We start from the raw sequence: 110282 nt of genomic DNA on the forward strand, positions 1-110282 counted from the left end.
TCGAGCAGTTCACCCTGGCCTTGGACTCCTACATCCGCTGGTACAACGAGAAGCGGATCAAGCTCTCCCTCGGCGCTCTCAGTCCTGTTGAATATCGGAAAAGCCTGGGGCTCGCGGCATAACCAGTCCAAGATTTCTGCCGCACCCCCAATCGATCAATTCACGCTGGCGTATTTCAGCGTCCAGGCGAAGCTGCGCGGAGTGCTCGGCGTCAACGCAAACGGGTTCGTGGTGCAAGCGAACTTCGAGTGCAACTGACCGATGGGTGTGGTCGACAACGGGTTGGTCACACCTGCCGCGAGATCGAAGTTCGACAAGGCGCAGGTATCGAATCCGGTCGTGCCGTAGCCGGTTGCGTCGCTGTTCGCGTAGGTCACCGAAACACCATCGGGGTTGGCCGCCGTATTCTGGTAGTCGGCGAACGATGTGAAGTCCGTCTCGACCGTCATGTTTCCAGCCAGGCTTGCCGAAGTCAGCGTATCGGTGCGCGTGATGGTTCCCTGCGCGAAGGTCAGGACTGTGTGCGCTTGCAGATCGATATCGGTCGTGTAGAGCGCATTCTTGGCCGCTTGCCTGAACTTGGTCGTGTCGAATGAGACGACGACCTGTCCGTTCGTCTCTTGCACATTCAGGTTCTTGTAGTACGTGACGGGGATATACGTCTTGCCGCCATAAGTGACTTGGGGCACCAGCAGCGCATAGCCCAGGTCGGTCGTGCCATAGATCAGCTTGTCCGCAAATGGAACGGGGTAGTAAGGCGTGAACGAGTTGTAGTCGGGCGCCTGGCTAAGGTTCAGGTTGATGACGCGCTTGCCGTCGCGCACCGTGATCAACGCCGCACTGTACGGATGAGCGGCGTCCGACGGCTGGTTGTACCAAGTGAGCGTGTAATGCGGCTTGGTCGTGTCCAGCCAAGTCTGGAACGCTGAATCATCAATCGGTGACTTGCCGCCGTAGCCCAGCTTGTTCCACCAGTTGTTCACGTATATGAACTGGTGCAGCAGGCTGAAGTTTTCACCCATGACGCGCGGCTTGCCGCGATAAGTATCCGTCCCGCGGCCCTTGACCCACATGTTCACCGACGGCGTGGGCAATGTCGGGTCATACCAGAAGGTCTCGTAGCGATAGGCCGCCTTGTAGATGAACGAATAGGCAATCTTCATTTCCTGCTCGGTCAGAACGCCGGCATTGGCTGCCGCAGTCAGGATTTCCATGAAAGCCGTATCGCCGTATGGGCCGATCGAGCGGCCATAGTTGAAACCTTCGCCGCTGGTGTTGAGTTGCGGCAGGATCAGGTCGACGGATTTGCGCAGGTAGCCCCTGAGTTCGTCTGTCAAATTGGCCTCGTTCCCCATCTCCAAGGTGCGCTCGGTCACTTCGGCAATCAACAAGGTGCTGTAGCGATCGAAGCGTGCCTGGTCGTAGTAGGTGGTGTGGCTATTCGAGGCTTCGTCGGAGAACCCGCCCGAGGAATCGTTGCGGATGTGGGTCGTGAGCGTATACAGCAGCGCATCGCGCGCACCCATCGTGGCGACAGTCGGATCCGTTGGCGACGAGAAGCTGGGGTTGCTCCAGCCGAGCTTTTGCCTCAATCCTGCGATGCCGTAGGAGACAGCGTAGTAGTTCTGCGCGGTATTGAGCGTGGTGACGTCGATCGGCGTACCGGCTGCAGGGCAAGTGTCGGCCTTGCCGCTCGCATCAGGTCCGAACATGTCGCAGAAGGTGAGGCGCTTTTCGAGTGTCGCGAGCACCGCATCGCTGAACACCTCGTTGAGCATGCCGCGAGCCTTCAGGTTGTTGAGCGCCACGAGGTAGTAGTACTCGCCCCACGACGTGTTGGCATAGAGATAGTTGGCGCCACTCATTTGCGTGATCATGGCCGTCGTAACGCGCTGATAGGTCGCCAGATAGTCTGCGTACTGCGGATCGTTCTTCGCCTTCATGTCGATCAGGATGTACGACAGGCCGAGCGCGAGCTTACCGGGCAGGAATTTGTCGCCTGTGTTTGTGTCGAGCACATGCACGGGGCTGCCGTCGCCGAGGTCCATCACCACTTGCGTGAAGTCGGGCGCCTTCTTGATGAGCTCGAAGAGCGCACGCATCTGGCCCATCATCGAGATAGGGATGCCGGCACCTTCCGGTACGCTGGTGTCCGGTGCGCCGTAGACGATCGCCTGCAGCGACTTGACGTTGGTGGTCTGTGAAGGAGGCGGGTTGGTTGCGCCGCCACCACCCCCTGATGCTCCGGGGTCGGTCGGCGGAATTCCTCCGCCGGAGTTGCCGCCGCCTCCGCAGGCGGCGAGAAGGAGGGCGAGCGTGCCCAGTGCGATGGCCAGGGGTTTTTTGCGCGGCGAGGAAATTTCTGTCTCCTTGGGTCTGGATTAAAGCGCGGCGTATGCCTGAAGTTATCAGTCATCGTATGAGTTGCGAGTCGATTGTGAATGTAGGTCCACGGCTCTGGCAGAGGGAAGCACCCTAAATCGAAAGCATGCGCTCAGCGCGCCGGCGTAGGCGTTGTCGTACATCCTCGCAGTGTTGACGCACGAGGCGCTGGCGTTCAGCGGCCCAAGCTCGGAAGCATCCATTCGAGGCCCTCGCCGAGCGTCGCTTGCGGAGTGCGCGTCGAAGGCACGCTCAATGTCCACCGGGTGGTTCGGCGTCTATGGCCTTCATCACAAGATTTGCCATCACTCGTTCTTCCTCGCGCGGGCTCTTCTGCAAAGCCGCTACTGTGCTGCGCCTATCCTGCATGGCTTCGTCTTGGCTGGCCTTGAGTTTTCCTTCAAGTCTCTCAATCGGAATCTCAATTCCCACGATGGCGCCAAGCAGCTTGTCGACGTATGAAGCGGGGGCGTCGGAGAGCCGCCACGGTGCCTCCTGCCTAACCTCATGAGCGTCAGTGAGCCGGTTCAACATATCCAGTAGCCAACTGCGTTCCTGAACAGCGCGCGCAACACCGTGCGCATGAGCGACCGCATAGTTCCATGTGGGCACGACCATCCCATGCTCCTTCTTGCCGGGGTACCACCCCGGTGTGATGTATGCCTGCGGTCCTTGGAACATCACCAGCGACGAGGCATTGCTGCTCAGTTCGCGCCAAACGCCGTTGGCTCGGGAGACGTGGCCAATCAGGGTGCCGAACGCCCCTCTGCTTCTGTCCAGAAAGAAGGGAACATGGTTGGCGACGAGGGCGCCGCCGGCTTGGTAAACCCATGCTCCAAGGGGATGCGACTCCATAAGCGTGAAGATGGCTTCCTGGTTTGTCAGTTGGTGATGCTTAGATGTGTACATGTCATTCAACAGAAGTGTTGAACTCTGAGGTCAGAAGCCAGCGAAGGCTCGCCTTCCCAAAAGCGCCGCCAACACCATCATGGTCAGGCCAATCAAACCGTCCAGCTTCTGCCATGCTCGCGGCCGAGCGAACCAGGGTGCGAGCCAGCGCGCGCCATAGCCTAGAAGTCCAAACCAGAGCATGCTGGCCGTGCTCGCGCCGGCGACGAACCATCCACGCAGTACCCCGGGCTGCTGCGCGCCGATGCTACCCACCAACAGCACGGTGTCTAGGTAGACATGCGGGTTGAGGAGAGTGAAGGCAGCGGCCTGCGCCACGGCCGCACCACGGCCAAGGGCCGTATTCCCTTCCGCCGCCCGCAGTTGATGCGGATGGCGTGCGCGGCGGAGCGCCTGCACTCCATAGACTGCCAGGAAAACGGAGCCGGCCAGTGCAAGCGCACGTGCTAGCCCGGGACGGTCACCCAGGGCCTGCGCCATTCCCAAGACGCCCGCGGCGATAAGCGCCGCGTCTGCTACCGCGCAGAAAAACACAATGGTCCCCACATGCTCGCGGCGCAGCCCCTGACGCAGGACGAAGGCATTCTGGGCACCGATGGCAACGATGAGCCCCAAGCTCAGGACCAGGCCTTGGATGAAGACCGGAAAGGCCGGTGAGGCGGAGTTCGAATTCAGCATGGGGGAAGCTTGCCCGCATGAATCGATGAAGGCAAACTATCTTTCCTAAGGCTGCTTTAGAGAAACTTACTTTATGTTGGACTATTCGGCGTTGTCAGCGCTTTCCGCAGTCGTGCGAGAAGGAAGCTTCGAGCGCGCAGCCCGCGCCCTGAACGTGACGCCTTCGGCCATCTCACAGCGCATTCGACTATTGGAGGACCGAATCGGTTGCGCGCTGGTAGTGCGTGAACAGCCGTGCCGCGCTACTGAAATCGGCCGCCGCCTATGCCAGCATGTGGACCGGGTTCGCCTGCTGGAGCAAGACCTCGAAGGAGCCGTTCCAGCGCTGGCGCCGGAGGGGATTGCACGGGTCCCTCTACCCGTCGCGGTAAATGCCGACAGCCTGGCAACATGGTTTGCTCCAGCCGTTGCCACATTCGCGGCAGCAGCGCCGGTGCTCATGGAGATAGCGGTGGATGACCAAGACCACACGGCAGAATGGCTGCGCAGTGGCGCGGTGCTGGCCGCAGTAACCGGCAGCAGCCGTGCCCCCGCCGGATGCAACAGCCGACCATTGGGCTCGATGCGCTATTTGCCCGCTGCCAGTCCGGAATTCATGGCCCGTCATTTTTCCGACGGCGTCGGAGCGGGTAGTCTGGCCCGCGCCCCCAGCCTGGTGTTCAACGCAAAGGATGAGTTGCAAGCCCAGTGGGCACAGCGCCTATGCCATCGGCACGTCGAGCTACCCCGCCACATCCTCCCGTCGACCCAGGCGTTCGTGACCGCAACCCTGGCCGGCATGGGATGGGGCCTGCACCCGCAGGCGTTGATCGAGCCGCACTTGAAAGACGGGTCGCTTGTCGAACTGGTACGGAAAGCGCCGCTGGACGTCCCTCTGCACTGGCAGCATGCCCGTGCGGCCTCCGCGCTTCTTGATGGCTTGACCAAGCAACTTGTCGCAGCCGCCCGGCGGGCTCTCTTGACGACCTGACCCAGCGTCGTATTTGCCTGCACCCCTCAGAGTCAGCGCGCGCGCCGGTAGTGCATGGCGACCGCGCCGCTGCGGAGCGCCTTCGCCGAGATCAACTCGAGCCGTCGAGTGCTGGGCAGCCCGCTCTCGTACAGGGTCGGTCCGTGGCCGGCGATCCTGGGGTGGACGAGTAACTTGTACTCGTCGATCAGATCCAGCCGGTCCAGCTCGGTCGCGAGCTTGCAACTACCGAGGAGCACGCCGTCCGGGGTCGTGTCCTTGAGCTTCTGTACGCCCGTGCGCAGGTCACCGGCGACGTGGTGGCTGTTGGTCCACGGGAAGTCCTTTCGCGTCGAGGACACCACGTACTTCGGCTTGGCCTCCAGCTTGACCGCCCACTCGCGCATCGCCGGCTGTGCCTCCGCGTCGCCGCGGGCGACCGCTGGCCAGTAGCTCTCCATCATCTCGTAGGTGACGCGGCCCCACAGCATCGCCCCGCCCTCGTCCATGAGGTGGGTGAAGAAGGCGTGCGTCTCGTCGTCGGCGATTCCTTCCTGGTGGTCGACGCAGCCGTCCAGAGTGACGTTGATACTGAAGGTCAAGAGACCCATGGTGTCCTCCGATCGAGATACGCGAGCCGCTCGCCGTCTGGCTCCAAGCGCATGAGCCCAATCCACGAGGTGCTCACCCTGTGGCAGTTTGCCCAGCACGTCGTGCCGCATGCTGGCTGCCGATACTAGGCGGAGAACCGATGTTGCACAACGGCGCTCGCAAGCTACAACTCCAGTCCATCGACTGCCGTCGCAGGAATGGATTTCGACATCAGCGCGAGGTGGGCGTGGCAGTTGAGGGAATTCTGTCTCGATGGCGGCGGACCGTTGCAGGCCGATTGTGGCTGGGCGGACAGACTTCGCGTCATCCGACATCGCTGGACTCCTTCACGAGGTTTGCCACGAAGTCCAGCAAGGCCCGTGTCTTCGCCGGCACGTGATGGCGAGAGGGATAGTAGGCATACAGCGGGAAGCGCTCGTCCGGCCAGTCCGGAAACAGGGGCACGAGTTTTTTCGCGGCGATGAAGGACTCGGCGCCCAACTCGAACAGTTGCGCGATGCCGTGACCGGCCAGGCAGGTGCTGTAGAGGGTGCCGGCGTCATTGACGGTCAGGGAGCCGCGGGCCGCGACCGTGAGCTTGCGGCGACGCTGATGGAACTCCCATGGAAATGGACGACCGGTGGCCGAGTCGCGGAACAGGATGCACCGGTGATGGCCGGCCTCGAGTTCGCGCGGGTCGGACGGGGAGCCATGACGCCGGACGTAGCCCGGTGACGCCACCGTCAACACACGGGTGTCGAGCAGCTTTCGCGCCACCAGAGACGAGGGCCGGGGATGCCCGAAACGGATGGCCAGGTCGAAGCCGTCGGCCACCATGTCGCCCAGGTCGTCGCGGCTGCGCAGTTCCAATTCCAGGTCCGGATGGCTGTCCAAAAACGTCCCCAGTTTCGGACCCAGGATGAGACGCGAAAAGAAGGGGTCGATATTGACTCGCAGGCGGCCTCGCACCGCCGCTGCGCCGCCTGCGGCGCTCCCAGTGGCTTCCGCCAGCGCGCCGACGAGGGGCATGACCTGTTCGTAGAAGCGCCGCCCCTCGTCGGTCAATCGCACCGAACGTGTGGTGCGCTCGAACACCCGGATGCCCAACCGGGTCTCCAGACGCGCGATGGCGCGACTGACACCGGACTGCGACATGTCGAGCGCTTCCCCTGCGCGTCCGAAGCTTGCCGTGTCGACGACCGCCGCCATGACGTCGACACCTTCGAGCAGTTGTGTGCTGAACCCTGCCATTGATGACTACCGAGCATGAATGAAATGCTTTTCATGCTATCGCTCTTTGCGAACGGTGTGGACAAAATCCTCTTCAACCGGCGCGCGGTGCGCCGCATCAGGAGAGAAGACGATGTTCGTTGTCACGGGAGTCACCGGCAAGGTGGGCGGTCAGGTCGCAATGAAACTGCTCGCTGCGGGCTTGCCGGTACGGGCGGTTTTGCGGGATGCGGCCAAGGCTCCGGCCTGGGGCGCGCTCGGTTGCGAGACAGCGTTGGCATCCATGGAGGACGCGGCCGCATTGAGCGCCGCTTTTTCCGCCGCAGAAGCGGTATTCGTGCTGCTGCCCCCGGTGTTTGACCCGTCCGAGGCCTATGCCGAGACGCAGGCAAACGCCGCGGCGCTGGTCGCGGCCTTGCAGAGGGCCCAGCCCCGGCGGGTGGTGGCCCTGTCCACCATCGGCGCCCAGGTGGGGGAGGAAAACTTGCTGACGCAGTTGCAGATGATGGAGCGCGCCTTTGCCGCGCTGACCATGCCGGTCGCTTTCCTGCGCCCTGCGTGGTTCATGGAGAACGCCGCCTGGGATATCGACGGCGCTCGCACGCTCGGTGTCGTGCCGAGCTTCCTCCAGCCGCTGGACAAGCCGGTGCCGATGGTCGCCACGGCAGACGTTGCCACCACCGCGGCGCAGATGCTGCAAGACAACTGGGAGGGGCGCTGGGTGGTCGAGCTCGAAGGGCCGGTTCGGGTCACGCCGCACGCGCTGGCCGCCACGCTGGGACGGGTTCTGGGGCGCGATGTCGTTGCGCAGGCGGTGCCGCGTGCGACGTGGGCAGCGCTGTTCCGCTCGCAGGGTATGGCCAACCCATTGCCGCGCATGCGGATGCTGGACGGCTTCAACGAAGGCTGGATCGAGTTCGAGGCCGGCCCCGGCGCAGCCCGAAAGGGCGCGACAGAACTCGAGACGGTATTGCGCGGCCTTGCGGGTCCATCGCCGCTTGACGAGCAGGACTGAGCGGATGGGATCGCGGCCGTTCGTGGCGTTCACCAGCTTGCGAGGGAGGTTTCGCACGTGGCTGTCGACTGCTCGGTCGGTGATGGCGCGGCCATCGCCGTGCAGCTGGTCCAGGACCTGATCGCGGTACACGCTCTGCCGCGCTCTTCATCAGTCGCCAGGGCGCTCCTGGATCCTGTCGCCACTTCCGAAGCCCGCCCGACGTCGTTGCCCGGCGACTTCACCAAATTGCTGCTTGTACCAACGCGAGAAGGCGCTGAGCGCCGAGAAGCCCAACAGCTCTCCCACCTGCGACAGCGGCCGGGTGCCTTCGTCGATGTAGTGAACGGCCAGTTCGCGCCGGATGGTGTTCACCACTTCGGTAAACGTGGTGCCCTCTCGCAGGAGCCGCCTGTGCACCGTGCGACGATCGACGCCGAGTTGCTGGGCGACCTGGTCGATGGCGCACTGGCCCGAAGGCAACAGCACGAGCAGGATGTGGCGCACGCTATCGACAGTGCTCATGCGCGCCGCGCCCGCACTGGCTTCGAGAAGCTGCCGCGCATAGCGGGCCATCACCGGGTCGGCCAACGGGTTCGGCGCATCCATGTCGCGCGTGGTGCAGACGATCCCGTTGAAGTCCTGGCCGAATTCGACGGCATAGCCGAACACCCGATGGTGCAGGCCCGGATCGCGCGGCGGTGCATGCGCGAAGCACACCCGCAGCGGGTTCCACGTGGGGCCGAGGAAGAACTTGAGGTTGCGGAACGTGACGCCGACAAGAAGCTCTGTCGCTTGCCGCATCGAGCCGCCATGCCCGATGAGCAAGTCTTCGCGGAGCACGGCAATGCCTTCCGCCTCCTCGAGCTTTGCGAAGACCGATTCGTTGAGTACGTGGCTGTAGCGAATCATTGCCCGAACGACGCGCCGTACCGTCGGTTCCTCGCGCGCCATCAATGCCACCACGCCGAGGTTCGAAAGTTGCCGCGTCTCGGCGATGCGCAACCCGAAGTTGTCAATCCCGCTGGCCAATGCCGACGCCTCCAGCAAGTCACGTACCGCGCCGCTCGGAATCCGCAGGTCGGGATCGTGCAGGCATGCCGGATTGAGGCCCACCTTAGCCAGCAAGACCATGGGATCGAGGCCGGCCGTTCGTGCGATCTCGGCGTAGTTGGTCAAGCTGGCGCTGCGAACGAGGTTCGACATGGGGTTGGTACGGACTGTCCCCGTAGGGTAAATGAGCGTCTCCGTTGGTCAATCGGTATCTGCCAGGGCTCGGAACAATTCCCGGCATTTCGCTCGCATCCGGGAGTACCCGAGGTGTCCCGGAATGGCAAATCGGTGTCTCCGTCCGTCAACTCCAAATTCACCTTGGCTCGCACACTTACTCCCACACCACAGACTGCAAGGAACCAGACGATGAACTCAACCGACAAGCCAGCGCCGATCACCCCCGTGTGCGACAGCATGCGCAACAGCGGCAACTGGAATCCCGACTGGGAGCCCTTTGTCACGCTCGACGCGGCATGGACCGAGAAATTCATGGCCATGGGCGTCGCGCCGATGGTGTCGGGCGTGCTCGACGCAAAGACCGTCGAGTTCCTCGCGATCGCCGTCGACGCCTCGTGCACCCACATGTACGCGCCCGGCGTTCGCCGCCATATCCGCAAGGCACTCGACCTGGGTGCGACGCGGGAAGAAATCACCGCGGTGCTGCAGTGCGTGAGCGTGCTGGGCATCCACACGATGAGCCTGGGTGCACCCATCCTGCTCGAAGAGATTGCCGCGCACGCCGATCGCAACGGCGCGACCGTCGGCTGATCAGCGCCTTCCCACCAACCGAAATCTATTGGAGACAACCATGCACTTCCTCGACGACTCCCTCCTCCCCGAAAACCAGCAGAAGCTGGTGATCCAGGTGGCGCCCTACGGGCCGCAATGGATCCCGGGCGACTCCGGCGACATCCCCGTCACGATGGACCAGCAGGTCCAGAAGGCGGTCGACTGCTGGAACGCAGGCGCCACGGTGCTGCACGTTCATGTGCGCGAGGACGACGGCAAGGGCAGCAAGCGGCTGTCCAAGTTCAACGAGATGCTGGCGCGCCTGCGCGAAGCGGTACCGCAGATGATCCTGCAGGTCGGCGGCTCGATCTCGTTCGCCCCCGAGAACGATGGCCAGGCTGCGAAGTGGCTGAGCGACGACACGCGTCACATGCTGGCCGAACTCGACCCCAAGCCCGACCAGGTCACGGTGGCCGTCAACACCCAGCAGATGAACGTGATGGAGTTGATGACCGCGGCCGACGTGGCGGACACCTCGCTTGCCAACCCCGTGGTGCAGGCGGCCTATCGCGACATGATCGTGCCCTCCAACCCGTCGTGGTACGAGGAACACATCCGCCGCCTGGTCGCCAACGGAATCCAGCCGCATTTCATGCTGGGCAACCTGACAGGCCTCGAGAGCGTCCTGCGCATGGTGCGCCGCGGCGTCTACAGCGGCCCGCTGAACCTCAACTACGTGGCCATCGGCGGCGGCTCGGCCGGCCTGCACCCGGCCGACATGCTGGAGTTCGCACGCCGGACGCCCGACGGCGCGGTGCTCACGCTGGAAACCCTGAACCGTCACATCTATCCGATGAACACGATGGCCATTGCGCTGGGCATGCACGTGCGGGTGGGCATCGAGGACACGTTGTTCGGCCCCCTCGGCGAGCGCATGGGCTCCGTGCAGCAGATCGAGATGGTGGTGCGCCAGGCACGCGAGCTTGGCCGCGAGGTGGCAAGCGGTACGGAAGCACGCAGCATCTTCGGCATCGGCCAGCAGTGGAGCGACGCCGACGAAGCGCTGGCGCGCCTGGGCCTGCCGCCCAACCGCGCGCCGGGCCAGCGCGGTGTGCCATTGCGCCACGCAGCATGACGGACTGACGTCCGCCCCATCGAGGCTCTGCCGACTCTCAAGGAGCGCAGAGCTGCCGTCGGCCGCCACGAGCCGTGTTCGTGGCCCATCTCCATCTGCATCCGAGCGCAGTCGTCGCTCGCACAACAAGAGACAAACGCCATGAACCCCGCCCTGTCGGCCGCGGCCGCCCCTGCGCCATCGAACGACCTCGCACGCCCATCGCGCAGCTACGCGTGGGCGGTCTTTGCGATCACATTCGGCCTGATGCTGTCCGACTACCTGTCGCGACAGGTCATCGGCGCCGTCATGCCCGCCCTCAAGGCCGATTGGGGCCTGCTGGACTCGCAACTCGCCATGCTGGTGAGCGTGGTCTCGCTCGTCGTCGGCGTACTGGCCATCCCGATCTCCCTGATCGCCGACCGTTGGGGGCGCGTCAGAAGCATCACGCTCATGGCCTTCGTGTGGTGCCTGGCGACCATTGCGTGCGGTCTGGCGCAAAACTACGGGCAGTTGCTTTGGGCCCGCGCGTTCGTGGGTTTGGGCGAGGCGGCCTACGGCGCCGCCGGGGGCGCACTGCTGGCCCATGTGTTCCCCGCCAGACAGCGGGCCACGGTGCTCGGCGCCTTCCTGTCGGCGGGATTGTTCGGCTCCGTGCTCGGCGTCGTCCTCGGAGGCGCCGTGGCGGCGCAGTCCGGTTGGCGCATGGCCTTCTTTGTCGTGGGGGCGCCGGGCCTGTTGCTGGCCCTGGTCTATCCCTTCGTGGTGCGCGACTACAAGACGGTCGCATTGGCTCCCTCGCGCCACGCCCATGCGGCACCGCGACGATCGCGCATCGCCCGGGTCGCGCGTGAAGTGTTCGGTGCACGCTCGGGCAACTTTGCCTATCTCGCGAGCGGCCTGCAGATGGCGATGCCCGCCATGCTGATCGCCTGGTTGCCGACGTACTTCGTCCGGTTCTACGGCATGGACGTGAAGAAGGCCGCCCTGATGGCCGGCGTGGCGGTATTGGCTTCGGGCATCGGCATGATCTTCGGCGGCGGCATGGCCGACCGGCTGAGCGTGCGTCACCCGCGGCGTCGCGCGCTGGTACCGGCTGCCTATTCGGTGCTGTCGGCGCTGATCCTGATCGTCGCATTTGCATTGCCGCCCGGCCCGCTGGGACTGGGCCTGATCTTTCTCGGCGCGTTGTTCGCTGCCGCACATGGAGGATGTTCGAGCGCCATCGTCTGCGATGTCACCCACGTCGGTGTGCGCGCCACGGTGTCGGCGACGGTGGTGTTGGCCAACAACCTGCTCGGCCTCGCGCCTGGTCCGATCATCGTCGGCGTGCTGTCGGACGCTTACGGCCTGAAGCTCGCATTGACAGTCACTCCGGTGTTGGCCCTGGCGGCGGCGGTCTTCTTCGTCCTCGCCTCTCGCAGCTACGAAGCGGATGCGGCACGCAACAAGGCAGGCGGGCAATTCCAATGAACCTCTCGACGACCTGGACAGAAAGTTCTGCCAGGGCTGCAAGAGGACCCCGCTGGAGATCGGCGGCTGGCCTCGCATGACCGATCAGCAAAAGGCCGACGTTGTCGCTTTGATCCGCCAACGCATGGCCCCGTCGGTCATGTCGACTCGAAGCGAATCAGCAAGTTAGCGGTTCCCGATACGGACCGCATCGCCTTCGAAGCGCCTGAAAAAATTCGCGATCGTGACGCAGTTCACGCTCCGATCGGGAGCTGTAGTGCCTTCGACATATTGCGCCCACACGATGACGCCGATGAATTCAAACACCACAGCCGTTCAGCGGCGACACCTCCTTCGAGGCGTGGGCCTCGTCGGCCTCGCCGCGCTCGTGGCCCCCACAAGCTTCGCCAACGCACAGGCGCGTTCTCCCTCCGATGCGGGCGCCGTGCGCGTGACCCAGCTTCTGGACATGTCGCCTGACCAACAGCAGTTGTCTCGCGACTATTCGACGGGCCTTCGCCTTGCCTTCGCCGAACTGAAGAAATCGGGCGCCTCGGTTCCGCAGGTTGCCACGGTCGAGACCGACGGCACGAAGGCTGCCGTACGCGCCGCCTTGCAAGGCATCAAGGATGATCCGGTGCAGGTCGCCGTCCTGGGCACCGCGGGCGAGGGACTGGCACTGGCCAGCGTCGCCGAATCCAGACAGTTGGGCATGGACATCGCGCACGTCGCGCCGTGGCTCGCGGATTCGCAGATGGACGGCGACCCGCACCTGTTTACCCTTTTCGCATCGCGCGAGGACCAAGTCCGCTATGTGCTCAAGACGCTTTCGGTGGCCGGCGTCAGCGAACTCGGGGTGGTCTATCCGTCGCCGCGGCATGCAGAGGGGATGCAGGCGGGAATGGCCGCCATCGCGACGCGCCTGCAAGTGAAAACGCGCGACATCGTCATCCCGTCCGGCCAGGATGTAGCGGGCTTCGCATCGAAACTGCCCGCGACCGCTCCTTTCTACCTGCTGTTCATGGGCGGCAGCATCGAACTGGCGTTGTTCACGCAGGGACTGGGCAAGCGCGGCATGCAGCGCTACATGCTGTGCCTGTCCGACTCCGACACCAACACCTTCCTGCAATTGAACCCCGGCAAGTCGATACCGGTGATCTTTACCGACGTAGTCCCCAATCCGCATACCAGCAAGCTGCCCGTGGTCCGGACCTACCGCGCGGCCTTGCAACGCTTTTTCGACGAGGCGCCGTCGCCGGTGAGCCTGGCCGGCTACCTGGCCGGCCGCTACACCGCGACAGTGCTCGCGGGCGCGGGCACCAATCCGACGCGCGCACGCGTCCTCGCCGAGTTCCAGCGGCGCCGTCCTCTCGAACTCGATGGGTGGCATCTCGCTTTCAACCCGTCCGGACGCGCAAGCAGCTTCGTCAGCCAGACGCTGCTCAACAGCCAGGGGAACTTCATCGGCTAGGAGAACGGAAGTACCTTCAGGTCGAAGAGTCGCTCAAGGAACCAGATGGCTGCGACGAGAATCGCCGCCGTCGATCCGCCGTGCAGCAGCACTTGCTGGTAGCGGCGCCAATGGCGCATCACCAGCAAGACCCCGAGTGCCATGAAGACGACGACGAGTTGCCCCGCCTCCACGCCGAGATTGAACTGGAGGAGGGCGAGGATGAAGCCTCGCGTCGGAAGCTCCATTTCTGCCAGCGCGCCGGCAAATCCGAAGCCATGGATGAGGCCGAAGAGAAAGCTGAACAGCTTGCGACGGCCGCGAAGCACGGGGTAGATGTTGTCGATCGCGGCGAGCACGATGGTGATCGCGATGGCGGGTTCGATCACCCGCGGCGAGATGTTCACGATCTTGAGCGCGGCCAGGGCGAGCGTGATCGAGTGGGCGACGGTGAACATGGTGACGATCCCAAGCATCGGCAGGATCGCCTCGCGCCAGGCCGCGACAGGCTCCCAGTTGCCGGCGCGACGGTGCAGCACCGCAGGCAACAGCAGGCAGATCAGGAACAGGATGTGGTCATAGCCGATCAGGATGTGATGCACACCATCGCGAAACAGGCTTGCGTTCGGCGATGCCTGGCGCGGATCGGAAGTCCAGCTCACGGTGATCGGACCGCCGGATGGCTCCAGCGAGCGCACCAGCGGATCGCTGCCATGCCGTGCCTCGATGCGCAGGAGGCCGCGATGCGTGGGGTCGACCTCGCGGAACAACTGGTAGTCGATCGCCAACGCGGTTGCGAGATCGCAGTGAGCCCTGAGCTGCAGAACCAGGTACGCACCGTCGATGCGATCGTCCACCGCGGGTGGCGCGGCCTGTGTCAAGGAACAGCGGCCCTCCTGCAGCCGCAGGCGCGCGAGCGCATAGGCCTGGATCTCGTCCATCCGCGCATTGACTTCGCCCCAGCTCAGTTGCCGGTCGCCATTGCGGTCGAGATCGAGCACCGCGTCGAGGTCGCGCAACGCAATGTCCCAGCGCAAGTCTGCTGCATCGCCGGCGATCCGGAGTTGCAGATAGGCGTCACTGGCCTTGTGCGCATGCGCCGTGCGCGGCAGGGCTGCGAGCAGGGCGAGAAGCAGGATCACAACGCACGTGATCACCGACCGCGCCGGCCGCACCGGTGTCAGGTCAAAGGGCAACATCGATACGCGCATCGCGCAGCCCGATCCGTTGCATCAGCGCCCTGAGTTCGCGCCTTGCCTCTTCATCATTGGCCGCCGTGGCAGCGCGTCCGAGCAGCAAGAGGTCGATCGGCTCGCGCTGCAATTGCACATTGGCACGGGCCAGGACGAGTGCCCGCTGCGCGTTGCCCTCGACATCGAGCGCGAACAGGGCGCCTTCGCGCGCATGCGCTTCAGCGTTGCCAGGCCGTAGCGCCGCCGCCGTGAAGCGTGCTTGCAGTTCCTCCGCTTTCTGGCGGGCAATGGCCCCGGAGTCGGTCCGCCGTGCGGCGATGGCCAGCCGCAGCAGCACCGCATCGCTTCGGGGCTCCTTGCCAAGCAACGCAGGCACTTCGGCAGGGCGCTGCTGGCGCAGCAGGAAGTCGCTGTATGCGAGCAGCAAGTAGCCTGATCGACCGGTCTGCACCGCCTGCCTGTAGAAGGCCTCGGCCTCGATCGGGCGGCCCGCCAGTTCCTCGACCTCGGCCAGACTCGTGAGCAACCACTGGCGGGTGCTCGCCTGCTGCGCGCCTTGCAAGACCGGATCGCCCAGCAAGTCGCGGAGGGTGCCGCGCGCCGACGCGTAGTCGCCACGCAATCCTGCGTTCTCGGCCAGGCAGGCCAGGCCGTAGAGTGTCGGCCCGACGCGGCCCAGCGCGAGGCATGCGGCGTCCGACTCGGCATAGCGGCCGCGCACTCGCAGGACGGTGGCCAGCGTGATCCAGGCCTGTGCGTTCCCGGGCTGCCGGGATAGCGCGACCTTCAGGGTGGCCTCGGCGGCATCGAAGTCATGCAGGAACTGCGCGATCGTCGCGCGCATCACCAGCACGGCGGAGGGTGTCTGTGCGGCGGTGGCCGCGTCCCAGGCGCTCAGGGCGCCCATGGCATAGCCGGCGTAGCGCGCATCGCCCTGCGACCGCGCCAACGCCAGATAGCCCTGGGCAGTGGCGATCGCCGTGGCTTCGTCGCGCGGATGCTGCGCCAGCGCCTGCCGCAGCCTTCGCTCCTCGAGCGCCGAACCAGCGACGACAGGCAGGGTCTCGACGATCACGTCGTCGCCTGCCGGTATGTGCGGCGTGGCGACGACCGGGAGGCACGTCGAAAAAAGAGCCCACGCCAGCACCCCGCTTTTCAGGAGGCCGGCGATGGGCAGACCGGACTGGCGCATCACTGCACCGTGATGGGTTCGCGCGTGTCGACGGTGGTCGGCGGATCGAAGGCGGACACATCCGCCGGTTCAGCCGTGTCCAGTGCGGTCGCGACCAGTTGCTTGACGTAGGCGAGGAAGGCGTCGAGCGGCTCTGCCTGTGCGGGCGGGTTCGTTGCGACCGGCGGAAAGTACCCGCCGCCGCCCCCACCACCGCAACCGGCGACGACGATCGCAGCCACCAGCGCCAGCCCGAATCGAATGATCATGCGGTTCATGACTTGCTCCTCACTCACTGTGCGCCCGGCAGCGGCGTGTTCAGGTAGGGGAAGGCGTCCGGAAACTGCGCCGGACTCTGCAACGCGCCGTCGGTCAGCGCGGCACTTCCAGCGGGCGCATCGCCCGGCTTGCAGCCGACCTTGAGCGCGTCGGCCGCACCGGTGGCCACGCACAGCGCACCCATGGCGACGCGCAGTTCGGCGTCCACCACGTCGTCGCCGGGGCGGCGGCCGTTCGGGAAGCCGGCCCCGTCTCCGGCCAGGACGCCGAGGCCGTTCTGCATGGCCTTGGGCGTCGGCGCGACGGAAGTGTTCAGGCGAAGCATCTCCGAGGCCTTGCCGTTGGCCGGCTTGTTGACGCCTTCCACGCCGGTCAGGAAGGCAGCGACGAGGTCGGTGCGCGGAAAGTTCGTCGGCGCGGCAGCTCCCGGAAACAGCGTCTGGATGAGCGCCGGAAGTGTCGGATTGGTCACGTAGTCGGCGAACTGGCCATCGTCCTTCGGCTTGGAGCTGTTGAACTTGTCCTTGTCCTTGAGCCCGATCACGACCTCGTTGACCAGCGGCATCCCCAGGCGCGACACCTGCGCCGACGGCCCGCCGTTCAGCGTCGTCGTGCCATGACCGCTCTTTGGCGGACTGGCGATGAGCCGGCCCTGTCGCACGCTGGCCGTGGTCCAGCCGCCGATGATGGGGCTGCCCCCGGTGGCAACGCAGGAGATGGGGACCTCCAGCGCCATCGTCGTGACGTTCTTGTTGGCGAGCGCATCCGGATTGGCATTCGTGGAACCGAGCGGATTGAGGTTGATCAGGTCGAAGACCTGGCCCAGTGCGACGGAGAACGGGTCCTTTCGCTGCCCCACGAACACGCGGCCCGGCGTGGCGCAGCCGGGGATGTTCACCGCATAGAGATGCTGGTTCGCATAGCTTGCATAGCCGGCCGGACCGCCGAAAGTCTTGTCGCCGATGTTGTCCGTCGGCTTGTCGAACACCGCGCCGCCGCCGGCCATGGTGACGGCCTCGACCCTGCCCGTGCGGCGATCGCCGCGCACGATGTCCAAGGTGTAGGTCTCGCGCAGATTGCTCGTGGCCTGGTTCGGCGCCGAGATGGCGCCGGCCTGCACCAGCGGAATCGAAACCTTCTTGTCGGCGATGGGCAGTTGGATGTCGCGCAGCGTGTTGGTGAACTTGAAGCGGAAGGTGATGTTCTCGACCGCATCGCCATCGGTGTCCAGGTGGATCTCGTAGAGCGCATTCGGGTCCATCGAAAAGTAGTTCGGCCCGCCGTATGGGCTCTGGTCGGGCTGGTAGTTGGCGATCAGCGTGACGAAGCCGTCGCGTCCGGCCTCATAGCTGCGGAACATGTAGAAGTCGGTGGCATCGACTTTGGGCATCCCCGCGATCGAGGGCGCCTCGCGATGACTGGATGCCAACGCGCTGGCCGCAGCGATCGCGCACGTGGCGAGCACACCGAACTGGATGGACGGCTTGGAGAGTCTCATGGACATCACCTCGACAGGTTGGTTGCGTATGGATGGCGGGGAGCTTCAATGGCTTGCCCGAGTCTTGTACGCAGCCGCCTGGCCGTTGGATCATCACGCCCACGCCCACGCATGCGCCCGCCGACTCGCCGGTGGGCGTCAAGCGGATCGTGGAGCGTGCCGGTTCAGTCTGGTGGCGCGTACTGGGCCTCGCCATTTCCAAAGGACCAGTTTTCCTTCCGGACTTCGACCAGGTTGATGAAGACGTCTTCCATCCGCACCTGAAGCCGTTCGTTCAGGCCCTTCGCAATGGCCCTGTAGAAGGCCCGTTTCTGCTCGACTGTGCGGCCTTCGTTGAGCGTGATCTGAATGATGATGCAGTCGGCCGAGCGGTCGATGCCGAGATAGGTCGGATCGAAGATGAAGTCGTCGCTCGGATGTTCGGTGATGATCTGGAAACGATCATTCGCCGGTACGTTGATGGCCGAAAGCATCGCGTCGTACACCACTTCACCGATGGCCCGACGGTACTGGGCTGGCTTTCCGGCGGCCAGGTCGATTCGAACGAGAGGCATGCTTTTTCCTTTCGATTTCGGGTGATGGAGGTCTCGTTCCCATCATCGTCGAAAGGCGGCCGTTCAGGGTCGCGGGCCTCCAAGAGCGCCCGCTGAGAGCGCGAGCGTGGCCGCTGCGGACAGCGCGGTGCTGTAGGCGTCGGCGTAGGCGTTCCTGGCCTGCAGGAGTTGTGTTTCTGCCAGCGTGACGTCGGTGACGGAGCCGACACCGTTGCGATAGGCGGCCAGGGATGCATCGAAGGTCGTCTGCGCGGCCGACACGAGGGCTTCCGAGGCCTCGTGCGCGGAAAGGCTGGTGCGCAGGGCGTTGTCGGCGAGCACGATCTGGCGCACCGCGTCCTGTCGAATGCGTGCGAGCCTGGCCTCGGCGCTGTCGGCTTCGGCGCGGGCCTGGGCCAGCATGGCATCGCGTGTTCCGCCGTCGTAGAGGGGAACGGTCACGCCCGCGAAAACCGTGGCCCCGAGGCGCTGGCCGTTGATGTTGACGGTCGGCGCCTGCTGACCCACCGACGGCAGCGCCGTCACGTCCAGGCGGCCCGAGTTGTAGGCGCCGGTCGCCGAGACGAAGAACTTCGGCATGAATGCCGCCTCCGCCACACGCACCTTCGCAAGGCTGGCTTTCTGCGCGGCGTAGGCGCTGAGCATGTCAGGGCGTCGCGAGAGCGAGTCCGCGATGATGCTGTCGACCGACTCGGCCATCTTCGGCGAGAGCTTGCGGTCCGAGATGTCGGCGACCTTGAGCTTCGTCAGTGGCGAGATGCCCATGGCCGTCAGCAGCCTGAGATGGGCGTCCTGATTTCCACCGGTGGCCTGCACGAGCGCGAGATTGGCCTGTGCCGCCGCCTGGCGCGCCTGGGCCACCTCGATGACGGTGCCGATCCCGTGCTTGTAGCGGTCTTCGGCTGCCGCCCGCACGGCCTGGGCGTTCTTCAGGGACTGCGTCGCGGTGGCGAGCCGTGTGCGGGCCGACGCATTCGCGTAGAAGGCCAGGCTGACGTCGTAGATGACCTGCTGATGGGCTGCAGTGAAGGCGATGTTCGATATCAGGGAGGCCTGCTTCGCCGCCTCCACGACCGCCGCTCTCTCCCCGAAATCGAACAGCAGCCACACGAGCGAGACCGCGGAGATGACCCCGCTCGCCGACTCATTGCCGCTGCCGTTGATGCCGAGCACCGAGTTGTTGCTGCTGCTCGACTGGTAGGCACCGACGACGCTCGCGCTGATGTTCGGCAGGTAGGTGCTCTGCGCGATGCCCGCTGCGAGCGCGACGCGGCGCGCGTCGTTCCAGGCGATGCGCGTCACTGGATTGCTGCTTTGCGCGAGGTCGATGAGTTCGGGCAGCGAGTAGACCATGCCCTCGTCGATCCCGGGTGGTGGGGGGAAGGTCGCCAGCGCGGGATTGGCAGGCAGCACATAGCCGCCGGGCCTGTCCACCGCACCGCCCGGGCCAGCGATCAATTCCCCTTCGGCAGTGGTTGCCGGACTCCAGGGCCGGTCGGCGTGCGGCGGCGCCAGTTCGAGGGCCGATGTCGCGCAGCCGCCCAGCCAGCCCATGCAAAGCGCACACGCGATGGCCTCAAGCCGGCGCATGGTCGGCCCTCCCGCCATGCACTTCGGCCAGCCTGTCGATTCGATCGGCGATGCTGCTCTCGCGCACAGGGTCGAGGCCGTCGTCCAGGAGCAGCGATCGCTGGATGGCAGCGATCTCCTGCGTCGTGCGGATCCGGGCGTCCAGCCAATCCGCTGCCGGACGGATGCTCCCCGGCTCATAGCGCGCAAGGCCCATGTCCTGCTTGAGGCTCCCCAGCGCCGCTCGGGCTTCGCCGGCGAGTGCATAGCGGCTCGACCGGCCGACAGCCGTCGTCATTGCGCGGAGTCGGCGCAGCACCGAGGCGATGGCGGGATCGATGCGTCGTGCCACGCTGACCGGCCAGATCATCGTGAACATCGCGTAGATCACCAGGTTGCCGAACAGGATGCCGACGATCCGGTCGCGGGCGACCGTCATGTCGAAGCCGGGGCCGGCGCCCTGGATCACGCACAGGAAGAAGGCGAAGGCGATCTGGAAGCCGGCGTAGGCGATGCGAGGCGAGCCGGCGGCGACCCAGCCCGACGCGAGCGCTGCGAGGAAGACGATCGCCAACAGGCCTGCGATCGAGGTCACGTTGGGCATGAGAAAGACGATCGCCGCAAGCCCTGCGACGGCGCCGACCAGGCAGCCCACGATGCGCAGCGTCAGCTTCTCGACGGTCTCTGCCGCCGTGCCGAGCGAGACGATGTAGCAGGTGATCAGGCTCGTGTGAATGCCCGGCCAGTCGAGCAAGGTGTAGACGACATAGCAGAACATGGCCGCCGCGGTGGTCTTGAGCGCGTACTGCACATGCTCCGGGTTTGTGAAAGCGTCGGGCAGGAAGAAGCCGCTCGCGCTCTTCTCTGGCTCCGGCTTTGGCTGCTGCGCGCTCGCCTCGGGCGTGGGCGAAGGCGGCACGGCGAAGCGGGCGAGCGCCTTCTTCATTTCCGCAAGGATCGCGGCGCCTTGGGGCGGCAAGGGCTCGCCGACGTCCGCGTCGTCGAGTGCAATGTCGACCGGATAGCCACCCGCGCGCAGGATCGTCGCCATCTCGTCGAGCGTGCCCGCCACGCGGTTCCGCAGGGGAGACGGCCACTGCCCGTCACCGTCGCGATCCAGCAGGTCGACGAGCAGCAGCACCTGGGTGACCGAGGCGACGGCCTGCCGGAGTGCGGCGATGTCTTCCGCCAGCGATGTCTTCTCGACCGCCGCCAGCTTCAGCCAGGTCTGGATCTCGACCGTCCCCTCGGACAGGGCCTCGCCAAGCGCACGCCTGGCTTCGCGTTCGGAGGTCCGGAGCACCGCAGCCGCGACGGCGAGGCGATGCGCCAGGGCACGCTCCGCCAGGCGCCGCGGCGCCGGGCCGATGAGCAGGTTGACCGTCACCGAAACGGCGACCGGTATGCCGACGAAGAGCCACGCGTAAAGCAGGGCACGCGTCGCCAGTTCACCGATCTGCGCATTGCTCAGCAGATCGAGCGCATAGGCCACGATCAACGCGAGGATGCCGCCGACCGGTCGCAACTTGCTCCCGGAGGCGATGAAGAGCAGGCAGAACGAGAAGACTGCCATGGCGGTCACGCGCAGCAGCGGGTGGTCGATGACCGCCATCGAGACGAGCATCACCACGCCAATGACCCCCGTGATCAGCAGCAGCATCGCGATGCTCAGGATCATGCTGGCCGTGCGGTCGGGCTTGATGACGAAGAAGCAGACGTAGGCGGTGAGGGCGGCGTCGGGCGTCTGGTAGATCTCGACGACGAGCGTCGCCAGGGCGCACATCAGCGCCAGCCTGAGCGCGAACTCCAGCCTTCCAGGGGTCGGCGCTAGAAGAAGCCCGGAGAGGTCCCGGAGGGTCATGCGCCGCCGGTCACTTGCACGCGTGGCCATGCTGAACCTCGACGACGGCCGTGGCACCCAGTCTCATGAGCCCCTGGGGCGGCTCCTCCAGGCGAACGCGAACCGGAAACCGCTGCGCGACCTTGACCCAGTTGAGGGAGCGCTCGACGTAGGGGAGCGAGCGCGGAAGGTTGATGCGGCCCGTGTCGAGCACGCCGGAGCCGATGCCCTGCACGACACCCTTGAGGGCCTGCGTGCGATCGATCATCGAGAACACGGTGGCGCAGTCGCCTTCGGCGATGGCGTGAAGATCGGTCTCGCGGAAGTTCGCCACGGCGAACCATTCGTCGGTGTTGATCAGCGTGAACAGCGTCTGCGATGGCAGGACCATCTCGCCGGTCGACACGCTAAGGCCCACGACGCGCCCGCTGTGGGGCGCACGCACCGTCGTGTCCTCGAGCGCTCGCCGGGCGATGGCGAGGGCCGCCTCGCGTGCGCGCACGGTGGCTTCGGCGCCTTCTTCGGTGCCCACCGCCCTCGCGGCTGCGGCTTGCTGCTCCTGTGCCTGCCGGAGCGAGGTTGCCGCGTCACGTTGTGCCGTCTGTGCCTGGTCGAGTTGCTGCACCGGCACATAGCCCTTGGCAGCCAGCGGCTGAAGCCGTTCGACCGTGCGATTGGCATGTTCGAGATTGGTGGCGGCGCGTCGCGTCTGGTCGCCGGCGACGACCGCCGTCGAACGCTGAGTCGACAGCAAGCGCCGCTGTGCGTCGAGCGTGGCCTTCGCGAGATCGAGGTCCGCCTGCGCCTGCGCCACCGCGAGCAGGTGGGGCGCCGGATCGATCTGGAAGAGCAGATCGCCCTTGGCCACGCTGACGTTCTCGGCGACCGGAATGTCGATGATCCGTCCGCCGACGGCCGCGGCCACGTGGACCACGTCGGCATCGATGGTCGCGTCGTCGCTCGCAGGCAGTTCGGAATGGCGGCGCAGCGCATGGATGACGACGCCGATGGCAACGGCGATGATCGCCAGCGATACGAGTTTGCCCCAGGGGGGAGCGCGGTGTGTTCCTGCGGCCTTCATGCGGGCTATGCGAACCGGGAGAGCCAGACGAGCAACGCGACGCAGACCCCAATCGACACGCAGACGAAGAGCTGGAACGGAAGTGCGTTGGACAGCCCGGTGGCGACGAACACCACGCGCGCGCCGATCGAAGCGAGTATTCCGACGAATGCGCACAGCATCCAGGCGGGAAAGTAGGCTCCGAACAATGCGAACGACGGGGCACCCCGTTGGGTGCATCCGGTCAGCGCATAGGAGATCAGCGGTAGCAGGAGCGCATGTGCGTGGCCGGAGCGCTCGGGACGGCAAGCAGGGATCTTGTCAATGGACCCTTGGGGGATTGACGCAAGGGCCGTCGGGGCGGCGTGTGTATTCCTGGTCTTTCGGATCCTCATTCGCATGGACGCTCGCTCCTCGGAGCCACCATGCTACGTCATGGCGGTGACAGCGACGCCTGAACTTCATGGAATCGGTATCGAAGCCGTGATCAACACGAGCAGATTGATCACCACAGAGAAGGCCGCGAAATCCATGACCGACGCCCGCGCCGGCATCCTCAGGGCATGCCAGGGAAACACCTTCCGGATCCGGGTGTTCCCGCCCTCCTTGGCCGCGTAGTGCGCCGGGAGCTTGTGCGAGCAACACTTGCAGGAACGCGCCGTCCCCATGTTGATGGTGTTGCACGCATAGCAGATCTCGACGGAGGCGCCTCCCATTTGCAGCCTGGCCAGATCGATCAGACTTCCAAATGCCACTGACGTCGACGTCCCCGTGGCTTCCGAAGAGGAGATGGTGACGGTGCTCATGGCGACTCTCCCCGGCGATCCGATGCGCCGTCCGTCGACGGCCATACGGCGCGACAAGGCCGTTGCACCTTGGCACGGCCAAAGCAGTGCTTCATTCGCTGTTCGGCCACTGCAAGTCGCGCAAAAAGCTTAAGGTCGCATTCCGAAGGCCCGGGGCCGGTGCCTTCGACGTCCTGCCGAAACGCATGGACGATGCGCTCCTGGACTGCCTCTCTCTCTCTCGCCGCGGCGATCCACGCCTTTCGCGCGCTCATCGCGTGCAGGGGCAGCGATCTTCGCGAAGGCCCGTGGCGGTATCGGGGGTCGATGCCCGAGCGCCTGGCTCCCTGGCTCGGCTTTTTGCGGTTAAAACGATTTGGCATGAGGCTCTCCGCAGACAGGTAGACGCATCTGAAGCTGAATGTGAAAAGTTCACATCCATAGTGCTCTTGTCCTATAGTGAACGCCAGCGATTTGTAAGACAGAAGCGCTTGTCTTCGTCCACTTGGTAACCGGCTGTCAACGTCGCGAGATCGCGATCAAGGTTCATGGCTAAGAAACACACGGGTCCCAAGAGCGTCAGGCATGGCCGGGAACCTCGCGTGCCGCACCAGCAAATGGCGCAGGCGCGAGAAGGACAGCTCGCGTGGGTGCTCGGCGCTTGCGCGCGCGTCCTGCGGCCACTCGTGAGGCTCGCCCTGGCCTTCGGCCTCAAGCACGCGCAGCTCGACGAACTGCTGCGCGACATCCTGCTCGATGAGGCGCGTCGCGCGTGGCTCGGGAAGGGCACCGAGCCCAACCTCAGTCAGTTGTCGGTGACGACGGGACTGAACCGCAAGGCCGTGACCAGCAGGATGCGTGAAGCCACGGCCTCATTGCCGCAAACCGAGATGTCGGCCGAGGCCAGGACCTTGACGCTGTGGCTGCAGATGATCGCGGACGATCCGGCTCACCAGTCCCTGCCGATCGTGTCTGGCGATGGGCCCGCCCCGTCGTTCGAGTCTGTTGCGCGGCGCGCGAGTCGCGGGAACGTGCACCATCGCGTCATTCTTGATGAACTGGTTCGCCTGAACATGGCGATCGAACGCGATGGCATGACCGAGCTCGCCGTGGCGGGCTTCGTGCCGGCCAGCGACCTGAAGGGAATGCTCTCCTTCCTGGGCGACAACGCGCGGGACCATCTGCTGGCGGGCGTCTCGAACACGGTCGGCACCAAGCCGCCGTTGCTCGAGCGGTCGGTATTCGCGAGCGGCATCTCGCTCGAGGCGTGCGAGCGCATCCACCGGCTCGCACGCGAGCGTTGGGGTGACCTTCACCATGAACTGGCAGGTGAAATGAGGCGTGCCTACGAGGCGGCGGACAAGCGAGATTCGGGGCGCATCCGGGTTGGCATCTACACGTACTACGAAGATGATGCCAAGGCCGAAGTGATCGCCCCGCCGCCCGCCCCTCGAAATCCCTCGGAGAGCAAGCAATGACGAACATCCCGCTGCGCATTGGCCTCCTGTCGCTGATGGTGGTCCTCCTGCTTTCGTGCGGTGGAGGAGGAGGTGGCGGTGCCGCCTTTGTGGGTGCATCGGCGCTGGGTGCTGGCGGATCGGCGCCCGCCGGCGACGCGAGCCCGACCGGGGCTGCCAACGGCATTGGCGGCATCGCCGCGGACGACGGAAGTTCGGCCACGGCATCGGGTGGCGACGACGGCTCCGGCGTCGGTTCAGGCGGCACCGGCGTCAGCACGGCCGATGCGACCGGCGTCGGCTCGGTGGACGGCGCCGGCAGCATCATCGTCAACGGCCTGCGCTACGACACGAAGACCGCCATCGGCAACGTCCAGGATGCTCCCAGCGGGCTCCAGCTGGGCATGAGCGTAAAGGTCATCGGCCCGGTCAACGCGGACTTCACCCAAGGCACCGCCCGCTCGGTCGAATCCGCCGCCGACCTGCGCGGCCCGTTGACTTCGGTCGACCTGGTGCAAGGCAGCTTCGTCATCCTCGGGACGACGGTGACGACCGACGAAGGCACCGTCTGGGCGGACGCGGCCGGCCTCGCAGCAATTCCGGCCGGACGCACCTTGCAGGTCTGGGGCTTGCCGGCCGCGCCCGGGGTGCTGCGCGCCACACGCGTGGAGCAACGAGATCCGTCCGCGCCCATTCTCACGGGCACTGTGCAGAACCTGGACGCCGTGCAGCGCACCTTCACGCTCGGCGGGCTCGTGGTCGACTACAGCCGTGCGGTCCTGAGCGGGAGCCCGGACGGCCGGCCGCTCGCGAACGGAACCATCGTGCGCGTTCGCGCGGACGCCGTGTCGGGTGGTCTTGCCGCGACGCTCGTGCAGTGGTGGTATCCGTTGCCGTCGACCGACGCCGCGACATGCCAGTTCGCGGGCATCGTGACGGACTTCGCCGGATTGAGTTCGCTGCGTGTGCTCGGCTTCCCCGTCGATGCGAGCGTCGCGAAGATCACCGGCGGTCCGGCGGCCTCGATCGGTAACGGCGTGAAGGTGGAGGTCGGAGGTGTCGTGTCCGGCGGCGTGCTCAGGGCGACCCAGCTCAAGATCCGGCATGTGCCGGGCACTGGCGGACCGGCGTCCTTCGACCTGATCGGCACCGTCGGCGCGTTCAGGTCGCCTTCGGACTTCCGCGTGAAGGGCCAGCCCGTGAACGCCGCTGGTCCGGACGTCCTGTTCGTCAACGGCACAGCGGCGAATCTGGGGAATGGCGTGAAGGTGAGCATCCACGGAACGCAGGTCGTCAGCGGAGTGCTGACGGCAGCGACGGTGACCTTCGAGTGATCCCTTGAACCGCGGTCAGTCCAGGAAGCGGACCCGGCCCGATTCGAGCTCGTAGACCGCGCCGATCAGCTTCATCCGGCCTTCCGTCCGGCGCGCCTGGACTTCCGGCGTATCGAAAAGCGCGCGGACCGTACGGCGCACGTTGGCCTCCACAGCCGCGTGGAGCAAGGCCTCGTGGGGCTGCGACGCATCCAGATCGTCGAGGGCCGGCACGATGTTGCCCAGCAGGATCTCGATCCGGCTCTTCTGGACGGCGCCATGAAACTTCGACGCGATCGCGGCGTCCACCGCGCCGCATCCCTCGTGGCCCATGACGACGAAAAGCGGCGTCATCAGTTGCGATCCCGCGTATTGCAGCGTGCCGAGGATCTCGGGACCGAGCACGTTACCCGCCACGCGAATGACGAAGAGTTCACCGAACGAGGCATCGAACACGAGCTCGGGCGGCACACGACTGTCGCTGCATCCCAGGATCGTGGTGTGGGGATGCTGGCCTTTCGCGAGTTCCGCGAGGACTTCCTTTTGCATGGTCGGGAACCGCGCGCGGCCATTGACGAAACGCTCATTGCCCTCCTTGAGGCGCTCGAGCGCCTCGATCGCGGTAAACGGGCGTGAACGACTGGCTGTCATGGTGCGGGCTCCCGAAGTTGCTTCCGAGATGCTACGCAATGCCGCGTCGGCCAGGTAGGTCGTCAACTCGGATTCATCGTTCCGGCGGTGATTCATGATCGACTTCGACCTGCGCCACGCCGTCCGGTCGCGAGATGCCAGCTTGCCTGGCGGAATCCGCCGGTCGCGCGTGTGGGGCAGTAGCAAGCATGGAATTAGGGTTTACCCTATAATTGAAGCTCCTTGAACAGGAGCCTTCCATGACCGCCTTGACCTCACTGGCCCTTCTCGTACTCGTTGTCGCCAATGGCGCCATGTACATGGGTGCCATGGAAGAACTCGTCGGCAACACCGCCTCGGGGCTTTCGCGCCGCTGAGCCGGCCACCTGTTCACCCAGTTGTCTCCTCCATCCCCGGATGGATTTGGCCGCGTGCAGCAATGCTCGCGGCCTTTTTCTTTGGTCGGCGCGTGCACCGCGTGAAGTGTGCCGCCATCCCCACGGGCCGCTCGTCGTCCGCGGGCGGGTCGCTATGCTCGGCCGCATGACTTCCAACACGCTGCCCGGGCCGTCGCGACACCTCCCGGACTCGCGCTATGCCGCACTGCGCCTGGTCGTGACGATCCTGCTCATGACGGTGGGCAGCAGTGGCATGTACGTGGTGTCGGTGGTCCTGCCGGCGGTGCAGGCCGACTTCGGCATTGCCCGCGCCGATGCCTCCTTGCCCTACACCCTGCTGATGATCGGTTTCGGCGCCGGCGGCGTGCTGATGGGGCGGCTGGCCGATCGCTTCGGTGTCATGTGGCCACTGCTGCTCGGTGCGCTGAGCCTCGGCCTGGGCTACATCGCGTGCAGCCTGGCGAACGGCATCGTCGCCTTCACGGCTGCGCAGGCGGTGCTGGTCGGGTTGTTCGGCAGCGCCGCGGCCTTCGCGCCACTGGTGGCTGATACCTCGCTGTGGTTCGTGCGACGCCGCGGCATCGCGGTCGCGCTATGCGCCAGCGGCAACTACGTGGCCGGCGCCGTGTGGCCGCCCATCGTGCAGCACTTCGTCGAGACGGTCGGCTGGCGTCAGACCTATTTCGGCATGGGCGTTTTCTGCGGTGTGACGATGGCGCTGCTGGCGCTTTTCATGCGCCCGCGGCCGCCTGCACTCTCCGCCGCGCAGGCCCTGGCGGCCAGCAACGCGACGGGCGCACTGCCGATGGCCGCTCTCCGGCCCTTCGGCCTCAGCCTGGGCGTGGCCCAGGGCCTGCTGTGCGTGGCGGGGACGGCCTGTTGCGTCGCCATGGCCATGCCGCAGGTGCACATCGTGGCCTACTGCGGCGACCTCGGCTACGGCGCCGCGCGCGGTGCGCAGATGCTGTCCATCATGCTGGGCTTCGGCATCGTCAGCCGGCTGGTCTCCGGTGTCATCTGCGACCGCATCGGCGGGCTGCGTACGCTGCTGCTGGGGTCGGCGTTGCAGGGCCTGGCGCTGCTGCTGTTCCTGCCTTTCGACGGGCTGGTTTCGCTGTACGTGGTGTCGGCGCTTTTCGGGCTGTTCCAGGGCGGCATCGTGCCGTCCTACGCCATCATCGTGCGCGAGCATTTCCCGCCGGCCGAAGCCGGTGCGCGCGTCGGCACGGTGCTGATGTGCACGTTGTTCGGCATGGCGCTCGGCGGCTGGATGTCGGGCAAGGTCTTCGACCTCACGGGGAGCTACCACGCGGCCTTCGTCAACGGCATCGCCTGGAACCTGCTGAACCTGGCGATTGCCGCGACACTGCTGTTTCGCACGGTGCGGCGACGCCGGCTGGCCCTTCAGGTCTGATCGTCCCTCGGTCCGGAGGCTATCGGGCGATGTTGTCCGACGTGCCACCGGTCGCGCTGGGCGCGATGATGCGTGCCTGTGATCGCGTATTCGTTCGCGATGATCGGCATCATGGCGATATGGTGGAACAGATGCTCATCCAACCCGAAGCAGTCGCGACTCTCAGGCGCCGTATCGCCCGGGAAGGCTGGGCCATGGCGGGTGTCGGCACGAGGAATGCAGCCGCGACCTACGTGTACACGGTCGGACTTCAGAAGAGTTTCGCGCACCCGGACCTGATCATGTTCGGCATCGCGCCGGAGCGGGCAAGGAGCGTCCTCGACGTCATCGCGCAGCGCGTGAAGTCAGGCGAACCGGCCCACGAAGGCGTCATGATTCTCGGCGCGGCGCAACTTCCCTTGATGCCCCGCACGGCCGATTCCGTGCGCATCGAACTGCTGGTCCCGCCGCAACTCGCGCGCGGACGTTTCGACTACGTTCAGATCGTCTGGCCCGATGCCAAGGAGCGGTTCCCGTGGGAGGCCGGCTTCGACAGGCGAAGGCTTCGGTCGCAGTCGTTTCTCTTCGATATCGGCGAATCCGAAGCCTGAACCCGGTCCAGGCCCGGACGAACTCTCTCAGTCCTTGATGTAGGAACGCAGTGAAGATTTCAGTAGCTCCCTAGCGTAGCCGTTCCAGGCAGATGCTACCTTTCAGTGGTTTGGCGCAGGCAAGATTTCAGTTTCCTACGACTACCCCACTCGGGCTCCGTCTAACCTCTAGCGAGGGTCGGGTCAACGGGAGCGCGCCGTTTGAGGCCGGTTCGATGTCCGCTTCAGACTATCTGCTGTTCTTCAAATTTGGCTGATTACTTTGGAACTTGACCTCGCCTTCATCGTTCTATGAGTTCAGCATGGGTGGCAACGGACGAACAGCGCGACATCGTGCGAGAGGGCAGCTTCCACAAGCCGCGAATCGGAGCTTTGGGCCCAACACAGACAGTCTTTCGAAGGGGGCCCTGAACGACCGCTACGACCAAAAGGAGCCGTTCGCGCGATGGTCGAATCCTCCTTGCCGCTGAACAGGTTGCCGGCGATCGTCTTGAAGCTGCTCTTCCATTCGTCGTAGGGCAAAGCAATCAGGTCGGCGTTGTCGCTAAAGTAGATGAATTCGCGGCGCGGCGCGGCGCGGCGCTTCGGTGACCTTGCCCTCGAAGAACGCTTGAAGTTGTAGCCGTCGAGATGGTTCATGAAGGTCTTCGCGCCCTTTAGCACTGCCGCCGACTTCAGGTCAGGCGATAGCAGCACACCGCATTCCTGCCTAGGACGCTCTCGACATCGGCTGAGGCAAGATCGAAGCCGGCCAAAAGCGAAAGTGACGCCGCGTGCCAACGCCCATAGCCGCCGGCTAGATTCACGACTGGCCAATCGCTGCCCCACATGAGGCGATCGCTGCCGAATCGACGCAGAAGGTGCGCAATCCAGGGTCGCAAGGTATCCGCGTTCCACCCCTCGGCGGCCTCGGTGACTAAACCGGATAACTTGCAGAAGATCTGTGAGCACTCGGCGAGGCGTGCGATCCCATCGGCCCAAGGTTCGAACCGCCTCCGTGAGATCTCGGGCTTGGCGCCGTGATCAAGCGCCATGCGCAGGTCAGGATAGCGTCGAGCCAGTGTGATCGTGGCGTCGAGTTGATGCGGCTTGATCAGTAGATCCAGCACGAGGCCCGCATCAGCCATCGAGTTCAGGGCGGGCTCCAGCGCCCTGTTGAGGATCCACTCCTGGTCAGGGAGATCCTGGAGCATCGGGCGTAGCCCCTTTAGAAGCGGTTCTCGCGCGAGTTCGCGGATGCGCTCAGTAGCATCCGGGGCGGCGAAGTCGGTCCAGCCAACCACCCCACGCACGCGGCTGTGAGGGGCTGAAGCCAGCGCAAGGAGTCGATGGGTCTCGGCTTCAGTAGGAGCTGCCTGGACCAGGACGCTGCCATCGATTCCCGCAGCGTCGAGGAGCGGGTTCAGGTCGGATGGACCGAAGTCGCGATAGATTGGACGCAACTCCGGCGTGTCTTGGAGCCAGCCGTAGTCGTTGTGCGCAAGCGACCAGAAGTGCTGGTGTGCGTCAATTCGCACGACATGAGCTTCGTTCGCAGTAGTCTGTGAAGGGATCATTGCGGCTTCAGATCGAGGAGCCCCTCATCGACAAGCCCTTGCCAGAGCGCGGGCGGTATCGGCGCGGCTGCATGCGCGACTGCCTGCGCAATCTCAGCCGGACTACGAGCTCCCACGACCACAGTTGCCGCGGCTGGACATGCCATCGCGAACTGCAGCGCGGCAGCAGGCAGTGTTACTGAGAACGTGGCGCAGACTTCGCTGATGCGTTCCACGCGACGGAGCAATGACTCCGAGGCTGGCCGATAGTCGAAACGAGCTCCCGCAGCGGGGCCACCGGCCAGGATGCCGGAATTGAATACACCGGCCAAGATCAGACGCACGTTCTTCGACAAACAAAGCGGTACCAGTTCGTGCGCGCTGGAGGTGTCCAAGAGCGAGTAGCGGCCCGCAAGCATCATGCAGTCGAAGTCGCCGACGTGGATGGCATCGCGACATGCCTCCCATTCGTTAACGCCAAGACCAATCGCACGCAGAACTCCCTCACCACGTAGTCGTTCCAACGCCCGGTAGGCGCCGTCCATGGCCTCGCGGAATCGCACCGGCTGGTCGCCGCCGTGTGTGTGGCGGTCGATGTCGTGGATGTAGGCGATGTCGATTCGATCAAGACCCAGGCGCTGCATGCTTTGCTCCAGCGAGCGCAGAGTCCCTTCGAAGCTGTAGTCGAAACGCGGAGAATTGGGCAGCCCTTGGACATAGCCGTCGCGTTCTCGCGGCGCTGCGGGGTCGGCCTGCAGCAGCCGCCCGACCTTGGTCGACAGCACAAAGTCATCCCGTGCGTGCTGCTGGAGGAACCGGCCAATTCGCTGTTCGCTCAAGCCATGGCCATAAAGCGGCGCAGTATCGAAATAGCGCACGCCGAGCCTCCAGGCCTCTGAGAGGGTTGCTTCGGACTGCGCTTCATCGAGCGGCGCGTAGAGGTTGCCAATGGGAGCACCACCGAGCCCAAACCAGAATCCCGCCTGCAGCTTGTCGAGCACCGGCCGGCTCACGGTGTGGGCACCTTGGGACGGACCACCCCTTTGCGCAGGAGCACGTTGCCATAGAGGCGCGTTTCGCCCGTCTGCACGATCGCATAGGCGGCGCGCGTCCGTTCGTAGAAGGCTTGCCGCTGCAACGCCGCAGCGCCCACGGTGCGGCCTTCAGCACGGCGCACCGCGCCGAGGAAGTCGTGCACGATCTCGGGCACCCTGTCCGGTTCATCTACAACTGCCATCGTGGTCAGCGGTGCTTCGACGAAATCATCCAGGGGTAGCAGGGTAAGAACAGCCTGAAGCACGGGCAGTGCCGCAGAGGCGTCCATGCGCACCAACCGGCGCGCGCAGCTGGCAGCCGGGAAATTGGCGTCGACGATAGCGATTTCGTCGCCATGTCCCATCGACGCCAGCGCATGCAGAAGCTCAGGGCCGAGCAGAGGGTCGAGCATCTTCAGCATGGTGCGGATCGCTCCTGGTCACGGTTGCCTTCGGAATACCCAGTGTATGCGCCCGGAGGCAACCAAGCACCATCAGTGCTGCCTCTCTCCAGCCCGCGATGAAAGATCAGATCAGGCTTCGAATGCTGCCGCCGTCGACGCCCCAGACCGACGAGGTCACGTACGACGCGAGATCAGACGCCAAGAATACGATGACGTTGGCCACTTCTTCCGGCGTGCCCAGACGCCTGAGTGGGAGCTGGCGAAGCGACAACTCGTGCTCCACTGCCTCTTTGGGAGGCATCTTGTGGAACTCTGCCATCGTGTCCGCGAAACCACCTTTTTCGGTCCAGAAGGGGGTCCAGATCGGGCCTGGTGCGACGGCGTTGACACGGATGTTGTTGGTCGCCTCGGAACGGGCAAGGCCCTTCGTCAAGGCCAGAACAGCCGCCTTCGACGCCGAATAGTCGATCGGTACTGGCTCGGGTTGGCGGGCCAGGTCCGACGCGTTGTTGATGACTACACCACCGCCCTGCGCACGCATGATCGGCAAGATCTTGCGGCATGCCCGTACATAGCTCATGAAGTTCAGCTGCAGCGTCAGATCCCACTCCGCGTCGCTCAGCTGGTCGAAGGTGCGGATCTTCCCCGCCCCGACGTTGTTGAGCAGGACATCGATCCGTCCCCCGTATCCCTGCACGATGCTGCTGATGCCACCGGCCACACCGGGCTCGGTGGAAAGGTCCGCAACTGCGTACTCGGCTCGAACGCCCAGCTCCATTGCCTCAGACGCCAGCGTCGAGAGACTGGCACCGTCGAGGTCGATCAAACCCAAATCGGCGCCTTCTCGGGCAAACGCCAATGCAGTGGCGCGGCCGATGCCTTTGGCAGCACCAGTGATGAGCACCACCTTCTTCTTCAGTCCAGTGTCCATGATCGTCCTAAGGTTGGGTTCTTAGGTGGCGCGACGGCTGATTGGGCTCGTTCAGTCGTTTTGGAACTGGGCCATCGTGGTCTCGAAGGCCTTGCGCGCCATTTCCTCGAGGGGCAGCTTGCGATACACCTGGGACAGGATCTCGACGCCGTAGTAGTCGTCGTAGCCGACGGCTTGGACTTCCTCGATGAATTCTTTCGGCTTGAAGCACCCTTCACCGCACAGCAGGCGGTGGTAGATGGTGTCTTCCCACAGCGACCCCTGGACCTCTTCAAGCGCGTCGTCGAGCTCAACAGCCTTAAGGAACTGCAGCGGAATCTTTGCGATTTCGCTGTAGGGCATCTTGCCGCGCTGGATGTGCCAGTTGTCGACCAGAATGCCGCCGTTGGGCTGATTCGCGCCTTGGATGATCGCGAGGGCGGTATCGATCGTGGCCACGTTGCTGAACGGCATGATCTCCATCACGATGGTCACGTCGTATTTTGCGGCGTCTTGGCACAGGCCCGCGAAGGCTTCGCGCATGACCGGGATGTTGGCCGGGGTGTAGTCGTGCAGGCCAGGGGCGATCTTGATTTTGCGCGCGCCGATCGCTTGCGCAGTCTCTAGCATCTCGACGCGCTGCAGGTCGGACGCCTTGCGCTTTTCGCCGTCCAGGTACCAGTCGACCAAAAACTCAATCTCCCGATGTTTGATGCCGTTGTCGTCGAGAATCTGCTTGGCCGTCTTCAGGCCGATCTTCTCTGCCTGAACCATCAGGTCAGCATGCGAGAAGCCGAGGCCCTTCCAGCCTGCCTTGGCCGAGACCTCGGCTCGCTGTTGCAGCGAAAAAGGACTGATCTCGGTCGGGCCGAACGGGTAGACGTCGCCGGCGAGCGTGAAGTACGAGGCCAGCAGTTCAATGGGTTTCTTGGTCATGAAAGTTCCTGATGAATGTTGAAGGATGCGCGCAGGACGCTACGCGGCAATTGCGGGGGTAGTTGGACGTTTGCCAGTCCAGGCGTCCTCTAGAAGGTCCATCATTGGCGCGCGCTCGATGGGCCGAGGGTTCCAGTACGGGTTTTTGAGTGCAATGTCGCAGGCCCGCTCAAGCGCGGACTCGGCCATGCCGATGTCGCGCAGCGCGGTTGGCGCGCCAAGGTCAGATGCCAGATCGAAAATGCCATCCGCGGCGTCAGTCGTGCCCAGGGCCCGCGCGATCCGAGCCATGGCTTCAGGCGCTGCTGAGCTGTTGTAGGCAAGTGCATGCGCCAAGATGATCGTGTGGGTTTCGGCGTGCGGCAGGTTGAAGCTGCCGCCCAGCGTGTGGCAAAGCTTGTGATGAAGCGACATGCCGACGTGCCCGAGCACGGTACCGCACAACCACGCACCGTAGAGGCAGTCGCTGCGGGCTGTCAGGTCGGCCGAGTTGCGTACGATCCCGCGCAGGCCGTGCGCCAAGGCTCGAATGCCTTCCTCGGCCATAAGCGACATGACGGGATTGCCGTCGCGCGCATACAGGCCTTCGGCAGCGTGAGCGATCGCATTGATGCCGCTAACTACCGACATGCCCACCGGCAGGCCGATAGAGAGCGCTGGGTCATAGATGACGGTACGGGGCAAGACCCTTAGGTCTCGGCCAGTTTTCTTCTCGCCCGCTTCTGTGATGCCATAGATTGGCGTCATCTCGGAGCCGGCGTAAGTGGTCGGCACGGCGATGATGGGAAGAGAAGATTCAAGCGCAATCGCCTTTCCGAGCCCGACAGTCGAACCGCCCCCGATGGCAACTGCGCAATCCGCACCCACCTTGCGCGCATGCTCGCGTGCCTCACGCGCCGATTCGATAGGAACGTGCATCTGTGCGCCTGAATACACGCCTGCACTCAGATCACCCAGCAGCATGGACGCGGCCTCGGCTTGGTCGACTTGCTGAGGTGTGCACAGGACCAGGGCTCGGCGGGCGCCGAGTTGCGCGACCTCACTGGCCAAGCGCTGGAAGCTGCCTCGAGCGAACACCACACGTGAGGGCTGCGCGGTGAAGACAAAGTCTCGGTCAGTGGAGGTCATTGCGTTGTTCCGATGCGCGTTTGCGACTGCGGGTAGTCCACCTGGTGTCGGGCAATGCGCATGTCACCGAGCTCGTTCTTCACACGCAGGTGCTCCGGATGGGTTGCGTACGCCTCCAGCGCCTCCTGGGTTTCGAACTCCGTGTAGAGGACGACGTCGCAGGCGTAGGAGACGCCGCTCGTGTCGAGCCCGACCTCGATGCGCTGCAACCCGGGAATGCGGCCCTTGAGGCCTTCAAAGCACTCCTTCAGGAAGAGCGCCGCATTGCGCCTTTCCGCCGGCGTGTCCCCACGAACGTTCCACATCACGATGTGCTTGATGGTTTGGTCGGTCATTGCGGTGCGAAGCCTGCTCTTTGGGGCCAGAGATTGATGAAGGCGTGGATTTGGACGGACGCGTATAGGCCGGCACAGTAGAACGGCTCTTCCTTCAGCCAGGCTGTCGCCGCAGCTCGGTTGGGAAAGTCAATCGCGAGGAAGCTGCCGTGCATGTCCTTACCCTCGTCATCGACCAGTGGTCCGGCGAACGCGATGCGTTCGGCTTGGAGGCCGAGGTACGCTTTGTGTTCAGGGCGGACCTTCGCGCGCAGCTCGGCGGCGTGCGGTCGATCCAGCATGACGAAGGTGTAGATCACAGGTCCCCGTATCGTTAAAGGTGATTCGCAGAGCGATCCATCGATCGCCGTTCGAAGTGATCTTAGATTTGCTGTGGCCGAGATAAAAGACCACAATAGGGAATCTCTTTCCCGATAGACGCAAAAGTGAGAGTCCTATGGACCGATTTGCAGCCGTTGAACTTTTCGTGCAAATCGCGGAAGTAGGCAGCCTGACCAAGGCTGCCGAGAGCTTGGACCTGTCGATTTCGGCAGCAAGCCGCTATCTCTGTGCGCTAGAGGAGCACCTCGGTGGGCGCCTCGTCCAGCGAACGACGCGCAAGCTGTACCTGACGGATGCGGGGATGGAGTTCTATCGCAGGGCCAAGGGAATTTTGGCCGATCTGCGGGAGGCCGAAGCCACGGTGACGGAGGCGACGATCAAGCCCGCTGGCGTGCTGCGCGTGACAGCCTCGCTCTCGTTTTGCCTGCTTCAGATCGCGCCGTTGCTGCCAGCGTTTACGGCGAAGTATCCGGACATCACGGTCGACGTGATCGCAGCGAATCGCTACTACGACATCATCGACAACAATGTCGATCTGGCGATTCGAACCCGTCAGTTCGAATCGGACTCGAACATCACGATTCGGCGCCTTGCTTCAACTCGCAGGGTGCTAGCCGCTTCTCCTGAGTACCTGGAGAAGCACGGCGTTCCCAAAACACCGGAGGACTTGGCAGCGCACAAGATGTTGATCTACGTCCACGCGATTGATCCTCTTGAGCTGACGCTCAAGCGCGGAAACGAGACGTCGGTTGTACGCGTGAAGTCTTTCGTCGAGGCCAACGACGGTCAGATCATCGTTCGCAATGCGCTTGACGGGTTGGGCATCCTGGTCCAGCCCAAGTACATCGTCTATGACGACATTGCTCGAGGAGCGCTGATTCCGATTCTGGACGACTGGGATCTGCCGCGACTGAACATCAACTTCGCTTTTCAAACACGTGCGCATCTACCTGCGAAGGTGCGCCTGTTCATGGAGGCCATGGTCGAGCGATTTGAGACGCAGCAGTACGAGCGCCTCTGGACGTCGTGACGCTAGCCGCTCGGTCAGGTGCTCCTGGACGGCCAGGCGCTCCCGACGCCTGATCAGCTGCGTTCAGGCAGCTTGTTCGTGGCGGCTGGCCGCGGCGTAGAGGTCGTCGGCGAACCTTGGATCATTGCGCGAAAACCTACTTGCGAATTCGCGCAAGGCGTCTGCTTGCTCGGTCTTGGTTGGTTGTCGTGCGCTAAGCGCCGAACCGTTGCCGCTCATCAGCGCGAGGCCGCTGCGAAACAGTCGTCCGAGCCAGGATGAGAAGAGTGCCAGAGTCGGTTGAGCGACGTTCGAATGGGCCATGTGGACCCCAAGAGTGAGAGTGGCTCACGGCCACGATGCTTCCATTTTATCTAGGGTTAACCCGTATGTATAGGGTTTACCCCAATAGCAGAGTTGCATTGCAAAGAAACACAGGCGCAGCTCGCTACCGAGCCTCGCTCGCCACAGTTCCCCAGTGAAAAAGGGGATGCTTTCTCCCGGCATTGAGCAACAAACCGAAGAAACCGGCGAGATTCTTTCATCGATCGGGAAACTGATTCCCTTGGATAGCTCTTCTATCCAGCCGTGCACAGACCTAAAGTCCATTCCACATTGATACGGCGAACAGCCGCCAACGATGGCAAATGGAGACATGATGAGCACAGGCGATCAAAAACCGAAGCTTCCGTATTTCGAGGAAGACTCGTCCGCGGAAGTTGTAAATGCCCGCATGGGCGTGGGGATTGACCCGCGTCTCGAGCAAATGATGACCGTGGTAGTCAAGCACCTGCACGCGGCCGTAAAAGAGATTGAGCCGACCCATGACGAATGGCTCGCAGCCATCAAGTTCCTGACGGACACCGGCCACATGTGCAACGAATGGCGTCAGGAGTTCATCCTGCTGTCGGACGTGCTGGGTGTGTCGATGTTGGTCGACTCGATCAACAACCGACGCCCCACCGGCGCAACCCCGAACACCATCCTTGGGCCGTTCTACGTGTCCGGGGCGCCTCGTTACCAGAACGGGGCGAACATCTGCCTCGACGGTAAGGGCGAGCCGATGGTGGCTCGTGGCCAAGTCGTAGACATCGACGGCAAGCCGGTGCAGGGCGCGCAGATTGAGGTCTGGCAGACCAATGATGAAGGTTTCTACGACGTCCAGCAGAAGGGCGTTCAGCCGGATTGGAACTTGCGGGGTGTGTTTGCTTCGGCAGACGACGGCAGCTACTGGTTCCGCTCCGTCAAACCACGCAACTATCCGATCCCCAATGATGGTCCCGTCGGCAAGTTGCTCGATCGGTTGGGACGCCATCCCAACCGTGCCGCGCACATGCACTTCATTGTGACCGCTCCGGGCTACGAGCCGGTCATCACCCACATCTTCACGCCGGATTGCGAGTACCTCACAGAGGACGCTGTCTTCGGAGTGAAGCACGACTTGATCGCTGACTTCCGGAAGCTCGACGACCCTGCGCAGGCAAAGGAACTGGGGTTCAGCGCTCCGTTCTGGGCTGTCGAGTGGAACTTCACGCTGGCTCCGCGGCAGAGCAGCCAGGGTTCCACCGATTGGATCAATCGAGTGGTAGTCAACTGACCTTGCCCAGAAGGGCATAACCAGCCAAAGGCGCAGGCCGCGGCTCAATAACGGAGACATAGATGCTACGAGTAGCAGTGCTTGGCGCTGGGCGGATCGGCAAAATCCATGCAGCCAACATCGCGGCAGATCGCCGCACGAAATTGGTGGTGGTGGCCGATCCCCACAAGGCTTCGGTAGAACCCCTCGCCGAACAACTTGGCTGCGAAGCTTCGCTTGATTGCGCCGCCGCCATCGACCGCGAGGATGTGGATGCCGTGCTCATCGGCACCCCAACCGACACCCACATCGACTTGATGCTGCGCGCGGTGAAGCTCGGCAAGCCGGTCCTGTGTGAAAAACCCATCGACCTTGACATCGAAAGAGCACGCGCGGCGGTCGAGACGGTGGAAGGCCTCAATGGTCGCGTCATGCTTGCGTTCAACCGCCGTTTCGATCCCGATGCCCTACGTCTGCGCAAGGCGATCGAAGAGGGCGAGGTTGGTGACGTCCGCCAAGTGATCATTACCAGTCGCGACCCTGGCCTGCCGCCTCGGGAGTATTTGCGTCATTCTGGCGGGTATTTTCGCGATAGCACCATCCACGATTTCGACACGGCGCGCTGGATGCTTGGAGAAGATCCGACCGAGATCATGGCTATCGGCAGCCGCCTGGTCGATCCGACCTTGGACGATGTACCGGACTTCGACAGCGTCATGGTGATCATGCGCACCGCCTCGGGCAAGCAGTGCCATATCAATCAATGCAGGGAGGCCTCCTACGGCTTCGACCAGCGCCTGGAGGTGTTCGGTTCCAAGGGCATGCTGCTCAACGAGAACCATCGCCCGTCATCGCTGCGCCGCTGGACCAGCACCATGACGGAAGCGCGCGACCCTCTGCTGAATTTCTTCCTGGAGCGTCACGCCGACTCCTACAAGATCGAGCTGGATAGTTTCCTCACTGCGCTCGAAACCGATGGCCCGATTCCCGCTACTTTGCGCGATGGCATCCGCGCCTTGCGCATCGCCGATTGCGCGCTGGAGTCTGCAACCACTGGCCGCATGGTCCGGATCTGATGTGTCGTAAAGGCAAGTCCAACTAAGGAGAGACGATGAATACAGCAAGTTCTGTCATCTCGATCAAGGGTGTTTCGAAAGCGTTCTCCGGCGTGCGAGCGCTGGACAACGTCCAGATTGAGCTCTTTCCTGGCGAGGTTCACGCGCTCATGGGCGAGAACGGAGCAGGCAAATCAACGCTCATGAAGATCCTGGCAGGGGTCTACCAGAAAGACTCCGGCGAGATCCTGCTCGACGGCAGCCCAGTCGACATCGACAGTCCGCATTCGGCGCAGGCGCATGGCATCAGCATCATTCATCAGGAGCTCAACCTGATGAACCACTTGAGCGCGGCCCAGAACATCTTCATCGGGCGCGAGCCTAAACGCCTGGGCATGTTCGTCGATGAGGACGCATTGAACCGCCAGGCCACCGAGATCTTCGAGCGTATGCACCTGAAGCTCGATCCAAGGACGCCTGTGGGCGAACTGACGGTTGCGAAGCAGCAGATGGTCGAGATTGCCAAGGCGCTGTCGTTCGACTCGCGGGTGTTGATCATGGACGAGCCTACGGCGGCGCTCAACAACGCGGAAGTTGGCGACCTATTCACGATCATCCGCAAGCTCAAGGCAAACGGTGTCGCCTTGGTCTACATCTCGCACAAGATGGACGAGTTGCAGCAGATCTCCGATCGTGTCACCGTGATGCGGGACGGACAGTATGTCGCCACGGTACCCATGGCCACGACAAGCACCGACCGCATCATCAACATGATGGTGGGGCGAGACATCGGCGACGTGGCGAATCACTCGCCCGATACGTCAGGCAACCCGGTTGTACTGGAGGTCCGCAATCTCAATCGCGGAAAAGCCATACGCAATGTCAGCTTCACCTTGCGTAAGGGTGAGATTCTCGGCTTCGCCGGGTTGATGGGTGCAGGTCGCACCGAGGTGGCCAGGGCGGTGTTCGGCGCCGATCGGATCGGTTCCGGCGAGATCCATGTTCACGGCAAGCAGGCAAACATTCGCTCGCCCGAGGACGCCGTCGCCCAAGGCGTCGGCTATCTCTCGGAGGATCGCAAGCACTTCGGCCTTGCCACTGGGTTGGATGTCGAAACGAACATCGTGATGTCGAGCCTGAAGCGCTTCTTGAAGTTCGGCACTGTCGTGGATGACAAGCGCACGCGTGCAGTCGCACAAGACTACGTCAAGCAACTAAAAATCAAGACTTCCTCGGTGGAGAAGCAGGTCAAGCTGCTGTCCGGCGGCAATCAACAGAAGATCGTTATCGCCAAGTGGCTCCTGCGCGATTGCGACATCCTGTTCTTCGATGAGCCCACCCGCGGCATTGACATCGGCGCGAAGAGCGAGATCTACAAGTTGCTCGACGCTCTGGCTGAACAGGGAAAGGCGATTGTGATGATCTCTTCCGAGCTTCCGGAAGTGATCCGGATGAGCCATCGAATCCTGGTGATGTGCGAAGGCCGAATCACCGGCGAGATTCCGGGCCGAAAGGCAACCCAGGAAAACATCATGCAGCTCGCGACCCAGCGAGACACCGAGACAGTGGCCTGAGCAAGGCCTACAACCAAGGACATCATCGTGGACACCCATTCCTCCCCAGGCGCCAGCGCTCCCGTCGGCACATCTGAAAGCTTCGGCGCCAAGCTGAAGAGCAAGATCTTCAACCCTGCAACGCGCCAAAAGCTGCTGGCGTTCGGAAGCCTGATCGCGCTCATGGCGTTCTTCAGTTTCGCGTCGCCCAACTTCATGCAGGGCGACAACATGGTTGCGATCCTTCAGGCTACTGCCGTCAATGGCGTGCTGGCGATCGCAGTCACCTTTGTCATCATCACTTCGGGCATTGACCTGTCCGTCGGCACGCTGATGACGTTCTGCTCAGTGATGGCGGGCGTGTTCCTCACATACTGGGGACTCCCGCTCATGGTCGGCGTGATTGCGGCCATCTTTTTCGGAGCACTCTGCGGCCTGGTGTCGGGGGTGCTGATCGCCAAGCTGAAGATCCCGCCATTCATCGCCACCCTCGGCATGATGATGCTGCTCAAGGGCTTGGCACTCGTGATTGCCGGTACGAAGCCGATCTACTTCAACGACACGCCTAATTTCACCAGCATCGCGCAGGACTCGTTGATTGGTGATTTGATCCCAGCGTTGCCGATCCCCAACGCAGTGCTGATCCTTCTGATCGTCGCCGTGGTGGCCAGCCTGATCTTGAACAAGACCATCCTGGGACGCTACACGTTTGCCCTTGGCAGCAACGAAGAAGCGGTGCGACTGTCCGGCGTCAATACCGACTTCTGGAAGATCATCGTCTATACCCTGAACGGCGCGATCTGCGGCATCGCAGGCCTGCTCATTGCCTCGCGTCTGAATTCTGCCCAACCCGCACTCGGCCAGGGCTATGAACTCGACGCGATCGCCGCCGTGGTCATCGGTGGGACGTCGCTCTCGGGAGGCACCGGGACGATTCTCGGAACCATCATCGGCGCTTTCATCATGAGCGTTCTGACGAACGGCCTCCGCATCATGTCTGTGGCGCAGGAATGGCAGACAGTCGTCACCGGGCTGATCATCATTCTCGCCGTCTACACGGACATCCTTCGGCGCGGCAAGGGCTGAGCCCCTCCAAGCGCCAAAGCCGCGTCCCGCACCCAACACGCCCTAGATCCCATCAGTGGAAGCAAGGCGCCCAGATTCAGTTTGAGGCAACCTCACCGTTTTCCGGACGGCTTCCGGTTCAATTTTTCCAGGAGACAATCATGTTGAAAAGACGAGTTATCGCGATCGCAATGGGCGTGGGCGCTGTATTGAGCCTTCCTACCGCTGCGCTTGCCCAGGAGATCTACATCCCGCTGCTTTCGAAAGGCTTCCAGCACCAGTTTTGGCAGGCGGTGAAACAGGGGGCGGAGCAAGCGGGGAAGGACTACAAGGTGAGGGTCACGTTCGAAGGACCTGAATCGGAATCGATGGTCGACAAGCAAATCGACATGCTTTCCGCCATCCTCGGCAAGAAGCCCAACGCCATTGGCTTCGCAGCGCTGGACAGCCAGGCCGCGCTGCCTCTGCTGAAGAAAGCACAGGCCGCGAAGATCCCGATCATTGCGTTCGACTCTGGGGTTGCAGGTGACATTCCGGTCACGACGGCCGCAACCAACAACGTCGCCGCGGCCGCGCTGGCCGCTGACAAGATGGCCGCGCTTGTGGGCAACGAAGGTGAGGTCGCAGTCGTCGGCCACGACCAGACCAGCCGCACAGGCATTGATCGCGTTGAGGGATTCGTCAACCGGATGAAGTCAACGTACCCGAAGATCAAGATCGTCAGCGTCCAGTACGGAGGCGGGGATCAGCTCAAGTCGACCGAAGTCACGAAGTCGATCCTTCAGGCCGCTCCGAATATCAAGGGCGTCTTCGGCACGAACGAAGGCGCGGCTATCGGCGTGATCAACGGCGTGCGCGAGAGCAAGAAGAAGGTTGTCGTGATCGGCTACGACTCCGGCAAGCTGCAAAAGCAGGCCATCATGGACGGCACCATGGCCGGGGCCATCACCCAGAATCCGGTTGGCATCGGCTACAAGACTGTGGAGGCTGCCGTCAAGACGCTCAAAGGCGAGCCCGTGCCGAAGATCATCGACACCGGCTTTTTCTGGTACGACAAGGCCACGATCGGTGACCCCAAGATCGCAGCGGTGCTTTACGACTGATTCAGAGGCGGGCGCGGCCAGCGACCTTCGCTGGTCGCGCTAGTTGTAGTTATGAGCGGCCTCTTGCACGTGACTCAGCAACGGATGCTCGCCGAATCGCAGTTCGATTGAAGTCAGCAACCGGTCGCAAACCGGCCGTAGAAGGAAAAAGGACGACCGGCCGCACTAGGCGCGAGCACCGGTTCGCGGCCGCGCCTGGCAACTGACCTTCGGCGTGATTGCCCGGTTGGCGAAGGACTGCTATCGGCAAGCTTGGCGAGCAGGCAGTCCCTGCCAGGCAGACCTCGCCCGGCACCCCTCACCGGACGTATACGCTGGCCTAAGCTCCTGGTCGACCCTGCTCGCCTTCTCGTCAGAACCGCCGGCGCCGCACGTCACTTTGCTCGTTGCTCCTGTCGAAGGAGCGGCGCCGAGCTTCGTGCGCCGCCAAGTTACGCTCTCTAGGTCAATTTCAATCCGATGTTCCGAATCAAATCGCGGTTCACCAGCGCTTCGTGGGCGATCGCCTCCTCGAAGGCGGCGGCGCCTTTCGGCATGAGCAGCATGCCTTGCGATTCGGCACCCGATTCCCGTGAGTACCACGGGCTCGGTTCGGTGATGACCTTCAGCTTGTCGGCCAGCGTGAACGGATAGTGGTCGCCCATGTGGGTGTCGAAGCCCATGCGGATTTTCTCGACGACCGCGCCGCGCTGCCCGACCTTCAAGTCGCGGTTGATCACCAGGCCGGTCGGCGGTCGCAGCTTGGCGATGCGTTGCGGCAACTCGTACGGAAGACCCTCGGTGTCGCCGACGGAGGCCGTGCCGGTCAGCACCGGCGTGCCGTCGCGCTTCTCCGCATGGATGCGGACGAAATGGGGCTGCGACGGATTCGGCTGCACGAAGGCCCGCACGTCCTCGCCCTCGACCACCATGTCTGGTAGTGCGCGCTGATGCATCCGGTCTCGAACCAGACCTTGCCGAACACCCGGTACAGCAGAGGATCGAACTGGCTGAAATGGGTGGGCCCTTCGATGGGGCCGGCGCGCAGTCCCAGTCCTTCGGCCATGGCGTCGTCGTGAATCGATTTGTGGCCGTCGTAGCGCTGGTCCGCGAGCATCTACCGGGGCTGGCGCAGGGGGCCGCACAAGAGGCCGGTACTGTCGTGAAGGGTTTGGTCATCGTCGGTGCCTCTGGCTGAAGGTCGGCGATTCTAGGATGCGGGACATTCACCGGAAGTCACGCGAGAGACCTGCGCTGATGACCTAAGCCAACACCGCCAGCAGGCTCGCGACGCCGATCCCCACCGCCGCCAACGCATCGCCGGCGATCAATCCCCCGCCGAACAGCGAGGCGCTGCTCATGTCCTCCGGCACATCGCGCCGCGCGGGCGCCCGGGCCGTCCACAGGCTGCCTGCAACGCCGCCCGCACCGAGCCACAGCGACGTAGGCAGGTTGACGAAGCCGCCGAACGACAGCGCATAGGGCGACGGCAACACGATCGCGTCGAGCACGAAACTGCGCGGACGCAGCCACTTGCGCAGCACCTCCACGACCAGGCCCGCCGCGATGCCCAAGCCGATGGCGGTGCGTTGGAAGGGCAGGTCGTCCGTCAGGCTGCGCAGCACGCCCACGAACTTGTACGTCATGGCCGAACCCCATTCGGCCGGCTGCTGGTCGGCCTTCAGCACGGTCTGGTCTTGCAGCAGCGCCGGGTAGGCCGCCATGAACAGCCGCGCGAAGACCACCGCCAGGATGGCCCCGACGACGATGCCCAGCACCTGGTAGCGGAACTGCATCACGCGCGGCGTGCCAAGGCGCCAGCCGGTGGAGCGGTCCTGCTGCATGTCGCAGGCCACGCTGGTCGCGACCAGCAGCACGGCGCCGGCCATCAGTCCCACGCCGGGGTCGCGCAAGCCCAGGGCCGCGAGGATCACGACCGTCACGACGAAAGCCGAGGAGATCGGATTGGAGTCGCTCACGCCCACCGAGATGCCGTTGACCAGCGCAAAGAGAAAGACCAGCGCGACTGCGACTGCGAGATAGAAGAGGGGCTGCCCCAGCAGCCAGTGCCCGCAGGCCACGGTGGCGGCCGCCCAGAAAAGCACCCACAGCACGAGGCGCGCACTGTTGACGCGTTTCCAGTCGTCGACCACCGACGGTGGCGCATCGCGTTCACTTTGACGACGCGCGTCCGGCAGCGCCCGCGCGAAGATCAGCGCCATGTCCACCAGCGCCGCACCCATGATCGTTCCCAGCGCGATCAGGAACATGATCTTGCGCGGCGGGTCGCCAGCCTGGAGCCAGCCGATCGAGACGAAGTACGGCTGCAGCACCACGCCGATCAGGCCCCCCATCACCGCGGGAATGCCGATGCGCGCGCCGACGACGAGCCCTGCGCCGAAGGTGGATGCGGACAGTCCGATCGCGCCCAGCAGTGGCAGGCGGGCTGAGGCCAGCCCCGCGATCAATCCGACGGTCATGCCACCCCCGAGTTGCCGGACCGAGCGCCGCAACAACAGGGGATCGGTCAGCGCCCGCAGGATGTTGGCGACCGCCAGCCCGGACGGAAAGGCCAGTCGCATGCGGTCCACCAGCACCGGCGTGTAGAGCATGCCCACCCCGACGCCGAACATGCCGACGCAGGCAAGGTACAGCGCCATCTGCCACGCGGGCGGCTGCGGCAGGCCCATCCAGGCCATGGCCTGCAGCAGCACGCCCATGCCGCTCATGCTGGCCACCGAGGCCGCGGCGGTCTGGATGTAGTTCGCGCCATGCCGCCCGGCCGCGCCATAGCCCGCGGTGACGGCGGAGCCGAGCAGGCCCGCCAGCACCTGGCCACCCACGAAGAAGCCGAGCGAGAAGTTCATGTAGGCGGCGGTCACGCCGGCCAGCGGTCCCAGCACGAGCATGCCCGTGCCCGCCAGGAGCAGGTGATAGCGCCAGCTACCCTCGGCGGGCAACCAGCGCCAGCGGGGACCTTGGTGTGAATCCATGGACCGGATCGATCCCGCTCAAGCCAGCGCCGTCTCGCTGAACATCGCGGCAAGGTGCGCTTCGCCGCGTTCGAGCATGAAATAGCGGAATGCCTCCGCTGCGGGCGAGAGGATCTTCGCGGCGGCGTTCACGAGGTGCCAGCGTCGCATCAACGGCAGGCCTTCCACGGACGGCGCGGCAATCAGCCCGTTGCGCCATTCCAGGCCGATGGTGTGGAGCGACACCAGGCTGACGCCCAGGCCGGCCATGACGGATTGCTTGATGGCCTCGTCGCTCGGCATCTCCATGATGAACATCGGCTGCAGGCGATGCACGGCGAGAAACTCCTCGAGCGCCGCGCGCGTGCCCGAGCCCGGCTCGCGCACGATGAATCCCTCGCGCGCCAGGGCGCTCGCGGCCACGTTTTCCAGCCGCGCGAAGGGGTGGCTCGGTGCGGTCACCAGGACGTGCGGATGCAGGGCGAAGGGCTCGGCGCGATTGGGCCATTCCTTCGGCGCCCGGCCCATCACCGAGAGCTCCACCTCGTTTGCCTGCATCAGCGCCACCAGTTGCTCGCGATTCCCCAGCCGCAGCCGCACCTCGACCGCAGGGTGTTCGGCATGGAACTGCGCCAGCAGCTGCGGCAGGAAGTACTTCGCCGCACTGACCATGCCGATCGTCAGCACGCCCGATTCGACGCCCTTGAAGCGCGCCATGGCGTCCTCGGCGTCCTTCAGCGTGCCGAGCAGGCGCTGCGCGTAGACCGCGAAGTATTCGCCGGCGGTGGAGAGCGACAGCCGGCGCCCGGTGCGGTCGAACAGCGGCAGGCCGACCTGCGACTCCACCTCCTTGATCTGCATCGACACCGCCGGCGGCGTGAGGTGCAGTGCCTCCGCGGCGCGCAGCACGCTGCCGTGGCGCACGACCTCGGCGAACACCCGCAACTGGCGGAACGTGACGTTCATGATTAAGGAAGTACTTATCCAAAACCAAAGGAAGTCTGAATTTACCTTACCTGGTTCGACTTCTACAGTGGGTCCATCGCACACCCCCACCACCGACCGCCACCTGGAGCCACTGTGAACTCACTTGTCGATCAAGGCGTCATCACCGACGCCAGGAAGCGCTACAGCGCCGGTGTCCTGAAGTACCGGCAGATGGGCTATTGGGACCCGGACTATCAGCCCAAGGACACAGACGTTCTCTGCCTCTTCCGCATCACGCCGCAGGATGGCGTCGATGCCATCGAAGCCGCCGCCGCGGTGGCTGGCGAATCGAGCACCGCGACCTGGACGGTGGTCTGGACCGACCGGCTGACCGCCTGCGACAGCTACCGCGCCAAGGCCTACCAGGTTGATCCGGTCCCCGGCCAGCCCGGCCAGTACTTCGCCTGGGTCGCCTACGACCTGATCCTTTTCGAGGAGGGCTCGATCGCCAACATGACGGCCAGCCTGATCGGCAACGTCTTCTCGTTCAAGCCGCTGAAGGCCGCACGGCTGGAGGACATCCGCATCCCGGTCGCCTACGTGAAGACCTTCAAGGGCCCGCCGACCGGCCTGGTGGTCGAGCGCGAGCGGCTCGACAAGTTCGGCCGTCCTCTGCTCGGGGCGACCACCAAGCCCAAGCTCGGCCTGTCGGGGCGCAACTACGGCCGCGTGATCTACGAGGGGCTCAAGGGCGGGCTCGATTTCATGAAGGACGACGAGAACATCAACTCGCAGCCCTTCATGCACTGGCGCGACCGCTTCCTGTACGTGATGGACGGCGTCAACAAGGCCAGCGCGGCGACCGGCGAGGTCAAGGGCAGCTACCTGAACGTCACCGGCGCGACGATGGAAGACATCTACGAGCGGGCGGAGTTCGCGAAGGAACTGGGCTCGGTGGTGGTCATGCTCGACCTGGTGATCGGATGGTCGGCGATCCAGAGCATGGCGAACTGGGCGCGCCGGAACGACATGGTCGTGCACATGCACCGCGCGGGCCATGGCACCTACACGCGGCAGAAGAACCACGGCGTGAGCTTCCGCGTCATCGCCAAGTGGCTACGCCTGGCCGGCGTCGACCATATGCACACCGGCACGGCGGTCGGCAAGCTCGAAGGCGACCCGATGACGGTGCAGGGCTACTACAACGTCTGCCGGGACAGCTTCACCAGGAAGGACCTGCCGCGCGGCCTGTTCTTCGACCAGGACTGGGCCGACATGCGCAAGGTGATGCCAGTCGCCTCGGGCGGCATTCATGCCGGGCAGATGCACCAGCTGATCGACCTGTTCGGCGACGACGTGATCCTGCAGTTCGGCGGCGGAACGATCGGCCACCCGGCGGGCATCCAGGCGGGCGCGGTGGCCAACCGCGTCGCGCTCGAGGTGATCGTCAAGGCGCGCAACGAAGGCCGTGACATCAAGAACGAGGGCCCCGAGATCCTTCACGCCGCGGCGCGGCACTGCACGCCGCTCAAGCAGGCGCTCGACACCTGGAAGGATGTGTCGTTCAACTACGCGTCCACCGACACCAGCGATTTCGCCACCACCGCGTCGGTGGCCTGAAAGGGATCCCGATCATGATGACCAACCCGACCGGCCGCATCACCCAGGGCCAGTTCAGCTTCCTGCCCGATCTCACCGACCCCGAGATCTCGCTGCAGATCGACTACGGCCTCAGGAAGGGCTACGCCTGGAGCGTCGAGTACACCGACGACCCGCATCCACGCAACACGTACTGGGAGATGCACGGCATGCCGATGTTCGACCTGGAGGATGCGGCGGGCGTCATGCTGGAGCTGAAGGAATGCCGCAAGACCTTCCCCCACCACTACATCCGGCTGATGGCGTTCGATTCCACGCGCGGCGTCGAGACCATCACGATGAGCTTCATCGTCAACCGGCCCGACAGCGAGGCCGGCTTCAGTCTCGTGCGCCAGGAGGCCCATGGCCGCACGATGCGCTACACGGTGCGCAGCTACGCGACCGACAAGCCCGAAGGCGAGCGCTCCGGCGCCTGAACGACAGCGCCCGGACCGCCATGGCCGCACCTCTGTACTCGATCCCCGGCGCCACCGCCGTCGTCGCCCCGGATGAGCCGGCGCCGGCGGCGCGCACGGTGGCCGAGGTCCTGGCGCAAAGCCAGGTCGAGGAGGTCATCGATGAACTCGACCATGACCTGGTCGGGCTGGCGCCTGTGAAGAGCCGCATCCGCGACATCGCCGCGCTGCTGGTGATCGACAGGCTGCGAGCCCAGCACGGCCTCGCCGCGCAGGCGCCTTCGTTGCACATGTGCTTCACCGGCAACCCCGGTACCGGCAAGACCACCGTGGCGCTGCGGATGGCGCAGATCCTTCACCGGCTCGGCTATGTGCGCAAGGGGCACGTGATCAGCGTGACGCGTGACGACCTGGTGGGCCAGTACATCGGCCACACCGCGCCCAAGACGCGGGAGGTCTTGAAGAAGGCGATGGGCGGCGTGCTCTTCATCGACGAGGCGTACTACCTGTACCGCCCGGAGAACGAGCGCGACTACGGCCAGGAGGCCATCGAGATCCTCCTGCAGGTGATGGAAAACCAGCGTGACGACCTGGTCGTGATCCTCGCCGGCTACAAGGACCGCATGGACACCTTCTTCCAGTCCAACCCGGGCATGAGCTCGCGCATCGCGCACCACCTCGACTTTCCCGACTACGCCACGCCCGAGCTGCTGCAGATTGCCGACCGCATGCTGTCCGCCACGCAGTACCGCTTTGGCGCCGAGGCGCGCGATGCGTTCGACGACTACCTGCACCTGCGCATCGCCCAACCGCATTTCGCCAACGCGCGGAGCGTGCGCAATGCACTCGACCGGGCGCGACTGCGCCAGGCCAGCCGGCTGTATGCCGACCGCGAGCGCGTGCTCGGCATGGACGAGCTCAGCACCATCGCCGCCGGCGACATCCTCGCCAGCCGTGTGTTTGCGAACGCCGGAAAGGATGCGCCGTGAAGCCCGATTCCTTGCGCGCCCTGATCTTCGACTTCGACGGCACGCTCGCGGACACCGAGAACGCTCATCGTGCCGCGTTCAACGATGCTTTCGCCGAGGCCGGCCTCGACTGGCATTGGGACGAGCCGCTCTACACGCGGCTGCTGGAAGTCTCCGGCGGCAAGGAGCGTATCCAGCACTACTGGGGCCAGGTGCGCGGAGACGTGAAGGTCATCGACGCGGGTGCCCTGGCCGACACCGTGCAGCGCATTCACGACCTGAAGACCGCGTCCTACGAGCGCCGGGTGCAGGAAGGTGCGGTGCAGCTGCGACCCGGCGTCCTGCAGCTGATCGAGTCCGCGTTCGATGCGGGGCTGTGCCTGGCGATCGCGACCACCACGTCGCCGGTCAACATCGCGGTCGTGCTGCGATCGGCGATCGGGCCTGACTGGTCACGCACCTTCCAGGTCGTCGAGGACGCCTCCACCGCCCCTCGCAAGAAGCCGCATCCGCAGGTCTACCTGCAAACACTGCAGAGGCTGCAACTGCACGCTGCGCAGTGCCTGGCCTTCGAGGACTCGGCCAATGGACTCAAGGCGGCCAGCGATGCCGGTCTGTCGACCATCGTGACCCCCAACGCCTTCACGACGCATCACGACTTCGCGGGCGCGTTGCACGTCCTGCCCGACCTTCAGGACGCGACGGTGGCGGAACTGAGCAACTGGCACGCAGCCGCGCAGCGCTGAGCCCCGGACTGCAAGACGAAAGACGACCATGCCCTTGTCCCATCGATCGACTCTCACGCAGTACCTGATCGAGCAGCGCCGGCGCTTTCCCGGGGCCAGCGGCGACTTCAACGCGCTGATCCTGGATGTCGCGCTCGCAGCCAAGGCCATCGCCCGCGCCGTGGCCTTCGGCGAACTCGGCAGCGCCGAGAGCGGGCAGGGCGGCGAGGTCGGCGGCAAGCTCAACGTGCAAGGCGAGACCCAGAAGCCCCTGGACGTCATCAGCAACGAGATCTTCACCCGCATGAACGAATGGGGAGGCCACTGCGCCGGCATGGCGTCGGAGGAGATGGAAGAGCCCTACCAGATCCCTCCACAGCATCCGCGCGGCAAGTACCTGCTGGTGTTCGACCCGCTGGATGGCTCCAGCAACATCGAGGTGAACGTCACGGTCGGCAGCGTCTTCAGCGTGCTGCGCGCGCCGCAGGACGTGGTCGACAGCGGTCGCGATGTGACCGAGGCCGATTTCCTGCAGCCCGGTGCCGTCCAGGTGGCGGCGGGCTATGCGCTGTACGGCCCGACGACGATGCTGGTGCTGTCGGTCGGAAACGGCGTGGCAGGGTTCACGCTCGACCCCAACCTCGGCGAATTCATGCTGACCCATCCGCACATCCGGGTGCCGGTCGACACGCAGGAGTTCGCGATCAACGCCTCCAACAGCCGCTTCTGGGAGGCGCCGGTTAAGCGCTACGTCGATGAATGCCTGGCCGGCAAGACCGGCACGCGATGCAAGGACTTCAACATGCGCTGGATCGCCTCCATGGTGGCCGAAGTGCATCGGATCCTGATGCGCGGCGGTGTCTTCCTGTATCCGCGCGACTCGAAGGATCCGGGCAGGCTGGGTCGTCTGCGCCTGCTGTACGAGGCCAATCCCATCGGATTCATCGTGGAGCAGGCCGGTGGCCGCGCCAGCACCGGGCGCCAGCCCGTGCTGGGCGTGCAACCGACCTCGCTGCACCAGCGCATTGGCCTCGTGTTCGGCTCAAGGATCGAGGTCGAGCGCATCGAGCGCTATCACACCGAACCTGCGGGGGGCGAACCGGGCAGCCCGTTGTTCGCCAGGCAGAGCCTTTTCCGCGAATGAGATTCCCGCTTCGAGGACACGCCATGTCTGAACGCCACCCCATCATCTCGGTCACCGGCTCTTCGGGCGCCGGGACCACGTCGGTCACGCGGACATTCCAGAACATCTTCCGGCGCGAGCGCGTCAAGGCGGCCGTCATCGAGGGCGACAGCTTCCACCGCTTCGACCGGAAGGAAATGAAGCTGCGGCAGGCAGAGGCCGAGCGCGACGGCAACATGAACTTCAGCCACTTCGGCGCCGAGAACAACCTGTTCCCGGAACTGGAGGCCCTCTTTCGCGACTATGCGAACACCGGCGTCGGCCGTCATCGCAAGTACCTGCACGATGCCGAGGAGGCCGCGCCCTACGATCAGGAACCGGGCACCTTCACGAGCTGGGAAGACTTGCCCGAGGGCACCGATCTGCTGTTCTACGAAGGCCTTCATGGCGCCGTCGTGACGCCCGAAGTCAACGTCGCGCGGCATCCCGATCTGCTGATCGGCGTAGTGCCGGTGATCAACCTGGAGTGGATCCAGAAGCTGTATCGCGACAAGACGCAACGCGGCTACAGCACCGAAGCCGTGACCGACACGATCCTTCGCCGCATGCCCGACTACGTGAACTACATCTGCCCGCAGTTCAGGCACACGCACGTGAACTTCCAGCGCGTGCCGATCGTGGACACCTCGAACCCTTTCATCGCCCGCGACATCCCGTCGGCCGACGAGAGCATGGTGGTCATCCGCTTCGCCAATCCGAAGGGCATCGATTTCCAGTACCTGCTCAACATGATCAACAACTCGTGGATGTCGCGCGCCAACACGATCGTGGTGCCGGGCGGAAAGATGGAGCTGGCGATGCAACTGATCTTCACGCCCTTCATCTGGCGAATGATGGAGCGCCGCAAGGCGGCCCTGGGCGCGCTGTGAGCCGGGGCATGGACTACGACATCGTCAGTTTCGATCTCGACGGGACGCTCGTCGATACCGCCGCCGAGATCGCGGAGGCGGTGAATCTCTCGCTCGACGTGCACGGCGTGGCGCGTCGGCCCACGGCGGAGATCACCCATCTCATTGGCGACGGCGCCCGGCAGCTGATGCTCAAGCTGCTCGCACGGTTGTTCCTCGAGCAGCCGGCGCTGGCGGACACGGTGCGTGTCGAAGTCGTGCTGGAACGCTTCGAGCACGACCTGAACGCCACGATCGGCAGCATCTGTGTCCCCTACGCCGGCGCGCACGAGGCGCTGACCCGGCTGCGCGAGGCCGGCGTGCGACTCGCCTGTGTGACCAACAAGGAACTGCGCCACGCGCGCCGCGTGTTGGAGGCCACGCGGCTCGACGGCCTGTTCGAGCTCGTGGTCGGCGGCGACTCCTTGCCGCACAAGAAGCCCCACGCGAGCGTGCTGCGCCACGTGATCGAGACACTGAACGGCGACAGGTGCCGCGCCGCGCATGTCGGCGATTCGAGCACCGACATGGACGCGGCGCGCAACGCCGGCGTGGCCGCCTGGGCAGTGCCCTACGGCTACAACGCGGGCGTGCCGATTGCCGAGTCGAAGCCGCAGCGCATCTTTCCCGGGGTGATGCAGGTAGCGGACTTCGTGCTCGCCAGCCGGCCCATGCCAGGGGGGTCCGTCACTGCACGCTGCGACGCACCGTGGCGGAAGGGCGCGCCGCAAAGACCTCGAAATCGCTGATCACGGCGCCGAGCAGTTCCACCAACTCGAGCAAGCCTTCGCCCATTTCGCTGGTCTGGTAGCAGATCGAGATCGGATGGGCGGGGATCTCCGGCGACACGCGCAGGAGCCTCACCTTTCCCGCGGCCAGTTCGTCTCGAACCACGCGCTGGGGCAGCAGTCCGACAGCGGCGCCGCATTGCACGGTCAACAGCGTGACGCCCACGTTGTTGCAGGTGCTGATCCGCGAAGGCGTCACGCCCGCATGCGAAAACCACTGCCCGATCGTGACGTGCTGGCGAGAGCCCGGCGGGGCGATCATCAGGTGGTGGTGGGCCAGGTCGGCCGGCGACAGGACATCGCGTGTCGGGCGGAAATCCGGGTGTGCGAACCAGCCCAGCAGGCTGTGGCCCGCGGGCTGCTGCGCCACATGGGGCTCGAGGCTGGGCCCGGCAACGATCCCGATGTCCAGCTCGCAGGCATTGAGCTTCTGGCTCAGCTGGCCCGAATCGCCAATGAACAGCAAGGTCTTGATTGCCGGGTACCGCAGTTCGAGCCGGCGCAGCAGCTCGCCCAGGGAGATGAGCGCGAAGTTCTCGCTCATGCCGATGCGCAGCGTACCCCTGAGCGGGTTGCGGCTGCGAAAACGCTCGCCCATCTCCTGGGCCGTCGCGACCATGCGCTCGGCGTAGACCATGAGCGCATGGGCTTCGGCGGTGAGCGAGATGCGGGGCCCTCTGCGCACGAACAGGCGCACGCCCAGTTCGGACTCGAGCTCGCGCACGCGCTGGGAGATGCTGGGCTGGCTCAAGTGGAGCTCTTGGGCTGCGGACTGGAAGCTGCCACCGCGCACGATGGCCAGAAACGCTCTCAGTTGGTTCAGCGTGGCGTTCACCATAGGCAGATTCTATTTTTAGCCCCCATAAAAATCAGTTTTTCTTTTTCTTCAAGCCTTTCTAACCTTCGAGGCTCTCACAACAACCCCTTCCTCTCATGACTTCCAAAGCTGCCAATTCCGCCCAGATGGAGGCGCTGTTGCGCTTCGGCACAGCCACCATTCACGAGGCGCAGGGCCAGAAAGGCGCTGTCGACGGCGCGATACGGCCCATCGATCCGGGCATGCGCGTGGCGGGGCCGGCGCTGACCGTCAAGTGCCGTCCCGGCGACAACCTGGCCCTGCACTACGCGCTGACCAAGCTCCAGCCCGGCCAGGTGCTGGTGGTCGACGCCGAGGGCTTCGTGGAGGCCGGACCGTGGGGCGACGTGATGTCCTGCGCGGCCATGCAGTGCGGCACCGCCGGCCTCATGATCGATGGCTCGGTGCGCGACTCACGCACGATCATCGAGCTGGGCTTCCCCGTGTTCTCGCGCGGCATCTCGATCAAGGGCACCAACAAGCGCCAGCCGGGGCAGGTCGGCGTGCCGGTGATCTTCGGCGGCATCGTGGTGCGTCCCGGCGACGTGGTGGTCGGCGACCGGGACGGCGTCGTCGTCGTGCTCGCGGAAGAAGTCGGCGACGTCATCACGGCCTGCCAGAACCGCGAGGACAAGGAAGAAAAGTTCCGCGAGAAGCTCCGCGGCGGCAAGACCACGGTCGAGCTGCTCGATCTCGGCCCGCTGCTTCGCTCCTACGGCATGGACTGAACGGGCCCTGGCGCCGCCTTCGAAGAAGAGAAGAAGAGGCGGCTTCCGAAGACGGAATCCCAAATCAAAACAGAACTGGAGACACGGATGACAAAGTGCAAATTCCCCTGGCACGGACTGTTGCAGGGCTTCCTGATGGCCGCTGCGGCCGGCCTTGCCTCGCTGGCGACCGCTGCGGCCCCGCTCGACTGCCGCGCAGTCCACATCGTCGCTCCCAACCCGCCGGGCGGCGCCACCGACGTGCTCTCACGCGTCATCGGCGACCCCCTCGCCCAGCGCATCGGCGTTCCTGTCATCGTCGACAACAAGGGCGGCGCGTCCACCAGCATCGGCAACGAGTTCGTGGCCCGCTCCGCGCCCGACGGCTGCACCTTGCTGATGGGCAACATCTCGATGGCGCTGAACAAGTCGCTGATGAAGCTCAACTACGAGGTCGAGCGCGACCTGCGCGGTGTCATCCAGGTGGCCGCGGTGCCGCTGGCGCTGTTCGTCAATCCCAAGGTGAACGTGAAATCGGTGTCGGAGCTTCTGGCCTACGCCAAGGCGCATCCGGCCGAAGTGAACTTCTCGAGCGCCGGTCCGGGCACGCCGACACACCTGGTCGTCGAGATGCTCAACGAGCGGGAGGGAACCAAGATCATCCATGTCCCCTACCGCGGCGCGGGGCCGGCCACGATGGATGTCATCGGCGGTCTGATAGTGAGCTCGTCCGATTCGCTGATCGCCGTTGCACCGCATATCCGCAATGGCCTGCTACGCGCCCTCGCGGTCAGCGGACCCAAGCGCTCGTCGATCATGCCGGAGGTCCCCACCTTCGCGGAGGCGGGCATCGGCTTTGCCGACATCTCCCTGTGGTACGGCGTGATGGCGCCGAGCAAGACGCCCGACACCGTGGTGCAGTACCTCAACAAGGAGATCTCCGCGGTGCTGCGCCAACCCGAGATCGCGCGCAGGCTGCAGGAACTGGGTTCGGACCTTCCGCCCGACGGCACGCCCCAACAGTTCCAGACGCTGGTGCACAACGAGACCGAACGCCTGAGCGAGCTGATCCGCAAGGCCAACATCACGCTCAACTGACCCGCTCAAAAAAGGACGAAGGCACAGAATGATCATCGACTGCCATGGCCACTACACGACCGCGCCGCGGCGCCTGGAGGAATTCCGTCTGTCGCAGGCGGCGTTCTTCCACGACCCGGCGAAACTCGCGGCGCTGAAGCCGCCGCGCATCACCGACGACGAACTGCGCGAGAGCATCGAGACGGGCCAGCTCCGCATCCAGCAAGGCCGTGGCGTGGACCTGACGATCTTCTCGCCTCGGGCGGCGGGGATGTCGCATCACATCGGCGACGCAAAGACCGGCGAGGTCTGGTCGCAGGTGTGCAACAACCTCATCCATCGCATCTCCGAGATGTTCCCTCGGCATTTCGTGGGCGTCTGCCAACTGCCCCAGTCGCCGGGCGTTGCCGCCGGCAACTGTGTGAGCGAACTTCGCCGCTGCGTGGAGCAGCTCGGCTTCATCGGCTGCAACCTGAACCCGGATCCCTCGGGCGGACATTGGCGGGATCCTCCGCTCACCGACCGGAGCTGGTATCCGCTCTACGAGGCCATGGTGGAACTCGATGTGCCTGCCATGATCCACGTCAGCGCATCCTGCAATCCCGCCTTCCACACCTCCGGCGCCCACTATCTCAATGGCGACACGTCGGCGTTCATGCAGCTGGTGGAGGGCGATCTGTTTCGCGACTTCCCGACGCTGAAGTTCGTCATTCCACACGGTGGCGGGGCGGTTCCCTATCACTGGGGCCGATACCGCGGGCTGGCGCAGGATCTGAAGAAGCCCTCCCTGGTGGAGCATCTGATGAACAACGTGTTCTTCGATACCTGCGTCTATCACCAGAAGGGCGTCGATCTGCTGACCAGCGTGATACCGGTCCGCAATGTAGTGTTCGCATCGGAGATCATCGGGGCCGTGCAGGGCATCGACCCTGAAACCGGCTTCCATTTCGACGACACGCGCCGCTATGTCGAAGCCGCCGCGCTGACCGCCGAGGAGCGCTCCGACATCTATGAAGGCAATGCGCGCCGCATCTACGGGCGACTGAATGCGCGGCTGGAGCAGGTCGGACTGTCCGCGACGACAGCCATGCCCGGGTGAACATGCAGCCTTCGCACGCACTCTCTTCCGAAGCTCCTCCCGGCCCCAGCGCGGCGCATGAAATCGTCGCCGAAGGCCTGCGCTTCCCCGAAGGCCCGGTGGGCCCGTGGAGGCGGTTTGCTTCGGCCCGCAGGCCAGCCGGCCGACTATCGGGGCGGGAGCATCCAGCGCGTCGACATCCGCACCGGCCAGGTGGACACGCTCTACGCTTCGTGCGACGGCAACCTGCTGGCCGGTCCGAACGACCTGGTTTTCGACCGGCACGGCGGCTTCTACTTCACCTGCAACGGCAAGCGCCGGCCGCGTGAGGTCGACCGTGGCGGCGTGTACTACGCGCTTCCCGACGGAAGCAGCGTTCGCGAAGTCATCTTCCCCTTCTTTTTCCCGAACGGGGTCGGGCTCTCGCCCCGCGAAGACGCGCTGTACGTGGCCGAGACCGAAACCGGCCGGCTATGGACGTACGAGATCGTCGCGCCGGGCCAGGTCAGGCTGCTGCCGTATCCGTCGCCCAACGGCGGCAGATACGTCTTCGGTTCGTCGAACTACCAGCGCTTCGATTCGCTCAAGGTCGAGCGCGATGGCCGCGTGTGCGTGGCAACGCTGTCCAGGGGGGGCATCACGGCGATCGACCCCGATGGCGGCAACGATGAATTTCACCAGGTCGACGACAGGATGGTCACGAACCTGTGTTTCGGCGGCGACGACATGCGCACGGCCTGGGTCACGTTGTCGTCCACCGGCCGGGTTGCACGAATGCGCTGGCCGAGGCCCGGGCTGAAACTCAACTTCCAGGACCTGGCCCGCTGCTGAGCCTGGCAGGAAAGGCCGAGAGCGCTGCCGACTCGACGCGCATCAGCGCGAGATGGCCCCTTGCAACGCCGTGACGAGCGCAGGCGCCGCCCAATCCCTCTCCCCCTCGGCCCAGGCCCGTGGCTTCCCCGCTGCATCGAACACGAAGGTCGCAGGCAATCCCCGTCCACCCCATGCCTTGAACACCGTCTGGCTCCGGTCGAGCAGCACGGTACCGGCGATCGGCACTTCGGCCAGAAAGTGCTGAACGCGCTCAGGCATTTCCCCGTGGTTGATGGCGACGAACTTCAGGCCGTGCGATGCGGCGAGTCGACCGGTCAGCGCATTGAGCGAGGGCATCTCGACGCGACAGGGACCGCACCAGCTGGCCCAGAAGTTCACGAGCAGCGGGTGCCCCGCGAAGTCGGCCAGTGTGCGACGCTGACCCGTGAGCAGGTCGATCGCATCGAACCTTGGTGCCTTGGCGGGGCGCCACGGCGCAAGGGTGTTGTCGGCATCGACCGGCGCCTGCGCGCCGACGACACCGGCCGAAGCTGCCACCGCTGCCGCAGCACCGCGCAGCAGCAGCATGCGGCGGTACAGCATGACCATGCGCCGCGCGACCCTCAGGCCGTGACGCGCCTGGACCCGATGCTGTAGCGGAAGGTGGCCGGGTCCAGGCTGTCCAGGCGACCGTTGGCAGTCTCGCCGTTGGGGTACATCAGGAAACCGATCGGCCCCTGCTGGCGCGCACCGGGCAGGCGCATGTCATCGGCGTGGTTGTAGCCCATCCAGTTCATCTCCCACGCGCCGAAAAGCATGGCAATCACGGCGCGCACGCGCGGGTCGCTGGCAGTCAGCCCTTCCTTGGTCTCTTCGAGCATGACCTTGCGTACATCGGCCGGATCCACGGGCACCCAGCCATAGCCTTGCGCATAGAACTCGGCGCGGCAGTGCTGCGCCTTCGAGATATCCCCGCTCTTGCCCATGCTCTTGTAGCCGTGCGCGGAGTCGTCCACGCGCACGCCGTAAACGTCGCGCGCTGGCACGCCCGAGGCGCGGGCCAGCGCTCGTAGATCGCCTTCGCCTTCTCGATGTCGGTGCGCGCGCCGGCATCTGCCGTGATCTTGCGCGCAGTGTCGGCCACGATGCCGTCGGTCGGCTTGAGTTCGGTGGCGCGCAGCCAGGGGCTCAGTTCGGCCGCGCTTGCATTGACCGAGTGCGACGTGCCGCCGAGGTCGGTGGCGCGGTCGCGCAGCGCCACGCGGTTGACCAGCGTGACCTGCTGCGGCACCTTCGGGTCAGTCCACTCGACCATCAGCATCTGAGCGTCCGCCGGCCCGCGCACGACCTTCGCCTGGCTGGCACCGGGGGCTTCGAAGCGCGTGTCCACCAGGCGCTGGTAAGGCGCGCCGCTGCTGCCGAGGAGTTGGCGTGCCGGCAGCGGCACCCACACGCGGCCAAGCGCGGTGCGTTCGCCGAGGTCGATCTGGGTGGTCACGTCGTAGGCGCGCCAGTCGTCGCCCGCCGGCAGCTGTGCGGCGCCCGCCAGCGAGGGCAGGGCGGCACCCAGCGTGCCGAGCAGCGGCGCGGCGGCGGACATCTGGAGAAAGTGGCGGCGTTGCATCGAAGGTGTTCCTTGGAGTTGGCACTCCACCTTGCCATGAATGCCGTCGTCTTGTCATCCGCAACTGTCCTGAAACGCACCCGAATGGCCCAAACGAGCTGTACCTGCTGCGTCAGTGCAGCCGATCACGCCGATGGCGCGGCCTTCATGGCTTGCTCCCACGCAAGTTCGGCCACGCGCTCGAAATGCGATGAAAGCGCCGTCGCCTCGGCACTGGCCGCCGTCCCGCGAATGACGCGGCCGCGAATGCCGTGCAGGATCGCGGCGAAGCGGAACATGTTGAAGGCGACGTAGAAGTCCAGCGTGGGCAAGCCGGCGCGGCCGGTGCGCCGGCAGTAGGCCTCGACATAGGCCGCTTCGTCCGGCAAGCCCGCGGCAGCGAGGTCCACGCCCAGGATGCCGCCGATGATCTCGGGCGGCATGCGGAACATCATCGCGTGGTAGGCGAAGTCGGCCAGCGGATGGCCCAGCGTGGACAGCTCCCAGTCCAGTACCGCGACGATCCTCGGCTCGGTCGGGTGGTAGATGAGGTTGTCGACGCGATAGTCACCATGCACGATCGACGTCTCGTCATCGTCAGGCACGCTTCGCGCGAGCCACTCGACCAGTCGATCCATGTCGGCGTTGCGACCTGCGGCCTCGTCCTCGATGTACTGCGTGGACCAGCGGCGAACCTGCCGTTCCACGTAGCCGCCGACGCGGCCGTAGTCCTCCAGCCCGATCGCCCGGAAGTCGACCTGATGCAGGCGCGCCAGCGTCGCGTTCATGGCATCGAAGTAGGGGGCGCGCTCGGCAGCGGGCAGGACCGAGAACGCAGAGTCCCAGAAGATCCGGCCTTGCACCATCTCCATCACGTAGAACCAGCTGCCGATGACCGCATCGTCCATGCACAGGCCATGGAGTTCCGGCACCGGAAACCCGACTTTGCGCAGCGCGCCGATGACGCGTGCCTCGCGCTCGACCGCATGTGCACCCTTGAGCAGCACGCCCGACGGCTTGCGGCGCAGGACGTAGGAGCGCCCGGGCGTCTTGAGCTGGTAGGTCGGGTTCGATTGCCCGCCGGCAAAGCGCTCGGCCTGGATCGGCCCGGCAAAGCCGGGCACGTGGGCCTTCATCCAGTCGGCGAGGCGTTCGTCATCCCAGTCGCCGCCGCTCACGCCTTGCCCCCGCCGAGGGCGTCACGCTTGATCTTCTTGGCGAGCGACCACTTGTGGACCTCGGTAGGTCCGTCGTAGATGCGGAAGGCGCGGACCTCGCGAAACACCTGCTCGACGATCGTGTCCTGCGAGACGCCGCTGCCCCCCATGACCTGCACGCAACGGTCGGCCACCCTGAAGAGGGCGTCGGCGACCGCGACCTTGGTCATCGAGCTCTCGCTCGTGCCCAGCGAACCGGTGTCCAGCACCGTGGCACACCAGTCGATCATGAGTTCCGCCTGCTTCAGGTCGATGAGGTTGTCGGCCAGCATGAAGCCCACGCCCTCGTGGTCGATCAGCAGCTTGCCGAAAGCCTTGCGCCGCGTGGCATAGGCGGTGGCGATTTCCTGCGCGCGCGTCGCCGCGCCGTGCCAGCGCATGCAGTGCGACAGGCGCGCGGGCGACAACCGGATCTGCGCATAGCGAAAGCCTTCGTCCACCTCGCCCAGCACCTGGTCGTCGCCGACCTCGAGGCCCTTGATGTCGACGATCGCATGGCCGCCCGGCATCGAGCTGTCGATCGTGTCCAGCACCCGCGCGATGCGGATCGAGGGATTCGGCAGGTCGACCAGGAACATCGTCGCCCGGACCGCTTCGCTGCTGCCGGTGCGCGCCATGACGATTCCGACCGATGCACCCTCGGCGCCGGTGATGAAGGCCTTGCGCCCGTCGATGCGCCATGTGCCGCCCTCGCGCTTCGCAACCGTCTGCAGCATCGACGGATCGGAGCCCGCGCCACCTTCCTCCGCAGGCTCGGTCATGAAGAAGGCCGATCGCGCGTCGCCCCGGACCAATGGCGCGAGGAAGCGGCTCTTCTGCGCCGGCGTGCCGATCATGCCCAGCAGGTACATGTTGCCTTCGTCGGGCGCCGCCGTGTTCACCGCGACGGGGCCCAGCGGGGAAAGCCCGCTGCGCTTGAGCACCAGCGCCGTTTCGAGTTGGGACAGATGGCCGCCATCGGCCAGGATGTGCGGCGTGAGCACGCCGGCCCCGCGCGCCTTGGCCCGCATCTCGTGGACGAGTTCCTCGTCCGGCCCATGGCTTGTGCGGCGTGGGTCGCGCTCGTACGGGATCACGACTTCGCGGACGAAGGCTTCCACCCGCTCGGCGATGCGCAGGCTCCGTTCCGTCGGTGCAGGACTGCCGCTGAACTGGCTCATCTAGTTGCGCTCCCTCAGCCACTTGGCGATGGAGGGCGCAAGCACCTTCTGCGCCTTGCCCCCGACGAAGGTCCCGATGTGTCCGCCGGGCACGGACAACTCGCTGTAGTCGTCGGTGCCGAAGCGATCCTCCATGCCCTGCGAGCAAGACACCGGGATGATCACGTCGCCCGTCGCATACACGTTCAGCACCGGCATGCGGATCTGGTCGAGCTCGACACGGCGATTGCCGAGCATCAGTTCGCTCTTCACCAGCTTGTTGGCCTGGTAGAGGTCCTTGAACCATTGGCGCATGACCTCTCCGGGATGACCGGGCCGGTCGGCGATCCAGCGCTCCATGCGCAGGAAGCCGAGCATCTTCGCTTCGTCGTCGAGCATGTCCACCAGCTCGGTGGTGTACTTGGTAGCGTTGCCCACGGGGTTCATCATCAGGAAGGAGAAGCCGACCATCGCGCCGGGCGCGGAGCCCATCGTGTCGACCATCATGTCGATGTCCTCGGGCTTCATCGCGCGGGCCCACAGGTTCATGTAGCCCGCGCCAGCCTCCGGATGGTCCACGTCGCCATGAAAGTCGAGCGGCGTCACGGTGAGCACCAGGTTCCTGATCTTCTGCGGGAACAACGCCGCATAGCAGGTGGCGAACACGCCGCCCTGGCAGACCCCGAGCAGGTTGATCTTGTCGACGCCGTGCCGCTCGCGGATCAGGTCGACGCAGTCGTCGAGATAGCCCGATACGTAGTCGTCGATCGTGAGCCAGCGCTGCGCGCGCGTCGGCAGGCCCCAGTCGATGACATACACATCCAGCCCTTCGGCCAACAGCTTGCGCACGAAAGAGCGATCGGGCTCCAGGTCGATCATCTGGTAGCGCCCGACCAGCGCATACGCCAGCAGCACCGGCACGCGCGCGGGCTTCTCCACGGTCGGTCGATAGCGGTAGAGGCGCACCATGTCCTGCCGCCAGACCTCGTCCTTGGGCGTGGTGGCGATGGCCAACTGATCCTCGGTGTAGGCCGACAGGCGCTGGCTGCCGCGCGTGAGCTTCTCGCTCACCTGCTGCATCTCGCGCAGGAGCGACTCGGGGGTAATGCGGACCGGCAGGGCGGTGGTCGATTCGGTCATGGTGCGGTGACCTTCGAGCTGGTCTTGCGCTTTGCAGCAGGCGCGCGCTTGGCGGCGCGCGAAGTCGGCGGTGCGGTCCGGGCCGGTGGGGCCACTTCGATCAGCGCATTCGCCGGTGCGGCATCGATGGATTTGCGCAAGCGTCGCATCTCGCGCTTGAGTTCCTGGATCTCGCGGTAGGCGTCGTCGACCTCGGCGCGCGTCGGCACGTTGAGCGCCTCGCTCGCGAGGGCGACGATGCGGTGCTGCTGTTGGCGCGATTGCGTCGAGGCACGCACCAGCTTCGCCGCCGCCTCCAGCGCCTTCGGCGACTGCATGGCCGCATGCATCGCCTCGTCGGCCGCGCGACTCCAGACCCGCACCAGGCCCAGCAAAGTGTCGACGCTTTCTCCCTTCCGGCCCATGTCGGCGAGGCGCGACATCGTTCCCTCGCTGCCCTTGGCGAGCGCCGCGACGATCAGGCTCAGGTATTCCGACTGCGCCTGCTGCTTGGCGAGCGTCGCCGTCGCCTGCGCGCGCAGTGCCGTCTGAAGATCGCGCGACGAGGCGAGCCCGAAGGCGTCGGCCAGGCCGCCATAGGCGCGTTCGAGGTTGAGCGACATCGGCTGCACGGCCTGCCCGAACATCGCCATCGGCTGGCCCATCAGGTTCCAGCCGGCGGCCGAGGTGCCGCCCGAAGCCAGCGCCTGACCGGTGCCGGACAGCCCTTGGGCGAGCTTCTGCAACTGACCCTGCATCAGGTCCTGAAAGGCGCTCAGGGCCTCCTCGGGCTTCGGGTGCGCAATCAGCGACTGAAGATAGCCCTGGAACATCGATGCGAGCAACTGCTGGAGCATTGCGATTGCCGACGCCGCATTGAAATCGTCCTTGTCACTGGCCATGGTGGGTTCCTTGTCGTGACTCACAGCGAACTCACCAGGTGCCCGCCGTCGACCGCCAGCACCGAGCCGGTCATGTGCCGTCCGGCGTCGCTCGCCAGCAGCAGCAGGGGGCCGTCAAGGTTCTCGAGCTGGCCGAAACGGCGCGTCGGAATGCGCGAGCGCAGCTTCTCGCCCGCCTCGCTCTCGAGGAAGTCGCGGTTCAGGTCGGTGACGACGTAGCCCGGGAGAATCGCGTTGACGCGAATGTCGTAGCGCGAGAGTTCGAGCGCCATCGCCTTGGTCGCCTGCACCAGCCCCGCCTTCGACACAGCGTAGGGCGCAACGCCGCCCGCCACGCGCTCGCCCAGGATCGAGGCGATGTTGACGATGCTGCCGCCCCTCTTCGCGGCAACCAGCCGGCGCGCCGCCTCCTGCGCGACCATCCAGCCGCCCTTCAGGTTGGTGCCGACCACCGAATCCCAGTCTTCCTCGGTGTGCTGCAGCAGCGGCTTGGTGACCGTCACGCCCGCGTTGTTGACGACGATGTCGGCGGGCCCGCCGGCCGAGCGCTCGATCTCGTCGAAGCAGGCCTTGACGCTGGCCGCGCTCGTCACGTCGAGGCTGACCGCGAGGCACTTGCCGCCGAGCTGGCCGATCTCCTCGACCAGGCCGCCGAGCTTGTCGGCGCGCCGCGCGACGACGATGAGTTCGGCGCCCGCCTGTGCCAGCGTGTGCGCGAAGCGGCGCCCGAGCCCGCTGGACGCGCCGGTCACCAGCGCGCGCCGGCCATCGACCCTGAACATGCTTTCGATACGTTCCGCCATGGTGCTTGCTCCGGCCGGGCTCAAAGGGACTTGGCCTGCTCGCGCAGCAGGAACTTCTGGATCTTGCCGGTCGAGGTCTTCGGCAGCTCGCCGAACACCACGTGCTTCGGGCACTTGAAGGTGGCCAGGTTGGCGCGGCACCACTTGATGATCTCGTCGGCCGTCGCTTCGTCGACGTCGGGCTTGAGCGCGACGAAGGCGCAGGGCGTCTCGCCCCATTTCTCGTCGGGCCGGGCGACCACCGCGGCTTCCATCACCTTCGGATGGCGGTAGAGCACTTCCTCGACTTCGAGGGAAGAGATGTTCTCGCCGCCGGAAATGATGACGTCCTTCAGGCGATCCTTGATCTCGATGTAGCCGTCCGGATGCATCACGGCCAGGTCGCCGGAGCGGAACCAGCCGTCCTTGAAGGCTTCCTTGGTGCCCTGCGGATTGCGCAGGTAGCCCTTCATCACGGTGTTGCCGCGGATCGCGATCTCGCCGACCGTCGCGCCGTCGCTCGGCACGCGCTCTCCGGTATCGGCATCGAGCACAGTCACTTCCTGCTGCGTCGGCATGGCCACGCCCTGGCGTGCCATCTTGCTCGCGCGGCCGCCGAGATCGAGCCCGTCCCAGTCGTGCTGCCACGCGCACAGCGTGGCGGGCCCGTAGGTCTCGGTCAAACCGTAGAGGTGCGTGACCTTGAAGCCCAGTTGCTCCATCTGCTCGATCACCGCGCTCGGCGGCGCGGCGCCACCGGTCGCCACTTCGACCACGTGGGCGTAGCGCGCCGAGGGCTTTGCGGGCGAATGGATCAGCATGTTCAGCACGATGGGCGCGGCGCAGAAGTGGGTCACGCGTTCGCTGCCGATCAACTCGAAGATGCGCGCCGGCTCGACCTGTCGCAGGCAGACGTGCGTGCCGCCGACCAATGTCACGGCCCAGGTGTAGGTCCAGCCGTTGCAGTGGAACATCGGCAGCGTCCACAGGTAGGCGGTGTCGGGCGTCAGGCCGAAGGCGAGGGCGTTGCCCATCGCGTTCAGGTAGGCGCCGCGGTGGTGGTACATGACGCCCTTGGGATCGCCGGTGGTGCCCGAGGTGTAGTTCAGCGCGATCGACTGCCACTCGTCCGTCGGCAGTTGCCATGCGAAATCGGGGTCGCCCTCCGCGATGAAGGCTTCGTAGTCGACCCTGCCGACCGTCATCGAATCCGGATGCCCGTTCTTGCCTCCGGGGTCGACGATGTCGACCACGAGCAGCGGCGCGTCCAGTTCCTTGAGCGCCGCGCGTACGACGTCCGCATGATCGCGGTCCGCGATCAGCACCTTGGCGGCGCCATGCTTCAGGCCGAAGCCGATGGCCGGTCCGTCGAGGCGCGTGTTGATCGTGTTGAGCACCGCGCCGATCATCGGCACGCCGTAGTGCGCTTCGAGCATGGCCGGCACGTTGGGCGCCATGATCGCCACGGTGTCGCCGATGCCGACGCCGGCCCGGCTCAGCGCCGAAGCCAGTTGCTTGCAGCGCCGGTACAACTCGGCGTAGGTGATGCGCCGGTCGTCATGGACCACCGCCACCTTGTCCGGGTAGATCTTCGCGGCCCGCTCGAGAAAGCTCAGCGGCGAGAGCGGCACATGGTTGGCCTGGCGACGCTGCAGGCCTTCTTCGTCACGGACCTTCGATTCGGCGGTCACGTCCTTCACTCCCCGGCGGCGTCGATGCCCAGCACGACCAGGAAGCGCGACACCATGTTGTAGCCCGCGATCGTGCCCATCAGCTCGACCAGTTGCCGCTCGCCGAACAGGAGCCGCGCACGTTCGATGATCTCGCACCGGACGGCGACCTGGCGCGTCATGTCGAGCGTCAGGCGCAGGGCGGCACGCTCGTGTTCGTCGAAGTGCTCGGTGTCGTAGCAGGCGGCAGTGACGTCGTCGAGCGCGTCAAGCTGGGCCTGCTTTCCGCCGGCCGCGAGGAATTCCGGCGCATGCTGGATCCACTCGTAGTCGGCGTTGTTGAGGCGTGCGACGGCGCAGATGGCCAGCTCGTTGATGTGGCGCTGCACCTGCAACTGGTTGCGGATGGCAGCAAACATCGAGTTCCAGCCGCGTGCGAACGGCGGGCTGTGCAGCAGCATCCGGTCGAGGTTCAGCAGCTTGCCGCTCGAACGGCGCGCGCGGATCGTCCCGACCAGTTCCGACAGTTCGGGATGGTCGGTGTTGCAGTACTCGATGTTGGGCATGGCGTCTCCCGAGAGTTGTTCAGATGTCGAAGAACACCGTCTCGCCGTCGCCCTGCAGGCGAATGTCGAAGCGGTAGACCACCTTGCCGTCGCGTGTCTCGCGCGGTGCGATGAGGGTCTTGCGGCGCACTTCCCACTCGATCAGGTTGAGCACCGGGTCTTTCGAATTGGCTTCGGTCTCGTCGCCGAAATAGAGGCGCGTGTTGAGCCCCAGGTTGATGCCGCGCGCGACGATCCACAGGTTGATGTGCGGCGCCATCGGTCGGCCCTTGCGCCCCTGCACGACGCCGGGCTTGATCGTCTCGAAGCTGTAGAGGCCGGTGTCGAAGTCGCTGCATGCGCGGCCCCAGCCGCGGAACGCCGTATCGATCGCCTTGCCAGCCTGCCGGTCGCCCGGATGGTTGTACTTGCCTTCGGCGTTGGCCTGCCAGCACTCGATCAGCACATCGCGCACCGGCGTGTTCGAGCCGTCGAACACCGTGCCTTCGATGCGAATGCGCTCGCCCTTGGTCTGCGGCGTGACCAGCACGTTGCCGAAGTTGTTCTCGAAGATGTCGAAGCCGGCCTGGTTCGGCGCCAGTCCGATGTGCACATAGGGGCCTGCCGTCTGCGACGCCGTCTCGCGAAGAATGCCGGTCATTGCGCTTCTCCCTGAACGAGGTTCTCGAACAGCGTGGCCCGGCGCCCGCGCAGCACGATGTCGAAGCGATAGGCCCGGCTGTCCAGCGGCACGAAGGCGCTGCTGTCCTGCATCGCGATCAGTCCGCGGATCTGCTCCTCGCTCGGCACGATGCGCAGGATGGGGCAAGTAGCGATCAGCGGATCGCCCTCGAAGTACATCTGCGTGATGAGCCGCTGCACCCAGCCGTCGCCCGAGATCGCGTAGTGGATGTGCGCCGGCCGCCAGTCGTTGACGCGATTGCGCCAGGGGTAGGGGCCGGGGCGGATCGTGCGATAGGCGTAGTAGCCATTCTCGTCGGTCAGCATGCGTCCGCAGCCGCCGAAGTTCGGGTCGAGCGCGCCAATGTACTGGTCCTTCTTGTGCCGATACCGGCCGCTGGCATTGGCCTGCCAGACCTCCACGAGCGCATTCGCCACCGGCCGCTCGTACTGGTCGCGCACAAAGCCGTGCACGATGATGCGTTCTCCGACCGGCATCCCGTCCTTCGCGGCATTCATGATCAGGTCGTTGTCGCGCGGCCCCAGTTCATCGGGACGGAACAGCGGCGCGGTCACTTCCGACAGCGACTGCTGCAGCGAGATCAATGCGTTGCGCGGGCTGCGCAGCACGCTGGTCTTGTAGGCCGGCGCATAGGCCGGCGGGTGCGACGTGGTGTCGCGCATCATGAATTCGTCGCCTGCGACGGGTGCTCTCGACATCGCGCTCTCCCGCACGCTGCTAGGCCGTTGCGCTGGTCATCTTCGGCTTGTCGCCGAGCGCCTGCTCGCGGATGCGGTCGTACTCGCCTTTCGGAACGGGCACTGCATTCTTGTCGCCGAGATCATTCAGGTGCACGCGGTGGGTCTCGCGTGCGGTCCAGGCCGAGATGGCCGCCACGGCGCAGATGGCGAGCGTGATGAGGCCGATGGTCATGGGGATGTTGACGGCCCCGGGAGGTGCGACCGTCACGAACAGGACCGGCAGCAGCGCCGTCACCGCCGTGCCCAGGTTCTGCGAGATGGCCATGCCCGAGACGCGGGTTCGCGTCGGGAACATCTCCGGGTAGAAGCTCGGGTACACGGCGTTGTAGCCCTGGTAGACCACGCCCCACATCAGCAGCGACATGACGATCGCCATCGGCACGTTGTGAATGCTGATGGCGTAGAGGTACGCGAAGGACAACAGCCCCGAGGCCAGCGCACCGATGATGATGGGCGGCCGGCGGCCGATCTTGTCCGACAGGTTGCCCACGAAGGGGATCACCAGCACGGCGACGATGTTGCCCATCACCGGGATCCAGAGGTAGACATCCTTCTCGAAGCGGATGCCATAGCCCGGCTGCACCGCATAGGCGGCACCGAAGATGGTGGCGACCACCGGGATCACGTTCATGAGCGAGCACAGCATGACGCGCAGCATGTCGCGCCAGCTTTCGGTGACCGCCTGGATCACGGGTGCCTTGGGCAGGGCACCGTCGGCGCTTTCCTCGGCGAAGGCCGGCGTCTCTTCGACCTCGCGCCGGATGATGTAGCCAGCCACGATGACGATGAAGCTCAGCAGGAATGGGACGCGCCAGCCCCAGGCGTTGAAGGCCTCCGCCGGCATGTAGTGCGCCAGCGGCAGGAACACCGCCGCGGCCAGGATCTGGCCGGCCTGGACGCCTTGCAGCGTGAAGCTCGCGTAGTAGCCGCGTCGACCGAAGGGCGCGTGCTCCAGGATCATCGAACTTGCGCCCGAGATTTCGCCGGCCACCGCGAAGCCCTGGATCAGGCGCAGCACCACCAGCATCGCAGGCGCCCACAGGCCGACCTGGTTGTAGGTCGGCAGGAGACCAACGGCCACGGTAGAGAAACCCATCAGGAACATGCAGATGACCAGCACCATCTTGCGACCGTGCGTGTCACCCCAGTGGCCCAGGAAAAAGGCACCGATCGGCCGCGCCACGTAGCCGACGCCGTAAGTGGCGAGCGACGCGACGATCGCGACCTTGGGATCCGAACTCGGAAAGAAGACCTGCGGGAAGATCAGCGCAGCCGCTGTCGCGTAGATGAAGAAGTCGTAGTACTCGAGGGCCGAGCCTATCCAGCCGCTGGCGGTGGCCTTCTTCGTCTGGTGCGTGCCATGCGGCTCATGGTCTGTTGGATTTGCCATTCGATGTCTCCAGTTTCGATTTGCCGATCGGGAACTTCGGGCTGTCGACCGGCATACGGCAGCCTGCATGACAAAGCGCGGGGCCGGCAAAACGTTAGTACCGATGCGGGTCCGCCGCAAGCAGCGAACGCCGTGTGCGCTCGCCCTGCGGACAACCTGTCCGGTGATCGGTTCAATCGAGGGTGATCCCCTACGCGACGCGGAGGCCCGCTCAGCGCGAGCCGGCCTGCTGCGCTTGCGAAGCCATGCGAGCCGGTGCATTCAGCGCGCCGTAGGCGTCGTACGCACCGGCGCGCTGGACGATCTCGAAGAAGAACCTGTCGCCGAAGCTCTCGGTGTAGATGTGGAAGTAATCGCCGTCGCCGCTGCGATCGAAGAGGATGCCGAGCGCGCGCATCCGATCGACGATCGCCGGCGCGATGTCGAATCGCGTCGCGAGGTCGTCGTAGTAGTTGGGCGAGATGGGTACGAATCGCGTCCCTCGCTCGCGCATCCGCTCGACGGCGGTGAAGATGTCCGCGGTGCCGAACGCGATGTGGTGGACACCGCCGCCGCTGCCGCTGGACGCCACGGTGCGTGCGGTGCGCGTGCGCTGGCTCAGCGAGACGTTGAGCACGAAGCGCAGCGTGCGCTCCGCATTGGCCAGTCCGCTGGTCCGGATCAGGCCGAAGGGGTCGGCCAGTTCGAGGCTGTCGCCCGGCACGAGCCCCAGTACGGCGCGGCAGAACAGCACCCAGCTGTCGAGCTGGTCTTGCGCAAGTCCCAGCGCCAGGTGGTCCACGCATTGGAGCGAAGGCACGTCGTTGTCGCCATCGGGTTCCGGGATGAAGTCGACCTGGTCGAAGCCCGCGTCCACCGGGTCCGGAACGAAATGAATCACCGTACCGCCGGGCGCGATGATGGCCGGCAGGCGCATCTCCCGCTCCCCGATCGGGCTCTCGAAGCGTGCCGAGAGCAAGGCGGCGGCGCGGCTGGCCGCCACTTCCGGATCGACCGTCCCGAGCCCCAGCGCGTAGACCGACGGACCCTGCTGGTCGAAGCGCTGGCGTGCCAGCGAATCGGGTTGCGCGTTGACCACCAGCCGGATGTCGCCCTGTGCATAGAGGACGGCCTGCTTGCTGCGATGACGGCCGGCAAGGCGGAATCCCATCTGTTCGAGCACGGTCCCGAGCGCGGCCGCGCCAGCCTCGTCGACGGCGAACTCGAGAAACCGGAAGCCCGTCAGCCGGGGCATGGCCGGCGGATCGAAGAGCCCGGCGCGCAGCGCCGGGTCGGCCCGCCCCTGATCGGATTGAAGACGCGCCCGCACCTCGCTCTCCAGCAGGAGCAGCGAACGCAGGGCATCGGTCGCCGTCCGCCGGGTCGGCGTCTCCCGGAAGACGTCGTTGAAGATCTCCAGTGACAGCGGGCCGGTGTAGCCCGCGCGCAGCACGACCTCCAGGAAGCCCACCATGTCGAACTGCCCCTGACCGGGGAAGTTGCGGAAGTGACGCGCCCACTGCAGCACGTCCATCGCCAGCAGGGGCGCATCGGCCATCTGCAGGAAGGCGATCTTGTCGCCGGGGATGTCCGCGATACCGGCCGGGTCGTCTTTGAGCGACAGGGTGTGGAAGCTGTCGAGGATCAGGCCGAGGTTCGGATGATCGGCGCGCCGCACCCGCTCCCAGGCCTGCGCGAACCGGTTGACGTGACGGCCCCAGGCAAGAGCCTCGTAACCGATGCGCAGGTTGCGCCGCGCTGCGCGCTCGGCCAACTCGCGCAGTTGGTCGGCGGCCCGATCGACCTCGCCGAGCGACAGGGGCGAGGTGTTCGAGCACACCAGGACCAGGGGCGCGCCGAGCGCCTGCATCAGGTCGAACTTGCGTTCGGCCCGGTCCAGGCTGCGCTCGTACTGGGCCTGTGGCATGCCCTCGAAATCACGGAACGGCTGGTACAGGTCGAGGCTGAGGCCCAGGTCGGACAGCATCGTCCGGAGCTCGGCGGCGCTGCCGGCGAACTGGATGAAATCGGGCTCGAACAGCTCGATGCCGTCGAAGCCCGCGGCCGAGACGGCTTCGAGCTTCTGGCGCAGCGTGCCGCTGAGCGAGACCGTGGCGATGGAGCGGTGCATATCGATTTCCCCTGGTGGAGGTCCGGTTCATCGGAAGACGAGGGCGAGCGTAGCGAGGGCGCCTTTGCTGCACAATGGCTGTGCCTTGCACATTGACCGCTTGGCGGTTGCAGCCGTCCGATCAACGTTCGTTTAGATGGTTTCTACGGATGTCCGAACATGCCTCCTCGACGAGTTCGACCGATGCTTTCCCGATCGAACCTGAAGACCACATCGAAGGCCTGGCGCGCGGCCTCTCGGTGATCGAGGCCTTCGATGCAGCGCATTCGCGCATGAGCGCCTCCGACGTGGCCGCGCGCACCGGCCTGTCGCGCACCGCGGCGCGCCGCCACCTGCTGACGCTCTGCCATCACGGCTACGCCAACACCGACGGCAAGCTGTTCTGGCTGACGGCGCGCGTGTTGCGGCTCGGTGAAAGCTTCCTGGATGCGGCACGCGTGCCTCGCCTGGTCCAACCCGCGATCGAACACCTCTCCGCCCGCACCAGCGAGACCGTCAATGTGAGCGTGCTGGAGGGCCACGACGTGGTCTACATCTCGCGCAGCAACAGTCCGCGGCTGGTGTCGGTGGGCTTCTACCCCGGCCTTCGCGTCGCGGCGCATGTGGTGACGCCCGGCGTGGCGCTGCTCGCGACGCTCGACGACAGCAGGCTGGAGCGCTGGGTCGGCGAGCATGTGTTCACGGCGTTCACGTCGAAGACCGTGACCGATCCGGCGGTCTTCCTGCAGCACGTCCGCGCCGCCCGGGAGCTCGGGTACTGGATCATCGAGGAACACCTCGACCCCGCGCTGCTCGGCGTGGCCATGGCCGTGCGCGACCGGCGGGGCGTCGCGGTCGCCGCGATCAGCATGACGCTGCAGATGCGCTCGTGGTCGCGCGAGCAGGTCATCGCGAAGCTGGTGCCTGCCCTGAGCGAAACCGCGCAGTCGCTGCGGCCGCTGCTTTGACCCCGGTTCGGGCTACTCCCCCTTGATGCCCACCTGCTTGATCACCGCATCCCAGCGCGTCATTTCCTTGTCGATGAAGGCCGCAAACTCCGCCGGGCTCGTGCCCATCGCCTGCAGGCCGAGGCCGGCCATCTTCTGATTCACCGCCGGGTCGGCCAGGATCGCCTTCACCTCGCTCGACAGCCGGTCCACGATGGGCTGCGGCGTCGCTGCCGGCGCCATGAAGCCGAACCAGCCGTACCCGACCACATTGGGAAAGCCCTGTTCGCGCATGGTCGGCGCGGAAGGGTAGACGGGCGAGCGCTGCTCCGAGGCCACGCCGAGAACGCGCAGCTTGCCGCTCTGAATGAACGGCAGGGCGGAGGTGATGGCAGTCATCGTGGCATCGACGCGGCCGGCCAGCAGCTCGGTGTAGGCGGTGGCGTCGCCGCGGAAGTGCACATTCAGTCCCTTGACCCCGGCCTCCTTGAAGAACAATTCGGCTGCGAGGTGCGGGCCGGAGCCGCTGCCCGGCGATGCGAACGTGAGGCCGCGCTCCTTGTTGGCCTTGCCGTAGGCCACGAGGTCGGCGGGTGTCTTGAAGGGTGAAGCGGCGTTGACGATCAGGAAGACCGGCGCCACCGCCGTCAGGCTGACCGCCCGCAGATCCTTGCGCGGGTCGTAGCTCAGCTTGCCGTACAGGCTCTCGACCACGGCGTAGGGCGCAGCCACGTACAGCAGGGTGTAGCCGTCGGGCGCGGCGCGCGCCACGAATTCATTGCCCACGCGGGTGCCGGCACCGGGCTTGTTCTCGACCAGGAAGGGATGCCCCAGCCGCCTGCCCAGTTCCTCCGCCAGGATGCGTGCCGAGATGTCGTTGGAGCCGCCCGCCCCATAGGGCGAGATGACGCGGACCGGCTTGTCGGGCCAGGCGCGCCCCGTCTGTGCGCGGGCGATGTCAACGCCGGCCAGAAGGGCCGAGGCCAGTGCGCCGGCGCGGACGAGGAAGCTGCGGCGTGTCGTGTCGTTCATGGGTCTTGTCTCCGTATTTCTCGTGCGTCTTCAGTCGGCAAGCCGCACCAGCGGCGGATAGGCATAGCGAAATTCCAGGTGCGCCTGGCGTGGCTGGTAGAGGCGCAGCGTGAGGTAGAAGGGCTCCGGCGGCGCAGGGAGCCAGTTGGCGCGGTCGCGCGGCTCGGAGGGCTCGACGTGCTGGATCGCGATGCGCAGGCCGCCGTCTGCATCCCATTGCAAGCCGTGCGTGCGGTCGCCGATCGAGTAGCGCTCGATCGGGTTGTCCACCAGCAGGCAATCCGACTTCCGGTACAGCGTGAGCGACCAGAAGGCGTCCACCTGCGGGCCCGCGCCCGGCGGAAAGTAGAGCGTGTAGCGATGCGTGCCGTCGAGCGGCCGGCCCTGGTCATCGACTTCGGCCACGGGATACATCGCCTCCTCGATCCCCAACGCGCCGATCAGGTTGCGCGCCACGCGGGCGCGCAGCGCGAACTGCGTGCCCCAGTCGGTGCGGATGGCCATCGGCATGTTCCATCCACCATCGACATCGGAAGGCTGCGCGTCCTCGCGGAGTGCCTGGCAGACCTCAATCAGCGCCTGTTGCAGGCGCGGCTCGCCTTCGCTCAGCGCCTGTTGCCAGATCGACTGCGCCTCATGGTCGGCCGGCGGCGATGGGTTGCGCGCCCAGGTCGCGTCGACGATGGCGCGATACGTCTGCACTTCGGGCGTGTCGGTCTTGCGCCCGTCCATCGCCGTGTCGGCCACGCGGGCGGCCGGTTGCAGGTCATGCGCCCGCAGGATCGAGAACTGCTGCTGCAACTGCGCGACGCGCGCCAGGTCGACCGCGTCGTCGTCGACGAGGATGCGGCCGATGATCCACACGTCATCGCCCGGCGCGGCAATCTCGACCATGCCCTTCGGCAATGTGCCGATCCATTGCGGTCCGTGGACGAAAAGGCGTTGCGTGCGATTACCCGTGGTGCGACGCCCTGCGTATGCAAAAGGGTTGGTCCACATGTCGAGGAAGCCCAGCGTCCAGTAGCGCTCGCCCATGTCGGGGACTTCGATCACCACCGGTCCATCGGAAAGGTCCAGCCAGGCGTTCGTGTAGAGCGTGTCGTTGTTGGGCGTGACCACTTCGCGATCGCGCGGCGTGAGCAGGCGCTTTGAGTGGGTGAAGGTGTTGAGCCAGCGCAGGGTCGATGCGGCGTCCGGCCCGGCAAAGCCGTGCAGCGGATGCCGGCGTGGCGCGGTGGCGGCACGCATGCGGGCCATCTCGAACAGGGGCAGGGTGCGCAACACGGCCTCGTGCGTCGCCGGCAGGTCCTCGCGCTTCATGCCACTCGCTCCAGCTTCGGCATGCGGTACTCGCCGCTCAGGAAGGCGGGCTGCGGGTGATAGACGCGCAGGATCAGGTAGAAGGCGCCCCGCGGTGCGGGCAGCCAGTTCTCCTCCGGTCCCGGTGGACGCTGGCGCGACACGTACAGGGTCAGGCTGCCATCGGGGTTGCGTTCGAGCTGACTGCGATTGCCCAGCGCATGTCGGCCGATGGGGTTGGCCGCGAAGTAGCGGTCCGCGCCATAGAGCGAGATCGACCAGAACGCGCCGGCCGGAATCCGCCCGCCATCCTCGAAATGCAGGCGGTAGAGGCGATCGCCGTCGAGCACTTCGCCCTGGTCGTCGTAGTCGGTGGTGGCGTAGATCGCCTCGTCGCCAGCCAGGGCGCCCAGGCCCTTCCAGGCGGTGGCTGCGCGCAGCAGCAGGTCGTCACCGTAGCGGCCCAGTCGCGTCGAATAGCGCCAGGGTGCCTTCGATGCGGGGCGCGAGGCGCCGTCGATGATCTTCATGGCCGACGCGTAGGCGATGCGCAAGCCCTCCAGCGTGGCGGGGCGCAGGTCGCCCAACTCGCCGCTGGCGTCGAGCTTCACATGCGCACCGCGCAGCAACTCGAAGGTGCCTTGCTGCGAAGCCGGTGGCGGGAAGTCATGCAGCGCGCGCGCCAGGTTGGCGAAGAATTCGAGCGCGGGATCGTCGCCGCCGGCCCGCCACCGCGCGACGCTGGCCGGTGCGTCGGCGGTCTCCGGTCCATCGATGGAGAAGCCGGCCTGGAAGCCGCGCGCGGCCGCGACGTCCGCGTCTCCGTCCACCAGCACCCGGCCCAGCACCCAGACCAGTGAAGTCGGGCAATGGATCGGCGTGGTGCCCTCCGGCGCGTCGTGCGTGCCGTCCGGTCCCAGCAGCGCGAAACGGCCGCCTTGCTGCGGCACGTTGCGCGTGCCGATGTTGTGGAAGTTGTTGGTGTACGTGTCGAGCAGTTCCAGCACGAAGTAGCGGCCGGTCTGCGGCGGGACCGTGATCACCACCGGCCCGCGACGCAGGTCGATCCAGGCGTTGCTGTAGAGCAGGTCGTTGGCCGGCGTCACGATGTCGCGGTCGCGATCGGTCCAGCGCTCGGCGCTGTGGCCGAAGTGGTTGAAGGGCGCGCGTCCGTAGGCCGCCGCGCCGGGCGTCGTCTGAACATGGCAGGTGCGCACGGATTCGAGCAGTGGATAGCCGGCCACCACCGCCGGCACCGCGCAGTGCGCGATCCAGGCGGCCTGGGGGGAAGTGAATTCGCTTTGAAGGAATGCGTTGCTCATCGGTCTGTCTCTCAATCTCTTAATCGGGTTTCACGCCGCTCGCCTGCACCACGCGGGCCCATGTGGCGATGTCTTCGTGCCATTGCTTGTCGAAGCCCTCCCGCGAGATGGGGTCGGCCTCCATGCCCAGGCTCTTCACCTTCTCGATCACCTCGGGGCGGCGCAGCGCACGGCCGGTGGCCTGCGCGAGTTGCTGCGTGGCGTCGGACGGCAGGCGTGCCGGCGCGAACAGGGCGAACCAGCTTTCGGTGTCGAAGGCGATGCGGCCCTCGACCAGCGTCGGCACTTCCGGCAGGGCCGACGAGCGCTTGGTGCCGGTCACCGCCAGTGCCTTGATGCGCCCGGCGCGCAGCAACGGCAGCGCACCGGCCACGTCGGCCATCGCCACCTGGACCTGCCCGCCCACCACGTCCTGCAGCAGCGGCGCGACGCCTTTGTAGGGCACGTGGACCGTCTCGATGCCTGTGGCCAGGCGCAGGCTCTCCATCGCGAGATGACCGCCGGAGCCGTTGCCCCAGGAGCCGTAGATGAGGGGCTCGCGGCTGCGCTTGACGAGGGCCACCATCTCGGGTGCGCTGTTCGCCGCATAGCCGGGGTTCGCCACCAGCACGTTGCCGCCGTGCGCCACGCGGGCGATGGCGGTGAAGTCGTCGGGGCGGTACTTCAGGTCCTTGAACAGCGCCGGCGCGATGGCGTGCGTGGCGCTGATGCCCAGCACCAGCGTGTGGCCGTCAGGCGCCGCGCGTGCCACCTGCGCGCTGCCCAGGGTGCCGGTGGCCCCGGGCACGTTGTCGACGATCACCGTGGCGCCCAACTCCTGCGAGAGCGATTGCGCCAGCAGGCGTCCCATCACGTCGGTGCCGCCGCCGGCCGGGAAGGGCACGACCAGGCGGATCGGCTTGTCGCTCAGTGCGGCACCGGCGAGCGGCCATTGCGAAGTCGCCAGCAGGGCGGCGCCGGCCTGCAGAAGCAGCGCGCGGCGGCGGGGGAAGTTGCTCATCTCTCGTCTCCTTGTCTTGTAGGCAGTGCGGTTCGAATCAGGCGGGGTCGACGAAGCTCACCACCGCATCGGCGGCGGCGATGCCATCGGCCGTGACCATCAGCGGGTTGATTTCGAGCGTGCCCAGGCGCGGGCCGAGCGCCGCGGCCAGTGCCGCGAAGCGGAGCACGACGTCGACCAGTGCATCGACATCGCCCTTGGGCCGGCCGCGCCAGCCGCCCAGCAGCTTCAGCACGCCGAGCGCGTCCAGTTGCGTGCGCACCCGCGCGGCGGTGGTGGGCGCAGTGAGCACGGCGGTGCGTGGGTGCAGTTCGACCTCCACGCCGCCGAGGCCCAGCACGATGACGGTGCCGAACACTGGGTCGTGCCGGGCGCCGAGCATCAGTTCGGCCAGCGGCGAGAGTTTTTGCGCGACCAGTACGCCTTGTTGCCTCGCCTGCGGTGCGAGGCGTGCGACCGCGCTGACGATGCCGTCATAGGCCTCGCGGATTTCCTGCTCGCTGCGCAGCCCGACGCGCACGCCGCCTACGTCGCTCTTGTGCAGCAGGTCGGCGGAAACGATCTTCATCACTGCGTCACCGCCCAACGTCCGCCAGGCCGAGACAGCGTCTGCCGGCGAATGGACCAGATGGCGCGGTGCGGCGGGCACGTCCCAGCCCGCGAGAAAGTCCAGGGCCTCGGCCTCGTTCAACACGGCCGGAGCGACTTCGAGCTGCGCCAGCTTCGACGGCAGGGCTTCGATGCGGTGCTCGGCCCACTTCGCCTTGGCGGCCAGCACTTCGACCGCATGCGTCGGCTCCTCGAACACCAGGCAGCCGCAATCGAGCAAGGCCTGCCGTGTGGCGTCGTCGGCGATGCCGCACAGCGCGGTAGGCACGTCGGGCGCGGCGGCCACGGTCTCGCGCACCATCGCCACGATGGGCGGCGCCAACACCGGCGAGGCGAGCGCGGCGGCCACGAACAGCACCAGCGCGTCGTAGGCACCGCTCGTGGCCGCGCCTTGCGCCGCGAAGCCGAGGACCGGCAGGTCCGCCGTGACCTGCCCGGTGACGTCGATGGGGTTCTGCGTGGCGCAGAAGGGAATGCGCTCGCGCAATGGCGCGGCCACGCTTTCGGGCAGCGGAGGCAGTTCGAGCCCGAGGTCGGACGCGCTGTCGGCCATCAAGGTGCCGACGCCTCCGGAGATGGTCACGATGCCGAGGCGCCGCCCGGCCGGCGCGCTGCCAATGGCAAAGGCCTGGCCCAGTCGGAACATCTCGTCGACGGTGCGCGCGCGGATCGCACCGGTGGCATCGAACACCGCCTGGTACACCGCGTCCTCGCCCGAGAGGCTGGCGGTGTGCGACATCGCGGCGCGCGCGCCGGCCTCGGTGCGGCCCACCTTGGTCACGATCACCGGCTTGCCGGCCGCGCGCGCCTTGGCCAGCGCACGCTGCAGCGCAGCGCCATCGCGCGCGCCCTCGATGTAGGCGAGGATCACGCGCGTGTTGGCGTCATCGGCGAGCCAGTCGATCACGTCGGCCACCGACACCGTGGCCTCGTTGCCGGTGGTCACCCAGTGGCTCAGGCCCAGGCCGCCCTTGCGTGCCAGCGAGAAGGCATAGGCGCCGAAGGCACCGCTCTGGCTCACGATGGCGACATGGCCCGCCTGCGGCACGCCGGCCAATGGCGCCGGAGAGAACGTGGCGAACAGCTTGCGGCGAATGTTCATCACGCCCAGGCAGTTGGGCCCGAGCAGCGCGAGCCCGGACGCACGCGCGCGCTCCGCGATCCGTGCCTGCGTCGCGGCACCTTCATTGCCCATCTCGGCAAAGCCGGAGCTGAGCACGACCGCCGCGCGGGCCCGCTGTGCGATCAGCTGCTCGATCGCCAGCTCCACGCTGGCGGCGGGCAGTGCGACGATGGCCATGTCGATCCGTTCCGGCAGGGCGTCGATGGAGGCAAAGGCCCTGAGGCCCTGCACCTCGGACGCGCCGGGATTGACGGGATAGACCGGCCCGTCGAAGCCGAGCCGATTCAGAAGCTGGACCGGCATGCCGCCGACCTTCTGCGGGTTTTGCGAGGCGCCGATGACGGCGACGCTGCGAGGCGAGAAAAGCGCATCGAGTTGCATGGGAAATCCGGGAGCCGAGAAGAAGAAACAAGAAAGAAGAAAGAGGAAGAGAGAAGAGCGTTCAGGCGACGCCTGCATTGCGCTCACATATGCGCACCAGTTCCACCAGACGCGGTCCGACATCGGACTCCAGCGTCTTCATGTCGGTCTGGCCGCCCGGCACCGCGCAGTTGAAGAGCAGCGCGCGCGTGCCCTGTCTCTGGCGCGAAGCCACCGCCACGCCCAGCACGCCCAGGCCGGCGTCGCCGCGATTGATCGCAAAGCCGTGGCGCGACTGCATCTGCAGTGATTCCTTGATGCCGGCCGCGCAACGCGCCATTTCCTCGGGGCGTTCCGCCTTGAGCTGGCGCAGCACCGCGCTGCGTTCCTTCTCGCCCAGGGAATGCAGCCAGGCCCGGCCCATCGCGACGCTGGCCACGCTGCGCAGCGCGCCCACGTCCGGGCGCGCGAGCGTGCCGCGCTTGTATGCGCAGGTCTCGACATACACCACATCCAGGCCCATCGCGACACCGATCGAGGCGGCGCCATGCACCTGGTCGGCGAATGCCTGCATCAGCGGACGCGCCTGGGCGCGCAAGGGGATGGAGACGATGTAGGGGTAGCCCAAAGCAACCGCCGCGGGGCCGATGAAATAGCGATCGATGCGCTCGTCACGGTCCAGGTAGCCCATTTCGAGCAGCGTGCGGCACAGCCGAGACACGGTGGGCCGCGGAAGGCCCAGCTGCGTCGCCAACTCGCTGTTGGCATAGGGGCGGGGGTCATGCAGGAAGGTCTGCAGGATCATCAGGCCCTTGGCCAGCGTCCCCGCGAAATTGGGGTCGCCATCGCGCAAGGCGGCGACGTCGGACTGATGCCGGAGCTGATGGATCATGCGTCGCACTCTATGACTGGAGGCGGCGTTCTCAAAACTCAGTTCCATTATTTGGAACTGCTTTCGAATCCCCCTACGCGTGCGGCGCGGCCTCGAAGACGTCCCGCAGCCACTGCGTGAACACGCGCACGCGGGACGACAACTGCCGGTTCTGCGAATACAGCACCGACACCGGCATCGCGGGCGGAGCGAAGCCCGGCAGCACCACCTTCAGGCGGCCGTCCGCAAGTTCGCTGGCCACGCGGTAGCGAGGCACCTGCACGAGCCCGAGTCCCGCCACGGCCGAGCCGGTGTACAGGTCTGCACCCGTGACCGAGACGATGCCGCCGAGCTGCACGTCCGTGATGCGCCCGTCGACAGTGAACTCCAGCGGCAACGCCTTTCCCGTGGCGCTGGAGATGTAATTGACGGCCTGATGCGCTCCGAGCGCCTCCACGCTCTCGGGCTCGCCGTGCCGGGCGAGGTACGCCGGGCTCGCGACCGTGACCTGCGGCAGCAGCGCCACGCGCCGCCCGACCATCGAGGAGTCCTGCAGCGTGCCGGCGCGCAGCACGCAATCCACGCCTTCGCGAACGAGGTCGACGAGCCGGTCGTCTTCACCGATGTGCAGCGCCAGTTGCGGGTAGCGCGCGAGAAAGCCCGGCAGCGCCGGCACCACGAAATGGCGGGCCAGCGTGCCCTGCAGGTTCACGCGCAGTTGGCCCTTGGGCGCCGTGTCCTTGAACGAGCCTTCGGCTTCTTCCACGTCCGCCAGCAGTCGAACGCAGCGACGGTAGTAGGCCTCGCCGTCCTGCGTGAGGCGCACGGTGCGGGTGGTGCGTTCCAGCAGCCGTGTGCCGAGGCGCTCCTCCATGCGCTTGATCAGCGTGGTGACGGTGGCGCGGGGAATCTGCAGGTCCTTCGAGGCCTGGGTGAAGCTCTGGCGCTCGGCGATCCGCACGAAGGCCTGCATTTCCTGGAAGCGGTCCATGGGGCCATGTCTCCGATCGATTGTTAAAGCAAATGGAATTGTATTGACGATCGATGGCTGATTATCTTTTGAGTGGAACAAACGACCATTCGTCTCACCAACCCGCCACCGAAAGGAATCGCACCATGAACACCCCCCGTCATACCCAGGTCGCCCTCGTCACCGGCGCATCGCGCGGCATCGGCGCCGCCGTCGCCCGGCGGCTCGCCACGGACGGCTTTGCCGTTGCCGTCAACTACGCCTCGGGCTCCGCGCAGGCCGACGCGCTCGTCGGCGAACTCACGGCCGCTGGCGCCCAGGCCATCGCAGTCCAGGCCGATGTCGCGAATGCCGAAGAGGTTCGCCGCATGTTCGACACCATCGAGACGCAACTCGGCAAGCTCGATGTCCTGGTCAACAACGCCGGTGTGCTGAAGACCGTGCCGCTGGCCGAGCACAGCGACGCGCTCTACGACCAGACCTTCGACATCAACGTGCGCGGCACCTTCAACACGCTGCGCGAAGCCGCGACGCGGCTCAATGAAGGCGGACGCATCGTCAACTTCTCGAGCACGACGCTCGCGTTGAACATGCCCGGCTACGCGATCTACAACGCCACCAAGGCGGCGGTCGAGGCCTTCACGCACGTGTTCGCCAAGGAATTGCGCGGCCGCAACATCACGGTGAACGCCGTGGCGCCCGGCCCGATCGCCACCTCGCTGTTTCTCGACGGCAAGACCGAGGAGCAGATCCAGACCTTCGCAAAGATGCCGCCATTGCAGCGCCTCGGCCAGCCCGAGGACATCGCCTCGGTGGTCTCGTTCCTCGCCGGCCCGGATGCGGGCTGGGTCAACGGCCAGATCCTGCGCGCCAACGGCGGCGTGGCCTGAGTTCATTCATTCATTCAAGGAGTTCCACCATGCAATCCGTCATCCTCGTCACGGGCGCCGGCACCGGCATCGGCAAGCTCACGGCGCAATCCCTCGCCGAAGCGGGCCACATCGTCTATGCATCGATGCGCGACATCGCGGGCCGCAACAACGGCCGCGCCGCCGAGCTGCGCGCGCTGGCCACTGCCAAGGGGCTGCAGCTTCATCCGCTCGAACTCGACGTGCTCTCGCAGGCTTCCGCCGATGCGGCCGCGGCGACCGTCGTTCGCGAGCAGGGCCATCTCGACGTGGTCATGCAGAACGCCGGTCACCTCGTGGTCGGTCCGACCGAGGCGTTCACACCCGAGGAGATCACGAAGGTGTTCGACACCAACGTGCTCGGCGCCCAGCGCGTGAACCGCGCGGTGCTGCCCTACCTTCGCAAGCAGGAGTCGGGGCTGATGCTGTGGATCAGCAGCACGACCACCAAGGGCGGCTTTCCGCCGTTCATGGGCCCCTACGGCGCGGCCAAGGCGGCAATGGATTCGCTGGCGGTGACGCTGGCCTACGAGATCGCGCGCTTCGGCATCGAGACTTCGATCGTCGTGCCGGGCGCGTTCACGCGGGGCACCGATCACTTCCCGAGCGCCGGCAAGCCCGCCGATGCCGCCACCGCCGCTGCCTACAGCCGCTACGACGGCGTGATGGACCAGATCGGCGAGCGGCTTTCAGCGCTGACGCCGGAGAACGCCGATCCACAGGCCGTGGCCGACGAGATCGTCCGCATCGTAGGTCTGCCCGCCGGCACGCGTCCGATGCGCTCGCTGATTGACTTCGTGGGCGATGGCGCGGCCGAGGTGTTCGAGGTCTCGGAGCGAATGCGCATCGACTTCGCGAAGCGCATCGGCATGGGTGACCTGCTGGAAGCCAGGGTCCGACGCTGAAGTGCGGCCACCGGAAGGGCCATGCGACGCGTCAATACGCCGAATGCCAGAGCGCGTTGGTGCAGCCGAAAGGCGGTAGCACTACGCGCAATGGGGCTTGATTCCGGCGCTGCGGAAGACTAGGCAACCGGCCTGCAATTCGGCGTTCAAGCAACAGTGGACGGACGAAATGAAGACTTTGGACCCAAGCCCGGCGCCGTCGAGGCGCGCGTGCGTAACAAGCGCTCACGCATCTTGCGAATTGCGTCTGCAACGCATCACGGGCTTCTGTCGTATTTCGCCGGCCGTAGCGAATGCTCACACTGTCTCTCCCGCTCGACTGGAGGAGACATGCATCGAGCCGACGAGTCGCCGAGTGCGTGGATCCATTTCTTCGATCCGCTGCCGGCGCCTGCGCGCGACGCGGTGCTGGGGGTGTTGAGCCGGTCGGGGCTGCGCACCATGCCGATGCCGGTCGACGCACGGGATTACGGGCTGATGGTGCTGGGGGCGGTTGATGAGCAGGTCCTCGACCAGCTTCGCATGGCCAGCCGCCGCGCGGTGGTGCTGGTGCTCGTGGTCGCGCCCTGCAGGCTGTCGGCGGCGGAGGCCTGGTCCCTGCTGCGCGCCGGCGCCGCCGACGTGATGCGCTGGACCCCGTTGCCTGCCGACGCCGCGCAGGTGTGCGCCCGCCTGTCGCGCCTGCGCACGGTGCAGGCACTGGTCGACTGTCCCCGCGTGCGCGACGTGCTGGTCGGCGAGAGCCCGACCTGGCGCGCGCTGGTGCGGCAGGTGGTGGAGGTGGCCGTGTTCTCGCAGGGACCGGTGCTGATCAACGGCGAGAGCGGGACCGGCAAGGAACTCATCGCGCGCCTGATCCATGACCTCGATCGCAGGCCCGACAAGGGGTCGATGGTGATCGTCGACTGCACCACCATCACGCCGGAACTGGCCGGCAGCGAATTCTTCGGCCACGAACGCGGCGCCTTCACCGGCGCGATGAATCCGCGCGAGGGCGCGTTCGCACTGGCCCATCGCGGCACGCTCTTCCTCGACGAGATCGGTGAACTGCCTCCCACGCTGCAGGCCCAGTTGCTTCGGGTGGTGCAGGAAGGCAAGTACAAGCGCGTCGGCAGCAATGCCTGGCAGCACACCGACTTCCGGCTGGTGTCGGCGACCCATCGGGATCTCGATGCGGGCGTGGCCGACGGCAGCTTCCGCGCCGACCTCTACTACCGCATCGCGGGATCGATCTGCCGCACGCCGCGGCTCGCAGAGCGCAAGGAAGACGTGCTCGCGCTGGCGGCGCACTTCCAGGCCGGCTTCGAGGGCATCGAGGGCGGCGACGGCTTCGATGAGCCGGTGTGCCAATACCTGAAGGCGCGCGACTACCCGGGCAACGTGCGCGAGTTGCGGCGTGTGATCTCGTGGCTGTGCCATCGGCACGCCGGCGGCGGGCCGGTCACCATCGGCGACGTGCCCGAGGACGAGCGGCCAGTGGGCACCGAACCATCGCGCGATGCGCTGGAGGGCTGCTTCGAGCGTGCGGCGCGCGATGCGATCGACCTCGGTCTCGGCCTGAAGGAAATCGGCCAGGCTGCGACCGACTGCGCGATCCGCCTGGCCATCGAACGCGAGCAGGGCAACCTGCACCGTGCCGCGCTGCGGCTCGGCGTCACCGACCGGGCGCTGCAACTGCGCCGGGCGCAGCAGCGTCCCTTGCATTGAGGCCCAGCAGGCGGGCGATGTTGCCGCCCAGCACTTGCGCCTCGTCCTCTGGCGTCAGATGCAGCAGGCGGATCTTTTCGAGCTCCAGGCCCGGATGCAGCCAGGGGCCGTCCGAGCCAAACAGGATCTTGTGGGCGCCGGCGCGCCGCACGGCCTGCAGCAGCAGGTCGAAGCGCCGGATGCCCGAGGTGTCGGCATAGACGTTCGGATGGCGCTCCAGATGATCGATGAGCGCGAGCTGGGCACGCCAGTCGTCCGCGAAGCTGCCGAGGTGCGGAATGATGAAGACGACGTCCGGGTACTGCTCGGCCAGCAGCTCGACCACCCAGGTTTCGCCGACGAGGTCATAGAGCACCGGCACCCGCAGCCGGCGCGCGGCATCGCAGATCTCCCGGCTGATGGCGGCGTCGTGCCGGTGCACCTTGATGCCCGCGAAGCCATGGCGCTGAACGGCGGTGGTCAGCATCGGCAGCACGCGGCCGCGATCGCGCTGGGCGTGAACCATGGCGAAGCCGATGAAGCGATCGGGCCTGGCTGCAACGATGCGCGACAGGGCGAGGTTGGCCTGCGCATAGTCTGAATGGAAAGCCGGCAGCAGGACGGTGCGCGCGATGCCGGCGCGCGCGGCGCGCCGCAGGTAGGCATCGAGCGGCGCGTCGGTGTCCCACGGCCCGGTCAGGCCGTCGCCCTGGCCGGCATGGCAGTGGCAATCGATGCGCAGCATGGCGGATGGCTTTTCAAGGCATGCATTGCGCGCGCTGCAGATTGGCCTGTGCCTCGCGCCGAAGCGCGGCCAGGTCCTTCGCCGCGTACTTGGCGGCCAGCGCCCGGCGGCGGTCCGGCGGCGACTGGCCGACACCGACCGTGGGCGACGCACCGGTGGCCTTGAAGTTGCCGTTGTTGAAGCTGTCGAGCCGGCGCCGCGCCAGCGGCTTTCCCTGTGCGTCGCGGCCGCAGGCCGGCAAGGGCGCGCCGACCGCCGGCGGCGGCGACTTCGGCTGCGGCCGGTAGACGTGCATGAAGATCTCCTGCGCCTTCACGAAGGTGCGAAGGGCCCGGGTCCACGGCGCCGGGTCGATGCCCGAGTCGATGCACGTGAAGGCGAACTCCGCGAACAGGAAGAAGAAGTCGCCGTTGGGCTCGCCGACGCCGGCGGTGCGGTCGGCCGCGATCGGGCTGCGCAACTGGCCGTTGGCAAAGCGCTCGAAACAGGCCTGGAAGGCGCCGAACTCGATGCCGCCGCGGCCGTCCTCGAAGTACTCGCGGAACAGCGCCAGCTGTGCGGCCGACAGCCGCAGCGCACTGTTGCGCAGCGCACCCGCGGGCAGTGCCTTGGCTGCCGGCACGCGGCCGGCCAGGGCTTCGCTGGCGCGCAGGTCGCGGCGGGCCAGCAGCTCGGGCACCATCGCGCCTACATCGCCGCTGCGCTGCGCCTTCTGCGCCGTGTTGAGATTCGGATAGGCAGGCAGGCCGAAGATCGGATCGCCCGGCAGGAAGCGAAGGTCGTACTGGGCGAAGAACGCGTTGCAGCCCGTGCCGAGAAAGACCTCCACGCGCCGGTTCAGGGCCTGGCCGTCGGCCGTTGCATTGGAAACCACGGGCCGCGTCTCGCCGAGCGTCTGGGGCACGATGTTGAGCGTGCCTGCAGGCACGGCGCCCAGCGCCGGGTTCGCGAGGGCAGCGCGGAGCTTTGTCTCGACCGCCTTCGCCCGGCGTTCGGCGAGGTCGCGGTTGTAGGTGTCCTTTCCAGTGGGGTCCGTGTGGCCAACCAGGCGCACGGTCTGGATCGGATCGCCCGAGACGCGGCTCGCGATGATCAGCCGCGCGATGCGGTCGATGATCGCGTTGTGCGCCGTAGGCACGGCCGGGCCGTCGAAGGCGAAGCGGTCGAGCACCACGAAGGGCCGGTCGCGGATCGTCAGCGTGGGCAGCACCACGGGTGGCGCCGGTTTCTTCTTTGCTTGCCCTGACTCGAATTCGTACGTGTTCTCGAACGCCGATTCGCCGGCGGGCGCGAGCATCTCGAACATGGCTTCGTCGTTCATGGTGTGTCTCCTCGCACCCTGTGCTCAGGTGCCGGTCGTGGACCAGTGCCACGGCTCCTTGGAAAAGTTCTTCAAGCCGAAGCGCGACGCGTTGCGCTGCAGCCACCCGAAGCCGGGCGTGTCCTTGAACACCGAGTCCTGCTGCGAGCCGTACCTGAAGTCGATCGCAAGGCCGCGCTCGTGCATCGAGGTGCCTGGCCGCGCGGTCGGCGGCGAGCATTCGCTCGACGACTTCTGATAGATGTCGTAGTCGGTGGGTCCGCAGTTCTGCTTGCGCAAGGCGATCTGCCGGTCCGGCGGGCGCCAGCCGCCGCCGGTGAGCGGCACGCCGTCGGCCTGGGCGGCGGCCAACAGGGCCTCGATCTGCGGCGCGATCTGGCGCGCGACCTGGATGCCTCGCACACTGACGATGTCAGGCGTGCCCGTGGATGGCGTCGTCGGCGTGCTCGGCGTGCTCGGCGCCGAGGGTCGCGGCGTCGCGCGTACCAGGCGGTCGCGGATCGACACCCATTCGGCGGCCAGCGCGCTGAAGCCCGGCTCGCCGCKGCGCMGCGGCGCCCCGTTGCGCTCCGGATGGCGCGAGAAGAACACCAGGTCGGTCAAGGTGTTCTCGTCGCGGAAGCCCGCGCTGGCGGCACGCTGGATCGCGAGCTTCTCGTTCTTTGCGCGCAGTGCGTCCATCACCGGTTTCGGAAAGCCGATGAAGCTGAATTCCTCCTCGAACTCGGCCGACCGGACGTTGAGGGGCGGGAATGGGCGGTACATGGCTGTCTCCGGCTGAGGCTCGCCTCAGATGCCCGACACGACAATGTGGCCGCCGCGACGATGCCAGCGTCCGGACATCGCGCGCCCGCTTTCGGCTTCGCCCTGGTACTCGAACTCGCCGGGGTACTCGCCCTCGTACTCGGCCTGCGCCTCGGCTTCGCCCATGAGTTCGGCCTCATTGGCCGCGAAGCTCGGCACGTGCGCGCGTGCGGCAGCGAGCAGTGCTTCGCGCACAGCCGCCAACGGTGGCGTACCGGGTGCCGCGTTGCCGGCCTGCTGCGCTGCGCTGGCCGCGACCCGCACGAAGCGCCGCGCGATCTCGAACTCGGCTTCCTCGGCCTCCATCTCGCCGAACTCCATTTCGAGCGCCTTGCTGACTGCAGTGCCTAGCGCACTGCCGATCGCGGTGCCGACGCCAGGGATCGGGATGAAGGACCCGAGCGCACCGCCCACCAGCGGCAGGGCCTGCTTCGCCAGGCCCTTGAGAACGCCGCCGAGCGGCTTGAGCACGGAGCCGACTTTCTTGATGCCGCGACCGATACCTTTGAAGAGCTTGCCGAGGAACTGCTCCCACTCGGCTTCGTTCGAGACGCCGAGCAGTTCCATCGCGAGTTCAACCTCCTCGGATTCGCTGATCGGTGCGCGCATGCCAAGGCGGCGCGACTGGCAGGTGTGGCAGGGGCAGGAAGGGGTGTGCATGGTGATCTCCTTGGATTCATTCGAAGGCTTGTTCGAATTCGCGTGACTTGACGTTGGCCAGTTGGCCGCCTTGCGAGCGGCGTCCGAAGCGGTCGATGACCGCGGCCTCGACACGGCCCAACTGCGCCGGCGTGGCGCCGCGCATCGGCGTCAGCTTGACGCTGAAGCGGCCGGGACCGAGCTTCAGGTGCGTGAGGCACCACAGGTGCTGCTGCAGGCGGCGCCGCAGCGAGTTGGCGCGGCCGACGTAGAGCCGCTCGCCGTTCTTGTAGATCGTGTAGATGCCGGCACCGGCCGAGCGCGGATCGGCGATCGCCGTCGCGAGGCTCATTGTTCCCGGTGCCAGTTCGGCCTCTGTCTCGCCGCGCCACGAATCCGTGCCGCGGCCGGGCGGCTGGAACTCGAACTCCTGAGTTGGTACGTCGGCTGGCGCGTCGGACGGCGCACCTGCCGACGAATCGGGTGATGCGCCCGCTGCGGAGTCGGGCGGCGCATCCGCTGGAGCGGCCTCGGGCGGTGCCGCACCCGAGGGCCCGCGTTGCAGGCACTCCTGCACGCAGCGCCAGGTGTCGGACCCCGGCGGCGCGCCGAAGGGCTCGGCCACGAAGGGCATCGGGTAGCCGCCACCGACCGCCGGCCAGGGCATCGGCGGGCGCGGCATGCGCGGGTGGCGGGGCTGTTGGCGCTGCGGCGGACGCTGTGCCGGTCGGTGTTGCGCCGCGCGCGTAGCGGACCTCGGCGGTCGGCGAGGCGCGGCCCGCTGCGCCCGACCGCGCGCCGGCATCCGGCCGCGGCCGACCTCGCCGGCGAAGGCTTCATCGAACTCGAACGCTTCCTGCGAAGGTCCGGCAGCGAGCATGCCGGTGAAGGGCTGCTCGGCAAAGATGGCAGGGTGGTCCATGACGGTTCCTCAGTGGATGGCGTGGCTCGCCGACGCGAAGGGCGCCGCGGCATGGCCGGCTCGGGCCAGCAGTTGCGCCACGCGGTCGATCTGTGCCTGGCAATGCCGGGCGGTGACGATGAAAGTCAGGCGCGGCGCCAGCCCCTGGCAGCCGCGGGTCAGCAGGGCGCGCACACCGCCGGCGCGCAGCCGGCGCCACAGCAGCGTCGCCAGCTCCGGGCCCTGGCGCGATACGAAGGACTGCACCGGAAACGGCAGACGGCCGACGGGAACCAGCCCGGCATGCGCCAGGGTCTCGCGCAGCCGTTGCACCAGTTGCACGAGCCGGGCGCGCCAGCTCTCGCCGAAGTGCGCGCCGAGCGCCAGGGCCTGCCGCGCGGCTGCCACCACGGCGCTCGATGGCGGGCTGCAATGCAGCCGGGTTTCACTGCCGCCAAGGAAACGTTGGACGAGTGCCTGGCTGCCCGCCAGAACCGCGAGCGGCGCGCCGAAGCCCTTGGCGAGCGAAGCGCCGACTGCGATGTGCGCGCCGCCGACGTCCTGCCAGCCGAGCGATCCGCCGCCGCCATGGCCGAAGGGGCAGGCCATCGTTGGCCCCCGGCCGAGGATGCCGAGTGCCTGCGTGTCGTCGAGGACCAGCGTGCCCCCGCTTTCGCCTGCGATGCGCGCGTAGGCCGCGAGCGGTGCCGGCCGGTTGCAGCCCGGACAGAAGCCGTCGCAGACCACCACCGGCCGCAAACCGTCCCGCACTGCGTCGCGGACCCGTTGCTCGAGCGCCGCGCAGTCGTGGTGGGCAAAGCGATGCACCACCGCGCCCGCCGCGGCGGCGCCCTCGGCGCTCCAGTGCAGGATCGGATAGGCGCCCGCGTCGAGGAGCAGCGCCGTCCGCGTCTCGCGCGCAAGTTGCCGCAGCAAGTCCCAGAACAGGTGCAGCGTCGACGGCAGCAGCGTCGCCGCGCGCAGCTCCTGCAGGCGGGCCAGCGCCGAGGCCGTGTCTTCGGCGCCTTCGGGCTCGGCGAGCGCCGCAGGCTGTCCCCGCGTCAGCGCGGACCAGGGTGGCAGCGAGGCGCTCGCGTGCCGCAGCCCGAGGTACAGCGCGCTCGTGAAGTCGGCCATGACATGGCTCCGGTGGTGTCTCAGGCCGCACGCTGCTGCATCGCCAGCCGCCGCTGCAACAGCACCGAAGGCAGGGTCGCGTCGACCTTCGCATCCGGCGACTCCAGCGCCAGCTCGACCCCCGTGACGGAGCGGTAGGCGTGGCTGTAGCCCTGGATCTGCGGCCGGAAGAAGCGTGCCCAGTTGAAGGCCTGCAGCGGGTCCTGCACATCGCTCCAGTGGCCCCAGCGGATCGACAGCAGAATCTGCTCGCCGAAGATCGCCAGGTTGCGGAAGTGCAGCACGCTTGTGTCGGTCCAGCCCTGCACCTTCTTCATCGCATCGACGCGGTCCATCCACGGCTCGGGGTAGGCGGTCATGATGCGCGTCGGCAGGAACTCGCGGAACTCCGGCCGCGCCAGCATCCACTGCTGCATCAGCATCTCGATGCGCGCGGTGGAGGGCAAGTCGCCGAACTGGTTGTGCGCACCTTGCGACAGGATCAGGTGCACTTCCTTCAGCGCGTTGAGCACCGGGAAGGCATCAGCCTTGACGGTCGTGTCGTCGTCCTGCTTGAAGAAGTTGTTGCAGTAGCGCAGGAGATTGTGGAAGGCCTCGAGGAATCGCGAGCGGCTGTCGGCCGCCTGCATGCGCCGCACCGCCTTGCCTTCGAGCCGCAGCCCGTAGTGATGGTCGTACTCGTAGTTGCGGCGCACGATGCTCAGGCGGTGCTGCTCGTCCTGCACATAGCCCCACAGCACGTTGTTGAGCGGGCGCAACGGGTCGATCTCCAGGTTGGCCAGCGGATCGCGCTCGCTCGATCGCACGTTCTGGAACCGGCGCGTGATGCTGTTCATGGTCTGCACCAGCATCCCTTCCTCGTGCCAGTAGGACCAGATCAGCTCGAGCAGGCACGGGTTGGCCAGCTTGTCCTGCAGGATCCCGGTGCACTGGCCGAGGCGCTCCGGATCGACGTCGAGCGGGTTCAGCTTGATCGCGATGTCGGGCAGCTTCGAGCGGATCACCGCGAGGTAGGGCAAGGTCTTGTCGCCGGGTGTGCCGCCGAGGATCTGCACCAGGTAGTCCTCCGTGAAGACATCTTCGATCGGTCCGACGGGCAGCGGCAGGTCGCGGCGCTTCAGGTAGGCCTGGTCGCGCGCCTCGTCGAAGGGACGGCGGGGTGCCAGCACGCCGCAGTTGACCATCACGAAAGCCTCGGTCGCGGCCTTCACGGCGCGGTAGGCATCCGAGTCGGTGAAGGGCAGCAGCCGGCGGAAGCGTAGGTGCTCGCGCAGCGCTCGCTTCTGGCCGAAGCGCTCGCGCTCGAAGTCGGGCAGGTCCGTGAGGTCGTCGTCGCCGCAGAACAGCATGTTCATGAAGCGCAGGTAGCTGTTGAACGACATCTGCTCGGTGCTGTTCAGGATGCCCTGCCAGAACGACAGGTCGGCCGTCGACGTGGTGCCGGTGCGCAGCAGCGCCACGCCGAGGTCGCCGGTGACCGCCTGCGCCGGACGCTCGCCGGCATCGATGGTGGTGAAGGCGCCGATGCGCGCATCGCCGCCGGGCACCGGGCCGCCGAAGCCGGGGTCGACGATCAGGGGGGCGTAGACGGCATAGCGCAGCTCTTGCAGGCCGGCGGCCGGAATGGTCCAGTGCGAGACCAGCGGGTTGCCCGGGTCGACCCGCGCACGCGGCGGATGCTGCACCTGCAGCAGTCGCGTGGCCGAGTTGGTGTAGTCGATGCGGAACTCGATCACGTCGCCTACGCGCCCGAGGCCCATGCCGAGGCTGTTCGGCGGGCAGTCGTCGCGCAGCAGCGTGGTCGTCGCGCTCACATGCAAGCCGAGTTCGATGCAGGCCTCCTGATCGCAGCCCGGTTCGACATCGAGGTAGACAGGGTCGACCGGCACCTGGTTGTGGCAGCGCAATTCGTAGCGGCCTGGTGGTTGCTTGTGGAAGACGCCGCGGCCGTCGGCGCCTGTGGTCTCGGTGGCGACGTACTGCTCCGACCATGCGGAGGACGGCGGCGGGGAGGCACCGCGGCGCCGGCCCGGGGTGGTCGTCGTGGTCGTGGTGCCCGGCGTGCCGGGCACGCCGCCGGGCTCCGGCTCGACCAGCAGCCGATAGAGGCTGCAACTCGCGCCGGACACGGGCCGGCCCTCGTCTTGGACATGGAAGCGGACACTTCCGGGCCGCAGTTCGCCGGCGGCAGTGGATTGGGTAGCCATGTGATTCTCCTTAAACAACCGTCAGGCCGAGTTCGTGCCGTGAACGCACGGCAAACATCCTTGCGGCGTCCGCTGTGGCGCCGGCACAGGTCGTGGCACCCCGCAGCGCGCCGCGCAACGCCCAGTGCGTCAGCAGCTTTGCGAACAGGTGGCTTTCTTCTTCGGGCGTGAGCTGCCCGTCGGCACGCGCCTGGCCCAGCACCGCGAAGACCATCGTCGGCGGCGCGCGATAGAGGGCCGCGGGTGCGCCGCGCCAGGTCTCGAAGGTCGCCGCGAGCTGCGCCGGCTGGCGATCGGCCACGCCCAGCGCCTCTTTCAGCGAGCGCCCGCGAAGGCTGCGCGGACGGTGGTCCACCAGCAGGCCGACGAAGCCCGGCATGGCGGCGAGGAGTTCGTCCAACAGGCTGCGTGTGCCGGCGTCGAGGCCGTCGAGCGGGTAGTACGAATCCCACAGCGCGGCCAGCCGGGCCCACTGGGGGTGCGGGTACATCGCCTGTCCCATCGCGCAGGAGAGCCGCACGCGTACCCACGGCACGGGGTGCGGATCGTCGAGGCTGAGACGGAACATGAAGGCGCGCGGCAGGCTCACGACGCCCATCAGCCCCGTCGTGGCCGTGATGCCGAGTCGGGCGCAGGACCAGAAGTCGCTCAGGATCTCGCCGATCCAGCGCTCGAACAGGCGCCAGGCATTGCCGCCGTTGCGCTGCATGCCCTGCAGCAGCGGGCGCAGCGAATTCGCGAGGTCGAGCAGTGCCGAGGCCTGGTGGCCGACTTCATGAATCAGCGATGAGGCGATGCCGCTGCCGACCATGCGCTCGCGCGGCACGCGGATCACGGCCACAGGGCTCTCGCCGCCGCCCGGCAGTCGGGTGCGCGCGCGGCGGATCGCGGCGCCGACGCCGCGGTCGAGATAGCACATGAGGGGCGGCACCTCGTAGTAACCCGGCAGCGCGAGCGCGTCGGCGGCGACGATGTCGAGTCCGCAGAGCCACACGCCGGTGTCGTGTTCGCTGCGCTGCGAGATGACGTCGTTGAACAGGTCGAACTGCGTGAGCACGGCGTTGAACTTGAGCCGCAGGATCGTGAAGCGGCGCTGCGCCTCCGCCGCGCTCGCCCGCTCTGCCCGTGCGCCGTGCAGCCACGAGAGGAAGCCCAGCACCATCGCGCGCATCTCGCGGCGGCCGGCCACCAGGTAGCGCTCGGTCGCGGCCTGCGCGCCGGGCTGCAGCGCGGCGGCCGGCAGCATCGGTTCGAGCAGCGCGAAGGGCTTGACCCGTGCCAGGCGCGTGAGCAGGGCGCGCGCTTCCTGGGCGAGCATCCATGCGGCGAAGGGGCTGATGGTCATCGCTCACACCCCGTAGAGCACGATCTTGCTGCCGCGGCGCATCCAGCGGCCGCTGCGGCCACCGCCCATGCCGCCCGAGGACGGTCCGCCGACGGCGCCGCGCGCGGCATTGAGCAGACCGGGTGCGAGCTTCTGGGCGGCCGAGATCGCGGCGCTCTGCGCCACTGCGCGCGGGTCCGCACCTGGAGGGGCCGAGGCCGCCTGCTTCACCGTGTCGGCAGCGAGGCGGACAAACTGCTTGGCGCCTTCGAACTCGCGGTCTTCCTGTTCGAGCGATTCCGCTTCGAGACCCAGCGCATTGCCGGCCGCCGATGCCAGGCCGCTGCCGATCTTGGCGCCCAGCGGGCCGCCCAGGTAGGTTCCGACCGCGGCGCCGGCCAGCGGCAGCGCCTTCTTGGCCACGCCCTTGAGCACACCGCCCACCGCCTGTCCGATCGGGGAACGCACCACCGATCCGACCGCGCTGGCGGCACGGCTCAGCAGGTTGCCGAGGAAGCGGTCGAGCTCGGCCTCGTTCGTGACTTCGAGCAGTTCGGTCGCAAGCTCGGCTTCTTCCGCTTCGTTGAGCACGGTCTCGCCGTAGCTCTCGAAGCTCTCGCCGTAGGTTTCGCCGTAACTCTCGCCCGACCATTCCTGCTGGCCGAACTCGTAGGCGGATTCGTAGCTGGACTCGGGGTTGTATTCCAGCTGGGTGCGATCGATGTCGTGCATAGCGGTCTCCTTGGATGAAGCGGAAGAGGCGCGAGCGCCTCGGCGGTGATCCCTGCGGATCAGGGGTTCAGGACCATCGGCCTGCGGATGCGGAAGGCAGTGCGCGAGTCGCACCGAGGACCTGGGCCCAGCCCGGTGCCAGGTGACGGGCGGCGCGCCCGGCTGCCCAGCGCGCGGCGGACGCCGGTGGCAGGCCCGCAGGCGCTCGGGACAGATGACGCGCGGCTTCGCGGGTGAGCTGTGCAAAACGACGGACCAGCTCGTATTCCTGGTCTTCGGGCGTCAGTCCTTCGAGCTCGATGCCGAAGAAGCGGCCCATGCGCTTGTAGGTCGTGCTGGCCGGTCGAGCGGTTGCGCCTCCTACTGGCGGCAGCGACTGTCGTGCAGCGGTGCGCAGCAGGTTGACGAGTTCGGTGACCGCCGGGCCGGACGCAGCCGGCCTTGCATGCGCCCGCACCATGCGTGCGAGCGTCGCGGCCAGATGCTGCCCGCTCGCGGCGTTGAGCAACTCGGCGGCAAGGCCCGCGGACTCGGTGTCGAACACCACGGCCTTGCGGCTCGCGTGTCGCGTCGCGGAGCCCGCGGCACTGGCATCCTCGAAGAGATCGAAGTCAGGGTTGTAGCCCAGCAGCATCCGGTTCATGGTCGGCCTTTCTGGCAGCACTGGCCTTGCTTCCGCATAGGCCGTGCCAGCCGGAAAGTGCTGCTTTCAGGGGCTCTGGAGGCGGTTCGCGCGAAGTGCGCTTCGTCTTCGGCCGCTCGGCCCCGCGCGAGGCGAAATCCGCTTCGCCTTGCTAGGCGCGACCGGTCTTGCTGCCCGTTCGCCGCCGCGTCAGGGCCAGGTTCGCCGTCATCATCGCGGCGACCAGCGTGACCAGCCACGAGAAGTACACCCACAGCAGGAACATGGGCAGGGCTGCGAAGGTGCCGTACAGGGCCTTGTACGTGGGCACCTTGACGAGGTAGGCGGTGAAGCCGCGCTTGCCGAGTTCGAAGGCGATGCTGGCGATCAGTCCGCCGGCGATCGCATCGCGCAGGCGCACCTTGGTGTTCGGCATCAAATAGAACATGCTCGTGAGTGCCGTCACGCCGAGCAGAAGCGGCCCGAGGTCGAGCACGAAGGCGAGCGATCGCGGCAATGCGCCGATGAGGCCCATGGACGTGCCGAGCAGGTACGACGTCGCCCACAGGCTCAGACCGAGGACGGGAGGCCCGACCGCCAGCATCAGCAGGTAGAGGCCGACCCGCTTGAAGAAGGGCCGGTTCCTCTTGACCTCCCACATCTGGTTGAGTGCGTTCTCCACGGTCAGCAGCATCGCGACGGCCGTGCCGAGCAGGAGGAGCGAGCCGACCCAGGTCAGGCCGCTGGCGTTCGACGCGAACTGGTTGAGGTACTTCAGGACCGTGCGCGCGATGTCCGCGGGAAGCAGCGGGTTCAACAGGGAATCCTGAAGCGCGTCCTTGAAGCGCTTGAACACCGGAAAGTGCGCGAACAGCGCGAAGCTCGCGGCCAGCAGGGGCACGATCGAGAGCAGGGTCGTGAAGGTCAGGCTGCCGGCAACCTGGGGCAGGCGTTCTTTCTTGGCGCGCTGGAAGGTCAGGCGGGTCAGGGTGAGCATGGATCGCGGAGAGGGAAATCGACGGGCTTCGCGGGGCATCGCGCGCCGCGGCGGGCAGGCGATTGTGATGGGAACCCTCGGACTTGCACTTTTTTATGACACGCCGACTACAACTTGCCGCATGTGCCGCCGATACACAGGCTGTCATGGACAAACACCATTCACCGACGCAGCTTCCGAGCGAAAACGTCCTTCAGGACGACGGCGTGCACATGCTCGTATCGACCAAGGGCGTGGAGGGTTCGCGAAGCGATGGCCTCCTGCTTCGCCGATGCGCCTTCTCGCTGGCATGGCCGCTCGGCTATGAATTCCTCGGGCAGTATCGGCATCAATCGGATGGCTTCTGGCACGCGTCGATGCGCAGCCCGCCACGCAGCGACGGCTCCCGGGGTCCTCCGCAGACGGGGATCTACGTGACGGAACTCGACGCACTGGTCAACCTGTGGGCGAACCGTCGGTGCCTCGATCTGGGGGTTCGGGTCTGAGCGCGAGTTGCGGATCCTGGGCACGGAACCTGCTCGCGCAGCGGGACATGACAAAACCCATCCCTTCCGACTTCCGTCTCTTCCCGTTCAATCTCTGCGCCGCGCTTGTGCTCGCCGTTTCTGCCAACGCCGCCATGGCGCAGACGGCCCTCGATGACGTCCTCAAGGCCAAGACCATCCGCATCGCGATCCCGACCGACTTCCCGCCCTACGGTTCGGTCGGCACCGACCTTGCGCCGCAAGGCCTGGACATCGACATGGCGCGCTACATCGCCACCCGGCTCGGCGTGAAGGTCGAGCTGCTGCCGGTGACGACCGCCAACCGCATCCCCTACCTGCAGACCCGCAAGGCCGACCTGGTGATCTCCACGCTGGGCAAGAATCCCGAGCGCGAGAAGGTCATCGATTTCACGATCGCCTATTCGCCCTTCTTCATCGGCGTGTTCGGGCCGAAGACGATCACGCTCAAGGCGCCGGCCGACCTGGCGGGCAAGTCCATCGCCGTCACGCGTGGCTCGGTCGACGACGCCGAACTGACCAAGGTCGCGCCGTCATCGACCGAACTGCGGCGCTTCGAAGACAACAACACGACGATTTCCGCCTTCGTTGCCGGCCAGACGCAACTGGTCGCCACCAGCGCGCAGGTGGCGTCGGCCATGATGAGCAAGAACCCGCAACTGGGTGCCGAGTACAAGTTCGTGCTGAAGGATTCGCCGAACTTCGTGGGCGTCGCCAAGGGCGAGGACAAGCTGCGGACGCGCGTCAACGAAATCCTGGCGGAGGCCCGCACCAACGGCGACCTGGACAAGCTCTCGGTCAAGTGGCTGGGCCGACCCACTGGCGACCTGCCGCAGTGAATTGTTGTCGACATTGGTGTAAACACTCTTATCGACAGATGGTTTGTCGCTGACCATGGCGCGGAATTTGCAAAAGGCACGCCATGACAGCCAGTTCGCCGCGCTCGCCCAGCAGCAAGACAACCAAGGTCACTCGTATCGACCGCGACAGCGACAGCACGGTGCAGTCGCTCACCCGCGCCATGCAGTTGCTGGAGCTTCTCGCCGACGATGACGAGGGCTATCGCCTGGTCGACATCGCGGCGCACAGCGGGTTGTCCTCGTCCACGGCCCACCGGCTGTTGACCACGCTCGAGCAAAGGCAGTTCGTCCAGTTCGATCGCGAAACCAACCTCTGGTACGTCGGCGTTCGCTGCTTCTCGGTGGGCGCCGCGTTCGCGCGGCGTCGTCGGATCGCCCACCTGGCGTTGCCGGTGATGCGCCGGCTGCGCGACAGCACGGGCGAAAGCATCAATCTCGGCATCGCCGACCTTGGCGACATCGTCTTCGTGACGCAGGTCGAAAGCCGCGAGACGATGCGCGCCATCGGCAAGCCCGGTTTTCGTGCACCACTGCATGGCACCGCGATGGGGCAGTCGATCCTGGCGGCCATGGCCGAGGAAGACGTGCTGCAGTACCTGCGCACCTACGGGCTGCCGAAGCTGACCAACAACACGATCGCGCGCGCATCGCGCCTGCACGAAACGCTCGGTGAAGTGCGCCGCGCGGGCCACGCGATCGACGACGAGCAGAACGCGGTCGGCCTGCGATGCATTGCCGCCGCGATCCGCGACGAGCATGGCCGGCCCTTCGGGGCCATTTCGCTGGTCGGCCCGACGCAGCGCATCAAGAGTTCGGACTTCGCACGGCTCGGCACCGTGGTGCGCGCTGCCGCCGACGAGATCACCGCGGCCTACGGCGGTCGCGTCCTGTAGCCCGTCGCTCCTGCGGCGTCTTCCACCGGCGCGCAGCGCCAAGTCATTGATTCACAAGGGATTTCGCTCGCGTTCCCGCGCAGCGGAATAGTCCGCAGCACCACGCTGCGGCGGGATTCAATGGCGCATCTTTTCCAAGATGCCGTCTCCCCACTTGCCCACCCCTTCAGGAGTCTTCATGCTGTTTCATCCTCGCCTCAAGTCCCTTGCCGCGGTCGCCGTGGCCGTGGCCGTGATGCTCGCGCTGCCTGCGGCGCACGCAGACGACAGGATCAAGCTGAAAGCCATCGGCCAGCCGCTGGCCACCGGACTGATCCAGAAGAACAAGGAACAGCCCTTCTTCGAGAACTTCGCCGCCAGGACCGGGCTGCCGATCGACGTGGACTACAAGCCCATCGACACGCTGGGCATCAAGGACACCGAGCAACTGCGCGTGATGAAGGCGGGCCTGTTCGACATCGTGTCCTTGCGCGTTTCGCAGAACTCCCGCGACGAGCCCACGATCCTGGGCCTCGACCTGGTCGGCGCGGCGCCCGACTACGCGACGGGCCGCAAGGTGGCCAAGGCCTACTTCGACACGGCGGACGCGCGCCTGCAGGCGCAGTTCGGCGTCAAGCTGCTGGCCGTCTGGCCCTTCGGTCCGCAGATCCTCTTCTGCAAGAAGCCCGTCTCCAAGCTGGCCGACATCAAGGGCATGAAGGTGCGCGTGTACGACCAGAACCTGGCGAAGTTCATCGAGATGGTGGGCGCCACGCCGGTACCGGTGTCGTTTGCCGACACGCACCAGTCGCTGTCGCTCGGTGTGGTCGACTGCGCGATCACGGGGCCGAGTTCGGCCAACTCGGCTGGCTGGCCGGAAGTGACGACCCACCAGATGGCGATCGGCTTCCAGATGGCGCTCAATGGCTACGGCATGACCATGAAGTCGTGGAATGCGCTCGCGCCCGACCAGCAGGCCAAGCTGAAGAAGGCCTTCGACACCCTGAACGACGACGTGTGGAAGTACTCCGAGGAACTCTTCCAGGACGCCCTGAACTGCAATGCCGGCAAAGACCCGTGCACGACCGGCAAGAAGTTCAACCTGGTCAACGTGCCGGTCACGCCGGCGGACATCGACCTGGTGCGCAGCGCGGTGACCAAGGTGTCGCTGCCGGTGTGGGCCGAGGTGTGCGACAAGTCCAACCCGACTTGCTCGAAGCAGTGGCAAGCCACGGTCGCACCGGTGCTGGGGCTGAAATGAACGGCGGCGCCATGACCGGCGACCGGCAGTCCATGCCGGCGCCCGCCGCCAAGGTGGCAGTCGTCGAGCGCGTCGACTTCAAGACGCGCATGGAGACGGTGCTCGCGACCGTCTTCGGCGTGATCTTCCTGGGGCTGGCGGTTGTCGTCACCGTCGAGACGCTGTCGCGAAAGCTGTTCAACATTTCGCTGCAGGGCGCCGATGAACTGGGCGGCTACGCGCTGGCGGTGGGTTCGACCATCGCCTTCAGCCTGGCCTTGCTGGGGCGCAACCACATCCGTGTCGACGTGTTCCACGAGAAGTTCTCGCCGCGCGTGCAGGCGCTGCTGAACTGGATTTCGATGATGTCGCTGGCCGCGCTCGCCCTGTTCATCGCCTGGGTGGCGTTCAAGGTGATCCAGGACACGACGGCCTATCGCAGCACGGCGCAGACGCCCTGGGCGACGCCGCTCATCATCCCGCAGGGCGTCTGGTACGTCGGCCTGGTGATCTTCGCGCTGGTGGCCTGCGGACTTGCCTTCCGTGCGACGCAACTGCTGCTTCGCGGCGACATCGCCTCGCTGAACAGCGATTTCAATCCCAAGAGCGCGAAGGAAGAACTGAAGGAAGAACTGGACGACCTCAAGGTGCGCCAGGCCTCGGAAGGAGCAGCACCATGAACATCGCATTGATCGGATTCGCGTTCCTCTCCATGCTCGCCCTGATGCTGGTCGGCATGCCGATCGCCGTGTCGATGGCGGCGGTGGGGATCATTGGCGGCATTGCCGCCTACGGGGTCCCGTTCATGGACTCCATCGCGCCGGTGGTGTGGGGCGTGCAGAACGAGAGCCTGCTGACGTCCGTGCCGCTGTTCGTGCTGCTCGGCGAACTGCTGCTGCGCTCCGGCATCGCGGACCGCATGTATATCGCGCTGTCCGCCTGGCTCGGGCGCCTGCCGGGTGGGCTGCTGCACACCAACATCGGCAGTTGCGCGCTGTTCGCGGCGACCTCGGGCTCGTCGGTCGCCACCGCGGCCACGGTGGGCACGGTGGCATTGCCCTCGCTGCAGAAACGCGGCTATCCGATGCGCGCGTCGCTCGGCAGCCTGGCTGCCGGCGGAACGCTCGGCATCCTGATTCCGCCGAGCGTGAACATGATCGTGTACGGCTCGCTCACCAACAACTCGATCGGCAAGCTGTTCATCGCCGGCATCATCCCGGGCATCCTGCTCACGCTGTGCTTCATGCTGTGGATCGCGGTGTCGAGTCTCGCCAGCGGCAAGGTGATGCGCGAGCCGAAGGTGCCGATGGCCGAACGGCTGCGCGTGCTCGTGCACCTCGTCCCGCCGGCGGTGGTCTTCGGCATCGTGATGGGCAGTCTCTACTTCGGCATCGCGACCGCGGCCGAAAGTGCGGCCCTCGGCGTGATCGCGGCGCTCGGCTTCGTCTGGCAGTCGGGCAAGCTGAGCCGCGAACTGCTGCGCAACTGCTTCGTCTCGACGGCGCGCGTGAGCGGCATGATCCTGCTGATCGTCGCGGCGGCCTTCATCCTCAACCTCACGGTGAGCCTCACAGGCGTGGCCGAGGCGATGACCAAGTGGGTCGCAGGCCTGGGCCTGTCGGCCACCGGCCTGATCCTCGCGCTGATAGTTTTCTACCTGATCCTGGGCATGTTCATGGACGTGCTGTCGATGCAGGTCGCGACGATCCCGATCACCTACCCGATCGCCATCGCGATCGGTGTCGACCCGATCTGGTTCGGCATCTTCATCGTGCTGATGTGCGAGCTGGGGCTCATCACGCCGCCCGTGGGCATGAACCTGTTCGTCGTGCACGGCATCCGTCCGGACAAGGGCGGGATCGAGGACGCGATCTATGGCGCGCTGCCCTATGCGCTGATCATGATCCTGTTCACGCTGCTGCTGATGGCCGTCCCGCAACTGGTGACCTGGTTGCCGGCGCACATGTGAGTCAGGCATGAACATTCCTCTCTGGCAACTCACGGCGACGCAGCTCACGGCTGGCTTTGGTGATGCGTCGTTCACGCCGACCGAGGCACTGCAGGCCTGCCTGTCGCGCAGCGCCGAAGTCAACCCGCGGCTGAATGCGCTCATCACGCTCGATGGCGGGGCCGCCGCGCACGCCGCCGCCCAGAGCACCGCACGCTGGCGCGAGGGCCGTGCGCTCGGCGCTCTCGACGGGGTGCCCGTCACCATCAAGGACAACCTGCAGGTGCGGGGCCTGCCGACCCATTGGGGCAGTCGCGCGCTCGCCGGCCTGATGGCCGAGCGCGACGAGTTGCCTGTCGCGAAGTTGCGCGAGGCCGGTGCGGTGATCTTCGGCAAGACCAACGTGCCCGAGTTCACGATGCAGGGCTACACCGACAACGCGGTGTTCGGCCCCACTGGCAATCCGTGGAACCCGGCGCTCACGCCCGGAGGGTCGTCGGGCGGCGCGGTCGCGCTGGTGGCCGCGGGCGGATGCCCGGTCGCGCTGGGCACGGATGGCGGCGGCTCGATCCGCAGGCCTGCGTCGCACACCAATCTCGTCGGGTTCAAGCCGTCGCGCGGACGCGTGCCGCGCGGCAACGGCCTGCCGCCGATCTTTCTCGACTTCGAGGTGGCGGGGCCGATCGCGCGCAGCGTGGCCGATGTGGCCGCTGTGATGAACGTGATCGGGCGCGGCCCGGTCGATGAGGCGACGGCGCCGCGCGCGCGCATCCTGTTCATCACGCGCTTTGGCGATCACCCTGTCGACCCGCAGGTCGCTGCGTTGACCGAGGCGGCGGCGGGAAAACTCGCCGAGCTGGGACACGCGGTGACGACCGCGAAGGATTTCGACATGGCCGAGGCGGTCAACGCGCGCTGGCCATTGCTTGCGCAGGTGGGCCTGGCGTGGCTCGTCGCGCATCCGCAGGAGTTGTCGAACCGGCCCTTCGATGCCTCGCTGTTCGGCCCGGTGATGCAGGCGAATGCGGAAACCGGCCGCAAGGCCTCCGCTGCCGATCTGTTCGACCTGCTGTTCGAGGCCGAGCGCTTGCGCATCGGGCTGTCGGCCCTGTTCGATCGGTACGACTTCCTGTTGACGCCGGCGGCGGCCGCGCTTCCCTGGTCGGCAGGCGAAACGCATCCAGCCAGGATCGATGGGCGCGAGGTCGGCCCGCGCGGCCATGCGGTGTTCGCGGGGTTCGTGAACGCGGTCGGGCTGCCGGCCATCGCGGTGCCGTGCGGCTTCGCCGGGGGAATGCCGGTCGGCATGCAACTGGTTGCGCGCGAGGGCGCGGACGACGGCTTGCTGGCGTTGGCCCGCTCATTCGAACTGGCCCACCCATGGCAGCGCTTCCCAGACCTCTGAGGGCGCAGGCGGCTGCGGTGGCCGAAGTCGCCCCGGTCGATGCGGTGCTGGCACTGTGCCGTGCGCGCACCGACGGCCGGCGCGTGATGTCGAGCTTGCTTCGCCCCCGGAGTCGTGACGAGGCCTATGCGATCCAGGATGCGACCCTGGCTGCGATCGGTCCGATCGGCGGATGGAAAGTCGGTGCGAACGGCCCCGGGCAGGAGCCGGTCTGCGCGCCGCTGCCGGCCGAAGGTTTGCTGTCAGGTGGCGCGGCGCTCCACGGCTCGGCCTGGCACTTGCGCGGCACCGAGTGCGAGGTCGCCTTCCGGCTCGGGTCCGACCTGCCGCCGCGTGCCTCGCCCTATACCCGTGACGAGGTCGCGCTGGCGATCGAATCGGTCCTGCCCGTCATCGAGGTCGCGGAAACCCGACTGGCCGACTGGCTCGACGCCGAGCCCGCGGCGCTCCTGGCCGACCTGCTGTGCCACGGTGGGCTCGTGCTAGGCGAGGCCGCGGCCTTCGAGCCGGCGTGGCTCGATCTGGGGCGGACCGAAGTCGTGATGCGCTTCGACGAGCAGGTCGTTGCGCACACGGTCGGCGAGCATGCCCATCCGGATGTCGGCGGCTTGCTCGTGTGGCTGGCCAACCGCTGCATGGGGCGGGGTGCTGGCCTGCGGGCCGGCCAGATCGTCACGACGGGCTCATGCACCGGAATGCTCTTCGCTTCGCAAGGAACGGCGGTGCGCGCAGAGGTCGCCGGGCTCGCGCCCCTGTGCGCGTTCTTTTGACAACAAAGGAAATCGACATGACTCTTTCGAAGGTCGACACCGTCGCCGAAGCGCTGATCCGCGCGCGGCGCGACAACACCTTGCTCCCTGCAGCTGCGATGGCCGGCGCACTGGGAAGCGCGGACGATGCCTATGCCGTGCAGCGGCGGGTGGCCCATGCGCGCGAGTGGTTCACGGCATCTCCGCCGCAGTACTGGAAGGCGGGTGGCCCGTCGCGCGATGCGATGCTGACCTGCGCGCCGCTGCCGCCGGAGGGTGTGTGGACGAGCCCGGCGCGCGCGGACGCATGGCCGTTCCACATGCGCGGCATCGAGGCCGAGGTCGCGCTGCGGCTCGGACGCGACGTCGACCAGGCGCTCGCAGCGACGCTCGACGTCGACAGCGCCCGCTCGCTGGTCGATGCGATGACCGTCTCGATCGAAGTCGTAGATTCGCGCTGGCAGGAAGCCATCGAGGCGCCCGCACTCCTCAAGCTCGCCGACCTGCAATCGCACGGTGCGCTGGTGCTTGGTGACTGGGTGCCCTTCGCGGATCGTGACTGGCGCGCACAGCGCTGCGAAGTCCGCATCGGCGCGCAGGCGCCGGTCGAACGCCACGGCACCCATTCACTCGGCGACCCGGCGTACCTGTTGCCGGCGTGGTTGCGCCACGCCACCCGCGACGGTGAGCGCCTGGCAGCAGGCACCGTGGTGACCACCGGCACATGGGTGGGCATCCTGACAGCGGGCGAGGGCGATCTCGTCACCGCTGAATTTCCGGGCATCGGCCGCGCGTCGGTGCAGTTGTAGACCTTCAAACCACAGAGGACTGAGACAGACATGATCGCTCTCGACAACCATTCCAGCGGCCGGCACTTCCTGCAGATCCCGGGGCCCAGCCCCGTGCCCGACCGCATCCTGCGGGCGATCAGCCTGCCGACCATCGACCACCGCGGGCCCGAGTTCGCCACGCTGGGCAAGAAGGTGATCGGCGGCTTGCAGCAGCTGTTCCAGACGCGGCATCCGGTGGTCATCTATCCCGCGTCGGGCACCGGCGCGTGGGAGGCTGCGCTGGTCAACGTGATGAGTCCCGGCGACAACGTGCTCATGTTCGAGACCGGCCACTTCGCGACGCTGTGGCAGACGATGGCGCAACGGCTCGGCCTCGAGCCCGAGTTCCTCGCGTTGCCGGGCAACGACGAGACCGGCCTGCCGCGCAGTTGGCGCCATGGCGTGCAGGCCGACTTGATCGAGCAGCGCCTGCGCAAAGACGGCGCGCATCGCATCAAGGCGGTGTGCGTGGTGCACAACGAAACCTCGACCGGCGTGACCTCCGACATCGCCGCCGTTCGCCGCGCGATCGATGCGGCGGGCCACCCGGCCCTGCTGATGGTCGACACCATCTCGGGCCTCGCGAGTGCCGACTACCGTCACGACGAGTGGGGCGTGGACGTGACGGTCAGCGGCTCGCAGAAGGGCCTGATGCTGCCGCCGGGCATCAGCTTCAATGCGCTGTCGCCCAAGGCCATCGAGGTCAGCAAGACGGCCCGCCTGCCCAAGGCCTTCTGGGCCTGGGACGAGATCGTCGAGATGAACAAGGGTGGCTACTGGCCCTACACGCCGAGCACGAACCTGCTCTACGGCCTCAGCGAAGCGCTCGACATGCTGCTCGAACAAGGCCTGCCCGCCGTGTTCGAGCGCCACCAGCGCTGGGGCGAGGGTGTGCGCACCGCCGTGCGCGCCTGGGGACTGCCGACGCAGTGCGCGGACGAGCGGGTGCACTCGCCGGTGCTGACCGGCGTGATCACGCCGCAAGGGGTCGACGCCGATGCGCTGCGCAAGCTGATCCACGAGCGATTCGATCTCTCGCTCGGCGCGGGGCTCGGCAAGCTGAGAGGGCGCATGTTCCGCATCGGGCACCTGGGCGATTGCAACGACCTGACGTTGATGGCCGCGCTCACCGGTGTCGAGATGGGTCTCAAGCTGGCAGGTGTGCCGCTGGCCGGCAGCGGCGTGCTGGCGGCCATGGCGTTCTTTGCGGCAAGGCCTGCGACGGGCACGAAGGAATAAGTGCAGGGGGTGGAAGATAGGTGTTTGCACTGAATGTCGACTAGATTGTCAACATCAGTGTTGACATGAAATTCGACAGAACCTAAATTCCACCTCACAGTCCCGGTGCTGCCCTGGCGAGTCCAGCCCGACCGGCGGCTGCAAATTCGCCAGCGTGCAGGGTCACACTCCCGGCAGCTTGGCGCCTCATGCCCCCGCAAGGAGACAAACCGATGCAACCCACCATGACGGCCGGCGCGACAGCGACCGCCGCGGCCGCAGCGCCCGACACGACCCTCCAGCCCTCCAAGGTCCGCTGGAAGATCTTCCTGATGATGTTGTTCCTCATCTCGATCAACTACATCGACCGGGCTTCGCTGTCCGTGGCGATGCCGATGATCGCCAAGGAATTCGACATCGGGCCGGCCGTGCAGGGCCTGCTGCTCAGTTCCTTCTTCTGGACCTATGCGCTGATGCAGATCCCCGGCGGCATGCTGGCCGACCGCTTCGGGCCGCGCGTCGTCATCGCCGGCGCGACGCTTGGCTGGGGCTTCTTCCAGGCCATCGCCGCCTTCTGCACGGGCTGGGTTCCGCTGCTGCTGACACGCCTGGGCCTGGGTGCCGCGGAGGCACCGATCTATCCGGCGGGCGGCAAGCTCAACGGCATCTGGATGACCCAGAACGAGCGCGGCCGGGGTGCGACCCTGCTCGACGGCGGCGCGCCGCTGGGCGCCGCGCTGGGTGCGATCCTGATCTCGGCGCTCATCGCCGTGCTCGGCTCATGGCGCCTGGCCTTCGTCATCGCGGGCGTCGGCACCGTCGTCGCCGGCCTGTTCGCCTGGAGCTACATCCGCAACCATCCGCGTGAACATCCCGGCGTCAACGAAGCCGAGGCGAAGTACATCGAGGCCAGCCAGGCCCAGGACGCCGCCAGCGAGCCGGAGGGTGCCAGTGGTCGACTGGTCGACTTCCTGCGCTTCCGTTCGGTCTGGGGAATGTTCTTCGGCTGGATGTGCTTCAACGCGCTTTTCTACGGCCTGCTCACGTGGATGCCCAACTACCTCTCCAAGGTGCACGGCTTCGACATCAAGCAGATGGGCGGCGCGGTGTTCATCATGTTCTTCTCGGGCTTCGTCGGCGAAATGTTCGGCGGCTGGCTGGCCGACAAATGGAAGGCTGCCGGCGCCTCGAACACGAAGGTGCTGCGCACGCTGTTCGGCATTTCCTCGGTCATCGCGACCATCGCGATCTACATGGTGTCGCAGATCACGAACCCGGTCACCGTGGTCATCCTGCTGTCGGTCACGCTGTTCTTCCTGCGCTGGTGCGGCCTGTTCTGGTGCGTGCCTTCGATCCTCGGCCGCAGGGCGCACGTCGGCTTCCTCGGCGGCACGATGAACCTGGGCGGCAATGTCGCGGGCATCGGCGTGCCGATCGTGGTCGGCCTGATCGTGCAGGCGACCGGTTCCTACTTCATGGCGCTGATGCTTTTCGCCGCGGCTGGCGCAGGCTTGTTCATCTGCTCCACACTGCTGATCGACTACAGCAAGAAGCTGCCCGTCTAGGCGTCTCCAGTCCACTCTTCGAGATCCGCGAAATGTCCCAGCCCAAACGCATCGGCGTGTTGACGCCATCTTCCAACACGGCACTCGAGCCGTTGACCAGCGCGATGGTCGCCGGCGTGCCGGGCGTCTCCGCTCACTTCTCGCGGTTCCGCGTGACCGAGATCTCGATGGGCGACAAGTCGCAGAACCAGTTCGACGAGCGCACCATCCTCGATGCGGCGACGCTGCTGGCCGATGCGAACGTCGACGTGATCTGCTGGAGCGGCACTTCCGCGAGTTGGCTCGGCTTCGAGCGGGATCGCGCGCTGTGCGCCCGCATCACCGAAGTGACCGGGATTCCGGCGACCACCTCGGTGATTGCGCTCAATGAGCTCCTGGCCGCACAGGGCGCGCGCACGCTGGGGCTGGTGTCGCCGTATGTCGAGGACGTGCAGCAGCGCATCGTCGCCAACTACGCGGCCCTGGACATCGAGTGCGTGGCGGAGCGGCACCTCGACCTGACGGTGAACTTCTCGTTCGCCGAAGTCGGCGCGGACACGCTGCGCGCGATGTTGCGTGAAGTCGCGCAGAAAAAGCCCGACGCGATCACGGTGATGTGCACCAACCTGCATGGCGCGCCACTGGTGGACGAGATGGAGCGCGAGCTTGGCATCCCGATCTACGACTCGGTGGCGACCGTGGTGTGGAAGGCGTTGAAGCTCGCTGGCGTCGACACGCGCCAGATCAAGGGCTGGGGAGGGTTGTTCGCATGAGCGCCACTACCTTCGACCTCGTGGTACGCAACGCGCGTGTCGCCACGGCAAGCGACACCTTCGATGGCGACATCGGCATCACCGATGGCCGGATCGTGCAACTGGGCCTGGGATTGCCGTCAGGTCGCCGCGAGATCGACGCTGCAGGCGCATTCGTCACGCCCGGCGGTGTCGATGCCCATTGCCATCTCGACCAGCCCATGGAAGCACCCGTGCGCATGGCGGACGACTTCGACACCGGGACGCGCGCCGCCGCCTGCGGGGGCACGACCACCGTGATCCCGTTCGCGGCGCAGCAGAAGGGCCAGTCGCTGCGCGCCGCGGTGCGCGACTATCACGAGCGCGCCGAAGGCCGCGCACACGTCGACCATGCCTTTCACCTCATCGTCAGCGACCCCACCGAGGAAGTGCTGAAGAACGAACTGCCCCAATTGATTGCCGAGGGCTACACGTCGTTCAAGATCTACATGACCTACGACGATCTGAAGCTGAACGACGGCCAGATCCTGGACGTGCTGGACGTCGCGCGCAGTCATGACGCGATGGCGATGATCCATGCCGAGAACGCGGACTGCATCGAGTGGCTGACCAAACGCCTGGAGGCCAGTGGCCGCACCGCGCCGCGCTTCCATGCGCATTCGCGGCCGATGCTGGTCGAACGCGAGGCGACGCATCGCGCCATTGCGCTGTCGGAGCTGGTCGACGTACCGATCATGATTGTCCATGTCTCGGGCAAGGAGGCTGTCGAGCAGATCCGCTGGGCGCGCTCGCACGGCCTGCATGTGTTCGCGGAGACCTGCCCGCAGTACCTGTTCCTCACGGCGGAGGATCTCGGCATCGACGACAGCTACGGCGGCGCCCGCTGCGTGTGCAGCCCACCGCCACGCAACAAGGACAACCAGCAGGTGATCTGGAACGGACTGGCCGATGGCCTGTTCACGATCTTCTCGTCCGACCATGCGCCGTTTCGCTACGACGCGCCCGAGGGCAAGAAGCCGGGTGGCAAGGAAGTCGAATTTCGGCACATCCCCAACGGGATTCCGGGCATCGAGACGCGCCTGCCGCTGCTGTTCTCGCACGGCGTGCTCGATGGGCGCATCACGATCAATCGGTTTGTCGAACTGACTTCGACGAACCCTGCCAAGGCCTACGGTCTGCATCCGCGCAAGGGCACCATTGCGATCGGCGCCGACGCCGACCTGGTGGTCTGGGGTGCGACGCCCAGGCAGGTGCGCAACGCCGACCTGCACCATGCCGTGGACTACACGCCTTACGAAGGCATCGACGTCAAGGCGTGGCCGGCGATGACGATCGCGCGCGGAGAGGTCGTGTGGGATGGCAAGGCATTCCATCCGCGCGCCGGGCGCGGACAGTTCCTGCGGCGCGGAAGGCCGACCCTGCTGCCGGCGCCGCAACAGCGAGGCACGCCATGAAACTATTGCTGATCAATCCCAATACGTCCCAGAGCGTTTCGGACCTCATCGCGGCCGAGGCCCGGCGCGCCGCCGCGCCGGACACGCAAGTAAGCGTTCTGACCGCGCCCTTCGGCGTGGCCTACATCGAGACGCGCTTCGAGTCGCTGATCGGCGCCTATGCGACCGCGACACTGGCGGCCGAGCACTGCGACCAGCACGATGCGATCGTGGTGGCCGCCTTTGGCGATCCGGGCATCGACGGGCTGCGCGAGGTGCTGGACATCCCCGTTGTCGGTTTGACCGAG

Annotated in this window: 110 protein-coding genes and 1 pseudogene (1 of these 111 running past the window's edge); 48 read left to right on the forward strand and 63 right to left on the reverse strand. The window is 66.1% G+C overall.

Features of this window, described 5'->3' with window-relative positions; genetic code table 11:
* A partial coding sequence (locus AC1D3B_RS19170) for an IS3 family transposase (RefSeq protein WP_478192473.1) occupies window positions 1-122 on the forward strand: 122 nt, incomplete at its 5' end.
* 33 nt (window positions 123-155) lie between these two features.
* On the opposite strand, the gene AC1D3B_RS19175 is transcribed toward AC1D3B_RS19170, so the two are convergent.
* From AC1D3B_RS19175 to AC1D3B_RS19185, 3 genes are all read right to left on the reverse strand, one after another.
* Window positions 156-2360: a hypothetical protein gene (locus AC1D3B_RS19175; protein WP_478192474.1), complete on the reverse strand. Its 2205-nt coding sequence runs from the start codon at window positions 2358-2360 to the stop codon at window positions 156-158.
* 274 nt (window positions 2361-2634) lie between these two features.
* A complete protein-coding gene (locus tag AC1D3B_RS19180; RefSeq protein ID WP_478192248.1) occupies window positions 2635-3291 on the reverse strand; it encodes an FMN-binding negative transcriptional regulator in 657 nt (218 codons plus the stop codon).
* A gap of 30 nt (window positions 3292-3321) precedes the next feature.
* Window positions 3322-3969 (reverse strand): LysE/ArgO family amino acid transporter, encoded by a 648-nt coding sequence (locus tag AC1D3B_RS19185; RefSeq protein ID WP_478192249.1) that lies wholly within the window; start codon window positions 3967-3969, stop codon window positions 3322-3324.
* Between the two features lie 73 nt (window positions 3970-4042).
* On the opposite strand from AC1D3B_RS19185, the gene AC1D3B_RS19190 reads away from it, so the two are divergent.
* Window positions 4043-4939, forward strand: coding sequence for a LysR family transcriptional regulator ArgP (locus AC1D3B_RS19190; RefSeq protein WP_478192250.1), 897 nt, complete (start codon window positions 4043-4045; stop codon window positions 4937-4939).
* Window positions 4940-4971: 32 nt separating this feature from the next.
* On the opposite strand, the gene AC1D3B_RS19195 is transcribed toward AC1D3B_RS19190, so the two are convergent.
* Window positions 4972-5529, reverse strand: coding sequence for a dihydrofolate reductase family protein (locus tag AC1D3B_RS19195; protein ID WP_478192251.1), 558 nt, complete (start codon window positions 5527-5529; stop codon window positions 4972-4974).
* Window positions 5530-5833: 304 nt separating this feature from the next.
* Window positions 5834-6760, reverse strand: coding sequence for a LysR family transcriptional regulator (locus AC1D3B_RS19200; protein ID WP_478192252.1), 927 nt, complete (start codon window positions 6758-6760; stop codon window positions 5834-5836).
* Between the two features lie 112 nt (window positions 6761-6872).
* On the opposite strand from AC1D3B_RS19200, the gene AC1D3B_RS19205 reads away from it, so the two are divergent.
* Entirely contained in the window at window positions 6873-7754 is an 882-nt protein-coding gene (locus AC1D3B_RS19205; RefSeq protein ID WP_478192253.1) for an NAD(P)H-binding protein, read from the forward strand.
* A gap of 150 nt (window positions 7755-7904) precedes the next feature.
* Here AC1D3B_RS19205 and AC1D3B_RS19210 read toward each other — a convergent pair whose 3' ends face one another.
* Window positions 7905-8939, reverse strand: coding sequence for an AraC family transcriptional regulator (locus tag AC1D3B_RS19210; protein WP_478192254.1), 1035 nt, complete (start codon window positions 8937-8939; stop codon window positions 7905-7907).
* A 213-nt stretch (window positions 8940-9152) separates the two neighbouring features.
* On the opposite strand from AC1D3B_RS19210, the gene AC1D3B_RS19215 reads away from it, so the two are divergent.
* From AC1D3B_RS19215 to AC1D3B_RS19235, 5 genes are all read left to right on the forward strand, one after another.
* Window positions 9153-9554, forward strand: a complete 402-nt coding sequence (locus AC1D3B_RS19215) for a carboxymuconolactone decarboxylase family protein (protein ID WP_478192255.1) — start codon at window positions 9153-9155, stop codon at window positions 9552-9554.
* Window positions 9555-9594: 40 nt separating this feature from the next.
* A complete protein-coding gene (locus AC1D3B_RS19220; protein WP_478192256.1) occupies window positions 9595-10650 on the forward strand; it encodes a beta-keto acid cleavage family enzyme in 1056 nt (351 codons plus the stop codon).
* Between the two features lie 141 nt (window positions 10651-10791).
* Entirely contained in the window at window positions 10792-12102 is a 1311-nt protein-coding gene (locus AC1D3B_RS19225; RefSeq protein ID WP_478192257.1) for an MFS transporter, read from the forward strand.
* The gene (locus AC1D3B_RS19230; protein ID WP_478192258.1) at window positions 12065-12271 is read left to right on the forward strand and encodes a DUF1289 domain-containing protein; all 207 of its coding nucleotides are present in this window, start codon (window positions 12065-12067) and stop codon (window positions 12269-12271) included. Before AC1D3B_RS19225 ends, AC1D3B_RS19230 begins: the two co-directional genes overlap by 38 nt.
* A 123-nt stretch (window positions 12272-12394) precedes the next feature.
* Complete coding sequence (locus AC1D3B_RS19235) at window positions 12395-13552, forward strand: type 1 periplasmic-binding domain-containing protein (protein WP_478192259.1); 1158 nt, start codon at window positions 12395-12397, stop codon at window positions 13550-13552.
* Here the strand turns inward: AC1D3B_RS19235 and AC1D3B_RS19240 are convergent.
* The 10 genes from AC1D3B_RS19240 to AC1D3B_RS19285 form a co-directional block, all read right to left on the reverse strand.
* The gene (locus tag AC1D3B_RS19240; protein WP_478192260.1) at window positions 13549-14688 is read right to left on the reverse strand and encodes a HupE/UreJ family protein; all 1140 of its coding nucleotides are present in this window, start codon (window positions 14686-14688) and stop codon (window positions 13549-13551) included. The two genes, AC1D3B_RS19235 and AC1D3B_RS19240, sit on opposite strands and share 4 nt — an antisense overlap.
* Before the next feature lie 28 nt (window positions 14689-14716).
* Window positions 14717-15916, reverse strand: coding sequence for a tetratricopeptide repeat protein (locus AC1D3B_RS19245; RefSeq protein WP_478192261.1), 1200 nt, complete (start codon window positions 15914-15916; stop codon window positions 14717-14719).
* Window positions 15916-16173 carry a hypothetical protein gene (locus AC1D3B_RS19250; RefSeq protein ID WP_478192262.1) on the reverse strand — a complete coding sequence of 86 codons (258 nt, stop codon included), beginning with the start codon at window positions 16171-16173 and terminating at the stop codon, window positions 15916-15918. Before AC1D3B_RS19250 ends, AC1D3B_RS19245 begins: the two co-directional genes overlap by 1 nt.
* A gap of 14 nt (window positions 16174-16187) precedes the next feature.
* Entirely contained in the window at window positions 16188-17672 is a 1485-nt protein-coding gene (locus AC1D3B_RS19255) for a DUF4331 domain-containing protein (RefSeq protein ID WP_478192263.1), read from the reverse strand.
* 164 nt (window positions 17673-17836) lie between these two features.
* Window positions 17837-18226 (reverse strand): tautomerase family protein, encoded by a 390-nt coding sequence (locus tag AC1D3B_RS19260; protein WP_478192264.1) that lies wholly within the window; start codon window positions 18224-18226, stop codon window positions 17837-17839.
* A 63-nt stretch (window positions 18227-18289) separates the two neighbouring features.
* The gene (locus AC1D3B_RS19265; protein WP_478192265.1) at window positions 18290-19816 is read right to left on the reverse strand and encodes a TolC family protein; all 1527 of its coding nucleotides are present in this window, start codon (window positions 19814-19816) and stop codon (window positions 18290-18292) included.
* Complete coding sequence (locus AC1D3B_RS19270) at window positions 19803-21686, reverse strand: FUSC family protein (RefSeq protein WP_478192266.1); 1884 nt, start codon at window positions 21684-21686, stop codon at window positions 19803-19805. Before AC1D3B_RS19270 ends, AC1D3B_RS19265 begins: the two co-directional genes overlap by 14 nt.
* A complete protein-coding gene (gene mdtN, locus AC1D3B_RS19275) occupies window positions 21667-22716 on the reverse strand; it encodes a multidrug transporter subunit MdtN (protein ID WP_478192267.1) in 1050 nt (349 codons plus the stop codon). Before mdtN ends, AC1D3B_RS19270 begins: the two co-directional genes overlap by 20 nt.
* A gap of 5 nt (window positions 22717-22721) precedes the next feature.
* Window positions 22722-23096, reverse strand: a complete 375-nt coding sequence (locus tag AC1D3B_RS19280; protein WP_478192268.1) for a YtcA family lipoprotein — start codon at window positions 23094-23096, stop codon at window positions 22722-22724.
* 60 nt (window positions 23097-23156) lie between these two features.
* A complete protein-coding gene (locus AC1D3B_RS19285; RefSeq protein ID WP_478192269.1) occupies window positions 23157-23501 on the reverse strand; it encodes a hypothetical protein in 345 nt (114 codons plus the stop codon).
* A 581-nt stretch (window positions 23502-24082) separates the two neighbouring features.
* On the opposite strand from AC1D3B_RS19285, the gene AC1D3B_RS19290 reads away from it, so the two are divergent.
* Together AC1D3B_RS19290 and AC1D3B_RS19295 are read left to right on the forward strand one after the other, a co-directional pair.
* Window positions 24083-24958: a DUF6502 family protein gene (locus tag AC1D3B_RS19290; RefSeq protein ID WP_478192270.1), complete on the forward strand. Its 876-nt coding sequence runs from the start codon at window positions 24083-24085 to the stop codon at window positions 24956-24958.
* Window positions 24955-26271: a DUF5666 domain-containing protein gene (locus AC1D3B_RS19295; protein ID WP_478192271.1), complete on the forward strand. Its 1317-nt coding sequence runs from the start codon at window positions 24955-24957 to the stop codon at window positions 26269-26271. The genes AC1D3B_RS19290 and AC1D3B_RS19295 overlap by 4 nt, the downstream gene beginning before the upstream one ends.
* Before the next feature lie 15 nt (window positions 26272-26286).
* On the opposite strand, the gene AC1D3B_RS19300 is transcribed toward AC1D3B_RS19295, so the two are convergent.
* Entirely contained in the window at window positions 26287-26997 is a 711-nt protein-coding gene (locus AC1D3B_RS19300; RefSeq protein WP_478192272.1) for a carbonic anhydrase, read from the reverse strand.
* A gap of 426 nt (window positions 26998-27423) precedes the next feature.
* Here AC1D3B_RS19300 and AC1D3B_RS19305 point away from each other — a divergent pair, with 426 nt between their 5' ends.
* Window positions 27424-28692, forward strand: a complete 1269-nt coding sequence (locus AC1D3B_RS19305; protein WP_478192273.1) for an MFS transporter — start codon at window positions 27424-27426, stop codon at window positions 28690-28692.
* A gap of 29 nt (window positions 28693-28721) precedes the next feature.
* Window positions 28722-29282, forward strand: a complete 561-nt coding sequence (locus AC1D3B_RS19310; protein ID WP_478192274.1) for a DUF4262 domain-containing protein — start codon at window positions 28722-28724, stop codon at window positions 29280-29282.
* A 297-nt stretch (window positions 29283-29579) separates the two neighbouring features.
* Here AC1D3B_RS19310 and AC1D3B_RS19315 read toward each other — a convergent pair whose 3' ends face one another.
* From AC1D3B_RS19315 to AC1D3B_RS19355, 9 genes are all read right to left on the reverse strand, one after another.
* Window positions 29580-29921, reverse strand: a complete 342-nt coding sequence (locus AC1D3B_RS19315) for a hypothetical protein (RefSeq protein WP_478192275.1) — start codon at window positions 29919-29921, stop codon at window positions 29580-29582.
* Window positions 29922-29956: 35 nt separating this feature from the next.
* On the reverse strand, window positions 29957-30838 hold the full coding sequence (locus AC1D3B_RS19320; RefSeq protein ID WP_478192276.1) for an amidohydrolase family protein: 882 nt from the start codon (window positions 30836-30838) through the stop codon (window positions 29957-29959).
* Window positions 30835-31830 (reverse strand): aldo/keto reductase, encoded by a 996-nt coding sequence (locus AC1D3B_RS19325; RefSeq protein WP_478192277.1) that lies wholly within the window; start codon window positions 31828-31830, stop codon window positions 30835-30837. Before AC1D3B_RS19325 ends, AC1D3B_RS19320 begins: the two co-directional genes overlap by 4 nt.
* On the reverse strand, window positions 31827-32273 hold the full coding sequence (locus AC1D3B_RS19330) for an RbsD/FucU family protein (RefSeq protein ID WP_478192278.1): 447 nt from the start codon (window positions 32271-32273) through the stop codon (window positions 31827-31829). Before AC1D3B_RS19330 ends, AC1D3B_RS19325 begins: the two co-directional genes overlap by 4 nt.
* 106 nt (window positions 32274-32379) lie before the next feature.
* Window positions 32380-33186 carry an SDR family NAD(P)-dependent oxidoreductase gene (locus tag AC1D3B_RS19335; RefSeq protein WP_478192279.1) on the reverse strand — a complete coding sequence of 269 codons (807 nt, stop codon included), beginning with the start codon at window positions 33184-33186 and terminating at the stop codon, window positions 32380-32382.
* Window positions 33187-33237: 51 nt separating this feature from the next.
* Entirely contained in the window at window positions 33238-34101 is an 864-nt protein-coding gene (locus AC1D3B_RS19340) for a sugar phosphate isomerase/epimerase family protein (RefSeq protein WP_478192280.1), read from the reverse strand.
* Window positions 34102-34140: 39 nt separating this feature from the next.
* Complete coding sequence (locus AC1D3B_RS19345) at window positions 34141-35229, reverse strand: maleylacetate reductase (protein WP_478192281.1); 1089 nt, start codon at window positions 35227-35229, stop codon at window positions 34141-34143.
* Window positions 35226-35564 carry a Dabb family protein gene (locus AC1D3B_RS19350; RefSeq protein WP_478192282.1) on the reverse strand — a complete coding sequence of 113 codons (339 nt, stop codon included), beginning with the start codon at window positions 35562-35564 and terminating at the stop codon, window positions 35226-35228. Before AC1D3B_RS19350 ends, AC1D3B_RS19345 begins: the two co-directional genes overlap by 4 nt.
* Window positions 35561-35863: a YciI family protein gene (locus AC1D3B_RS19355; protein ID WP_478192283.1), complete on the reverse strand. Its 303-nt coding sequence runs from the start codon at window positions 35861-35863 to the stop codon at window positions 35561-35563. Before AC1D3B_RS19355 ends, AC1D3B_RS19350 begins: the two co-directional genes overlap by 4 nt.
* Window positions 35864-36000: 137 nt before the next feature.
* On the opposite strand from AC1D3B_RS19355, the gene AC1D3B_RS19360 reads away from it, so the two are divergent.
* Window positions 36001-36915 carry a LysR family transcriptional regulator gene (locus tag AC1D3B_RS19360; RefSeq protein ID WP_478192284.1) on the forward strand — a complete coding sequence of 305 codons (915 nt, stop codon included), beginning with the start codon at window positions 36001-36003 and terminating at the stop codon, window positions 36913-36915.
* A 63-nt stretch (window positions 36916-36978) separates the two neighbouring features.
* On the opposite strand, the gene AC1D3B_RS19365 is transcribed toward AC1D3B_RS19360, so the two are convergent.
* The gene (locus AC1D3B_RS19365) at window positions 36979-37218 is read right to left on the reverse strand and encodes a hypothetical protein (RefSeq protein ID WP_478192285.1); all 240 of its coding nucleotides are present in this window, start codon (window positions 37216-37218) and stop codon (window positions 36979-36981) included.
* Between the two features lie 334 nt (window positions 37219-37552).
* Between AC1D3B_RS19365 and AC1D3B_RS19370 the strand changes: the two genes are divergently transcribed.
* The 5 genes from AC1D3B_RS19370 to AC1D3B_RS19390 all read left to right on the forward strand — a co-directional run bounded on the left by AC1D3B_RS19370 (window position 37553) and on the right by AC1D3B_RS19390 (window position 43246).
* Window positions 37553-38491 carry an intradiol ring-cleavage dioxygenase gene (locus AC1D3B_RS19370; RefSeq protein ID WP_478192286.1) on the forward strand — a complete coding sequence of 313 codons (939 nt, stop codon included), beginning with the start codon at window positions 37553-37555 and terminating at the stop codon, window positions 38489-38491.
* 62 nt (window positions 38492-38553) lie between these two features.
* Window positions 38554-39546, forward strand: coding sequence for an inositol 2-dehydrogenase (gene iolG / locus AC1D3B_RS19375; RefSeq protein ID WP_478192287.1), 993 nt, complete (start codon window positions 38554-38556; stop codon window positions 39544-39546).
* Between the two features lie 35 nt (window positions 39547-39581).
* Window positions 39582-41099, forward strand: a complete 1518-nt coding sequence (locus AC1D3B_RS19380; protein ID WP_478192288.1) for a sugar ABC transporter ATP-binding protein — start codon at window positions 39582-39584, stop codon at window positions 41097-41099.
* A 27-nt stretch (window positions 41100-41126) separates the two neighbouring features.
* Window positions 41127-42164: an ABC transporter permease gene (locus AC1D3B_RS19385; RefSeq protein WP_478192289.1), complete on the forward strand. Its 1038-nt coding sequence runs from the start codon at window positions 41127-41129 to the stop codon at window positions 42162-42164.
* A 170-nt stretch (window positions 42165-42334) separates the two neighbouring features.
* Window positions 42335-43246 (forward strand): substrate-binding domain-containing protein, encoded by a 912-nt coding sequence (locus tag AC1D3B_RS19390; RefSeq protein WP_478192475.1) that lies wholly within the window; start codon window positions 42335-42337, stop codon window positions 43244-43246.
* 440 nt (window positions 43247-43686) lie between these two features.
* Here the strand turns inward: AC1D3B_RS19390 and AC1D3B_RS19395 are convergent, their stop codons facing one another.
* From AC1D3B_RS19395 to AC1D3B_RS19405, 3 genes are all read right to left on the reverse strand, one after another.
* The gene (locus AC1D3B_RS19395; protein WP_478192290.1) at window positions 43687-44181 is read right to left on the reverse strand and encodes a hypothetical protein; all 495 of its coding nucleotides are present in this window, start codon (window positions 44179-44181) and stop codon (window positions 43687-43689) included.
* 306 nt (window positions 44182-44487) lie between these two features.
* Window positions 44488-46218, reverse strand: a complete 1731-nt coding sequence (locus AC1D3B_RS19400) for an OPT/YSL family transporter (RefSeq protein WP_478192291.1) — start codon at window positions 46216-46218, stop codon at window positions 44488-44490.
* An 18-nt stretch (window positions 46219-46236) separates the two neighbouring features.
* On the reverse strand, window positions 46237-47163 hold the full coding sequence (locus tag AC1D3B_RS19405; protein WP_478192292.1) for a LysR substrate-binding domain-containing protein: 927 nt from the start codon (window positions 47161-47163) through the stop codon (window positions 46237-46239).
* 114 nt (window positions 47164-47277) lie between these two features.
* Between AC1D3B_RS19405 and AC1D3B_RS19410 the strand changes: the two genes are divergently transcribed.
* From AC1D3B_RS19410 to AC1D3B_RS19440, 7 genes are read left to right on the forward strand one after another with little or no spacing between them, the layout of a single operon-like run.
* A complete protein-coding gene (locus AC1D3B_RS19410; protein ID WP_478192293.1) occupies window positions 47278-48744 on the forward strand; it encodes a form I ribulose bisphosphate carboxylase large subunit in 1467 nt (488 codons plus the stop codon).
* A gap of 14 nt (window positions 48745-48758) precedes the next feature.
* Window positions 48759-49199: a ribulose bisphosphate carboxylase small subunit gene (locus AC1D3B_RS19415; RefSeq protein WP_478192294.1), complete on the forward strand. Its 441-nt coding sequence runs from the start codon at window positions 48759-48761 to the stop codon at window positions 49197-49199.
* Between the two features lie 20 nt (window positions 49200-49219).
* On the forward strand, window positions 49220-50167 hold the full coding sequence (gene cbbX / locus AC1D3B_RS19420) for a CbbX protein (protein WP_478192295.1): 948 nt from the start codon (window positions 49220-49222) through the stop codon (window positions 50165-50167).
* Entirely contained in the window at window positions 50164-50892 is a 729-nt protein-coding gene (locus tag AC1D3B_RS19425; protein ID WP_478192296.1) for an HAD-IA family hydrolase, read from the forward strand. Before cbbX ends, AC1D3B_RS19425 begins: the two co-directional genes overlap by 4 nt.
* Window positions 50893-50920: 28 nt before the next feature.
* Complete coding sequence (locus tag AC1D3B_RS19430) at window positions 50921-52015, forward strand: class 1 fructose-bisphosphatase (protein ID WP_478192297.1); 1095 nt, start codon at window positions 50921-50923, stop codon at window positions 52013-52015.
* Window positions 52016-52038: 23 nt separating this feature from the next.
* Window positions 52039-52923 (forward strand): phosphoribulokinase, encoded by an 885-nt coding sequence (locus AC1D3B_RS19435; RefSeq protein ID WP_478192298.1) that lies wholly within the window; start codon window positions 52039-52041, stop codon window positions 52921-52923.
* Between the two features lie 8 nt (window positions 52924-52931).
* Window positions 52932-53690 carry an HAD-IA family hydrolase gene (locus tag AC1D3B_RS19440; protein WP_478192299.1) on the forward strand — a complete coding sequence of 253 codons (759 nt, stop codon included), beginning with the start codon at window positions 52932-52934 and terminating at the stop codon, window positions 53688-53690.
* On the opposite strand, the gene AC1D3B_RS19445 is transcribed toward AC1D3B_RS19440, so the two are convergent.
* Window positions 53629-54567 (reverse strand): LysR family transcriptional regulator, encoded by a 939-nt coding sequence (locus AC1D3B_RS19445; RefSeq protein WP_478192300.1) that lies wholly within the window; start codon window positions 54565-54567, stop codon window positions 53629-53631. The two genes, AC1D3B_RS19440 and AC1D3B_RS19445, sit on opposite strands and share 62 nt — an antisense overlap.
* A gap of 95 nt (window positions 54568-54662) precedes the next feature.
* On the opposite strand from AC1D3B_RS19445, the gene AC1D3B_RS19450 reads away from it, so the two are divergent.
* The 4 genes from AC1D3B_RS19450 to AC1D3B_RS19465 all read left to right on the forward strand — a co-directional run bounded on the left by AC1D3B_RS19450 (window position 54663) and on the right by AC1D3B_RS19465 (window position 58278).
* Window positions 54663-55313: a 4-carboxy-4-hydroxy-2-oxoadipate aldolase/oxaloacetate decarboxylase gene (locus tag AC1D3B_RS19450; protein WP_478192301.1), complete on the forward strand. Its 651-nt coding sequence runs from the start codon at window positions 54663-54665 to the stop codon at window positions 55311-55313.
* An 87-nt stretch (window positions 55314-55400) separates the two neighbouring features.
* Complete coding sequence (locus tag AC1D3B_RS19455) at window positions 55401-56390, forward strand: tripartite tricarboxylate transporter substrate binding protein (protein WP_478192302.1); 990 nt, start codon at window positions 55401-55403, stop codon at window positions 56388-56390.
* Between the two features lie 28 nt (window positions 56391-56418).
* A complete protein-coding gene (locus tag AC1D3B_RS19460) occupies window positions 56419-57468 on the forward strand; it encodes an amidohydrolase family protein (protein ID WP_478192303.1) in 1050 nt (349 codons plus the stop codon).
* Window positions 57469-57585: 117 nt separating this feature from the next.
* Window positions 57586-58278 carry an SMP-30/gluconolactonase/LRE family protein gene (locus tag AC1D3B_RS19465; protein ID WP_478192304.1) on the forward strand — a complete coding sequence of 231 codons (693 nt, stop codon included), beginning with the start codon at window positions 57586-57588 and terminating at the stop codon, window positions 58276-58278.
* A 42-nt stretch (window positions 58279-58320) separates the two neighbouring features.
* Here AC1D3B_RS19465 and AC1D3B_RS19470 read toward each other — a convergent pair whose 3' ends face one another.
* The 3 genes and pseudogenes from AC1D3B_RS19470 to AC1D3B_RS19480 all read right to left on the reverse strand — a co-directional run.
* Entirely contained in the window at window positions 58321-58863 is a 543-nt protein-coding gene (locus AC1D3B_RS19470) for a TlpA family protein disulfide reductase (protein ID WP_478192305.1), read from the reverse strand.
* 20 nt (window positions 58864-58883) lie between these two features.
* Window positions 58884-59141, reverse strand: a complete 258-nt coding sequence (locus tag AC1D3B_RS19475) for a hypothetical protein (protein ID WP_478192482.1) — start codon at window positions 59139-59141, stop codon at window positions 58884-58886.
* Between the two features lie 78 nt (window positions 59142-59219).
* A pseudogene (locus AC1D3B_RS19480) lies at window positions 59220-59306 on the reverse strand (hypothetical protein); the annotation flags it as partial.
* A 72-nt stretch (window positions 59307-59378) separates the two neighbouring features.
* On the opposite strand from AC1D3B_RS19480, the gene AC1D3B_RS19485 reads away from it, so the two are divergent.
* Window positions 59379-59585, forward strand: coding sequence for a hypothetical protein (locus AC1D3B_RS19485; protein ID WP_478192306.1), 207 nt, complete (start codon window positions 59379-59381; stop codon window positions 59583-59585).
* A 424-nt stretch (window positions 59586-60009) separates the two neighbouring features.
* On the opposite strand, the gene AC1D3B_RS19490 is transcribed toward AC1D3B_RS19485, so the two are convergent.
* The 11 genes from AC1D3B_RS19490 to AC1D3B_RS19540 form a co-directional block, all read right to left on the reverse strand.
* Window positions 60010-60999 carry a phosphotransferase family protein gene (locus AC1D3B_RS19490; protein ID WP_478192476.1) on the reverse strand — a complete coding sequence of 330 codons (990 nt, stop codon included), beginning with the start codon at window positions 60997-60999 and terminating at the stop codon, window positions 60010-60012.
* A gap of 38 nt (window positions 61000-61037) precedes the next feature.
* The gene (locus tag AC1D3B_RS19495; RefSeq protein WP_478192307.1) at window positions 61038-62240 is read right to left on the reverse strand and encodes an acyl-CoA dehydrogenase family protein; all 1203 of its coding nucleotides are present in this window, start codon (window positions 62238-62240) and stop codon (window positions 61038-61040) included.
* Window positions 62241-63359, reverse strand: coding sequence for a class III poly(R)-hydroxyalkanoic acid synthase subunit PhaC (phaC, locus tag AC1D3B_RS19500; protein WP_478192308.1), 1119 nt, complete (start codon window positions 63357-63359; stop codon window positions 62241-62243). It abuts the gene before it with no gap.
* The gene (locus AC1D3B_RS19505; protein WP_478192309.1) at window positions 63356-64240 is read right to left on the reverse strand and encodes a poly(R)-hydroxyalkanoic acid synthase subunit PhaE; all 885 of its coding nucleotides are present in this window, start codon (window positions 64238-64240) and stop codon (window positions 63356-63358) included. Before AC1D3B_RS19505 ends, phaC begins: the two co-directional genes overlap by 4 nt.
* A 20-nt stretch (window positions 64241-64260) precedes the next feature.
* Window positions 64261-65043: an SDR family NAD(P)-dependent oxidoreductase gene (locus AC1D3B_RS19510; protein ID WP_478192310.1), complete on the reverse strand. Its 783-nt coding sequence runs from the start codon at window positions 65041-65043 to the stop codon at window positions 64261-64263.
* Window positions 65044-65063: 20 nt separating this feature from the next.
* A complete protein-coding gene (locus AC1D3B_RS19515; RefSeq protein WP_478192311.1) occupies window positions 65064-66713 on the reverse strand; it encodes an acyl-CoA synthetase in 1650 nt (549 codons plus the stop codon).
* A 5-nt stretch (window positions 66714-66718) separates the two neighbouring features.
* Window positions 66719-67258 carry a carboxymuconolactone decarboxylase family protein gene (locus AC1D3B_RS19520; protein ID WP_478192312.1) on the reverse strand — a complete coding sequence of 180 codons (540 nt, stop codon included), beginning with the start codon at window positions 67256-67258 and terminating at the stop codon, window positions 66719-66721.
* Between the two features lie 19 nt (window positions 67259-67277).
* Complete coding sequence (pcaG, locus tag AC1D3B_RS19525) at window positions 67278-67898, reverse strand: protocatechuate 3,4-dioxygenase subunit alpha (protein WP_478192313.1); 621 nt, start codon at window positions 67896-67898, stop codon at window positions 67278-67280.
* On the reverse strand, window positions 67895-68638 hold the full coding sequence (gene pcaH, locus AC1D3B_RS19530; RefSeq protein ID WP_478192314.1) for a protocatechuate 3,4-dioxygenase subunit beta: 744 nt from the start codon (window positions 68636-68638) through the stop codon (window positions 67895-67897). Before pcaH ends, pcaG begins: the two co-directional genes overlap by 4 nt.
* Before the next feature lie 19 nt (window positions 68639-68657).
* The gene (locus AC1D3B_RS19535; RefSeq protein ID WP_478192315.1) at window positions 68658-70070 is read right to left on the reverse strand and encodes an MFS transporter; all 1413 of its coding nucleotides are present in this window, start codon (window positions 70068-70070) and stop codon (window positions 68658-68660) included.
* A gap of 211 nt (window positions 70071-70281) precedes the next feature.
* Window positions 70282-72180 carry a bifunctional sugar phosphate isomerase/epimerase/4-hydroxyphenylpyruvate dioxygenase family protein gene (locus tag AC1D3B_RS19540; RefSeq protein ID WP_478192316.1) on the reverse strand — a complete coding sequence of 633 codons (1899 nt, stop codon included), beginning with the start codon at window positions 72178-72180 and terminating at the stop codon, window positions 70282-70284.
* Between the two features lie 149 nt (window positions 72181-72329).
* On the opposite strand from AC1D3B_RS19540, the gene AC1D3B_RS19545 reads away from it, so the two are divergent.
* Window positions 72330-73127, forward strand: coding sequence for an IclR family transcriptional regulator domain-containing protein (locus AC1D3B_RS19545; RefSeq protein WP_478192317.1), 798 nt, complete (start codon window positions 72330-72332; stop codon window positions 73125-73127).
* A gap of 12 nt (window positions 73128-73139) precedes the next feature.
* Here the strand turns inward: AC1D3B_RS19545 and AC1D3B_RS19550 are convergent, their stop codons facing one another.
* The 7 genes from AC1D3B_RS19550 to AC1D3B_RS19580 all read right to left on the reverse strand — a co-directional run bounded on the left by AC1D3B_RS19550 (window position 73140) and on the right by AC1D3B_RS19580 (window position 81713).
* Window positions 73140-74138, reverse strand: coding sequence for a Bug family tripartite tricarboxylate transporter substrate binding protein (locus AC1D3B_RS19550; protein ID WP_478192318.1), 999 nt, complete (start codon window positions 74136-74138; stop codon window positions 73140-73142).
* A gap of 30 nt (window positions 74139-74168) precedes the next feature.
* On the reverse strand, window positions 74169-75458 hold the full coding sequence (locus tag AC1D3B_RS19555) for a DUF1254 domain-containing protein (RefSeq protein ID WP_478192319.1): 1290 nt from the start codon (window positions 75456-75458) through the stop codon (window positions 74169-74171).
* Window positions 75455-76759 carry a DUF1254 domain-containing protein gene (locus AC1D3B_RS19560; RefSeq protein ID WP_478192320.1) on the reverse strand — a complete coding sequence of 435 codons (1305 nt, stop codon included), beginning with the start codon at window positions 76757-76759 and terminating at the stop codon, window positions 75455-75457. Before AC1D3B_RS19560 ends, AC1D3B_RS19555 begins: the two co-directional genes overlap by 4 nt.
* A 19-nt stretch (window positions 76760-76778) precedes the next feature.
* The gene (locus tag AC1D3B_RS19565; protein WP_478192321.1) at window positions 76779-77759 is read right to left on the reverse strand and encodes a tripartite tricarboxylate transporter substrate binding protein; all 981 of its coding nucleotides are present in this window, start codon (window positions 77757-77759) and stop codon (window positions 76779-76781) included.
* A gap of 37 nt (window positions 77760-77796) precedes the next feature.
* On the reverse strand, window positions 77797-79872 hold the full coding sequence (locus AC1D3B_RS19570) for an acetate--CoA ligase family protein (protein ID WP_478192322.1): 2076 nt from the start codon (window positions 79870-79872) through the stop codon (window positions 77797-77799).
* A gap of 61 nt (window positions 79873-79933) precedes the next feature.
* Entirely contained in the window at window positions 79934-80743 is an 810-nt protein-coding gene (locus tag AC1D3B_RS19575) for an IclR family transcriptional regulator (RefSeq protein WP_478192323.1), read from the reverse strand.
* 73 nt (window positions 80744-80816) lie between these two features.
* A complete protein-coding gene (locus AC1D3B_RS19580; protein ID WP_478192324.1) occupies window positions 80817-81713 on the reverse strand; it encodes a LysR family transcriptional regulator in 897 nt (298 codons plus the stop codon).
* A 125-nt stretch (window positions 81714-81838) separates the two neighbouring features.
* Between AC1D3B_RS19580 and AC1D3B_RS19585 the strand changes: the two genes are divergently transcribed.
* The 3 genes from AC1D3B_RS19585 (at window position 81839) to AC1D3B_RS19595 (ending at window position 85212) form a co-directional block, all read left to right on the forward strand.
* On the forward strand, window positions 81839-82582 hold the full coding sequence (locus AC1D3B_RS19585; protein ID WP_478192325.1) for an SDR family oxidoreductase: 744 nt from the start codon (window positions 81839-81841) through the stop codon (window positions 82580-82582).
* A 29-nt stretch (window positions 82583-82611) separates the two neighbouring features.
* Window positions 82612-83505 (forward strand): SDR family oxidoreductase, encoded by an 894-nt coding sequence (locus tag AC1D3B_RS19590; RefSeq protein ID WP_478192326.1) that lies wholly within the window; start codon window positions 82612-82614, stop codon window positions 83503-83505.
* Window positions 83506-83835: 330 nt separating this feature from the next.
* Window positions 83836-85212: a sigma-54-dependent transcriptional regulator gene (locus AC1D3B_RS19595; RefSeq protein WP_478192327.1), complete on the forward strand. Its 1377-nt coding sequence runs from the start codon at window positions 83836-83838 to the stop codon at window positions 85210-85212.
* Here AC1D3B_RS19595 and AC1D3B_RS19600 read toward each other — a convergent pair.
* The 11 genes from AC1D3B_RS19600 to AC1D3B_RS19650 all read right to left on the reverse strand — a co-directional run bounded on the left by AC1D3B_RS19600 (window position 85160) and on the right by AC1D3B_RS19650 (window position 96620).
* Complete coding sequence (locus AC1D3B_RS19600; protein ID WP_478192328.1) at window positions 85160-85936, reverse strand: amidohydrolase family protein; 777 nt, start codon at window positions 85934-85936, stop codon at window positions 85160-85162. The genes AC1D3B_RS19595 and AC1D3B_RS19600 overlap by 53 nt on opposite strands.
* Before the next feature lie 13 nt (window positions 85937-85949).
* Window positions 85950-87257: an OmpA family protein gene (locus tag AC1D3B_RS19605; protein ID WP_478192329.1), complete on the reverse strand. Its 1308-nt coding sequence runs from the start codon at window positions 87255-87257 to the stop codon at window positions 85950-85952.
* Between the two features lie 24 nt (window positions 87258-87281).
* On the reverse strand, window positions 87282-88022 hold the full coding sequence (locus AC1D3B_RS19610; RefSeq protein ID WP_478192330.1) for a D-alanyl-D-alanine carboxypeptidase family protein: 741 nt from the start codon (window positions 88020-88022) through the stop codon (window positions 87282-87284).
* 24 nt (window positions 88023-88046) lie between these two features.
* Window positions 88047-88721, reverse strand: a complete 675-nt coding sequence (locus AC1D3B_RS19615; RefSeq protein ID WP_478192331.1) for a hypothetical protein — start codon at window positions 88719-88721, stop codon at window positions 88047-88049.
* Between the two features lie 16 nt (window positions 88722-88737).
* On the reverse strand, window positions 88738-89622 hold the full coding sequence (locus AC1D3B_RS19620; protein WP_478192332.1) for a GIY-YIG nuclease family protein: 885 nt from the start codon (window positions 89620-89622) through the stop codon (window positions 88738-88740).
* 9 nt (window positions 89623-89631) lie between these two features.
* The gene (locus AC1D3B_RS19625) at window positions 89632-90738 is read right to left on the reverse strand and encodes an aminotransferase class I/II-fold pyridoxal phosphate-dependent enzyme (RefSeq protein WP_478192333.1); all 1107 of its coding nucleotides are present in this window, start codon (window positions 90736-90738) and stop codon (window positions 89632-89634) included.
* Window positions 90739-90758: 20 nt separating this feature from the next.
* A complete protein-coding gene (locus tag AC1D3B_RS19630) occupies window positions 90759-92945 on the reverse strand; it encodes a hypothetical protein (protein WP_478192334.1) in 2187 nt (728 codons plus the stop codon).
* Between the two features lie 10 nt (window positions 92946-92955).
* Window positions 92956-94290: a hypothetical protein gene (locus tag AC1D3B_RS19635; RefSeq protein ID WP_478192335.1), complete on the reverse strand. Its 1335-nt coding sequence runs from the start codon at window positions 94288-94290 to the stop codon at window positions 92956-92958.
* A 3-nt stretch (window positions 94291-94293) separates the two neighbouring features.
* Window positions 94294-95001 (reverse strand): hypothetical protein, encoded by a 708-nt coding sequence (locus AC1D3B_RS19640; RefSeq protein WP_478192336.1) that lies wholly within the window; start codon window positions 94999-95001, stop codon window positions 94294-94296.
* A gap of 67 nt (window positions 95002-95068) precedes the next feature.
* Window positions 95069-95644 carry a hypothetical protein gene (locus AC1D3B_RS19645; protein ID WP_478192337.1) on the reverse strand — a complete coding sequence of 192 codons (576 nt, stop codon included), beginning with the start codon at window positions 95642-95644 and terminating at the stop codon, window positions 95069-95071.
* Between the two features lie 151 nt (window positions 95645-95795).
* A complete protein-coding gene (locus AC1D3B_RS19650; RefSeq protein WP_478192338.1) occupies window positions 95796-96620 on the reverse strand; it encodes a YihY family inner membrane protein in 825 nt (274 codons plus the stop codon).
* A gap of 146 nt (window positions 96621-96766) precedes the next feature.
* Here AC1D3B_RS19650 and AC1D3B_RS19655 point away from each other — a divergent pair, with 146 nt between their 5' ends.
* From AC1D3B_RS19655 to AC1D3B_RS19720, 14 genes are all read left to right on the forward strand, one after another.
* Entirely contained in the window at window positions 96767-97105 is a 339-nt protein-coding gene (locus AC1D3B_RS19655) for a hypothetical protein (protein WP_478192339.1), read from the forward strand.
* A 47-nt stretch (window positions 97106-97152) separates the two neighbouring features.
* Window positions 97153-97962 carry a transporter substrate-binding domain-containing protein gene (locus tag AC1D3B_RS19660; protein ID WP_478192340.1) on the forward strand — a complete coding sequence of 270 codons (810 nt, stop codon included), beginning with the start codon at window positions 97153-97155 and terminating at the stop codon, window positions 97960-97962.
* 83 nt (window positions 97963-98045) lie between these two features.
* On the forward strand, window positions 98046-98876 hold the full coding sequence (locus tag AC1D3B_RS19665; protein WP_478192341.1) for an IclR family transcriptional regulator: 831 nt from the start codon (window positions 98046-98048) through the stop codon (window positions 98874-98876).
* Window positions 98877-99054: 178 nt separating this feature from the next.
* Window positions 99055-100116 carry a TRAP transporter substrate-binding protein gene (locus tag AC1D3B_RS19670; protein WP_478192342.1) on the forward strand — a complete coding sequence of 354 codons (1062 nt, stop codon included), beginning with the start codon at window positions 99055-99057 and terminating at the stop codon, window positions 100114-100116.
* A complete protein-coding gene (locus AC1D3B_RS19675; RefSeq protein WP_478192343.1) occupies window positions 100113-100775 on the forward strand; it encodes a TRAP transporter small permease subunit in 663 nt (220 codons plus the stop codon). Before AC1D3B_RS19670 ends, AC1D3B_RS19675 begins: the two co-directional genes overlap by 4 nt.
* Window positions 100772-102064, forward strand: coding sequence for a TRAP transporter large permease (locus tag AC1D3B_RS19680; RefSeq protein WP_478192344.1), 1293 nt, complete (start codon window positions 100772-100774; stop codon window positions 102062-102064). The genes AC1D3B_RS19675 and AC1D3B_RS19680 overlap by 4 nt, the downstream gene beginning before the upstream one ends.
* Window positions 102065-102071: 7 nt before the next feature.
* Window positions 102072-103448: an amidase gene (locus AC1D3B_RS19685; protein ID WP_478192345.1), complete on the forward strand. Its 1377-nt coding sequence runs from the start codon at window positions 102072-102074 to the stop codon at window positions 103446-103448.
* 17 nt (window positions 103449-103465) lie between these two features.
* On the forward strand, window positions 103466-104218 hold the full coding sequence (locus AC1D3B_RS19690; protein ID WP_478192346.1) for a 2-keto-4-pentenoate hydratase: 753 nt from the start codon (window positions 103466-103468) through the stop codon (window positions 104216-104218).
* A gap of 17 nt (window positions 104219-104235) precedes the next feature.
* Window positions 104236-105006, forward strand: coding sequence for a fumarylacetoacetate hydrolase family protein (locus tag AC1D3B_RS19695; RefSeq protein ID WP_478192347.1), 771 nt, complete (start codon window positions 104236-104238; stop codon window positions 105004-105006).
* 30 nt (window positions 105007-105036) lie between these two features.
* Window positions 105037-106266, forward strand: coding sequence for a pyridoxal-phosphate-dependent aminotransferase family protein (locus tag AC1D3B_RS19700; RefSeq protein ID WP_478192348.1), 1230 nt, complete (start codon window positions 105037-105039; stop codon window positions 106264-106266).
* Window positions 106267-106577: 311 nt separating this feature from the next.
* Entirely contained in the window at window positions 106578-107810 is a 1233-nt protein-coding gene (locus tag AC1D3B_RS19705) for an MFS transporter (protein WP_478192477.1), read from the forward strand.
* A 32-nt stretch (window positions 107811-107842) separates the two neighbouring features.
* Complete coding sequence (locus AC1D3B_RS19710; protein ID WP_478192349.1) at window positions 107843-108562, forward strand: maleate cis-trans isomerase family protein; 720 nt, start codon at window positions 107843-107845, stop codon at window positions 108560-108562.
* A complete protein-coding gene (hydA, locus tag AC1D3B_RS19715) occupies window positions 108559-109995 on the forward strand; it encodes a dihydropyrimidinase (protein WP_478192350.1) in 1437 nt (478 codons plus the stop codon). Before AC1D3B_RS19710 ends, hydA begins: the two co-directional genes overlap by 4 nt.
* Window positions 109992-110282 carry the start of an aspartate/glutamate racemase family protein gene (locus AC1D3B_RS19720; protein WP_478192351.1) on the forward strand. 465 nt of this gene lie beyond the right edge of the window, so 291 of the gene's 756 nt are visible here — the first part of the coding sequence; its start codon is at window positions 109992-109994; its stop codon lies off the right edge, out of view. Before hydA ends, AC1D3B_RS19720 begins: the two co-directional genes overlap by 4 nt.

It is taken from the genome of Variovorax sp. P5_A3 (assembly GCF_056400665.1).

What these genes read in the sequence shown, in the direction of transcription:
- AC1D3B_RS19680 (WP_478192344.1), top strand. Translation starts at nt 100,772, where the DNA reads ATGAACATCGCATTGATCGGATTCGCGTTCCTCTCCATGCTCGCCCTG.
- AC1D3B_RS19200 (WP_478192252.1), bottom strand. Translation starts at nt 6,760, where the DNA reads ATGGCAGGGTTCAGCACACAACTGCTCGAAGGTGTCGACGTCATGGCG.
- AC1D3B_RS19445 (WP_478192300.1), bottom strand. Translation starts at nt 54,567, where the DNA reads ATGGTGAACGCCACGCTGAACCAACTGAGAGCGTTTCTGGCCATCGTG.
- hydA (WP_478192350.1), top strand. Translation starts at nt 108,559, where the DNA reads ATGAGCGCCACTACCTTCGACCTCGTGGTACGCAACGCGCGTGTCGCC.
- AC1D3B_RS19600 (WP_478192328.1), bottom strand. Translation starts at nt 85,936, where the DNA reads ATGCTGCGCATCGATTGCCACTGCCATGCCGGCCAGGGCGACGGCCTG.
- AC1D3B_RS19645 (WP_478192337.1), bottom strand. Translation starts at nt 95,644, where the DNA reads ATGAACCGGATGCTGCTGGGCTACAACCCTGACTTCGATCTCTTCGAG.
- AC1D3B_RS19335 (WP_478192279.1), bottom strand. Translation starts at nt 33,186, where the DNA reads ATGGACACTGGACTGAAGAAGAAGGTGGTGCTCATCACTGGTGCTGCC.
- AC1D3B_RS19185 (WP_478192249.1), bottom strand. Translation starts at nt 3,969, where the DNA reads ATGCTGAATTCGAACTCCGCCTCACCGGCCTTTCCGGTCTTCATCCAA.
- AC1D3B_RS19245 (WP_478192261.1), bottom strand. Translation starts at nt 15,916, where the DNA reads ATGCGCCAGTCCGGTCTGCCCATCGCCGGCCTCCTGAAAAGCGGGGTG.
- AC1D3B_RS19390 (WP_478192475.1), top strand. Translation starts at nt 42,335, where the DNA reads ATGGGCGTGGGCGCTGTATTGAGCCTTCCTACCGCTGCGCTTGCCCAG.
- AC1D3B_RS19685 (WP_478192345.1), top strand. Translation starts at nt 102,072, where the DNA reads ATGAACATTCCTCTCTGGCAACTCACGGCGACGCAGCTCACGGCTGGC.
- AC1D3B_RS19620 (WP_478192332.1), bottom strand. Translation starts at nt 89,622, where the DNA reads ATGGACCACCCTGCCATCTTTGCCGAGCAGCCCTTCACCGGCATGCTC.
- AC1D3B_RS19495 (WP_478192307.1), bottom strand. Translation starts at nt 62,240, where the DNA reads ATGAGCCAGTTCAGCGGCAGTCCTGCACCGACGGAACGGAGCCTGCGC.
- AC1D3B_RS19605 (WP_478192329.1), bottom strand. Translation starts at nt 87,257, where the DNA reads ATGAACGACGAAGCCATGTTCGAGATGCTCGCGCCCGCCGGCGAATCG.
- AC1D3B_RS19250 (WP_478192262.1), bottom strand. Translation starts at nt 16,173, where the DNA reads ATGAACCGCATGATCATTCGATTCGGGCTGGCGCTGGTGGCTGCGATC.
- AC1D3B_RS19180 (WP_478192248.1), bottom strand. Translation starts at nt 3,291, where the DNA reads ATGTACACATCTAAGCATCACCAACTGACAAACCAGGAAGCCATCTTC.
- AC1D3B_RS19475 (WP_478192482.1), bottom strand. Translation starts at nt 59,141, where the DNA reads ATGCTCGAAGAGACCAAGGAAGGGCTGACTGCCAGCGACCCGCGCGTG.
- AC1D3B_RS19380 (WP_478192288.1), top strand. Translation starts at nt 39,582, where the DNA reads ATGAATACAGCAAGTTCTGTCATCTCGATCAAGGGTGTTTCGAAAGCG.
- AC1D3B_RS19535 (WP_478192315.1), bottom strand. Translation starts at nt 70,070, where the DNA reads ATGGCAAATCCAACAGACCATGAGCCGCATGGCACGCACCAGACGAAG.
- AC1D3B_RS19225 (WP_478192257.1), top strand. Translation starts at nt 10,792, where the DNA reads ATGAACCCCGCCCTGTCGGCCGCGGCCGCCCCTGCGCCATCGAACGAC.
- AC1D3B_RS19630 (WP_478192334.1), bottom strand. Translation starts at nt 92,945, where the DNA reads ATGGCTACCCAATCCACTGCCGCCGGCGAACTGCGGCCCGGAAGTGTC.
- AC1D3B_RS19310 (WP_478192274.1), top strand. Translation starts at nt 28,722, where the DNA reads ATGTTGTCCGACGTGCCACCGGTCGCGCTGGGCGCGATGATGCGTGCC.
- AC1D3B_RS19640 (WP_478192336.1), bottom strand. Translation starts at nt 95,001, where the DNA reads ATGCACGACATCGATCGCACCCAGCTGGAATACAACCCCGAGTCCAGC.
- AC1D3B_RS19585 (WP_478192325.1), top strand. Translation starts at nt 81,839, where the DNA reads ATGAACACCCCCCGTCATACCCAGGTCGCCCTCGTCACCGGCGCATCG.
- AC1D3B_RS19590 (WP_478192326.1), top strand. Translation starts at nt 82,612, where the DNA reads ATGCAATCCGTCATCCTCGTCACGGGCGCCGGCACCGGCATCGGCAAG.
- AC1D3B_RS19230 (WP_478192258.1), top strand. Translation starts at nt 12,065, where the DNA reads ATGCGGCACGCAACAAGGCAGGCGGGCAATTCCAATGAACCTCTCGAC.
- AC1D3B_RS19215 (WP_478192255.1), top strand. Translation starts at nt 9,153, where the DNA reads ATGAACTCAACCGACAAGCCAGCGCCGATCACCCCCGTGTGCGACAGC.
- pcaG (WP_478192313.1), bottom strand. Translation starts at nt 67,898, where the DNA reads ATGACCGGCATTCTTCGCGAGACGGCGTCGCAGACGGCAGGCCCCTAT.
- AC1D3B_RS19545 (WP_478192317.1), top strand. Translation starts at nt 72,330, where the DNA reads ATGTCCGAACATGCCTCCTCGACGAGTTCGACCGATGCTTTCCCGATC.
- AC1D3B_RS19520 (WP_478192312.1), bottom strand. Translation starts at nt 67,258, where the DNA reads ATGCCCAACATCGAGTACTGCAACACCGACCATCCCGAACTGTCGGAA.
- AC1D3B_RS19235 (WP_478192259.1), top strand. Translation starts at nt 12,395, where the DNA reads ATGAATTCAAACACCACAGCCGTTCAGCGGCGACACCTCCTTCGAGGC.
- AC1D3B_RS19565 (WP_478192321.1), bottom strand. Translation starts at nt 77,759, where the DNA reads ATGAGCAACTTCCCCCGCCGCCGCGCGCTGCTTCTGCAGGCCGGCGCC.
- AC1D3B_RS19710 (WP_478192349.1), top strand. Translation starts at nt 107,843, where the DNA reads ATGTCCCAGCCCAAACGCATCGGCGTGTTGACGCCATCTTCCAACACG.
- AC1D3B_RS19575 (WP_478192323.1), bottom strand. Translation starts at nt 80,743, where the DNA reads ATGATCCATCAGCTCCGGCATCAGTCCGACGTCGCCGCCTTGCGCGAT.
- AC1D3B_RS19205 (WP_478192253.1), top strand. Translation starts at nt 6,873, where the DNA reads ATGTTCGTTGTCACGGGAGTCACCGGCAAGGTGGGCGGTCAGGTCGCA.
- AC1D3B_RS19320 (WP_478192276.1), bottom strand. Translation starts at nt 30,838, where the DNA reads ATGATCCCTTCACAGACTACTGCGAACGAAGCTCATGTCGTGCGAATT.
- AC1D3B_RS19670 (WP_478192342.1), top strand. Translation starts at nt 99,055, where the DNA reads ATGCTGTTTCATCCTCGCCTCAAGTCCCTTGCCGCGGTCGCCGTGGCC.
- AC1D3B_RS19615 (WP_478192331.1), bottom strand. Translation starts at nt 88,721, where the DNA reads ATGCACACCCCTTCCTGCCCCTGCCACACCTGCCAGTCGCGCCGCCTT.
- AC1D3B_RS19635 (WP_478192335.1), bottom strand. Translation starts at nt 94,290, where the DNA reads ATGACCATCAGCCCCTTCGCCGCATGGATGCTCGCCCAGGAAGCGCGC.
- AC1D3B_RS19190 (WP_478192250.1), top strand. Translation starts at nt 4,043, where the DNA reads ATGTTGGACTATTCGGCGTTGTCAGCGCTTTCCGCAGTCGTGCGAGAA.
- pcaH (WP_478192314.1), bottom strand. Translation starts at nt 68,638, where the DNA reads ATGTCGAGAGCACCCGTCGCAGGCGACGAATTCATGATGCGCGACACC.
- AC1D3B_RS19455 (WP_478192302.1), top strand. Translation starts at nt 55,401, where the DNA reads ATGACAAAGTGCAAATTCCCCTGGCACGGACTGTTGCAGGGCTTCCTG.
- AC1D3B_RS19400 (WP_478192291.1), bottom strand. Translation starts at nt 46,218, where the DNA reads ATGGATTCACACCAAGGTCCCCGCTGGCGCTGGTTGCCCGCCGAGGGT.
- AC1D3B_RS19405 (WP_478192292.1), bottom strand. Translation starts at nt 47,163, where the DNA reads ATGAACGTCACGTTCCGCCAGTTGCGGGTGTTCGCCGAGGTCGTGCGC.
- AC1D3B_RS19560 (WP_478192320.1), bottom strand. Translation starts at nt 76,759, where the DNA reads ATGAGCAACGCATTCCTTCAAAGCGAATTCACTTCCCCCCAGGCCGCC.
- AC1D3B_RS19540 (WP_478192316.1), bottom strand. Translation starts at nt 72,180, where the DNA reads ATGCACCGCTCCATCGCCACGGTCTCGCTCAGCGGCACGCTGCGCCAG.
- iolG (WP_478192287.1), top strand. Translation starts at nt 38,554, where the DNA reads ATGCTACGAGTAGCAGTGCTTGGCGCTGGGCGGATCGGCAAAATCCAT.
- AC1D3B_RS19300 (WP_478192272.1), bottom strand. Translation starts at nt 26,997, where the DNA reads ATGAATCACCGCCGGAACGATGAATCCGAGTTGACGACCTACCTGGCC.
- AC1D3B_RS19210 (WP_478192254.1), bottom strand. Translation starts at nt 8,939, where the DNA reads ATGTCGAACCTCGTTCGCAGCGCCAGCTTGACCAACTACGCCGAGATC.
- AC1D3B_RS19370 (WP_478192286.1), top strand. Translation starts at nt 37,553, where the DNA reads ATGAGCACAGGCGATCAAAAACCGAAGCTTCCGTATTTCGAGGAAGAC.
- AC1D3B_RS19665 (WP_478192341.1), top strand. Translation starts at nt 98,046, where the DNA reads ATGACAGCCAGTTCGCCGCGCTCGCCCAGCAGCAAGACAACCAAGGTC.
- AC1D3B_RS19470 (WP_478192305.1), bottom strand. Translation starts at nt 58,863, where the DNA reads ATGCTGTACCGCCGCATGCTGCTGCTGCGCGGTGCTGCGGCAGCGGTG.
- AC1D3B_RS19555 (WP_478192319.1), bottom strand. Translation starts at nt 75,458, where the DNA reads ATGAAGCGCGAGGACCTGCCGGCGACGCACGAGGCCGTGTTGCGCACC.
- AC1D3B_RS19415 (WP_478192294.1), top strand. Translation starts at nt 48,759, where the DNA reads ATGATGACCAACCCGACCGGCCGCATCACCCAGGGCCAGTTCAGCTTC.
- AC1D3B_RS19295 (WP_478192271.1), top strand. Translation starts at nt 24,955, where the DNA reads ATGACGAACATCCCGCTGCGCATTGGCCTCCTGTCGCTGATGGTGGTC.
- AC1D3B_RS19650 (WP_478192338.1), bottom strand. Translation starts at nt 96,620, where the DNA reads ATGCTCACCCTGACCCGCCTGACCTTCCAGCGCGCCAAGAAAGAACGC.
- AC1D3B_RS19625 (WP_478192333.1), bottom strand. Translation starts at nt 90,738, where the DNA reads ATGGCCGACTTCACGAGCGCGCTGTACCTCGGGCTGCGGCACGCGAGC.
- AC1D3B_RS19450 (WP_478192301.1), top strand. Translation starts at nt 54,663, where the DNA reads ATGACTTCCAAAGCTGCCAATTCCGCCCAGATGGAGGCGCTGTTGCGC.
- AC1D3B_RS19305 (WP_478192273.1), top strand. Translation starts at nt 27,424, where the DNA reads ATGACTTCCAACACGCTGCCCGGGCCGTCGCGACACCTCCCGGACTCG.
- AC1D3B_RS19705 (WP_478192477.1), top strand. Translation starts at nt 106,578, where the DNA reads ATGATGTTGTTCCTCATCTCGATCAACTACATCGACCGGGCTTCGCTG.
- AC1D3B_RS19220 (WP_478192256.1), top strand. Translation starts at nt 9,595, where the DNA reads ATGCACTTCCTCGACGACTCCCTCCTCCCCGAAAACCAGCAGAAGCTG.
- AC1D3B_RS19430 (WP_478192297.1), top strand. Translation starts at nt 50,921, where the DNA reads ATGCCCTTGTCCCATCGATCGACTCTCACGCAGTACCTGATCGAGCAG.
- AC1D3B_RS19285 (WP_478192269.1), bottom strand. Translation starts at nt 23,501, where the DNA reads ATGAGCACCGTCACCATCTCCTCTTCGGAAGCCACGGGGACGTCGACG.
- AC1D3B_RS19580 (WP_478192324.1), bottom strand. Translation starts at nt 81,713, where the DNA reads ATGGACCGCTTCCAGGAAATGCAGGCCTTCGTGCGGATCGCCGAGCGC.
- AC1D3B_RS19440 (WP_478192299.1), top strand. Translation starts at nt 52,932, where the DNA reads ATGGACTACGACATCGTCAGTTTCGATCTCGACGGGACGCTCGTCGAT.
- mdtN (WP_478192267.1), bottom strand. Translation starts at nt 22,716, where the DNA reads ATGAAGGCCGCAGGAACACACCGCGCTCCCCCCTGGGGCAAACTCGTA.
- AC1D3B_RS19360 (WP_478192284.1), top strand. Translation starts at nt 36,001, where the DNA reads ATGGACCGATTTGCAGCCGTTGAACTTTTCGTGCAAATCGCGGAAGTA.
- AC1D3B_RS19490 (WP_478192476.1), bottom strand. Translation starts at nt 60,999, where the DNA reads ATGAAGGCCCACGTGCCCGGCTTTGCCGGGCCGATCCAGGCCGAGCGC.
- AC1D3B_RS19395 (WP_478192290.1), bottom strand. Translation starts at nt 44,181, where the DNA reads ATGCATCAGCGCGCACTACCAGACATGGTGGTCGAGGGCGAGGACGTG.
- AC1D3B_RS19695 (WP_478192347.1), top strand. Translation starts at nt 104,236, where the DNA reads ATGACTCTTTCGAAGGTCGACACCGTCGCCGAAGCGCTGATCCGCGCG.
- AC1D3B_RS19550 (WP_478192318.1), bottom strand. Translation starts at nt 74,138, where the DNA reads ATGAACGACACGACACGCCGCAGCTTCCTCGTCCGCGCCGGCGCACTG.
- AC1D3B_RS19365 (WP_478192285.1), bottom strand. Translation starts at nt 37,218, where the DNA reads ATGGCCCATTCGAACGTCGCTCAACCGACTCTGGCACTCTTCTCATCC.
- AC1D3B_RS19460 (WP_478192303.1), top strand. Translation starts at nt 56,419, where the DNA reads ATGATCATCGACTGCCATGGCCACTACACGACCGCGCCGCGGCGCCTG.
- AC1D3B_RS19570 (WP_478192322.1), bottom strand. Translation starts at nt 79,872, where the DNA reads ATGCAACTCGATGCGCTTTTCTCGCCTCGCAGCGTCGCCGTCATCGGC.
- AC1D3B_RS19340 (WP_478192280.1), bottom strand. Translation starts at nt 34,101, where the DNA reads ATGACCAAGAAACCCATTGAACTGCTGGCCTCGTACTTCACGCTCGCC.
- AC1D3B_RS19700 (WP_478192348.1), top strand. Translation starts at nt 105,037, where the DNA reads ATGATCGCTCTCGACAACCATTCCAGCGGCCGGCACTTCCTGCAGATC.
- AC1D3B_RS19260 (WP_478192264.1), bottom strand. Translation starts at nt 18,226, where the DNA reads ATGCCTCTCGTTCGAATCGACCTGGCCGCCGGAAAGCCAGCCCAGTAC.
- AC1D3B_RS19435 (WP_478192298.1), top strand. Translation starts at nt 52,039, where the DNA reads ATGTCTGAACGCCACCCCATCATCTCGGTCACCGGCTCTTCGGGCGCC.
- cbbX (WP_478192295.1), top strand. Translation starts at nt 49,220, where the DNA reads ATGGCCGCACCTCTGTACTCGATCCCCGGCGCCACCGCCGTCGTCGCC.
- AC1D3B_RS19280 (WP_478192268.1), bottom strand. Translation starts at nt 23,096, where the DNA reads ATGCGAATGAGGATCCGAAAGACCAGGAATACACACGCCGCCCCGACG.
- AC1D3B_RS19330 (WP_478192278.1), bottom strand. Translation starts at nt 32,273, where the DNA reads ATGCTGAAGATGCTCGACCCTCTGCTCGGCCCTGAGCTTCTGCATGCG.
- AC1D3B_RS19270 (WP_478192266.1), bottom strand. Translation starts at nt 21,686, where the DNA reads ATGGCCACGCGTGCAAGTGACCGGCGGCGCATGACCCTCCGGGACCTC.
- AC1D3B_RS19315 (WP_478192275.1), bottom strand. Translation starts at nt 29,921, where the DNA reads ATGAACCATCTCGACGGCTACAACTTCAAGCGTTCTTCGAGGGCAAGG.
- AC1D3B_RS19510 (WP_478192310.1), bottom strand. Translation starts at nt 65,043, where the DNA reads ATGGCGGAACGTATCGAAAGCATGTTCAGGGTCGATGGCCGGCGCGCG.
- AC1D3B_RS19655 (WP_478192339.1), top strand. Translation starts at nt 96,767, where the DNA reads ATGGACAAACACCATTCACCGACGCAGCTTCCGAGCGAAAACGTCCTT.
- phaC (WP_478192308.1), bottom strand. Translation starts at nt 63,359, where the DNA reads ATGACCGAATCGACCACCGCCCTGCCGGTCCGCATTACCCCCGAGTCG.
- AC1D3B_RS19255 (WP_478192263.1), bottom strand. Translation starts at nt 17,672, where the DNA reads ATGAGACTCTCCAAGCCGTCCATCCAGTTCGGTGTGCTCGCCACGTGC.
- AC1D3B_RS19675 (WP_478192343.1), top strand. Translation starts at nt 100,113, where the DNA reads ATGAACGGCGGCGCCATGACCGGCGACCGGCAGTCCATGCCGGCGCCC.
- AC1D3B_RS19350 (WP_478192282.1), bottom strand. Translation starts at nt 35,564, where the DNA reads ATGACCGACCAAACCATCAAGCACATCGTGATGTGGAACGTTCGTGGG.
- AC1D3B_RS19660 (WP_478192340.1), top strand. Translation starts at nt 97,153, where the DNA reads ATGACAAAACCCATCCCTTCCGACTTCCGTCTCTTCCCGTTCAATCTC.
- AC1D3B_RS19265 (WP_478192265.1), bottom strand. Translation starts at nt 19,816, where the DNA reads ATGCGCCGGCTTGAGGCCATCGCGTGTGCGCTTTGCATGGGCTGGCTG.
- AC1D3B_RS19505 (WP_478192309.1), bottom strand. Translation starts at nt 64,240, where the DNA reads ATGGCCAGTGACAAGGACGATTTCAATGCGGCGTCGGCAATCGCAATG.
- AC1D3B_RS19195 (WP_478192251.1), bottom strand. Translation starts at nt 5,529, where the DNA reads ATGGGTCTCTTGACCTTCAGTATCAACGTCACTCTGGACGGCTGCGTC.
- AC1D3B_RS19345 (WP_478192281.1), bottom strand. Translation starts at nt 35,229, where the DNA reads ATGACCTCCACTGACCGAGACTTTGTCTTCACCGCGCAGCCCTCACGT.
- AC1D3B_RS19595 (WP_478192327.1), top strand. Translation starts at nt 83,836, where the DNA reads ATGCATCGAGCCGACGAGTCGCCGAGTGCGTGGATCCATTTCTTCGAT.